Annotated in this window: 67 protein-coding genes and 1 pseudogene; 34 read left to right on the top strand and 34 right to left on the bottom strand. The window is 70.3% G+C overall.

The features are described from left to right. The 5 genes from ACZ3IJ_RS31555 to ACZ3IJ_RS31535 all read right to left on the bottom strand — a co-directional run. A partial coding sequence (locus tag ACZ3IJ_RS31555; protein WP_467473750.1) for a hypothetical protein occupies positions 1-4,766 on the bottom strand: 4,766 nt, incomplete at its 3' end. Positions 4,767-4,810: 44 nt separating this feature from the next. Then, positions 4,811-5,752 (bottom strand): hypothetical protein, encoded by a 942-nt coding sequence (locus ACZ3IJ_RS31550; protein ID WP_467473748.1) that lies wholly within the window; start codon positions 5,750-5,752, stop codon positions 4,811-4,813. Continuing rightward, positions 5,749-6,285, bottom strand: coding sequence for a hypothetical protein (locus ACZ3IJ_RS31545; RefSeq protein ID WP_467473746.1), 537 nt, complete (start codon positions 6,283-6,285; stop codon positions 5,749-5,751). Before ACZ3IJ_RS31545 ends, ACZ3IJ_RS31550 begins: the two co-directional genes overlap by 4 nt. Next, the gene (locus tag ACZ3IJ_RS31540; RefSeq protein ID WP_467473744.1) at positions 6,282-7,808 is read right to left on the bottom strand and encodes a hypothetical protein; all 1,527 of its coding nucleotides are present in this window, start codon (positions 7,806-7,808) and stop codon (positions 6,282-6,284) included. Before ACZ3IJ_RS31540 ends, ACZ3IJ_RS31545 begins: the two co-directional genes overlap by 4 nt. Positions 7,809-7,944: 136 nt before the next feature. Next, a complete protein-coding gene (locus ACZ3IJ_RS31535; RefSeq protein WP_467473742.1) occupies positions 7,945-8,649 on the bottom strand; it encodes a GntR family transcriptional regulator in 705 nt (234 codons plus the stop codon). A gap of 172 nt (positions 8,650-8,821) precedes the next feature. Between ACZ3IJ_RS31535 and ACZ3IJ_RS31530 the strand changes: the two genes are divergently transcribed. The 4 genes from ACZ3IJ_RS31530 (at position 8,822) to ACZ3IJ_RS31515 (ending at position 12,430) form a co-directional block, all read left to right on the top strand. After that, positions 8,822-10,102 carry an MFS transporter gene (locus ACZ3IJ_RS31530; protein WP_467473740.1) on the top strand — a complete coding sequence of 427 codons (1,281 nt, stop codon included), beginning with the start codon at positions 8,822-8,824 and terminating at the stop codon, positions 10,100-10,102. An 80-nt stretch (positions 10,103-10,182) separates the two neighbouring features. Beyond that, complete coding sequence (locus ACZ3IJ_RS31525) at positions 10,183-10,947, top strand: LamB/YcsF family protein (RefSeq protein ID WP_467473737.1); 765 nt, start codon at positions 10,183-10,185, stop codon at positions 10,945-10,947. Further along, a complete protein-coding gene (locus ACZ3IJ_RS31520) occupies positions 10,944-11,570 on the top strand; it encodes a 5-oxoprolinase subunit B family protein (RefSeq protein WP_467473735.1) in 627 nt (208 codons plus the stop codon). The genes ACZ3IJ_RS31525 and ACZ3IJ_RS31520 overlap by 4 nt, the downstream gene beginning before the upstream one ends. Further along, on the top strand, positions 11,567-12,430 hold the full coding sequence (locus tag ACZ3IJ_RS31515) for a 5-oxoprolinase subunit C family protein (protein ID WP_467473732.1): 864 nt from the start codon (positions 11,567-11,569) through the stop codon (positions 12,428-12,430). The genes ACZ3IJ_RS31520 and ACZ3IJ_RS31515 overlap by 4 nt, the downstream gene beginning before the upstream one ends. Before the next feature lie 68 nt (positions 12,431-12,498). On the opposite strand, the gene ACZ3IJ_RS31510 is transcribed toward ACZ3IJ_RS31515, so the two are convergent. The 5 genes from ACZ3IJ_RS31510 to ACZ3IJ_RS31490 form a co-directional block, all read right to left on the bottom strand. Beyond that, a complete protein-coding gene (locus ACZ3IJ_RS31510; protein WP_467473729.1) occupies positions 12,499-16,101 on the bottom strand; it encodes a hydantoinase B/oxoprolinase family protein in 3,603 nt (1,200 codons plus the stop codon). Further along, on the bottom strand, positions 16,098-17,000 hold the full coding sequence (locus tag ACZ3IJ_RS31505) for an SGNH/GDSL hydrolase family protein (protein WP_467473791.1): 903 nt from the start codon (positions 16,998-17,000) through the stop codon (positions 16,098-16,100). The genes ACZ3IJ_RS31510 and ACZ3IJ_RS31505 overlap by 4 nt, the downstream gene beginning before the upstream one ends. A 281-nt stretch (positions 17,001-17,281) precedes the next feature. Next, complete coding sequence (locus tag ACZ3IJ_RS31500) at positions 17,282-17,431, bottom strand: hypothetical protein (protein WP_467473727.1); 150 nt, start codon at positions 17,429-17,431, stop codon at positions 17,282-17,284. A gap of 409 nt (positions 17,432-17,840) precedes the next feature. Further along, a complete protein-coding gene (locus ACZ3IJ_RS31495; protein ID WP_467473725.1) occupies positions 17,841-19,256 on the bottom strand; it encodes a HEAT repeat domain-containing protein in 1,416 nt (471 codons plus the stop codon). Positions 19,257-19,520: 264 nt separating this feature from the next. Next, on the bottom strand, positions 19,521-19,913 hold the full coding sequence (locus ACZ3IJ_RS31490) for an ankyrin repeat domain-containing protein (protein ID WP_391799803.1): 393 nt from the start codon (positions 19,911-19,913) through the stop codon (positions 19,521-19,523). A gap of 320 nt (positions 19,914-20,233) precedes the next feature. On the opposite strand from ACZ3IJ_RS31490, the gene ACZ3IJ_RS31485 reads away from it, so the two are divergent. Both ACZ3IJ_RS31485 and ACZ3IJ_RS31480 read left to right on the top strand, forming a co-directional pair. Continuing rightward, entirely contained in the window at positions 20,234-20,428 is a 195-nt protein-coding gene (locus ACZ3IJ_RS31485; protein WP_046907412.1) for a hypothetical protein, read from the top strand. Between the two features lie 37 nt (positions 20,429-20,465). Next, a complete protein-coding gene (locus tag ACZ3IJ_RS31480; RefSeq protein ID WP_467473723.1) occupies positions 20,466-22,124 on the top strand; it encodes a hypothetical protein in 1,659 nt (552 codons plus the stop codon). A gap of 194 nt (positions 22,125-22,318) precedes the next feature. On the opposite strand, the gene ACZ3IJ_RS31475 is transcribed toward ACZ3IJ_RS31480, so the two are convergent. Beyond that, positions 22,319-23,818, bottom strand: a complete 1,500-nt coding sequence (locus ACZ3IJ_RS31475) for an SCO1417 family PLP biosynthesis transcription factor (RefSeq protein ID WP_467473721.1) — start codon at positions 23,816-23,818, stop codon at positions 22,319-22,321. 104 nt (positions 23,819-23,922) lie between these two features. Between ACZ3IJ_RS31475 and yczE the strand changes: the two genes are divergently transcribed. From yczE to ACZ3IJ_RS31455, 4 genes are all read left to right on the top strand, one after another. Then, entirely contained in the window at positions 23,923-24,603 is a 681-nt protein-coding gene (gene yczE, locus ACZ3IJ_RS31470) for a membrane protein YczE (protein ID WP_467473719.1), read from the top strand. Further along, on the top strand, positions 24,600-25,364 hold the full coding sequence (locus tag ACZ3IJ_RS31465) for a glycerophosphodiester phosphodiesterase family protein (RefSeq protein WP_467473717.1): 765 nt from the start codon (positions 24,600-24,602) through the stop codon (positions 25,362-25,364). Before yczE ends, ACZ3IJ_RS31465 begins: the two co-directional genes overlap by 4 nt. A gap of 43 nt (positions 25,365-25,407) precedes the next feature. After that, positions 25,408-26,763, top strand: coding sequence for an MFS transporter (locus tag ACZ3IJ_RS31460; protein ID WP_467473715.1), 1,356 nt, complete (start codon positions 25,408-25,410; stop codon positions 26,761-26,763). Positions 26,764-27,018: 255 nt separating this feature from the next. Further along, complete coding sequence (locus ACZ3IJ_RS31455; RefSeq protein WP_026278069.1) at positions 27,019-27,393, top strand: RNA polymerase-binding protein RbpA; 375 nt, start codon at positions 27,019-27,021, stop codon at positions 27,391-27,393. A 132-nt stretch (positions 27,394-27,525) separates the two neighbouring features. Here the strand turns inward: ACZ3IJ_RS31455 and fxsA are convergent, their stop codons facing one another. The 4 genes from fxsA to ACZ3IJ_RS31435 all read right to left on the bottom strand — a co-directional run bounded on the left by fxsA (position 27,526) and on the right by ACZ3IJ_RS31435 (position 31,491). After that, entirely contained in the window at positions 27,526-28,119 is a 594-nt protein-coding gene (fxsA, locus tag ACZ3IJ_RS31450; protein ID WP_467473713.1) for an FxsA family membrane protein, read from the bottom strand. Between the two features lie 68 nt (positions 28,120-28,187). Next, positions 28,188-28,967, bottom strand: a complete 780-nt coding sequence (locus ACZ3IJ_RS31445) for a polyprenol monophosphomannose synthase (protein ID WP_467473711.1) — start codon at positions 28,965-28,967, stop codon at positions 28,188-28,190. A gap of 450 nt (positions 28,968-29,417) precedes the next feature. Next, entirely contained in the window at positions 29,418-31,040 is a 1,623-nt protein-coding gene (locus tag ACZ3IJ_RS31440) for an amidohydrolase (protein ID WP_467473709.1), read from the bottom strand. A 10-nt stretch (positions 31,041-31,050) separates the two neighbouring features. Then, the gene (locus tag ACZ3IJ_RS31435; protein ID WP_260231077.1) at positions 31,051-31,491 is read right to left on the bottom strand and encodes an Lrp/AsnC family transcriptional regulator; all 441 of its coding nucleotides are present in this window, start codon (positions 31,489-31,491) and stop codon (positions 31,051-31,053) included. Positions 31,492-31,718: 227 nt separating this feature from the next. Between ACZ3IJ_RS31435 and ACZ3IJ_RS31430 the strand changes: the two genes are divergently transcribed. Continuing rightward, on the top strand, positions 31,719-32,087 hold the full coding sequence (locus ACZ3IJ_RS31430) for a hypothetical protein (protein WP_352186610.1): 369 nt from the start codon (positions 31,719-31,721) through the stop codon (positions 32,085-32,087). A 7-nt stretch (positions 32,088-32,094) separates the two neighbouring features. Here the strand turns inward: ACZ3IJ_RS31430 and ACZ3IJ_RS31425 are convergent, their stop codons facing one another. Together ACZ3IJ_RS31425 and ACZ3IJ_RS31420 are read right to left on the bottom strand one after the other, a co-directional pair. Further along, complete coding sequence (locus ACZ3IJ_RS31425) at positions 32,095-33,186, bottom strand: phosphotransferase family protein (protein WP_467473706.1); 1,092 nt, start codon at positions 33,184-33,186, stop codon at positions 32,095-32,097. Positions 33,187-33,366: 180 nt separating this feature from the next. Next, positions 33,367-34,488, bottom strand: a complete 1,122-nt coding sequence (locus tag ACZ3IJ_RS31420; protein WP_467473704.1) for an Rv3169 family protein — start codon at positions 34,486-34,488, stop codon at positions 33,367-33,369. Positions 34,489-34,692: 204 nt separating this feature from the next. Here ACZ3IJ_RS31420 and ACZ3IJ_RS31415 point away from each other — a divergent pair, with 204 nt between their 5' ends. Beyond that, on the top strand, positions 34,693-34,965 hold the full coding sequence (locus tag ACZ3IJ_RS31415) for a hypothetical protein (protein ID WP_391799793.1): 273 nt from the start codon (positions 34,693-34,695) through the stop codon (positions 34,963-34,965). On the opposite strand, the gene ACZ3IJ_RS31410 is transcribed toward ACZ3IJ_RS31415, so the two are convergent. The 4 genes and pseudogenes from ACZ3IJ_RS31410 to ACZ3IJ_RS31395 form a co-directional block, all read right to left on the bottom strand. After that, positions 34,928-36,100: an acyl-CoA dehydrogenase family protein gene (locus ACZ3IJ_RS31410; RefSeq protein ID WP_467473701.1), complete on the bottom strand. Its 1,173-nt coding sequence runs from the start codon at positions 36,098-36,100 to the stop codon at positions 34,928-34,930. The two genes, ACZ3IJ_RS31415 and ACZ3IJ_RS31410, sit on opposite strands and share 38 nt — an antisense overlap. Positions 36,101-36,300: 200 nt before the next feature. Further along, the gene (locus ACZ3IJ_RS31405) at positions 36,301-36,447 is read right to left on the bottom strand and encodes an SCO1431 family membrane protein (protein WP_467473699.1); all 147 of its coding nucleotides are present in this window, start codon (positions 36,445-36,447) and stop codon (positions 36,301-36,303) included. 74 nt (positions 36,448-36,521) lie between these two features. After that, a pseudogene (locus ACZ3IJ_RS31400) lies at positions 36,522-36,662 on the bottom strand (peptidase C39 family protein); the annotation flags it as partial. A 620-nt stretch (positions 36,663-37,282) separates the two neighbouring features. Next, on the bottom strand, positions 37,283-37,564 hold the full coding sequence (locus tag ACZ3IJ_RS31395; protein ID WP_467473697.1) for a hypothetical protein: 282 nt from the start codon (positions 37,562-37,564) through the stop codon (positions 37,283-37,285). A 420-nt stretch (positions 37,565-37,984) separates the two neighbouring features. On the opposite strand from ACZ3IJ_RS31395, the gene ACZ3IJ_RS31390 reads away from it, so the two are divergent. Beyond that, positions 37,985-41,185, top strand: a complete 3,201-nt coding sequence (locus tag ACZ3IJ_RS31390) for a tetratricopeptide repeat protein (protein WP_467473695.1) — start codon at positions 37,985-37,987, stop codon at positions 41,183-41,185. A 317-nt stretch (positions 41,186-41,502) separates the two neighbouring features. Next, a complete protein-coding gene (locus tag ACZ3IJ_RS31385; protein WP_467473693.1) occupies positions 41,503-41,841 on the top strand; it encodes a hypothetical protein in 339 nt (112 codons plus the stop codon). A gap of 858 nt (positions 41,842-42,699) precedes the next feature. Here ACZ3IJ_RS31385 and ACZ3IJ_RS31380 read toward each other — a convergent pair. After that, positions 42,700-43,470 carry a transposase gene (locus ACZ3IJ_RS31380; protein ID WP_467473692.1) on the bottom strand — a complete coding sequence of 257 codons (771 nt, stop codon included), beginning with the start codon at positions 43,468-43,470 and terminating at the stop codon, positions 42,700-42,702. A 100-nt stretch (positions 43,471-43,570) separates the two neighbouring features. Between ACZ3IJ_RS31380 and ACZ3IJ_RS31375 the strand changes: the two genes are divergently transcribed. After that, positions 43,571-43,984 (top strand): hypothetical protein, encoded by a 414-nt coding sequence (locus ACZ3IJ_RS31375; protein ID WP_467473689.1) that lies wholly within the window; start codon positions 43,571-43,573, stop codon positions 43,982-43,984. A 266-nt stretch (positions 43,985-44,250) separates the two neighbouring features. On the opposite strand, the gene ACZ3IJ_RS31370 is transcribed toward ACZ3IJ_RS31375, so the two are convergent. The 5 genes from ACZ3IJ_RS31370 to ACZ3IJ_RS31350 all read right to left on the bottom strand — a co-directional run bounded on the left by ACZ3IJ_RS31370 (position 44,251) and on the right by ACZ3IJ_RS31350 (position 53,086). Further along, positions 44,251-47,394, bottom strand: a complete 3,144-nt coding sequence (locus tag ACZ3IJ_RS31370) for a type I restriction endonuclease subunit R (protein WP_467473686.1) — start codon at positions 47,392-47,394, stop codon at positions 44,251-44,253. Further along, positions 47,394-48,599, bottom strand: coding sequence for a restriction endonuclease subunit S (locus ACZ3IJ_RS31365; protein ID WP_467473684.1), 1,206 nt, complete (start codon positions 48,597-48,599; stop codon positions 47,394-47,396). Before ACZ3IJ_RS31365 ends, ACZ3IJ_RS31370 begins: the two co-directional genes overlap by 1 nt. After that, positions 48,596-50,341: a type I restriction-modification system subunit M gene (locus ACZ3IJ_RS31360; protein WP_467473681.1), complete on the bottom strand. Its 1,746-nt coding sequence runs from the start codon at positions 50,339-50,341 to the stop codon at positions 48,596-48,598. The genes ACZ3IJ_RS31365 and ACZ3IJ_RS31360 overlap by 4 nt, the downstream gene beginning before the upstream one ends. A gap of 625 nt (positions 50,342-50,966) precedes the next feature. Beyond that, a complete protein-coding gene (locus ACZ3IJ_RS31355) occupies positions 50,967-52,475 on the bottom strand; it encodes an SIR2 family protein (RefSeq protein WP_467473679.1) in 1,509 nt (502 codons plus the stop codon). A gap of 455 nt (positions 52,476-52,930) precedes the next feature. Continuing rightward, a complete protein-coding gene (locus ACZ3IJ_RS31350) occupies positions 52,931-53,086 on the bottom strand; it encodes a hypothetical protein (protein ID WP_467473677.1) in 156 nt (51 codons plus the stop codon). 167 nt (positions 53,087-53,253) lie between these two features. Here ACZ3IJ_RS31350 and ACZ3IJ_RS31345 point away from each other — a divergent pair, with 167 nt between their 5' ends. Then, a complete protein-coding gene (locus ACZ3IJ_RS31345; protein ID WP_467473676.1) occupies positions 53,254-53,877 on the top strand; it encodes a nucleotidyltransferase domain-containing protein in 624 nt (207 codons plus the stop codon). A 180-nt stretch (positions 53,878-54,057) separates the two neighbouring features. Here the strand turns inward: ACZ3IJ_RS31345 and ACZ3IJ_RS31340 are convergent, their stop codons facing one another. Continuing rightward, positions 54,058-55,011, bottom strand: a complete 954-nt coding sequence (locus tag ACZ3IJ_RS31340; RefSeq protein WP_467473673.1) for an FAD-dependent oxidoreductase — start codon at positions 55,009-55,011, stop codon at positions 54,058-54,060. A 10-nt stretch (positions 55,012-55,021) separates the two neighbouring features. Next, a complete protein-coding gene (locus tag ACZ3IJ_RS31335; protein ID WP_467473670.1) occupies positions 55,022-56,467 on the bottom strand; it encodes a carph-isopro domain-containing protein in 1,446 nt (481 codons plus the stop codon). Positions 56,468-56,673: 206 nt separating this feature from the next. Between ACZ3IJ_RS31335 and ACZ3IJ_RS31330 the strand changes: the two genes are divergently transcribed. From ACZ3IJ_RS31330 to ACZ3IJ_RS31295, 8 genes are read left to right on the top strand one after another with little or no spacing between them, the layout of a single operon-like run. Continuing rightward, positions 56,674-57,201 (top strand): ATP-binding protein, encoded by a 528-nt coding sequence (locus ACZ3IJ_RS31330; RefSeq protein ID WP_467473668.1) that lies wholly within the window; start codon positions 56,674-56,676, stop codon positions 57,199-57,201. A 44-nt stretch (positions 57,202-57,245) separates the two neighbouring features. Continuing rightward, positions 57,246-58,559: a glycosyltransferase family 4 protein gene (locus tag ACZ3IJ_RS31325; RefSeq protein WP_467473666.1), complete on the top strand. Its 1,314-nt coding sequence runs from the start codon at positions 57,246-57,248 to the stop codon at positions 58,557-58,559. Continuing rightward, entirely contained in the window at positions 58,556-59,554 is a 999-nt protein-coding gene (locus ACZ3IJ_RS31320; RefSeq protein ID WP_467473663.1) for a D-2-hydroxyacid dehydrogenase, read from the top strand. The genes ACZ3IJ_RS31325 and ACZ3IJ_RS31320 overlap by 4 nt, the downstream gene beginning before the upstream one ends. Positions 59,555-59,557: 3 nt before the next feature. After that, a complete protein-coding gene (locus tag ACZ3IJ_RS31315; protein WP_467473661.1) occupies positions 59,558-60,667 on the top strand; it encodes a radical SAM protein in 1,110 nt (369 codons plus the stop codon). Beyond that, the gene (locus ACZ3IJ_RS31310; RefSeq protein WP_467473660.1) at positions 60,667-61,785 is read left to right on the top strand and encodes a hypothetical protein; all 1,119 of its coding nucleotides are present in this window, start codon (positions 60,667-60,669) and stop codon (positions 61,783-61,785) included. The genes ACZ3IJ_RS31315 and ACZ3IJ_RS31310 overlap by 1 nt, the downstream gene beginning before the upstream one ends. Before the next feature lie 16 nt (positions 61,786-61,801). After that, a complete protein-coding gene (locus tag ACZ3IJ_RS31305) occupies positions 61,802-62,713 on the top strand; it encodes a radical SAM protein (protein ID WP_467473659.1) in 912 nt (303 codons plus the stop codon). Between the two features lie 5 nt (positions 62,714-62,718). Further along, positions 62,719-63,333, top strand: a complete 615-nt coding sequence (locus tag ACZ3IJ_RS31300) for an HD domain-containing protein (protein WP_467473657.1) — start codon at positions 62,719-62,721, stop codon at positions 63,331-63,333. Beyond that, complete coding sequence (locus ACZ3IJ_RS31295) at positions 63,330-64,316, top strand: glycosyltransferase (RefSeq protein WP_467473656.1); 987 nt, start codon at positions 63,330-63,332, stop codon at positions 64,314-64,316. The genes ACZ3IJ_RS31300 and ACZ3IJ_RS31295 overlap by 4 nt, the downstream gene beginning before the upstream one ends. A gap of 7 nt (positions 64,317-64,323) precedes the next feature. Here the strand turns inward: ACZ3IJ_RS31295 and gltX are convergent, their stop codons facing one another. After that, a complete protein-coding gene (gene gltX / locus ACZ3IJ_RS31290) occupies positions 64,324-65,700 on the bottom strand; it encodes a glutamate--tRNA ligase (RefSeq protein ID WP_467473789.1) in 1,377 nt (458 codons plus the stop codon). A gap of 443 nt (positions 65,701-66,143) precedes the next feature. Here gltX and ACZ3IJ_RS31285 point away from each other — a divergent pair, with 443 nt between their 5' ends. The 5 genes from ACZ3IJ_RS31285 to ACZ3IJ_RS31265 all read left to right on the top strand — a co-directional run bounded on the left by ACZ3IJ_RS31285 (position 66,144) and on the right by ACZ3IJ_RS31265 (position 69,077). Continuing rightward, positions 66,144-66,608 carry a DUF2199 domain-containing protein gene (locus tag ACZ3IJ_RS31285; protein ID WP_467473787.1) on the top strand — a complete coding sequence of 155 codons (465 nt, stop codon included), beginning with the start codon at positions 66,144-66,146 and terminating at the stop codon, positions 66,606-66,608. Between the two features lie 33 nt (positions 66,609-66,641). After that, positions 66,642-67,112 carry a DUF6228 family protein gene (locus ACZ3IJ_RS31280; protein ID WP_467473654.1) on the top strand — a complete coding sequence of 157 codons (471 nt, stop codon included), beginning with the start codon at positions 66,642-66,644 and terminating at the stop codon, positions 67,110-67,112. 143 nt (positions 67,113-67,255) lie between these two features. After that, positions 67,256-68,029 carry a hypothetical protein gene (locus ACZ3IJ_RS31275; protein WP_467473652.1) on the top strand — a complete coding sequence of 258 codons (774 nt, stop codon included), beginning with the start codon at positions 67,256-67,258 and terminating at the stop codon, positions 68,027-68,029. Further along, a complete protein-coding gene (locus tag ACZ3IJ_RS31270) occupies positions 68,026-68,682 on the top strand; it encodes a Fic family protein (protein ID WP_467473650.1) in 657 nt (218 codons plus the stop codon). Before ACZ3IJ_RS31275 ends, ACZ3IJ_RS31270 begins: the two co-directional genes overlap by 4 nt. Continuing rightward, positions 68,679-69,077, top strand: coding sequence for a DUF5958 family protein (locus ACZ3IJ_RS31265; RefSeq protein WP_467473648.1), 399 nt, complete (start codon positions 68,679-68,681; stop codon positions 69,075-69,077). The genes ACZ3IJ_RS31270 and ACZ3IJ_RS31265 overlap by 4 nt, the downstream gene beginning before the upstream one ends. 262 nt (positions 69,078-69,339) lie before the next feature. Here the strand turns inward: ACZ3IJ_RS31265 and ACZ3IJ_RS31260 are convergent, their stop codons facing one another. From ACZ3IJ_RS31260 to ACZ3IJ_RS31250, 3 genes are all read right to left on the bottom strand, one after another. Next, positions 69,340-70,737, bottom strand: coding sequence for a phospholipase D-like domain-containing protein (locus tag ACZ3IJ_RS31260; protein ID WP_467473646.1), 1,398 nt, complete (start codon positions 70,735-70,737; stop codon positions 69,340-69,342). Continuing rightward, entirely contained in the window at positions 70,730-74,161 is a 3,432-nt protein-coding gene (locus ACZ3IJ_RS31255; protein ID WP_467473644.1) for an AAA domain-containing protein, read from the bottom strand. The genes ACZ3IJ_RS31260 and ACZ3IJ_RS31255 overlap by 8 nt, the downstream gene beginning before the upstream one ends. Before the next feature lie 366 nt (positions 74,162-74,527). Next, a complete protein-coding gene (locus ACZ3IJ_RS31250; protein WP_467473642.1) occupies positions 74,528-75,154 on the bottom strand; it encodes a DUF4240 domain-containing protein in 627 nt (208 codons plus the stop codon). A 57-nt stretch (positions 75,155-75,211) separates the two neighbouring features. Between ACZ3IJ_RS31250 and ACZ3IJ_RS31245 the strand changes: the two genes are divergently transcribed. The 3 genes from ACZ3IJ_RS31245 (at position 75,212) to ACZ3IJ_RS31235 (ending at position 77,331) form a co-directional block, all read left to right on the top strand. Then, positions 75,212-75,481, top strand: coding sequence for a hypothetical protein (locus ACZ3IJ_RS31245; RefSeq protein ID WP_467473640.1), 270 nt, complete (start codon positions 75,212-75,214; stop codon positions 75,479-75,481). A 14-nt stretch (positions 75,482-75,495) separates the two neighbouring features. Then, positions 75,496-75,846 (top strand): hypothetical protein, encoded by a 351-nt coding sequence (locus ACZ3IJ_RS31240; RefSeq protein ID WP_467473637.1) that lies wholly within the window; start codon positions 75,496-75,498, stop codon positions 75,844-75,846. 351 nt (positions 75,847-76,197) lie between these two features. Then, complete coding sequence (locus ACZ3IJ_RS31235; protein ID WP_467473636.1) at positions 76,198-77,331, top strand: tyrosine-type recombinase/integrase; 1,134 nt, start codon at positions 76,198-76,200, stop codon at positions 77,329-77,331. Here ACZ3IJ_RS31235 and ACZ3IJ_RS31230 read toward each other — a convergent pair. Continuing rightward, entirely contained in the window at positions 77,279-78,637 is a 1,359-nt protein-coding gene (locus ACZ3IJ_RS31230) for a peptidase C39 family protein (protein ID WP_467473633.1), read from the bottom strand. The genes ACZ3IJ_RS31235 and ACZ3IJ_RS31230 overlap by 53 nt on opposite strands. A gap of 211 nt (positions 78,638-78,848) precedes the next feature. On the opposite strand from ACZ3IJ_RS31230, the gene ACZ3IJ_RS31225 reads away from it, so the two are divergent. Both ACZ3IJ_RS31225 and ACZ3IJ_RS31220 read left to right on the top strand, forming a co-directional pair. Beyond that, the gene (locus tag ACZ3IJ_RS31225) at positions 78,849-79,493 is read left to right on the top strand and encodes a uridine kinase family protein (protein WP_467473631.1); all 645 of its coding nucleotides are present in this window, start codon (positions 78,849-78,851) and stop codon (positions 79,491-79,493) included. 364 nt (positions 79,494-79,857) lie between these two features. Beyond that, positions 79,858-81,795 (top strand): AAA family ATPase, encoded by a 1,938-nt coding sequence (locus ACZ3IJ_RS31220; RefSeq protein ID WP_467473629.1) that lies wholly within the window; start codon positions 79,858-79,860, stop codon positions 81,793-81,795. Positions 81,796-81,869 lie beyond the last annotated feature (74 nt).

Raw genomic sequence — 81,869 nt, 5'->3', positions numbered from 1 at the left:
GCCGGCGAACGGCGGAACATCCGGGTCGCGGTGATCTCGCCGTGGACGGCCCCGTCCTCCGCGGTGGGCTGCGGAAGGCCCGGGCGCAGATGCTCCTCCACGCTGATGTACTTCAGCCCCGCCCGCAGGTCCGCGTCGTTGCGCAACCGGATGACCAGGGGGAACTCCGCGAGCGCGGTCGTGTCGAACAGACCGGTCGTGTACAGCAGCTGGACGCCGAGGGCGTCCGAGACGGCCCGCTGCAGTTCGAGGAGGTACGTGGCGTTGGCGCGGCCGATCGGGTTGTCCAGGAACAGCGTGCCCGCGTGACGGTGCTTGTCGCGACCTCGGTCGTTCGAGCGCAGCGCGGCCATCGTGCAGTACAGCGCGATGGCGGCGGTGAGGAGCTGGCCGCCGGAGAAGACGTCGCCCATCTGCCCGACCGGAACCCGCTCGGCCCGCAGCACGGCGTCCGGCTTGAGGATCTCCACCGCGATGCCCCGTGGTTCGAGCGCCGCCTGAACGCCGCGCAGGAGCAGGGACATGCCGTCGCGGCGCAGGTCGGAGTTCTTCTTGACGGCGGCGCGGGTCGCCTCGTCGATGACCTCGCCCAGCCGCTCGGCGAGGGTGGCCTGGTCCGGCTCCTCGAAGCGGATGCGCAGGAACTCCTGGCCCGACCACTCGCCGAGCCCCTCGGGCAGCCGGGACAGCCGCTGCGCGGAGCGGAGCGTGGTCAGCGCGGACTCCACCAGACCGCGCAGCCGGTCGACGATCGAGTCGCGGTTGCGCTCCAGCTGCTCCAGTTCGTCGGTGAGGACTCGCAGCCGGGGCGCGAAGGCCTCGGCCCACTTCGCGGCGTGCTCGGGGAGCGCGGCCGCGGGCAGTTCGCGGATCTGCTGGCGGGCGGGGGTGCGGACCTGCTCGTAACGCGTCGAGTTGGCGTGCCGGACGAGGATGTCGCTCGCCTCCCGGACGGCCGCGTCGGCCGCGGAGAGCTCGGCGGAGCAGGATCGCAGCGAACGGCGGGCCTCGGCGGCGGTCTGCCGGGCCTCCTCCAGCGTGCCGGGGTACGTCTCGGGCCCGTCCTCGTCGTCCTCCGTGTGGTCACGGAGGAGGTCGCGCAGGAGTCCCGCGGTCTCGTCGAAGCCGCTCGCGGCGTCCTCGGCGGCGCGGTGGGCACGCAGGAGGCTCGCGTGCGCGGTGCGCGCCGCCTCCAGGGCGTCGCTGCGGGAGGCCAGTTCGGTGGTGGCGGTACGGAGCAGGGTCTGCGCCTGCTCGGCGTCGGCGGGGACCAGCTCGTCGGGGAGCTCGGTGTGCGCCGTGCCGTCCTCGGGGGCCAGCCGCTCGGCCTCGCCACGCAGTCGGCCGAGCTTCTCGCTCGCCTCGGAGGCGCGGGTCTCCAGCATCTGGACCAGGGCCTCGGCACGTGCGGCGGCGGCCTGGCGGGACGGGCCGTCGGCGCCGTCGGTCGATTCCAGGAGCTGCTCGGCGCGGCTGCGGACCTTGTTGGTCAGGCGGTCCAGCTCGGCGAGCGCCGCCGACTCGTCGCTCTCCGCGCGCGCCTGCTCGGCGCGGAGGTCCGCGCCGACACCCACCTTCTCGTACAGCTGGGACGCGGCGCGGTACGCCTCGCGGAGGGTGGGGAGCGCGGTGCGCGGCGCGGCCGGGTCCTCCTCGGGGAGCTGGTCGGGTGCGCCGGCGATCTCGGCGCGCTCGGCGCGCAGGGCGCGGGCGGTGCGGTGGGCGTCGTCGGCGGCACGCTGGGCGGCCCTGCGGTCCTCGTCGGCGGCGCGGGCGCGCTCCAGGCAGGTCTGGGCGCGGGCCTCGGACTCGGTGGCGTCGTCGGCCAGTTCGCGGAGCTTGGCCTGCCAGGCGGAGCGCTCGCGCAGGCGGAACGCAAGGCCCGCGAGGGCGTCGGCGGCGCGGCGGGCACGCTGGGCGGCTTCCTGGCGCTCGTCCCGTACGCGGGCGGCGTCGGCGGCGGCCTCGTCGGCCTCGGCCCGTACCGTACGGGCTTCGGCGAGGGTCTCCGCCGCGGTCTCGGCGGTCTCGCGGGCGGTGGCGGCGACGGCGGCCAGCTCGGCGAGCATGCCGGGCGGGCAGTCGGCCCGCCAGGAGCCGATCCGGGCGGCGAGGGAGCGGTCGCCGGTGAGCCGGGCGGCCAGGTGACGGATCTCCTCGTCGCGCGCGGCGGCGCGGGCGCGCAGGGTGTGCCGCTCCTCGTCTGCGGCGTGCTCGTCGTGCATGGCCGGGTTCGGCGGGACGAGGAAGACACCCTGGTCCTCGCCGGACTCCGCACTCGGTACGGGGGCGAGCAGCGCGGCGGCCGTGCCGACGGCGACGGTGGAACGCGGCAGCAGGGCGGCCGTGCTGAGCACCTCGCGGGCGCGGGTGTACGAGACGGGGTCGGTGATCACGACGCCGTCGACCAGCTCGGGGCGGGCGGCGAGGACGGCCGCGTGGTCGGCGGGGTCGACGGCCTGGGCGAGGTAGCGCCAGCCGGGGAGGGCGGGGACGCCGTGCTCACCGAGGTACTCGACGGTGGCCAGGACGTCCGGGCCGGGCGGAAGGAGTCCGCCGTCGCCGAGCGCGCCGAGGATGCGGGAGTCGTCGGCGGCCGCGGTGCGCAGGTCGAAGAGCTGGCGTTCCGCGGAGGCGATGGACTGGTCGAGGAGGCTGCGCAGTTCGTCGGCGTTCCGGTCGAACTCGGTGACGGTGAGCGGGCCGTGGTCCGCCACCGGGCCGGTCGCGTCGACGGGACCGGAGGCGGCGCCCGGGGCGGTGTCCCCGTCCGGGTCCTGTCCGGGATCGCCGCGACCGTCAGAGGCCTGCGAGCCCCCGGGGGCCGGGCCGTCGGGGGCCGAGGCCGTGCCGGTCTCCCCCGCGCGGGAGGCCGTGCCGGTCTCCCCCGCGCGCTGGCCCGGCAGCGGGGACGTCGGCCGGGGCGGCAGGCTCAGGAGCTCGGCGAGGCGGTCGTCGCTCGCGAGGGACTCGGCGGCGCGGCGCTCGGCGTCGTAGGCGTTCTCGGCGGCCTCGGCGGCGTCCGTGGCACGGGCCGCGGCAAGCTCGGCGCGGGACTCGGCGGCGGCGGCCTCGCGGGCGCGGTCGGCCGCGGCGCGGGCGGCGTCGCGGGCCGCGTCCCAGGCGGCGACCGTGGTCTTCTCGGCGTCGCTCGCGGCGAGGGCCGCGCGGGCCGGGTCCGCGTCCGGGGCGGTGTCGTCGAGCCAGCCGGCCCGTACCGCCTCGGCGGTCTCCTGCTCGACCTCGGCGAGGCGCTGGCGGAGGTGTCCGGCCTCGCTGCGGGCGCGCTGGGCCTCGGTGGCGGCGGCGGTGGCGTCGCGGTGGGCGGTCTCGCCGGTCTCCTGGAGGGTCGCCGAGCGCTCCTCCTCCTCGGCGGCGTGGCGCTCGCCGTCCTCCGCGGCGGCGTGCAGGGCTCGTACGAGATCGGCGGCGGCCTTGGCGCGGGCGGCGAGGGCGGGGGCGGCGTCGCGCTCGGCCTCGCGGATGGCGGCGGCCACGCGCGCGGAGCGGTCGCCCGCCGCCCGGTGCCGGAGCACGGCCTCGGCGGCCTGCCAGGCGGAGTGCAGCGTACGGGCGTCGGTGAGCTCGCGCCGCTGGGAGGCGGCGCCCTTCTCGGCGACGGTCAGGGCCAGGGAGGCGTGCCGGTAGGCCAGTTCTGCCGCGACGAGGGAGCTGCGGCCACGGCCCGTCTCGGCCTCGGAGACGGCATGGGCCGCCGAGGTGACCTGCTGGGCGAGTTCGGCGGAGCGGGAGCGCTCCTCGGTGGCGCGCGCGGAGAGCCGGCGGGCGAGCGTACGGGTGCGGCGCTCGGCCCCGGCATGCACGTCACGCGCGCGTGCCCGGGTCTCGGCGGCCTCCACGATGCGGCCGAGGAGGTCGACGGAACCGGCGGTGAAGTCCCGTTCCGCGGTGAGTTCGGCGCGCCGTCCGAGCTTGTTGCCGAAGCCGCTGACGAGGTCGGCCAGCCCGTCGGTGTCACGGGTGTCCGTGACGGCCCGCAGGAGCAGGTCGGTGAAGTCGGAGTCCTTCTTGACCGCGAAGAGGCCGGCGGCCTCGCCCTCGTCGGCGTTCATCTCGCGCTGGTAGCGGAAGAGTTCGGGGTCGAGGCCCAGGTCGCCGAGGTGTTCGTTCCAGCGGTCGTGGATCTCCTCCCAGTAGACCTCCAGATGCGGGTACGCCTTGCCCGCGTCCGTGAGGGCGTCCCGGAAGCCCTTCATGGTGCGGCGGCGGCCCTGGGCGCCGGAGGCGCCCTCGACCGGCGGGCGGACGGACGTGGCCTCGGCGACGGGCAGGTTGTCGAGGCTGAGGCCCGGGCCGGGGCGGAAGGAGTACCAGGCCTCGGCGAACTTCCGCGGGTCGTTGGAGACCTGGCGCCCGCGCCACTCGCTGGCCTTGCCGACGACGACCAGCTCGCCGGTGAGGGTGTGCTGCCACTCCAGGGCGACATGGCCGCAGTCGTCGGCGAGGAGGAACTTGCGCAGCACGCCGGAGCTGGCGCCGCCGAGGGTGTTGCGGTGGCCGGGGAGCATGACCGAGAAGATCAGCTTGAGGAGTACGGACTTGCCGCCGCCGTTCTCCAGGAAGAGCACGCCCGCGGGAGCGGGGCGGCGCGGCGGGCCGACCGGCTCCTCCTCGAAGAACTCCGCCTGGGTGGGGGCGGGGTGGGGCACGGGTGCGCCGACTCCGCGCAGGTCCAGGACGGTGTCGGCGTAACGCGCACCGGCGGGACCGATGGAGTAGAGGCGGACCCGGGACAACTCGTACATGGCGGCGGACTCTCGTCGACTGGTTCTGTGATTACGCGGGGCGGTTACGCATGGAACGGGAGGCCGGCGTCGGCGGCGAGCTCCAGGTCGTCGCCGTCGGGCGGCGGCAGGAGGGTCGCGGAGCCGTCGCTGACCGGGACGACGCCGAGGTCGAGCAGCTCGGCCATGGCGGCGCTGCCGGCCATGTCGCGGACCTGGAGCTGGTAGCGGGCGGTGGTGCGGTAGGCGCCGCCCGCGTCGTCGCCGGTGCGCTGCAGGAAGCCCGAGTCGGTGAGGAAGGCGACGGCCTTGCCGACGATGCCGGTGGTGGAGCCCGCGAGGCGGCGGGCGTCCTTGGTGGCGCCGGTGGAGCTGCGGCGGGCGTAGATCCGCCAGGCGGCCTCCAGGCCGGGGGCGTCGGAGGCGGGGTCGGTGTTCTCGCCCTGCTGCTCGGCGCGCTCCTCGAGGCGGCGGCAGGCCTGGCGTACGAACGCGTCGACGCCGTTCACGGTGAGGCGGCCGATGTACCCGTCGTCGGCGAGGTCCTCGGGCCGAGGGAACGCCATGGCGGCGACGGCGAGGTGGGCGAGGCCGTGCAGGAAGCGGTCGGCGGAGTCGGTGGAGGCGCGGCGGGCGTAGTCGCCCATGCGGACGGCGAAGACGGAGTCCTCACCGGCGGTGACGGCCATGCCCGCGCGCGGGGAGACCTCCAGGACGACGAGTCCGAGTCCGGTCGCGACGGCGTCGGCGAGGCGCGCGAAGGCGGGGTCCTCGCGGTAGCGCCGGAGCAGCTCGGTGTACTCGGCGTCGCGGGCGGGCAGCAGCTTGGGCTGCAGTCCGAACGACACGAGCCGCGCGGCGTCGGCCGCGTCGGCGGGCGTGACGGGCGCGGCGGCGGCGTGCGGTGCGGCTGCGTGCGGTGCGGTGGGGCTGTGCGGTGCGGCGGCGGTGTGCGGGGGCTCCGGCTCGCTCCACGCGTCGGCGTGCTCGGCGTGGTGTTCGCTCACGGCTGGGGCTCCTCGGGAGGGCTGGTGGTCGGTGGTGCGGTGGGTTCGGGGCGGGGCAGCGGGAGGCGGACCGGTGTCACGCTCACGGCGCGCCGCCGGGGCGGGGTCTGGGCGCCGGCCTCGGGCGCACGGGCCGGGGCGAGTCGGACGGCGCGCACGTACGGGGCGGGGCTCCGCCGGCCGGGCACGACTGGGCGCGCCGGTGCGGGGGCCGAGGCGGAGGCAGGGGCCTTGGCCGGTACCGGCGCAGGTGCCGCCGGTTCCGCAGCGGAGGCTGGCGCCGGAGCCGGTGCTGCGGCGGCTGCGGGGGCGGGCGCCGGTGCCGCGCCCTCGACGGACGCAGCGGTTTCGGCGGGGGGCGTGGCCGCGGGGGGCTCCGCCTCGGCCTCCGCTTCCACCGCCGCGGGGCCCTCCGCCATCGGCACGCCCTCGGGACGCGCCGGCGGGACCGGCGGCGGCTCGGGCACGCCGTCGGGCGTGGCGTCCGGCAGTGCGCCGGACACGGCGTCGGGCGTCGCCTGGTCCGTGGTCATGAGGCCTCCGTGCGGTCCGCTGCCATGCCCAGCGCGTCCAGGAGCGCTGTGCCCACTATCAGGTCGGCGCCGCCGAACTCCGGGTCGTCGAGCTGCGTGCCGTCGTCGACGGCGAAGAGCAGGCGCTCCTCACCCTGGCGGTACGCCGTTCCGACCGGCGGGCTCGCCGCGTGGACGGCGAGCAGGGCGACCAGGTAGGGGAGGTCCGGGTCGCGCAGGCGGGCCTCGGCGAGCAGCCCGGAGAGCCGGCGCGGGGCGTCGTGCTCGAGGTCGAGCAGCTCCATGGCGCTCGCCAGCTGCTCCTCGCTGAAGCGGCTGTCGTCGGGCGTGGCGATCAGGTCCGGCTCGGGCATCTCCGCGCCGAGGTGCTCACGCTCGACGGGCGGGGTGAGGAGCATCTCGACCAGGTCGCCCACGCGCACCGAGGCCGGGGTGCGCAGCCCTGTGCCGCGCGCGAAGAACGCGTCCGTCACCTTGGTCGCCTGCTCGACGGGCAGCGGCAGGATCGGCGCGACGAGCTGTCCGTACAGGTCTATGCCGGTGTACGAGGTGGGGGCGGCGAACGCCTGCCGGTCCTGCTCCGCCCGGAAGAGCGGGCCCGCCTCCAGGAGGCGGGACTGGAGCTGGGTATGGCGACGGATGCAGTCCTTGACGATGTCGACGAGCTCGGCGGCGCGGCGCTTGTGCTCCGGCTCCTCGGCCTCGTCTCGGGCCTTGCGGATGTTGGTGAGGATCGCGTTCTCGTGGCGGTAGCGGTCGGCGACGTGATCGAGCGCCTCGGCGATCATGTCCGGGACGGCCTGCAGCCAGTCCACCGCGCGGACGTTGCGGCGGGTCGCCTCCAGGGTCTTGCGGAGGGTCTCGGCGTACTGCACGGTCCGGTACCGCGCCTGCTCGGCGGCGAGCTGGGCGTCGGCGAGCCTGCCGCGGCTGATCAGGACCTCCAGCTTGACCTCGGCGGCGATCTGGGCGCTGGTGACGTCGGTGTCGAGGGCGCCGACCAGGACGTTGACCGCCTCGTCCGTCGTACGGAGGTAGACCCCGCCGCCGTAGCCGGGGACCTCTTCGATCAGCTTGAAGTCGTAGTCGCGGCGGATGTAGACGCCGTCGGCGCCGAACGTGCCGTACACCGCCCGGAAGCCGCGGTCCACGCTGCCGACGTTGATCAGGTTCTCCAGGACCCAGCGGGCAACGCGCTCGTGCTCGGCGGCGGGGCGGGTGGGGGCCTGGGCGGCGACGCGGGGCAGGAGGCGGGCGACGATCTGCTCATGGTCGGCGCCCGTGTCGAAGTCCATGTTGAGTGTGACGAGGTCGATGGCGGCGAGGGCGACCTCGGCCATCGCGTAGACCGAGTACTCGCCGGCGAGGTTCGCCTTGCGGGTGTCCAGGTCGTGCAGCGGGGCTGTGCACGCGAGCGCGCGAAGCCGCCGCGCGAGCCCTTCGTCGGCGGCCGGGCCCTGCGCGGGCCGCGGCCCCGCGCTGAGCTGGGGCGGAACGAAGTCCGTCGAGGCAGGCGAAGTCACGGTGCACAGATTAGGTCCTCGAACTGACAACGGTCGAAACGGCGCAGATGCGACCCCGCCGGGTGACGGGACATGGTAGCGCGACGGGGCCCGTCCGGGCGCCCGCCGGCCGCGCGCCGCTCAGGCCACGCGCCGCTCAGGCCCCGGGGGGCTCCGGCCGCTCGACCGCCTTCGCGTACGCGTCGACGATCCGGGTGCGGGAGTCGTCGAGGTAGCGGCCCAGCAGGCGTTCCGCCGTCGTACGGTCACCGGCGCGCAGTGCGTCCAGAATTTCCTGGTTTCGCACGAGATAAGGCTCATGGAGGCCGCGCGGGTCGTCCACGGTGTGGAAGGCGAGGCGGAGTTCGGCGAGGACGCCCCGCATCAGTTCGTCCGTGCGGGCGCTGCCGGCCAGGGCGACCAGTTCGCGGTGGAAGTGGATGTTGGCGGTGGAGACGCCCTTCCAGTCCTGCGTATTCGCCGCCTCCACGCCCTCCTCGACCGCGGCCGCGAGACCGTCCAGGGCGAACGGCGGCTCCCCGAGGCCTCGGACGACGGCGCATTCGACGAGACGGCGGGTGCGGTAGATGTCGGCGACGTCGTCGACGGCCAGGACCCGGACGAAGACGCCCCGGTTGAGCTCGTGGACGAGCAGCCGTTCATGCGTGAGCAGGCGGAACGCCTCGCGCAGCGTGTTCCGGGACACGCCGAGCGCGCCGCCGATGCTGTCCTCGGAGAGCCGGGTGCCGGGCGGGAAGAAGCCCTCGGCGATCCGGGTGCGCAGGATGTCCGCCACCCGTTCCGCCGTGCTGGTCCGTCCGAGCAGCGCCCGGTCGTCCGCGAGTTCGCCGATTCCGCCCACCGCGCCCCGATCCTTTCGCCGTCCGCGCCGAGTCAATACCAGGTCCTTCGGGGACACAAGAACGTGACGACCTACCTCTTGTCGGATCGTTGAACGATCCTCTACGTTGACGACACCGCACGGTCCTCCAGCACGTCACTCAGCACGCCTCCTCCCCCTCTGCGAGGTGCACATGAGCACGACACAGACCAAGCAGCAGACCCAGGGCGAACGGCCCGACGACACGGGCGCGTTCGCCTGGCTGCGCGCCCTCGGGCCGCGCGGCAGGCGCGCCTTCGGCGGCGCGTTCGGCGGATACGCCCTGGATTCCTACGACTTCTTCACGCTGCCGCTCTCGATGGTGGCCATCGCCGCCTACTTCAGCCTCGACAAGGGCCAGACCGGTCTGCTGACCACGGTCACCCTGGTCGTCTCGGCGATCGGCGGTGCGCTGGCCGGCATCCTGGCCGACCGCATCGGGCGCGTGAAGGCGCTGATGATCACCGTCGTGACCTACGCGCTCTTCACCGTCCTGTGCGGCTTCGCGCCCAACTACGAGACGCTGCTGCTCTTCCGCGCACTCCAGGGCCTGGGCTTCGGCGGCGAGTGGGCGGTCGGCGCGATCCTGGTCGCCGAGTACGCCTCGGCCAGGCACCGGGGCCGTACCCTCGGCGGCATCCAGAGCGCGTGGGCGGCCGGCTGGGCGCTCGCGGTGATCGTGTACACCCTCGTCTTCGCGTTCGTCGACCCCGACGTGGCCTGGCGGGTCATGTTCTGGACGGGCGCCCTGCCCGCGCTGCTCGTGGTCTACGTCCGCAGGAACGTCGAGGACGCCCCGCAGGCCGCCGAGATCCGGCGCACCGCCACCGAACGCGGTTCCTTCACCGCCATCTTCAAGCCGTCCCTGCTGCGCACGACGCTCTTCGCCGTGCTGCTCTCGACCGGCGTCCAGGGTGGCTACTACACCCTCGCCACCTGGGTCCCGACCTTCCTGAAGACCGAGCGCGGCCTGACGGTCGTCGGCACCGGCGGCTATCTGACGTTCCTGATCTCCGGGGCCTTCATCGGCTATCTGACCGGGGGCTACCTCACGGACCTGCTCGGCAGGAAGAAGAACATCGCGCTCTTCGCCGCCCTGTCGGCGCTCTCCGTCCTCGCCTACACGAACATCCCGTCCGGAGCGAACACGCTCCTCCTCGTACTCGGCTTCCCGCTCGGCTTCTGCATGTCGGCCATCTTCAGCGGGTTCGGCTCCTTCCTCGCCGAGCTGTACCCGACGGCGGTACGGGGCACGGGCCAGGGCTTCACGTACAACACCGGCCGGGCGGTGGGCGCGGTCTTCCCGACCCTGGTGGGCTTCCTCGCCGAGAGCTGGGGCGTCGGCGGCGCGCTGGTCTTCGGGGCCATCGGCTACGGCCTGGCGGTGCTCGCCCTGCTCGGGCTGCCGGAGACGCGCGGAAGGGAACTCGTATGACACCGACGGCGGCTCCCGGCCCGCGGACCACCTGAGACCAGACACAGCGCACACCGCCGTACGACCGGAAGGAAGGGACCATGACGGGGGCCTCGATCGACCTCAACGCCGACCTCGGGGAGGGCTTCGGCCGCTGGACGCTCACCGACGACGAGAAGCTGCTCTCCGTCGTCACCAGCGCCAACGTGGCCTGCGGCTTCCACGCCGGGGACGCGGTCACCATGCGCCGCGTCTGCGAGCTCGCGGCCGCGCGGGGCGTCCGGATCGGGGCCCAGGTCTCGTACCGCGATCTGGCAGGCTTCGGGCGCCGCTCGATGGACGTCCCGGCGGACGAGCTAACGGCCGAGGTCGCGTACCAGATCGGCGCGCTGGACGTCTTCGCCCGCGCCGCCGGATCGCGGGTCTCGTACGTCAAGCCCCATGGCGCGCTCTACAACCGGGTGGTGCGCGACGAGGAGCAGGCGGCGGCGGTCGTCGACGGGGTGCTGCTCGCGGGCGGCGGGCTGCCGGTCCTGGGGCTGCCCGGCTCGCGGCTCCACGAGGCCGCGGGGAAGGCGGGGCTGCCGGTGGTCGCCGAGGCCTTCGGCGACCGGGCGTACACGGCGGACGGCTCCCTGCTGCCACGGGGGCAGGAGGGGGCGGTCGTCACCGACCCGGCGGCGGTCGTCGAACGCTCGGTGTCCATGGCCCGGTCCGGGGTCGTGACCGCGCACTGCGGGACGTCGGTGGCCGTACGGGCGCGCTCGCTCTGCCTGCACGGGGACACTCCGGGCGCGGTGGATCTCGCCCGCCGGGTGCGCGCCGAGCTCGAGGCGAGCGGCATCGGGGTGGAGGCGTTCGCGTGAAGGCGCGGCGGGTGTTCCGGGTGGGTGAGCGGGCGCTGCTCGTCGAGCTGGGGAGCGGTACGGAGACGGAGGCGTTCCACGCCGAGCTGCTCCGTCGGCGCGCGGGCGGTGCGCTGCCGCCCGTACGGGAGATCGTGCCGGCGGCGCGGACGGTGCTGCTCGACGGGGTCGAAGCGCCGGACCTCCTCGCGGGCCAGTTGCGGGAGTGGACGATTCCGCCGCTCCACGCGCGCGTGGAGCGGGCCGTGGAGGTCCCGGTCCGCTACGACGGTCCCGATCTGGCCGAGGTGGCCGCGCTGTGGGGGGTGTCCGTGGAGACGGCCGTACGGATCCACTCGGCGACCGAGTTCCGGGTCGCGTTCTGTGGGTTCGCCCCCGGCTTCGGCTATCTGACCGGTCTCGGCGATCCGTACCAGGTGCCGCGCCGGGACACCCCGCGTACGAGTGTCCCGGCCGGTTCGGTGGCGCTCGCGGGGCCGTACACGGGCGTGTATCCCCGTTCCTCGCCCGGCGGCTGGCAGTTGATCGGCTCCACGGACGCGGTCCTCTGGGACGCGGGGCGTGAGCCCGCCGCGCTCCTGACGCCCGGTGCCCGGGTGCGTTTCGTGGTGGAGAGCCGGTGACCGATCGTGCTTTCGCCGTCGTACGGTCCGGAGCGCTGGCCACCGTGCAGGACCTCGGGCGGACCGGGTACGCGCATCTGGGCGTGCCCCGCTCGGGGGCGCTGGATCCGGGCGCCGCGCGGCTGGTGAACCGGCTGGTGGGCAATCCGGAGGCGGCGGCGGTCCTGGAGACCACGGTCGACGGATGCGCGGTACGGCCCCGTTGCGCGGTCACCGTCGCCGTGGGCGGCGCGCCGTGCCCGGTCACCGTCGACGGAAGGCCGGTCGCCTGGGGCACGGCGGTGCGGGTCCCGGCAGGCGCTGTGCTCGACGTCGGGCGGGCCGTCCGTGGGCTGCGCGCGTACGTCGGGTTCGGCGGCGGGATCTCCGTCGACCCCGTCCTCGGCAGCCGCTCCACCGACCTGCTGTCCGGGCTCGGCCCGGAACCGCTGGCGGACGGGACCGTGCTGCCGCTGGGGGCGGAATCGGACGTGCGGGGGTCGGTCGACGCTCCTCCGTGGCCGGGCCCGCCGGACGAACTCGTCCTGCGGGTCCGGCTCGGCCCGCGCGACGACTGGTTCACCCGTGGGGCGCTCCACACCCTGGCCACGCGCGCGCACCGGGTGTCCACCGCCTCCAACCGCATCGGCCTGCGCACCGAGGGCCCGCCCCTGGAGCGGGCGATCACCGCCGAACTCCCCAGCGAGGGCATGGTCCTGGGCGCGGTGCAGGTGCCTCCGGACGGACGTCCCGTGGTCTTCCTCGCCGACCATCCGACGACCGGCGGCTACCCGGTGATCGCGGTGGCCCGGGAGACCGACCTCGCCGCGGCGGCACAGGCTGCACCGGGGACCGTGGTCCGGTTCGTGCCGACGGGCTGATCCCCCGCGCGCCCGTTCCCACGGCGAGCCGTCAGGGTGGGGGGACGCCAGAGCGCGTCAGGGGGCCGTCAGGGTGGCGGGCCGTAGCCTCCGCCGCCGGGGGTGCGGAGGATCAGGACGTCGTCCGGGGCTACGTCGGTGGTGTCGACACCGGCGAGGTGTTCGACGGTGCCGTCGGCGCGTTCGACGAGGTTCTCGCCGCGCGTGCCCGGCTCTCCGCCGGCCATGCCGTACGGCGGGACCCGGCGGTGGCCCGTCAGCAGGGCGACCGTCATCGGTTCGAGGAAGCGGATCCGGCGTTCGGCGCCCTGCCCTCCGGGCCATCGGCCGCGTCCGCCGCTCTCCTTCCGTAGCGCGAAGGAGTCCACCCTGACCGGGTAGCGCCACTCCAGGATCTCGGGGTCGGTGAGCCGGGAGTTGGTCATGTGGGTCTGGACGGCGTCCGCGCCCTCGAAGCCGTCGCCGGCGCCCGAGCCGCTCGCCACGGTCTCGTAGTACTGCACGCGCGCGTTTCCGAAGGTGACGTTGTTCATCGTGCCCGAGCCCTCGGCCTGGACACCGAGGGCCGCGTAGAGGGCGCCGGTGACCGCCTGGGAGGTCTCCACGTTCCCGGCGACCGTCGCGGCCGGGTAGGAGGGCGCGAGCATGCAGCCGGCCGGTACACGGACTTCCAGGGGCTCCAGGCAGCCGCTGTTGAGCGGGATGTCGTCGTCGACGAGGGTGCGGAAGACGTACAGGACCGCGGCCATGACGACGGAGGTGGGCGCGTTGGCGTTGCCCTCCTGCTGTGGCGACGTGCCGGCGAAGTCGAGGACGGCGGAACGGCGTTCACGGTCGACGCGGACGGCCACCTGGATGACGGCGCCGCTGTCCGTCTCGTAGCGGTACGAGCCGTCCCGCAGCCCGGCCACGATTCGCCGTACGGACTCCTCGGCGTTGGCGCGCACGTGCCGCATGTAGGCGTGGACGACGTCCAGGCCGAACTGGTCGACCATTCTCCGCAGTTCCTCGATGCCCTTCTCGTTGGCGGCGATCTGCGCGCGGAGGTCGGCGAGGTTGGTGTCCGGGTCGCGGGAGGGGTGCGGGGCGCCGGTGAGCAGCGCCCGGGTCTCCTCCTCGCGCAGCCGCCCGTCCCGTACGAGCAGCCAGTTGTCGAAGAGGACGCCCTCCTCGTCGACGGTCCGGCTGAAGGCGGGCATGGAGCCGGGGGTGATGCCGCCGATCTCCGCGTGGTGACCGCGCGAGGCGACGAGGAAGAGCAGCCGGTCGCCGGAGTCGGCGAAGACCGGGGTCACCACGGTCACGTCCGGCAGGTGGGTGCCGCCGTGGTACGGGTCGTTGATCGCGTAGACGTCGCCTGGGCGCAGGGAGTCGCCGCCCCGCCGCAGGACCTCCTTGATGGACTCGCCCATGGAGCCCAGGTGGACGGGGATGTGGGGCGCGTTGGCGATGAGATTGCCCTCGGGGTCGAACAGGGCGCAGGAGAAGTCGAGCCGCTCCTTGATGTTGACGGAGTGGGCGGTGTTCTCCAGACGTACGCCCATCTGCTCGGCGATCGCCATGAAGAGGTTGTTGAAGACCTCCAGAAGGACGGGGTCGACGTCGGTGCCGACCGCCACGCGCGCGGGGCGGGGTGTCGCGCGGGTGAGGACGAGGTGTCCGCCGTCGCCCGCGGTGGCCTGCCAGCCCGGGTCGACGACGGTGGTGGCGTCGGCCTCGGCGAGGATCGCGGGCCCCGTGACGGTGTCGCCCGGGCGCAGGTCCTCGCGGCGGTGGAGGGGGGTGTCGGCGGCTTCACGGCCGCTGTGCATCCGTACCGTCGACCGGGGCTCGGGCTCCGCGGACCGATCCCCGGTGCGCTCCCCCGCCTCGACGGCCACGGGACCGTGCGGTCCGGCGAGCCCCACGGCCTCGACGGAGACGGCCTCGACGACCAGGGGCCGGTCCATGGTGAAGGCGTACCGGGCGCGGTGGACGGCCGTGAACGCCGCGCGCATCTCCGCCGCGGGGGCGAGGTCGACCTGCAGACTCGCGTCGGTTCCGGCGTAGCGCAGCAGCACGCGCGCGTGGGTGGTGACAGCGGAGTCGGGCAGCCCGTCGGCGCGCAGCTCCTCCGTGGTGCGCTCGGCGAGTTCGTCGCAGAGTGCCGTCACGCGCGCGTGCGTCCCCTCCGCGTCGAGTTCGGCCTCGACCGACTGCTCGCGCATGGCCGTGGCGTCGGCGAGCCCGATGCCGTACGCCGAGAGGACGCCGGCCAGCGACGGTACGAGGACGGTGTCGACGCCCAGCGCGTCGGCGACGGCGCAGGCGTGCTGGCCGCCCGCGCCTCCGAAGCTGGTGAGGGCGTAGCGCGTGACGTCGTGGCCGCGCTGGACGGAGATCTTCTTGACCGCGTTGGCCATGTTGAGGACGGCGATCTCCAGGAAGCCGGCGGCCACCTCCTCGGGGGTGCGGCCGCCTCCGATCTCCTGGGCGAGGGCGGTGAACTTCTCCCGTACGACGGTGTCGTCCAGTCGCTGGTCGCCGTCGGGTCCGAAGACGGCGGGGAAGTGGGCGGGCTGGACGCGGCCGAGCATCACGTTGGCGTCGGTGACGGTCAGGGGGCCGCCGCGGCGGTAACAGGCGGGGCCGGGGACGGCGCCCGCGGAGTCGGGACCGACCCGGTAGCGCTGTCCGTCGTAGTGCAGGACGGAGCCGCCGCCCGCGGCGACGGTGTGGATGTTCATCATCGGCGCGCGCATCCGTACACCCGCGACCTGTGTACCCAGTTCACGCTCGAACTCGCCTGCGAAATGCGACACATCGGTGGAGGTGCCGCCCATGTCGAAGCCGATGACCCGGTCGAACCCCGCCTGTCCGGCCGTGCGGGCCATGCCGACGACGCCGCCTGCGGGGCCGGACAGGACGGCGTCCTTGCCGCGGAAGTGGGCGGCCTCGCGCAGCCCTCCGTTGGACTGCATGAACATCAGCCGGATGCCGGCGAGTTCGCGGGCCACCTCGTCGACGTAGCGGCGCAGGATCGGGGAGAGGTAGGCGTCGACGACGGTGGTGTCGCCGCGCGGCACGAGCTTGATGAGCGGGCTGACCTCGTGGGAGCAGCTGACCTGGGTGAAGCCGAGCGCACGGGCGCGGTCGGCGATCCGGCGCTCGTGGTCGGGGCTGCGGTAGCCGTGCATGAGGACGACGGCGGCGGAGCGGTAGCCGTCGCGGTGGGCGGACCGCAGCTCCTCGGCGACGGCGTCCTCGTCGAGCGGCCGCACCACCCGGCCCTGGGCGTCGACCCGCTCGGGGACCTCGACGACGCGCTCGTAGACGGCTTCGGGGAGCACGATGCGGCGGTCGAAGAGCCGGGGCCGGTTCTGGTAGGCGATCCGCAGGGCATCGCGGAAGCCCTGGGTGACGAGGAGGACGGTCGGCTCGCCGCGCCGCTCCAGGAGCGCGTTGGTGGCGACGGTCGTCCCCATCTTCACGACGGCGATCCGGTCGGCCGGCACGGGCTCGTCGGGGCCGAGTCCGAGGAGGAGACGGATTCCGGCGACGGCCGCGTCGTGGGGGCGGGCGGGGTCGTGGGAGAGGATCTTGCGGGTGACCAGTCGCCCGTCGGGCCGCCGGCCCACGACGTCGGTGAACGTGCCGCCACGGTCGATCCAGAACTCCCAGCGCCCTGTCATTCCCCCATTGTGACCACCGGCGCGTCCAGGGACACGGCCGCGAGCGCGGCTGCGAGGGCGTGTTCTGCCCGCAGGTCGAGCCGGACGTCGGTGCCGCCCGCCCGGTGCCGCAGCTCGGAGCCCGCCAGGTGCAGGAGCTGTGGCAGGAGGTCGTGGCAGCGCCGCACCAACCATCCGGTGCCGGCGCTGGCGAGCCAGACCAGTGCCTCCGTACGGGTGGGTGGCGGCTGTTCGGGATCGGGCGAGGGCGCCGTGCCGTGGGCCAGGCCCCGCGCGGCGAGGAGCGCGTGGAACCGCGCGGCGATCGCCCGGTGGCCGCGCTCGCCGGGGTGGAGCCGGTCGGAGCTCCACAGGGCCCGGTCGTCGGTCCAGGCGCGGTCGGCGAGATGGAGGTGGACGGCGTCGTGGCGGGCGGAGAGGGCGTGGACGAGCGTGTTGACGGCCTTCTGGCGCCGGGCGAGCGGGCGGGCGAGCGGCGGCGGGAGGCCGAGCATCCGGCCGGGGTCGGGCAGGCAGGCGGTGAGGAGGACGGCGCCGCTCGCGCCGAGGTCCGCGCAGACCCGGTCGAGCCGGCGGGCGAGCTGTTCGATGTCGAAGGTGCGGCGCAGGGTGTCGTTGACGCCGACGACGACGGAGGCGAGGTGGGGGCGGAACGCCACGGCCTCGGGTGACTGCTGTTCGGCGACCTCTCGGCTCTGGGCGCCGCTGACCGCGAGGTTACGGAATTCCAGGTGCTGCCCGGGTCCGGCGAGCCCGGCGGCGAGCAGGGCGGCCCAGCCGCGCCAGGTGCCGTCGACGCGGTCGCCGACTCCCTCGCTTAGGGAGTCCCCGAGGACGGCGAAGCGGAGCGGTGCGGGCGGCACCGGAGGGGTCCCGGCGGCGCGACGGGGCGTGGGGATGGCGTTCACGCGGGGGTGGCCGATCCGGGGCAGGAGAGCGGTGCCCGCCTCGGATATCGGATCCGATACCGGAGCGACTGGATCCAATGTCGAGGTGATCGGATCCGACGCCGGAACGATTGGATCCGATATCCAGGCGGCGGGATCCGAGGTCCGGGCAGCGGAATCCGACGCCTCGGGGATCGGATCCGATGTCCGCGCGGCGTCCGAGGCCGGCGCGCCCGGCTCCGCCGGCCCGCCCCAGCACTCCGGACTGTCCGCCGCCGCAGGGGGTGCGGTCGTCATGTCCGCACCCCCTGCGGCGGGACGCGGATCGCGGCCGGGGCAGCGTCGTGGGCGTCGAGGAACGCGGCGATGGAGCGGTCCCAGCCGAAGAGTTCGGCACGCGCGCGTGCCGCCGCGCGGCGGGGCGGCTCCGGACGGTCGAGCACCGAGCGGACGGCCTCCGCGAAGGAGGCCGCGTCGTCCGTGGCACAGGCACCCGCGTCGCGGGCGCCTTGGTCCCCTCCTGGGACGGTGCCGTCCCGAGGCCGGTGGGGCCTGCGTATCCCGTCGGCCGGCTGCCGCCAGAGGGGCCCGCGTGCCCTGCCTGCGACCCCGCCGGGGACCGTCGTCGTCCACCCTGCACAGGGCCCCGCGAGCCGGGCCCTGGCGCCCAGGGCGCCGGGACCGCGGTCCGCCCCTGAGGCCGAGGTCCGGCGGCTCCGGGGCCCGGGGTCGTACCCGAGGCTCGGACCGGACCCGAGGCTCGGACCGGACCCGAGACCCGGCGCCGGCCCCGAAGCCCGGAGGCCCGACCCGCCCCCGTCGCCGTACGCCGGGCCCGACTCCGGACCGGGATCAGACCTGGAGGTCCGGGCCTATCCGGTTGCGGACCGCCGTCTGGACCTCGGCCTCCTCGGCCGGGTCGAAGGCGAGCCGCCGCAGTCGCTCCGCGACGCGGACGTCGCCGGTCTCGGCGTGCAGCGCCGCGACCTCGCGCGTGGTCTCCTCGCAGTCCCAGAGGCATTCGACGGCGAAGCCCGTCGGGAAGGTCGGGTCGGTGGCCGCGAGGGCGCGGGCGGTTCGGCCCCGGAGCTGGGAGGAGGCCGTCTCCCGGTAGACGTGACGCAGTACGGGCGCGGCGCAGGCGATGCCGAGGCGCCCGGCGCCGTCGACCAGCGTGTAGAGGGCGGTCGCGTCCGGACCCGCGGACCGGACGGTCTCGCGCAGGGCTCCGAGCACGAGCGTGGCGTCCTCGGCCCCGCCCCGGCAGGCGAGGACGCCCGCGGCGGCGGTGCCGAGCGCGTCGGGCCGGTGGACCCAGCCGCGGGCACGGTCGACGGCGGCCTCGCCGCACATCCGCTCGAAGGCGGCGACGGCGGCCTCGGAGACCGTACGGGAGTCGCTGCCGGCCGCGGCCTCGATCAGGTCGAGGACGGCGGGATCGCGAGACTCGGCGAGGTAGTGAAGGGCGGCGCAACGCGCCCCGTCGGGTCCGCTGCGGGCGGCCTCGACGATCAGCGGCCGGTCCTCGGGGCCCGCGACGGCGGTGAGACAGCGGGCGGCGGGCCCGTGCAGCACGGCACCGCGCTCCAGGCCTTCCTGGGCCCAGTCGAAGACCGCCTGGACGCTCCACCCCGGACGGGGCCCGCTCGGCCGCATCTGGCGCTGCCAGCGGTCGAAGGAGCCTCGTTCCTGGGCGGCCCTGACCCGGGCGCCGACGGCGTCGCGCCGGTCCTCGGCCCACAGCCGCCACGGGCGGGGCTCGAAGGCGTCCCGTACGGCGCTCGACAGATCGGCGTCGCCCTCCGGACCGGCCGGGAAGCGGGCGAGGACGGACAGGGCGAGGGAGCGAAGGCCCGCGTCGTCGTCGCGCAGGGCGAGCTCGTCGAGGGCCCACGCCCAGTTGGTACCGGTCGCGGCGTACCGCCGGAGCAGCACCAGCGCGTCCTGGCGGCCGTAGGAGGCGAGGTGCCCGAGGACGGCGAGCGCGAGCCCGGTCCGGTTCTCCTCGGTGTCGATGTGGTCCTCGGCGCCGAAGAGGTGGGCCTCGATCTCCTCGAGCCCGCCGGCGAGGTCGAGGTAGAGCCGTGCGTAGTAGAGGGACCGGTTCTCGACCTGCCAGTCGTGGCGGGGGTCGCTGAGAACACAGTGGTTGAGGGCCGCGAGGGCCTCGGCACGGGGGGCGGCGAGCGCGTGCAGGGTGCCGTCGCCGCGGCCCCTCTGCAGCAGGCCGAGCAGGGTACCGCTCGGCGCTATGACTGGATCGAACATGGAAGACGCCTCACATCAAGCTGTCGACACGACCGGAAGTACGGGGCACTGGTGATCGCCTAGGCCGCGCAGCAACATGTCGAGCCGCCCGTGTTCCTTCGCTTGGTGTTGACCATCTTCCTCTGCCTCTCGTCGGTGGCCCCTTGCGGGCCCGATGTCATGATGACCCAGCCATTTCGCCACCGCGACCACATTTACGACACCGCTCTCACCTGGGGTTCAGTGTCCGTTCACCCGGATCTCGCCCCGATCTCCACCGGGACCTCACCGGGCGCCGAACAGCTCCAGGAGTTCTGCCTTCCCAAACATCCGAGCAGTATCCACGGCAGACGGAGTCCCCGCTTCCGGATTTGCGCCGCCGGCCAGCAGCGCGCGGACCACGGCGTCCTCTCCCTTGAAGACCGCGCCCGCGAGCGGGGTCTGTCCGCGGTCGTTCGCGCGGTCGCCGTCGGCGCCCCGTGCCAGCAGGGCGGTGACCGCGTCGGCGTGCCCGTGGTAGGCGGCGAGCATGACCAGCGAGTCGCCCCGGTCGTTGGTGAGGTTCGCGGGGACACCCGCGTCGACGTAGGCGGCCAGCGCCTCGGCGTCCCCTGTGCGCGCCAGGTCGAAGACCTTGCTCGCCAGCTCGACGACCTCGGGGTCCGGAGTCTCGCTCATCGGACGATCCCGCCTCTCTCTCCACGGAACGGTGACGCCCGCACGGCATCCGCCGCCGTACGAGTGAATCGACAGGGTACTGCCCGTCCGGCGACATGACGCGGAGCGTCCACGGCAAAGATCACCGCAGCTCATCCGGGACGCGAGCGCCTCCCGCGCTAGCGCGCCGGGCGCGTTTCGCCACCCGGGCGACACCTCCGCATCCGCCAGTCAAGTGAAATCGCCCCACATTCACCCATATGCACCTTTAATCGCATAGATACTTGCTGTGAACCTGGAAGGACTCATGGTGACTGTCCCCTCAACCAGGAGAACACCTCATGATCCTGTCCATCTCAGGCGTGGTCCTGCTCGGCATCATCTGCTTCCTGTTCTTCAAGAAGGACGGGATGAAGGCGTCCCACGCCCTCGTCAGCGCGCTGTTCGGCTTCTACCTCGCGGGCACGGCCATCGCCCCGAGCATCACCGCAGGCGGCCAGAGCCTCGCCAGCCTCTTGGGCGGGATCAAGTTCTGACGCCCGACAGTCCCTTCCACAACTCCAGGAGTACGACGTGGCCCGGCGACCACTCCCCCGCATTCTGAGCAGCGGCAGCGACCGGATCGCTCGCAGTCGAGAGATCGCGCGCACGGCCGCCGACAGCGCCACCGATGTGCTCCATCCGCTGATCACGATCTCTCGTGGTCTGCGGAGGCTGGCCGCGACCGCGCGTGCCAGGTGGGCCGCGACCCCCAAGGAGCGGCGCGGTCCCACGCTGCTCCTGGTCGCGGCCTGCGTCCTCGTCGTCGCGCTCGTCCCGTACGGCCCGCTGCTCGCCCTCGTCACGGTGATGGGGGCGGCCGCGTGGACGGGCCGTGAGCGCCCGGTCGTCAAGACCGGGCCCGACGACTCGGAGATCGAACGTCTCAAGGGCCTCTACGAGGCCCTGGTGCCCTACTTCTCGGTCCCCGAGGACCCCGCTCCCCTCTTCGCCCACGGGGGCGACTGGAGCGGCGCCTTCGGGGACCACGCCTTCGACGAGAGCGGGCGCCTGACGCGACTGCGGATCAGGTACCCCGCGTACTTCACCGACGGCGAGGCCGCGTCGCGCGCCCGGATCGAGCAGCTGCTGCACGCCAAGTCGGGGCGCGGCCGCGAGTACCTCTTCGACTGGGACGAGGAGGGCAACCAGCTCGTCATGAGCGTGCTGTCCGCCCTGCCCACGACGATCGCCGCCCAGCGGTTCGTCACCGTGCCCGGCGAGACCGTCCTCGGCTTCACCGACGCCGACGCCGTGCAGCGGACCGTGCCGGTCCTCGCCGCCGACGGGGAGGAGGACGCGCCCTCCGTGATCTGGCGGACGGGTCCGCGCTCCACCGAGCCGCACCTGCTCGCCGTCGGCCAGCCCGGCAGCGGCACGACGTCCCTGCTGCGCTCCGTCGCCCTGCAGGCCCTGCCTCACGGCGACGTCCTGATCGTCGAGGGCAGCGGCACCGGCGAGTACGCCTGTCTGACCGGCCGCACCGGTGTCCTGGCCGTCGAGTGCGGTCTCGCGGGCGCGCTGGCGAGCCTGGAGTGGGCGGCGCACGAGACGGAGCGGCGGCTCATCGCGGCGAACCGGGCCCGGCAGGCGGGCCGCCCGGCCCCCGACGACACCCGGCGCCCGCTGTGGATCCTGCTCGACCGGCCGAGCATCCTCGGTCACCTGGCGGCGGCCGACGGGCGGCCCGACCCCCAGGAGCTCCTCCAGGTGCCGCTGCGGCACGGACGGGCCGCGCAGGTCACGGTGGTGGTGGCCGAGCAGTTCGACAGCGTGGACACGCTGAGCGAGACGGTACGGACGCACACCCGCGCCCGGGTCGTGCTCGGCCCCGCGTCGCCCGAGCAGATCGAGTGGGTCCTCGGCACCACCCCCCACACCACGCCGGTCCCGGTCGTCCCCCCGGGCCGCGGCTACGCCCGCCTCGGCACGGGGCCGGTCCTGCGGCTTCAGGTGCCGGCGACGCCCGACCCGTACGACGACGCGACGAGCGAGACGCACCGCCAGGCCGTCCTGGCGCTCCTGCCGGAACGCCTGGACGCGACGGCGACGGCGGTCCCGGCGGCCCCCGGCTCGGCGCCGGAACCGCAGTCGGAGCCGGCGCACGAACCGGCGTCCACGACGAAGCCGTCGACCCCGGGGCCCGCCCTCGACCTCGGCCCGGCGCCGAGCCCGGTCCCGGCCGAGGGCTGACCGCACACCGGGCCCCTGAGGGCGTCACGGTTCCGCTGGGGCGGTGGGGGTCTCCCACCGCCCCAGCGGTACGAGTGCCCCACGCGCGGGCGCCCCCAGGCGGGCAGGTCGCGCCATGCGGAGGCACACCGCCGCGCAGGTGGCCCCCCGTGCGGGCGCACCCACCCGCAGACGTCTCCCCCCGCTGCCGCCCCCTACGCCACGAACGCCCGGGGCTGTTCGTTGCCCGTGCCCGCGCCCGACTCCACCAGCCGGGCCGCGGCCGCCAGACGGGACGCCGCCTCCTCGGCGACCGGCCCGCCGACGGTGAACGGCAGCCGCACGTACCCTTCGAAGGCGCCGTCGACACCGAACCGCGGTCCCGAGGGGACTCGTACACCGACCCGCTCGCCGACCTCCGCGAGCCGCGAGCCGGAGAGTCCGCCCGTGCGGACCCAGAGCGTCAGGCCGCCGGCCGGGACGTCGAACTCCCACTCCGGCAGCTGCGCCCGCACGGCGGCGACCAGTGCGTCCCGGTTCTCGCGCGCCTGCGTACGGCGAATGGTGACCGCCTGCTCCCAGCCGCCCGTCCGCATCAGCCAGTTGACGCCGAGCTGCTCCAGGACGGGCGTCCCGAGGTCCGCGTAGGCCCGGGCCGCCACCAGGGAACGGATCACGTCGGGGGCGGCCCGGACCCAGCCGATCCGCATGCCGGCCCAGAACGCCTTGCTCGCGGAGCCGACCGTGAGCACGGTCGCGCCCGCCGGGTCGAAGGCGCAGACCGGCCGGGGCATCTCGGTGCGCTCGTCCAGGTACAGCTCGGACATCGTCTCGTCGACGACGAGCACCGTGCCCGCCGAGCGGGCCGCGTCCACGAGCTGCCGCCGCTGGTCCTCGTCGGCAAGCGCGCCGGTCGGGTTGTGGAAGTCGGCCACGACGTACGCGAGGCGGGGGGCCGCGTCCCGCAGCACCTGGCGCCAACGGTTGAGGTCCCAGCCCGCGAGCCCCTCGGCCATGGCCACCGGCACGAGCCGGGCGCCCGCCTCCCGCATGAGCTGGAGGATGTTGGCGTACGACGGCGACTCGACGGCGATCCGCTCGCCGCGCCCGGCGAACAGGTGGCAGATGGCGTCGATCGCACCCATTGCGCCGGTGGTGACCATGATCTGCTCGGGCATGGTCGGGATGCCGCGCTCGGTGTACCGGTCGGCGAGCATCTGCCGCAGCGCGGGCAGCCCCGCCGGATAGTCGCCATGGGTGTGGGCGTACGGCGCCAGTTCCTCCAGCGCGCCCTGGACGCTCCGCGTGAGCCAGGGCTCGGGCGCGGGCAGCGCCGCGCAGCCGAGGTCGATCATCGAGCCGAGCGACTCCGGCGGCAGCGGCTCGAGGCCGCGCGCGGGCAGCGGGTTCCCGGCCGGTACGGCGGTCCAGCTGCCGGCTCCGCGCCGGGACTCCAGGAACCCCTCCGCGCGCAGCGCCTCGTACGCGGCCGCCACCGTCGTACGGCTCACGGTCAGCGCGACCGCGAGTTCCCGCTCGGCGGGCAGCCGGGCCGCGACCGGCACCCGCCCCTCCAGAACGAGGAGGCGGATCCCGTCGGCCAGCGCGCGGTAGGCGGGCGGCTTGCGGGTGCCCGGCCCGGCCGGCCGGGGCTGCTGCGCCTGGAGCTGCCGAGCGAGCTGAGCCGGCCCGACGGCCGAGGTCCACTGAGCCATGGAATTCAGTCCACCTTCCTCGAATTGGCCATGGTTGGCATCCGATCTCCCGCCACAGAGTGACATGAGTCAGTCCACCACCACCACCACACAGGGGGCACCACTTGTCCATCGCCTCCGGCCTCCGCGGCCGGCTCACCGGCCGCCGAATGACCCGCCGGCTCACCCAGCTGTACATCGGACTGGCGCTGTACGGCTGCAGCGCGGCACTGCTGGTACGCGGTGGGCTCGGACTGGAGCCGTGGGGCGTACTCAGCCAGGGTCTCGCCGAGAAGACCGGGCTGACCATGGGCACGGTCTCGATCATCGTCGGGGCGCTCGTCCTGCTGCTGTGGATCCCGATCCGGCAGAGGCCGGGTCTCGGCACGGTCTCCAACGTCTTCGCCATCGGCCTGGCCATCGACGCCACCCTCGCGCTGGTCCCGGAAGCCCAGGGTCTCTCCGCGCGGATCGCCCTGCTCGTCCTCGGCATCGTCCTCAACGGGGCGGCGACCGGGCTGTACATCGCCGCCCGCTTCGGGCCGGGGCCGCGCGACGGTCTGATGACCGGACTGCACCGGCTCACCGGCCGTTCGATCCGCCTGGTGCGCACGGCGATCGAGATCGCCGTCGTCGCCACCGGCTTCCTGCTCGGCGGCTCGGTCGGCGTCGGCACGGTCCTCTACGCCCTGGCCATCGGCCCGCTCGCCCAGTTCTTCCTACGCCGCTTCGCCATCCCCGAGCAGGACACGAGCAGCACCGTGGTCGCCTCCGGGACACCGAAACAGGCCATACTGCGGCCGTGACTCGCGTACGCCACCCCTACCTGGACCATCCGTCCCCCATCCCGTTCGCCCACCGCGGCGGCACGGCGGACGGCCTCGAGAACACCGCGGCGGCGTTCCGCCGGGCCGCGGCGGCCGGATACCGCTACTTCGAGACCGATGTGCACACCACCGCGGACGGTGCGCTGGTCGCCTTCCACGACTCGACGCTCGACCGGGTGACGGACACCGCCGGGCGGATCCGCGACCTCCCGTGGGACGCCGTCCGCGAGGCGCGCGTCGCCGGGAAGGAGCCGCTGCCGCTCTTCGAGGAGCTGCTCGAGGAGTTCCCCGAGGCACGCTGGAACGTGGACCTCAAGGCCGAGTCCTCCCTGGTCCCGCTGGTCGAAGTGATCCGCAGGACCGGGGCGTGGGACCGGATCTGCGTCGGCTCCTTCACCGAGAGCAGGGTGGCCCGGGCGCAGCGCCTGGCCGGGCCCCGGCTCGCGACCTCCTACGGCGTCAAGGGCGTCGCCGCCCTGCGCCTGCGCTCCCTCGGCATCCCGGCGGCGCTGCGCGCGGGCGCGGTCGCCGCACAGGTCCCGGAGCGCCAGGGCGGCGTCACGGTGGTGGACCGCCGCTTCGTGCGCGAGGCCCACGCCAGGGGGCTCCAGGTCCATGTGTGGACGGTCAACGAAGCGGAGCGGATGAACTCTCTCCTCGACCTGGGAGTCGATGGCATCATGACCGATCATCTGGAGACGCTGCGCGCAGTGCTGACCGACCGGGGCGTGTGGGTCTGAGCGCGCGCATCCCACCACGGGGACGAACGAGGGGGCCGCGGTCTTGACTGCCGACACCACCGAGCCGGAGCGGCCCGCCGCCGATCCGGCCGAACGCAGACGCGAGCAGCGCGGCTGGTACTTCTACGACTTCGCCTGCTCGGTGTACTCGACGAGCGTGGTCACGGTCTTCCTCGGCCCCTATCTGACGGCGGTCGCCGAGTCGGCGGCCGACGGGGACGGCTTCGTCCACCCGCTGGGCATACCCGTGCGGGCGGGCTCGCTGTTCGCGTACGCCGTCTCGGCGTCGATCCTGCTCGCGGTCGTGGTGATGCCGCTGGTGGGCGCGGTGGCGGACCGTACCGGCCGCAAGAAGCCGCTGCTGGCCGCCGCCGCGTACACCGGCGCGGCCGCCACCCTGGGCATGTTCTTCCTGAGCGGCGACCGCTATCTGCTGGGCGCGTTCCTGCTCATCGTGGCGAACGCCTCGCTCGCGGTCTCGATGGTGCTCTACAACGCCTATCTGCCGCAGATCGCCGAGCCGGACGAGCGGGACGCGGTCTCCTCGCGCGGCTGGGCCTTCGGCTACACCTCGGGGGCGCTCGTCCTCGTCCTCAATCTCGTCCTCTATTCGGGCCATGAGTCCTTCGGGCTCTCCGAGGGAGCGGCGGTGCGGATCTGTCTCGCCTCGGCCGGACTCTGGTGGGGCGCCTTCACCCTCGTGCCGCTGCGGCGGCTGCGCGACCGGCACGTCCAGCCGCTGGGCGAGGGAACGGTCGGCGGGGGCTGGCGGCAGCTGGTGGCGACGCTGAAGGACATGCGCCGGTATCCCCTGACGCTGTCGTTCCTCCTGGCCTACCTCGTCTACAACGACGGGGTGCAGACCGTGATCTCCCAGGCGTCGATCTACGGCTCCAAGGAACTGGGACTCGACCAGACGACGCTGATCACCGCGGTGCTGCTGGTCCAGGTGCTCGCGGTCGCGGGCGCCCTCGGCATGGGGCGGCTGGCTCGCTCGTACGGCGCCAAGCGCACGATCCTGGGCTCCCTGGCGATCTGGACGCTGATCCTGGGCGCGGGGTACTTCCTGCCGGCAGGCGCGCCGGTGGCGTTCTTCTGTCTGGCGGCGGCGATCGGTCTGGTGCTCGGCGGGAGCCAGGCGCTGTCGCGGTCGCTGTTCTCCCATCTCGTCCCGCGCGGCAAGGAGGCGGAGTACTTCTCGGCCTACGAGATGAGCGATCGCGGCCTGAGCTGGCTGGGCCCACTGGTGTTCGGGCTCGCGTATCAGCTGACCGGGAGCTACCGAGATGCCATCATCTCTCTGGTGATCTTCTTCGCGGCCGGTTTCGTTCTGCTCGCGCGGGTACCGGTACGGCGTGCCGTGGCCGCCGCGGGCAACCCGGTTCCGGAGCGGATTTAGACGCGGCAGTGAAAGGCCGGTAGTGTACGCCTTTGGCCTGCCAGGCGGACCGTTACTGCGTGCTGCTTTGGTGAAGACGCTGGGTGACATCTGCTGTCAGATGTGACAAACCGGGCACTGGTGGGTAGAACAAGGGGCGGCACGACGGGCGACGCATGACCCGGAACGGGAATCTTTACCGCCGACCGGACGTTGACCGGATGACGACGACAGCGACACCTGTCCTGTGGGCGACAAGCCCGGGAGGCACGATTCATGAGTGAGCGAGCTCTTCGCGGCACGCGCCTCGTGGTGACCAGCTACGAGACCGACCGCGGCATCGATCTGGCCCCGCGCCAGGCCGTGGAGTACGCATGCGAGAAGGGCCATCGTTTTGAGATGCCCTTCTCGGTGGAAGCGGAAATTCCGCCGGAGTGGGAGTGCAAGGTCTGCGGCAGCCAGGCACTCCTGGTGGACGGGGACGGCCCCGAGGAGAAGAAGGGCAAGCCGGCGCGAACGCACTGGGACATGCTCATGGAGCGGCGCACCCGCGAGGAGCTGGAGGAGGTCCTGGCCGAGAGGCTGGCGGTCCTTCGTTCCGGCGCCATGAACATCGCCGTGCATCCGCGCGACAGCCGGAAGTCCGCCTGACGGACGGCACGGCCCGAGCAACGCCGCGGGGCCCGGTACACCTTGTGTGTACCGGGCCCCGCGGCGTTTCTGTCGTTTGTCCCCGCGGACCGCGGCTGGAGCCGCCCTGCGGATCGCGGGGACGTACGAGCGTCACGGTGTCAGCGGCGGACGGGGTTCCTGAGCCCGCTGGGGGCCCTGGGGGGCGTCGTCGCGGATGACCTGACCCTGCACGACCTTTCCGTCGGGCCGGTGGATCCGGGCCTGCTGGAACGCGTCCTGGAGGCTGCCCGGCGGAGCGGCGCTCATCCTGCGCTCGGCGAGCTTGTCGGCGTACCTGCCGAGGAGGGAGCGGACCGGCGGCACGAGCAGCAGCAGACCGGCCGCGTCCGAGACCAGGCCGGGGATCATCAGGAGCAGACCGCCGAGCATCAGGAAGCCGTTGCGGTCGCCGGCGCCTGCGCGCTCGGCACCGGTCGGCGGGACACCGGCCTGCGCGGCCGCCTGGGCCTGCTGGAAGGTCTCGGTGAGGTTCCTGAAGGCGCGGCGGCCGGCCCGCTTGATCACCACGGCGCCGAGAACGGCTCCGCCGACCAGCAGGCCGAAGACGGCGAGCCCGCCCACGGCGTCCGCCACCGCGATCAGCAGCCAGATCTCGAGGACCAGCCAGACGGCGAGGGCCAGGGGGAGAAACGTACGCGCGCGTGAGCGCTTGGGGGCGAGGGAAGGCGTGGCGCCGGTCGTCATGTCCCCCAGTGTGCCTGGCCGGTCGCAGGAACGTCGTAAAGGGGAGATCAGCCCCGACCCGGCGGTGCTCAGCCCGCGGACTTGCGGCCGAGCAGCTTGCCGACCTTGTTCGCACGGGCCGTCAGGCCCCAGCCGGTGACCCGCCACAGGGCCTCGACGACGATGTTGCGGCTCATCTTCGAGTCGCCGATCTCGCGCTCCACGAAGGTGATCGGGACCTCGACGACATGGAAGCCGGCGGCGACGGCCCGACGGGCCAGGTCGACCTGGAAGCAGTAGCCGGCCGAGGCCACGTCCTCCAGGCCCAGGCCCTCCAGGGTCTCCTTGCGGAAGGCCCGGTAGCCGCCGGTGACGTCGCGGATCGGGACGTCGAGCATGACGCGCGAGTAGAGGCTGCCGCCGCGGGAGATGAACTCGCGGGACTTGGGCCAGTTCACGATGCGCCCGCCGGGGACCCAGCGTGAGCCGAGCACGAGGTCGGCGCCCTTGAGGGCGGTCAGCAGCCGGGGCAGCTCCTCGGGCTGGTGCGAGCCGTCGGCGTCCATCTCGACGAGGACGCCGTAGCCGTGGTCGATGCCCCAGCGGAAGCCGGCGAGGTACGCCGCGCCGAGCCCCTCCTTGCCCTTGCGGTGCAGGACGTGGACGTGGTCGTCCTCGGCGGCGATCTCGTCGGCGAACTTGCCCGTGCCGTCGGGGCTGTTGTCGTCGGCGACGAGGATGTGCGCCTCCGGTACGGCCGCCCGTACGCGCGAGACGATCGGCTTGATGTTCTCCGCCTCGTTGTAGGTCGGAATGATCACCAAGGCTCTGCCGAGCGGGCCGTAACGCCTCTGGCCACCGTCGTTCACTGCTGCCCCTTCGGATACATACGCGAACCCCCACCATAGCGAGCCCCGCGCGCGACTCCGTCGCGGCGGGGCTGATTGTGGGCGGGACGGCGCGCGGGACGCCACGCGCGGCGTGCGGATCGGGGCCCGGCGCCCTTCGGGCCGACCTGGAACCCGCTGGCTGCGGGTCGACCGAGAGCCGTTGTCTACTGAACGTCCGGGCCCCACCCGGGTCGCACCTTCCGCCGGGAAAACCTTCCCTCGCCCCCGAGGCACGGGCGCTGAACCTGAGGTTTGGAACCGGTCGGACGTCCTGTGGTGGACGCGGGAGAACCTACCCGCCCCTGGAGGCTCGCTGTCAACACCCGCTTGACCTGCGAAGATGACCGATACTGCCAGGTCAGTGGGGAGGGTCCGCAGGTCGTCGACGAGCCGGTTGATCATCGATCGGCGGTACGGAACGTCCCTACGTCACCCGTTCAGCCGGTCGAAGACCGTTTGTCCGAACACCACCGTGCGCAGACAGAGCGGAAGGTCGCCGCCGGGGGTCAGATCGGGCAGACCGGGCGTTCCGGAACGGGGGTCGGTCGACCAGCGGGCCACCCGGTCGTCCGGGGCCTGGACGACCAGTTCCTCGGCGCGCCAGATCGCGTAGTCGGCCGGGGCGCCGGGGACGAGCGTGCCGGCGTCGTCGCGCCCGACGGCCCGCCAGCCGCCCCGCGTGTGGGCGGTGAAGGCGGCACGGACGGAGATCCGGTGCTCGGGGGTGCGGTGGAAGGCGGCGGCGCGAACGGTGCCCCAGGGGTCCAGCGGGGTGACCGGGCTGTCCGAGCCGAAGGCCAGCGGGACGCCGGCACGGAGCAGGGCGGCGTACGGGTTGAGGGTGCGGGCGCGCTCGGCGCCGAGCCGGTCGGCGTACATGCCGTCCTCACCGCCCCAGGCCGCGTCGAAGGCAGGCTGGACCGAGGCGGTCAGCCCGAGTTCGGCGAAGGCGGCGATCGTCTCGGGGGTGAGCATCTCGGCGTGCTCGACGCGATGGCGCGCGGCGCGGATCCGGGCGAGGCCGAGCTTCTCCGAGGCGGCCCGGACGCCGTCGGTCACGGCCGTGACGGCCGCGTCGCCGATGGCGTGGAAGCCGGCCTGGAGGCCCGCCTCGGTGGCGGCGACGACATGGGCGGCGACGGTGGCGGCGTCGAGGTGGGAGACGCCGTGGTGCGCGGCGTCCGCGTACGTGTCGTGGAGGCAGGCCGTGTGGGAACCGAGCGAGCCGTCGGCGAAGAGGTCGCCGGCGGCGCCGACGGCGCCGAGGGCGCGGGCCCGGTCGACGTCGAGGTCGGCCCAGTAGCCGACGACGCGGGGACCGGCCTCCTCACGGGCGAGGTCGAGCAGGCCGGTGAAGTCGTCCTCGGAGGAGATCTCCGGCCCGCCGCACTCGTGCAGGGTGCCGATACCGAGGGAGGCGGCGCGCCGGCGGGCCTCGCGCTGGGCCTCGGTGCGCTGCAGGGACGAGAGGGCCGCATAGGCGGCGGCGCGGACGGCGTGGTGGGCGTCGCCCGTCAGCGGCTCGCCGTCGCGGAAGCCGGTGAGGTCGCGGATGCCGGGGACGAGGTCGAGCAGGGCCGTGGTGACGACGGCGGAGTGGACGTCGACGCGCGTGAGGTAGAGCGGCCGGCCGCCGGTCAGTGCGTCGAGTTCGTCGCGGTGCGGGGCCCGGCGCTCGGGCCAGCGGGCGGCGTCCCAGCCGTGCCCGATGAGGATGCGGTCGTCGGGACGGGCGGCGGCGTGGCGACGAATCAGCTCCGCCGCCTCGGCGAGCGAGGCGGCGGAGGTCAGGTCGAGGCCGGTCAGAGCGAGACCGGTCGCCGTGGTGTGGACGTGGGCGTCGACGAACGCGGGGGTGACGAGCGCGCCTTCGAGGTCGACGACCTCGTCCACGCCGGAGGCGAAGGCGTCGGCCGCCCCCTCGGAGCCCACCCAGGCGACGTGTCCCCGCTCGACCACCATGGCGGTGGCGAACGGGTCGGCGGGGCTGTGGACGTCTCCACCGCGCAGCAGGACGGTGCGGTGCTCGCTGTCGATACGGGTCTCGCTCATGGTGACCAGGCTAGATGCGCGGCGGCCTGGCTTCGTACGGGGTCGACAGGACGACCGTGGTGCGGCTGGAGACGCCCGCCTGGGTACGGATGCGGGTGAGCAGGTGCTCCAGCTCCAGCGGGGTCGCGACGCGCACCTTGAGGATGTAGTTCTCGTCGCCCGCGACGCTGTGGCAGGCCTCGATCTCCGGGATGTCGGCGAGCCGGTCCGGGGTGTCGTCGGGCGCGCTCGGGTCGAAGGGTTTGACCGAGATGAAGGCGGTCAACGGCAGCCCGACGGCCTCCGGGTCGACGACGGCGGCGTAGCCGCGGATGACCCCACGCTGCTCCAGACGGCGGACGCGCTGATGTACGGCCGAGGTGGACAGGCCGGTGGCCTTGCCCAGGTCGGTGTAGCTCATGCGCCCGTCTCTGACGAGCAACTCCACGATCTGACGATCCAGCTCCTCCATGCGGTCAACCTATTGCCCCGGGAGACCATCGGCACAGCCGGGGGCCCTGTCGCTATAGACGTCTATGGGCACCCGCGAGGCACCTGCGAGGGGCATGTGACGAACGCCACAGGTTCGTGGGCAGCTCGATCGAGACCTCACGGTTATGCGGGTGGCCGTATGGGAATTGCTTGCTTTGGTCGAGGCCATACGTACTTCGGTCGACCCACCCGAGGGGGAGATTCACCATGCAGGAGCCTGTCGATTCGGTCGAGACGACCGACGAGCTCGACGCCTACGACACCTTCGAGATGTACCGGGTGATCTGCCCGGACTGCGTCCAGCCGATCGCGCTGCTCGCGGACGAGGACGTACTGCCGGAGCACGCGCTGTGCCCGACGCCGTGGAACCCGTTCGTGCTGACGGTCTGCCCCGGCACCGGCCGCGCCGCGTCCGACGCGCGCCCCGCGGACGAGACGCTGGAGGTCCAGGAGCAGGACACCGCGCTCCTGCTGACGCTGCCTCAGGGGCTCGACTGGCGGACGCAGCCCTTCTCGCACGTCGGCGGTCCGGGCTCGCGTCCGATCAAGGTGCCGCAGATGCGGCGCGCGGCGTGACGACGCCCTACCAGTAGCTTCCCCGCACCATCGCCGCGAGCGTGGCGTGGTGCAGGATCAGGCTGTCGGGATTCTCCGGCACCTGAACCTCTCCGAAGTGCGCCTGGCGGTACGCGACCCTGAGCATCACGATCGCGTGCCGCAGCGCCGCGTAGAGGGTGTGGAACTCCATGGCGCGCGGTACGTGACCGGTGAGGGCCGCGTACCGCCGTTCGACCGCGTCGCGGCGGAGGAACCCGGGCAGCCCCGGCTGGCCGAAACCGACGGTCAGGTCCTGGAAGAAGCGGTGCAGGTAGACGGTCCAGCCGAGGTCGACCTCGCGCGGGGCGTAACCGGCCATTTCCCAGTCGAGGACGGCCGCGGGCTCGAAACCGTCGTAGACGATGTTCCCGATGCGTGCGTCGCCCCAGTTCAGGACGGCGGGACCCTCGTCGGCCGGCCAGTGCGCGTCCAGCCAGTCGAAGGCCGACTCGATCAACGGGGACGGTGCAAGTCCCTTCACCACCCAGGCGTAGTAGGCGCGTTGGGCGTCGACATGGCGCCGCAGCGGGCTGCCCTCACCCTCGGGGAGCAGGAACTCGGCTTCCTTCGAGGGGAACTGGTCGTGCAGCCTGGCAAGAACGGAGACGGATTCGGCCTCCAGCCGGGCCCGTTCGGCGTCGGTGGCGGAGTGCAGCCAGTTCCCCTCGTACGTGTACGGCATGACGTCCGGCGGGACGCGTCCCTCGGCCCGGGCCATCACGAAGAAGGGCGCGCCGAGCGGAACCGGGTCGCTCTCCAGCCAGAGGACGCGCGGGACCGGGACGTCCGTGTGCTCCCCGACCAGGCGCATCACCCGGTGCTGCCGCTCCATGTCGTACACCGGGAAGATCGTGTACGCGGCGGGGTCGGCGGCCAGCCGGAGCGCGCAGCCCCGCACCGGGACTTCGGGGTGCTCGATGTCGAAGAGCAGGGTCTCGCTGGACATGCCGTTGGATCCGGGCACGGCGAGTCCCGTGACCCGGGCGCCCGGAAGGTGGCGGTCGAGCCAGCCGGTGAGCCGGCGGCCGAGCTCCTCGGGATCACGGGTGGTGGTGCGCGGGCGGGGGGCGGTCTCCATGGGCTCTCTCCTCTAGGGGGCTCGGTTCGCCTCGGCTCTATGGGCTCGGTTCGCCTCGGCCGGTCGGCCGTGGAGGTGCCTCGGCCGGTGGGCCGGGGAGGTGCCTCGGCCGGTCGGCCGGGAGGCGCCTGGGCCGGGGGGCCGGGAGGCGCCTGGCCCGTCGGCCGGGAGGTGTCTCGGTCAGTCGGCCGTGGAGGTGTGGTCGGCGAAGCCGCTGGGGTCGTGGCGGCCGAAGGAGCCGTGCTCGAAGATTCCGTAGCCGGTACGCCCTTCGAGCGTGAACCGGGCCGCGTGGTCGGTGACGCCGAACGCGGCCATGGGGTGCGCCGCCGGGTCGGAGAGGTCGTAGACCCTGCGGTCGGTCCAGTCGCGGCCCTGCCAGGTGCCGTGCTGCCAGTCGGCGGCGGGCGGGTAGCCGGCGCCGACGGCGAGCGGGGAGGAGGCCAGGATCTCCACTTCGACTTCCAGGGGCTTGCCGGCCGCATCGGTGAGATGGACGACGGCCCGCTCGGGGTGCCGGGTGCCCGTGCGGTACGTGATGTCGGTGCGGGGCCAGCCGAGTTGGACGTCCCGTCGCCCCTCCCGTACGAGCACCGCCTCGCTGAGGGTGCGGTAGCCGTCGGCGTCCTCCTGGGCGATGACCATGAGGAAGCGGTCGTCGAAGCGCATGGGTATCCAGAGCCAGTGGAAGCCCTCGGGCCGGAACTCGTCGGCGCGGCCGGCCTCCTCCCCCGGTATCGGCCGTACGCCCCAGCTGCGATCGCGGGTGCCCGTCCACTCCGCCGCCGTGACGGTGAACTCCTCGCCGCCGGCCCGGATCGTGCCCGTGCAGTGGCCGGCCTGGACGAAGCGGCGCCCTTCGAGGGTGAGCCGGTCGCCACGGCGCTGGGTGTGGTGCGGCTCCCAGACGGCCGGGAAGTCACCGGTCCAGATCAGATCGAAGGAGAGCCCTTCGGGATCGGCCGGGTCGGCGCCGCAGTGCAGGGTGAGCGTCTTCAGCGGTTCGTCGACGGTGATGCGCAGCGGGCCGACCGCCAGGTTCATCCGGTCGTCGCCGAGCGCGTCGGAGGCCCGCACGGCGTGCAGCCGGTCGCCGACGCGGAGGGTGGCGTAGGCGTCGACGACCCCGGTGTTGGGGTAGACGCCGAGCCCGGCGATGAGCAGGGCGCGCCCCGCGTGGTCGAAGACGTGGAAGATGCAGCGGTCGTAGACGTTGCGGTCGCCGCTGACGTGGTGCTTCATCGACAGCGGCGCCTGGTGCACGGGGTACTCGTCGAGCGCGACGGGCCGGTCTTCTGACACGTGTGACCTCCTGGGCGACAGCGGGATCTGACGGTATGTCAGCAGACCTGCCGGGGGCCAGAGTCGTGCGGCGACGGATCGGGCGGCGCGACCTGCCAGGGCGTCCGCCCCGACTCGCCCGGCGCAGACCCCGGGTAACCCCCGAACGCCTCCTCGAATCCCCCCGGCGGTGACCCCGCCCCGGCGGGTCGCGTTGGGACAGTCATGACATCGCTGTACACCGCCCCCATCGGCAGCGGACGACGGCGCCTCGCCGAGCCGCGCTTTGAAGAATCGGTTCCGCAACCGACGCCGCACGCCTCCGACCCGCCCATCTACAAGGCGCTGATCAGCCAGTGGGCCAGCCACGGCCGGACGCTGCCGGGCCGCACCGACCAGGAGTGGAACCGGCTGACCGCCGCCCCCGTCTGGGCGGACCGGACCGTCCGCATGAGCGGCGTCAGCGGGACTCTGGTCCGACAAGGTGGCGCGCGATGACCATCCGCTGGATCTGATTCGTGCCCTCGACGATCTGCAGCACCTTCGCCTCGCGCATGTAGCGCTCGGCGGGGAAGTCCGCCGTGTAGCCGTAGCCGCCCAGCACCTGCACCGCGTCCGTCGTGATCCGCATCGCCGCGTCCGTGCAGTAGAGCTTCGCCATGGCCGCCTGACGCCCGAAGGGCCGGCCCTCGTCACACAGGCGCGCCGCCTCCAGGTACAGCGCCCGGCCCGCCTCGACCCCGGTCGCCATGTCCGCGAGCAGGAAGCGGAGCCCCTGGAAATCCGCGACGGGCCGGCCGAACTGCCGCCGCTCCCGGGCGTACGCGACGGCGACGTCGAGCGCGGCCTGCGCCACCCCCACGGCGCAGGCGGCGATCCCGAGGCGCCCGGAGTCCAGGGCGGAGAGCGCGATCGCGAACCCCTGCCCCTCCTCGCCGATCCGGCGCGCGTCGGGAATTCGCACCCCGTCGAGGTGGAGCTGGGCGGTGGGCGAGCCCTTCATGCCCATCTTCCGCTCGGGCGCGGCCGCGCTCAGGCCCTCCGCGTCGCCGGGCACGAGGAACGCGGTGACTCCCTTCGGACCCTCGCCGCCCGTGCGGGCCATGACCGTGCAGAAGTCGGCGATCCCGCCGTGGGTGATCCACGCCTTGGTACCGGTCAGGACCCAGTGGTCACCGTCCCGGACGGCACGCGTCCGCAGCGAGGCCGCGTCCGACCCGGAGGCCGGCTCTGAGAGGCAGTACGCGCCGAGGAGACCGCCGCCCAGCATCCCCGGCAGATGGGCGGCCCGCTGCTCCTCGGTCCCGAAGTGCGCCAGGGCGTGGCAGGAGAGCGAGTGGACACTGACGCCGAGCCCGACGGTGAGGCGGGCGGCGGCCAGCTCTTCGAGGACCTGCAGGTAGACCCCGTAGGGCTGGTCACCACCGCCGTACTCGGAGTCGTACGGAAGTCCGAGCAGTCCGGAGGAGGAGAGCAGCGAGAAGAGGTCGCGGGGAAAGCGGCCCTCGGCCTCCTGCTCGGCGGCGCGGGGTGCGATCTCCCGCTCGGCGATCTCACGGACCAGGGCGAGCAGCTCCCGGGCCTCCTCGGTGGGCAGGCGGCGTTCCACGGTCTGCGGGGCGCGGTCGGGCATGGCGGCGCATCCTCCCTCTCGGGCGCTGCGGCGGTTCACGCGGGTGACGCGGCGCCGCCGTCGGTCACTGCTGCGCCGATGCTGCCCCCGACGGTTCGCGCGCGGGGGCGCCCGGCGCCCGTGGCGCAGGGAGTATGCCCGTTCGGCGGCCCGCGATCACACGAGGCGACGCCTCGGGGCCCGGCCTCGGGGGCCGGGGGTCACATCAGGCCGGTCTGGGTGACGAACATGGCGAGGACGACGACGAGGGTCCAGCCGAGGACGTGCTCGAGGATCTTCGGCCCGTCGTCCCGGGGCCCCCCGGTGCGGGCGCGGGTGCGGGCGGCGGCGTGGGTGGTGGCGGTCATGGCGCCCACAGTGCCAGCCGCCCACGGCCCCGGAGTAGGACGCGGGTCACGGTCCCGGGGCCGTACCGCACACGTCAGCGCACGCCGACCGCGGCGAGGGCCCTGCGCTGGGCGGGGGCCGGCCGGTCGGGGAAGTAGAGGTAGCAGACCCCTCCGGTACCGGAGACCACGGCGCCGCTCGCGTTGTGCCGCTTGGTACGGAGCCAGATGTTCTCCAAATGGGAGGGCGCCGCTTACCACGCGGCGCCCTCCTGCACAAATATGCAGGTCACAGGCTCGGACCGCGTGAGACAAATCGAGGGCGGACGCGCTGGTGCTGACCTGGTGCTGACTTCCGCTGACGTCCGTTCCGGCCCGTTCGGGTGCGTCGTGCTGGATCGGTACTGACTCCGCACCCCTCGGCCCCCGGCGGTTTTTCGCCCGCTTGGTGCGGCCGTCTTTCGCCCCTAACGTCCTCGCGAGCAGCCGAACAAGCGCAGAGGAAGTGCCTGCGAGTGAGCCGATTTGGGACGAAGGCCCGCAGGGCATAGAAACACGCCCTTGTTCTCGTGGAGGATGAGAACGAGGTATTCCGCAGGAACCAATGCCCGCAGGACAGGGAGACCGGGGTTCGTGGTCTCACGCTGCCAGCATGAGCCACTTCGCGCGGACCACAGCCCGCAGGGCACAGAAACGCAGGGGGAGCGGCTCCCTTACGGAAGACCTTCCCCATTCATAGGGACTAAAGGACCGCAGGGCGGACGTCCCGGGGATCGGACAGGCAGAAGACGTACGCGTACACGTTGGTCGATCACCTTCGCTGACGGGTAGGAACCTTCATGCCGAGCTCATCACTTCATGTCAGGAGTGAATAGAGCGAATTAACTGCGCTCTCAACTCCGTCCACTAGATCACCTATCGTCGGCATTACTGGCTCGCCGCTTACAACGGCATCGCCACCGAAGGCAACCTCGAAGCTGAATGAAGGCTCTCCGCCGACGCCTTGGGCGGCGCTCTCCCTCGCGGCCTTCATCACTCTGTAGATCTCAGTTCCGTCCTGAAGGGGGTACGCCCGGTCTGCTGGGAGCAGACCAAACCGGACCTCCCCCGCTCCGGGGAGGCCGACGGACACGTTCACGCTGCGATGCGCCGCTCCTACCGTGAGAAGCAGATGGTGCTTGTCTGCGATGTCAAGTCGGTGGAGCTTCCAGAAGCGGTCGTCTCCACCCAAGAACGGGCGCAGAGACTGAATGGCGGTTACAGCGGCAGGCGATGCATCTTTCAAATATTTCTTGCAAATCTCGTTGAAAGCAGTCTCCGCAGCCGGTGAACGTCTCCACTCACAACGGCTCAGCCCGGCCGATGCTGACCCGACATGGGGAACGCGTACGCTCCGTGCTGGAGAGCGAGACATCCGACCGGTTCGGAGATCGGAGTGAAACGAGTGCACTCAGCAATCCATCGGTGCGGCAGCTTCTTCCGGGTCGGGTCGCGTTCGGAAGCGGCAGAGAATAGTCGGCGGACAGCATCTCATCGGTGACGGGGCGACGGGTTTTAGATGACGAACTTCACCTATGAGGCGACAGGATCCGGGTCTGTCGCCGCCCATCGCATCGGGACGGCGATCACCGGCCCGGTCACCATCCTCACGGCCGAGTTGCTGAACTCAGCGCGCGATGTTCAGGCGCCTGCCGCGTTCGCCAACCTGCCGCCGGCCCCGCTATGTCTGGGGCGCACGGACGCGCTGGGCTGGCTCCGCGGCATGCTCAAGGCGGAGCCCGGTCAGCGGGCTGTCAGGACTGCCGTGATCCAGGGCCTCGGCGGCGTCGGCAAGAGCACCCTGGCGCTCGAGTATGCCCACATACACCGCCACGACCACACTGTGACATGGTGGATCGCCGCTGGATCTCCCGCCAGCGTCGAGCAATCGCTGGCCGACCTCGCTCTGCGGCTGATTCCCACGTGGGCCGGCACCGCATCGACCGAAGAGCGCGCCGCTTGGGCGATGATGTGGCTGCAGTGGCATCCAGGTTGGCTGCTGGTTTTCGACAATGTCGAGGATCCGGCCGATCTGCGGCCCTACATCGGCGCGCTGAACGGCTACGTCATCGCCACCAGCCGACGGTCGGCCGGCTGGCCGGCCTCCGTCGCCACGCTGGCCTTGGACGTGCTCGACCTGGCTGCGGCAAGTGAACTTCTCTGCAGGCACGCGCTCGGCGAGAACCCGCCGACCCACCGCCAGGTGCATGAAGCCCGGGCACTCTCCGCCGACCTGGGGCAGCTTCCCATCGGCCTGATGCAGGCTGGCGCCTACCTAGCGCAGAACCCGACGATCGGCATCGAGCGCTACCGCCGAAGGCTGATCAGCGCGTTGGACAAGGCTGCTGAAGGTGTCGACCCAGAGCGCACCGTCGCCCGTATCTGGCGCCAGACGATCAGCACCCTCACGGAGCGCAACCCTCTGGCAGTATCCGTCCTGTCCACGTTGGCGTGGCTGGCGCCCGATGACATCCCGGTGGAACTGCTGGCCCCCCTCGCCGACGACAGCGACGACCTCCACGAGGCCCTGGGGATCCTGGGCGTCTATTGCATGGTCTCCCTCACCCGGGACACGGTGGGCGTCCACCGACTCGTCCAGGCCACCCTCCGGAACCAGTCGCTCCTTGGCGGCACGGCGCCGGCTGGCCGGCTCGAGGCCGAACGGCTGCTGTGCGCTGCGGTCATACCGCTGGGAGAACCGCCCGACTCTGGCCGGTCCCCCGCCTGGGATCGGCTGCTCCCACACCTCGTCGCGCTCGCGGCCACCACTCCTGACGGGCACGCAGATACGTTTCCCGCCGGACGGTACGCGAGCGCTGCGAGCTATCTCCGTGACCTCGGTCATGACGCCCGCGCCGTTCCGCTGCTCACGGCGGCCCTCGCCCGCTGCGAAGCGCTCGCCGGCGCCGAGCACGAACTCACCATGAAGGTCCGCGCGAACCTGGCCAACGTCTACCACGGAGCCGGGGACTTCGGCCGGTCCATCGCGATCCTCGAACCGATGGTCACCCAATGTGCGCAGGTCTTCGGCGACTCGCACCCGGGGACTCTCACCGTTGTTTCCAACCTTGCCAATTCCTACCGTGACTCCGGCGATCTGGCCCGTGCCGTCAGTCTCCACGAGGAGACGTTGGCGCGACGTAGGCAAGCACTGGGCGACAACCACTCCGACACTCTGGTCAGCTGCGAGCAGCTGGCCCTCACCTATCACGCGTCCGGCGACCTGGATCGTGCCATCTCTCTGCATGAAGCGACCCTCACGCAGTACGAGCGATCGCTAGGACCAACCCATCCCGCCACGCTGACCAGCCGGAACGGCCTTGCGGCGGCCTACCTCGCCTCAGGCGACCTGTCCCGCGCCATTCCGATGTACACCGCTGTGCTCGCCCAATGGCAGCAGGCGCTCGGCGACAGCGATCCCGAAACCATCACCAGCCGGAACAACCTTGCCTACGCCTATGCGATCGCCGGACGCCCCGACCGGGCGGCGCAGCATCTCGAAACGGCCCTGGCCCGGTGCGAGGAGGTGTACGGCGAGGCGCACCCGGAGACCATTGCCGTCCGCGCGAACCTCGGCTGCGCCTACCGGGACGCCGGGAACCCGTCCCGTTCGCTCCCACTGCTGGAGGCCGCGGCAGCGCAGGGCGCCCACCTGCTGGGCGACGCCCACCCCCAGACACTGACCACCAGGAACGGGCTGGCGCAGGCGTACCAGACCGCTGGCGACGCCGGACGGGCGATCGCCGAGTACGGCACCGTCCTCGAGCACCGTGCCGCGCTGCTCGGCGAGACCCACCCCCACACCCTCGCCACCCGCAGCGGCCTCGCGAAGGCCCACCTTGCGGCGGGTGACCCGGTGCGCGCCGTTCCACTGTTCGAGACCGTCATCGCGCAGTGCGATCAGGTCTTCGGCGAGGCGCACCCGGACACTCTGGCCAACTACATCGGTCTGGCCGACGCACTGCGTCAGACAGACGATCCGGCGCGGTCGGTGCCTCTCGCGGAGACGACACTGGAGCGGTGCATCCGATCGCTCGGCGAGCACCATCCGCACACCGTGGTGTGTCGGAGCAACCTGGCCATTGCACACCTCACAATCGGTGACGCTCAGCGCGCCGTCCAACTTCTCGAGGCCACCGTGCGGAAGGCCGGCCTCGTCTTCGGCGACACGCACCCGCACGCTGTCACCGGCCGGATGAACCTGGCCGGCGCCCACCTCGAGTCCGGCAACGCGGCACAGGCAGTCATCGTCCTAGAGGACATCCGCGCGCAGCTGGAGGCCGAACTCGGCGCTACCGACCCGCAAACACTCCATTGCACCGCCATGCTGGCCCGCGCCCTGGGCGGGTCTGGCAGCCCCGCCCAGGCGACCGAACTACTGGAACGCAGCGTCACGCTCACCGAGAAGGAACTCGGCGCCACCCACCCGGAGACACTCGAGCAACGGCGGTGCCTGGCCGAGATCTACCGGTCAGACGGCCGACCCGATCTGGCCGTGCCACTGTACGAAGCCAACCTCTCCCATTGGCAACAGACCCTCGGCGACCACCCGAATGTCCTGATCGCCCAACTCGCCTTGGCGGACACCCACCAGGAGGCCGGCGCACACCGAAAGGCGATCGCCCTCTATCGCGCAGCCCTCGACCGGACTGAGCCCGTCCTGGGCCCAGAGAACCCGCTCGTCGCACAGATCCGCGGAAGGATCGACTCAGCCAAGTAGGCGGCTTCGGCGGCTGGCCGTTCGTGCTCCAGTGACGGTGCTCCGTTTCCCTGGTCAGCGGCCTGGTGGTCGGCGTACAGCCAGCTGCGTCAGAATCAGGAAGGTGTTCGCTTGACCCGCGTGGAGTGAGGCCAATCGACGGGCCGCGAATTGCGGATGTGGCGCGTGCGCGCTCGCTGGGCGTCCTAGTCTGATGCCCTGGCCTGAGTCAGCAACGGGAATTCAGAGGTGGGTTGTGGGAACAGAGATCGTGCAGTTCGTGGAGCAGGCAGGGCCGTATCTGAGCGCGGCCGGCCCTGGGTGCCTATGGTGCGGGGGTGCTGGCTCGGGCTGAGGACGCTGCGGTGGGAGCGACGGCGAACGCAGGGCGCAGTATTCTGCACGCGGTCTGGCGGCGCCGGAGCGCGGCCGGACGCCCGGAACTGGAGGCGGCGGTACGTGAGGCAGCCGAGGAACCGGGGGACGCCGATGCTGCTGCCGCCCTGCGCCAGCAGATCAAGCGGGCGCTACGGGAGGATCCGCAGTTGCTTGCCGAACTGGCCGCCCAGCTTCCCGCGGCCGGTTCGGTGACGATCACCGCGTCTGGTGAGCGGTCCATCGCCGCACAGACCATCGGCACGGCCGTCACCGGCGACAACACCACGATCCAGCCGTGACCCAAACCACCCCTTGCCCGCGCAAGGCGTGGTACCGCGCGATAAGACGGCCCGATCTGCCCGCATATACCCCACACGACTTGCGGCACAAGTGGGCCACCATTGCCCTGACGAATTACGTGTGCATTCACGAGGCGTCGCACTGACTCGGACATCGTTCGATCAAGGTCGCGGTGGACCGGTACGGCCGCCTCGCTCAGGACAGCCAGGGCGCTGCCGTCAGGTCGTCGAAACGGCCGTTGGCCGCACATGCTCACAGCAGACCGACCTCCTGCAGCGCGCGGTGCTGACCTGGTGCTGACTTCCGCTGGCGTCCGTTCCGGTCCGTTCGGGCGCGTCGTGCTGGATCGGTACTCACGCCGGGGGCCCTCGTCGGCCGGCAGACCTCCACGCGCTTGGTGCGGCCGCCCTTCCTCACTACCGTCCTCGCGAGCAGCTGAAGCAAGCGTAGAGGAACTGTCTGTGAGTGAGCCGATGTGGGACGTCAAGGCGCTTGCCGCCTATCTCGGGAAGCCGGCTTCTTGGGTGTACGACAACCATCTCAAAGAAGGGGTGCCGAGCTTCCGGGTAGGCCAACACCTACGGTTCTCTCCGGTGGAGGTTCGCCAATGGCTAGAAGAGCGTTGCCGAATGGTCACATGAAGGCCAAGTACAAGGAGACGGCGCGGGGCGGGCTCGCGGTGAACATCATCGAGTGCTGACGTTGTAGGCCCTGACCAGCGCGTTTGCTTCTTTCAGCGCTGTCAGGGCCTTCCCTGCTTACCCGGCGGAAAGTCCCTGGAACCTCCCTAAGGGCTGTCCCGTAAATGATCTTCTGGTCGTCTCAAGCGTGGTGGGCTGCCATGCGGCCCGCTTCCCTCATCCGGCGAGGGCGAGGTTGTGCATGCGGGCGATGCCGAGCATGGCGTGGTGGACGCCGTCGCCTTTGAGGCGGCAGTCGCGGAGGATCTTCCAGGTCTTCATGCGGGCGAAAACGTGCTCGACGCGGGCTCGGACCTGCTTGTGGGACTTGTTGTGTTCCTCTTTCCAGGCCGGAAGTTCGGCCTGACCGCGCTGCCGGCGATGGGGGATGACGAGTCCGGTGCCCGGGTAGCCGCCGTCGGCGATCGTGACGGTGTTGCCGACGGCGGCCTTGGCGCCGGATTCCTCCCACGCCTTGCAGTCGTTGCGGTTCCCGGCAAGGGGCCGGCCGACCACGACGACCAGGCGGGTGTCGGCGTCGATGACGACCTGGTGGTTGGTGGAGTACCGGTAGTTTTTGGAGCGCTCGGCGATGGTGTGGTCGCGGGTGGGGACCAGGGTGCCGTCCACGATGAGAACGGTGTCCTTGGCGAACCGTTTGCGGGATTGGAGAGCGCGCATCGGCGCGAGGTGGTTGATGATGCGGTCCGCCGCCGACTTCGAGATCCCGAACAGCGGGGCGAGCTGGCGCATGGTCAGGTTCGTTCGCCAGTACGCCGCGACCAGCAGGGCCCGGTCCTCCAGCGGAAGGCTCCACGGCCGGCCCTTGCGGACCGCATCCGCACCCCCGTGCCGCAGAACGGTCACCATTTTGCCGAACTGTCGCGGGCTCAGCCCGGTGAACGGGGCTATCCAGGACGGCTCCGACGCCGTGATCACACCAGCCACGGCGAGATCGTCTCATCTTGATCAGGCTGCGGGGCCCGCCTGCCTCTGGCTGGAGACATCTCGGTCGCCCGGGCGGATTCGGCATGAGAACCTCACACCCGTGGCTACGGAAACCGAGGTGGGAAAGCTGTTGCACCAGCGCGGCTGGCGGACGGCATTCACGGTCGCTGAAAGGGTGAACGCGTGGGCCGCCCTGGTGAGCACCATCGAGCGCGGCTACGGCGACTACATCCACGAGTACGCCAACGACCTCTACTGCCGAAACTGGCTGCACGAGGCGTGGCTCCTGCTGGACGACCACATCGTCCAGCTCTGGACCCCGCAGATCAAAGCTCTGGACGACCGGTACAAGGCCGCGACCATCGACGATGACGGCATAGCACTCGACCAGTTCCACGGGCTCCCCGGCCCCGACCTGTGGTGGTGGCGGCGACACCCCCGCATCCTCACCGGAGACCTCGGGCGTTCACTTCGCGCGGCCGGCGCCATCGGCACCGACCCGGACACAGCCTGACCCTCAGCCTCACGGCATTACGGGACAACTCTTAGCCGAGCTCGCCCGGCAAAAGCATGCAGCATTTTGACCAGCGCCATACTAGGAGCCTTATCGAAGCAGACAATGCCGAAATCTGAAACACGCAGTGAACCTGTTTCACCCTCCAGCACAGAATGAAACAGGTTCAGCTCTTTCAGCTTGCTTTCATGGAGGGTGGTTCCACGCCGCTGACCTGCAAAGCTTCATCACCCTGCAACCCGATCGGTGGCCCCCCTGAAAGAGCTCTAAGAACTTTCCCGCTGATCAACCGCTGCTTCATAGAAGGCATCTGCGAGGGCGACGATGATCGAGTTGATGGCCGGCCCGTCGGTAAAGAAGTAGTCGGCCATCGTGTTGTGGGCATCCTGGTTGTCTGCGACCGCCTCCGTAACGGCTGCCTGGAAGTCCTGCGACTCCACGAACTGCTTCTTGGTGTTCACCTTGGTCTGCTTGACCAGGTTCGGGTCGGCGAGCAGCCGCTGGACGAGGCTCTGCACGAACTCCCTGATCTGATACTCGGCGAACGACTCGGCACCGAAGAGATCGTTCATCTTGTCTATGACGACCTGAAGCGCAACGTACTTCGGGTCCTTCTTCGTCCCCGTGCCAGCGGCACTAATGCCCTTCAGCTGCCCGTCGCCCACGAGCGAGATATCGGCGGGGGCCGCCTTGCTATGCTTGACCCCGACCAACACCACGTCGGAGAGATCCACGTCAGCCGTCCAAGCGGACTCTGCGATGACCTTCTCCAGCAAACGCAGGAAGATCGAGAGCATCTCCATGTAGGGGTCGCCGTAGTCGACGATCTGGGACATGAAGTCATAGAGGCGTACGTAGGTGGAGACGTCCTTGCGGAACAGGTCGAGCGCCTGGAGCGCGACCTTGTCTTCCTCCTCGATCGCTCGTGCGTAGCGGCGCCGGAAGTCGTGCTGCGCCGGGCTGATCGCTGCTGAGAGCGCGTTGTTGCCCTTCCGGGCCATCCACAGCGTGGCGACCTTGCGGACATCGTCATCGGTGTAGATCCCGGCCTGGGCGAGTTTGTTGGCCAGGTGGACGACGACGTACGGATCGGTCTCGGTCTCCAGGGCCGCGTTCTTGAAGTACGGCTCGAAGGCCGCCCTGATGTCATCGGGCTTGTTGGCGAAGTCGATGACGAACGTCTTGCGCTTCTGCTCTCCGCCAGCGGTGCGGTGGGTGCGGTTGAGCCGTGAGAGCGTCTGCACCGCGGCGATCCCCGACAGCTTCTTGTCGACGTACATCGCCGAGAGCAGGGGCTGGTCGAAGCCGGTCTGGAACTTGTTGGCGACCAGCATGATCTTGTACGTATCGCCCTTGAAAGCGGCCGCCAGGTCAGCCCCGGCGCCGGGGTTCATGTTGCTCTCGGTGAACTCGTCGTCCTTCGACGGCTGCGGGCCCCAGTCGCTGTGCCAGGTCTCGCCCTCGGCCATCGTCACCCCAGCGGAGAAGGCGACCAGGGTGCGGTAGTTGTACGAGGCGTCCTCGGCGCTGCGTCTGGCGATGTAGGCGTCGATGGCCCGCTTGTACTTCACTGCGGACTTACGCGAGTCGGTCACCACCATCGCCTTCGCCTTGCCTTCGAGGAGGTCGGCGACGTTGGCGTGGAAGTGCTCGACGATGATCCGTACCTTCTGGCTGATGTTCGTCGGGTGGAGCTGCACCCATCGCATCAGGCCCTTGCGGGCGGTGGCCTCCTCGACCTCCCCTCCGTCACCGCTCTCGGCCTTGCCGGCGATCTTCAGCGCGGTGTCATAGGACTGATAGCCCTTGAGCACGTCGAGGATGTAGCCCTCCTCGATCGCCTGCTTCATCGAGTACAGGTGGAATGCGTACGGTTTCCCGTCGGTGCTTTTACGGCCGAACAGTTCGAGGGTCTTGTTCTTCGGCGTCGCGGTGAAGGCGAAGTAGGAGATGTTCTCCGACTCGGCCCGCTCGGTCATCTCCGAGGCCAGGATCGACTCCACATCGACCTCGCCCCCCTCCTCGATCTCCTTGACCTCCTCGGCCGTCAGCACCTGCTTCAGCTTCGAGGAGATCTGACCCGACTGGGAGGAGTGCGCCTCATCGGCAATGACGGCGAACCGCTTGCCCCTCAGGCCGGCGTCGGCCCGTATCTCGTCCAGCGCGTGCGGGAAGGTCTGCACTGTCACGGCGATGATCAGCTCGCCGTTCTTCAGCGCCCGCGCCAGCAGGCCCGACTTCGACTTCGCGCCGGCCTTGCGGACATCCTCGGGGCTGATGGTAGCGACGATCTTGCTGGTGCCGTCAATCTGCCGGATCGCATCCTGCAACTGGGAGTCAAGCACGGTGCGGTCCACGACCACGATGACCGAGTCGAAGACCTTCTTGTCATCGACATGCAGCCGCGCCAGCCGGTGGGCTGTCCAGGCGATGGTGTTCGTCTTCCCCGACCCGGCCGAGTGCTGGATCAGATACCTCTGCCCGACACCCTCCTTCTTCACCTCCTCGACGATGCTCGTGACGGCCTCCCACTGGTGGAACCGCGGGAAGAGCATGCTCGTACGCCGCACCGAAGTGCCGGTGGTGACGTCCCACTCCTCCTTGGTCTGCACGATCATCAGCCGCCCGATGATGTCCAACCAGGCGTGCTTCTCCCACACCCGCTCCCACAGGTAGGCCGTCGCCGACCGGCCGTCCTCGCCGGGCGGGTTGCCGGCACCGCTGTCGAAGCCGATGTTGAACGGCAAGAAGTGGGTCTTCTCCCCTTCCAACTTCGTGGTCATCGCCGCCAGGTCGTTCGAGACCGCGAAGTGCACCAGCGCCCGGTGACCGAACGACAACAGCGGCTCCCGCCGCCCGTTCGTCAACGGATTGCGATCCCGCTTGTACTGGTTGATCGCCTCGTCCAGCGACTGGGTGAATTCGGTCTTCAGTTCCACCGTGGCCACCGGGAGCCCGTTGATGAAGAACACCAGGTCGATACTGCGCTGGTCGGCGGTCGAGAAGTGCACCTGCCGCACCATCCGCACCCGCATCATCCCGTAGTGCGCTGCCGTGGTCTCGTTGAGCGACGTCTCCGGACGGAACTGCGCCATTTTCAACCGGCCACCGCCGATGTACTGCACCCCGTTGCGCAGGATGCTCAGCGTCCCACCGCCGTGCTCCAGCGGCCGGTCGAGCGCCGCGGTCAGCACGTCGAGGAACTTCTCCTCCGAGCCTGCCGCTTTCAACGCCTTCTCGTACGCCGGCCTCTGCGTATCCTTCAGCCAATCGAACAGATCGTCCGGGAACAGTGCCCTCTCCCGGTCGTACCCCCTGCCGTCGCGGTCGTTCTTCGAGTACAACCATTTGTTAGCCTTGAGGTACTCACAGATCTCCGTCTCGAAGACCGCCTCGTTGTGATCGGCCATCACATTCCCTCGCGTACGTCGAGCTGCCCCGTAACCGTCGCCGTGATGAGCGCTGTACGTCGCTCCCTGGAGAACTCGATGAACCGCTCGGTCTCGGCAATGAGTGTGTCGACCTTCGCGGTCTTTTCCTCGAGATACTCGACAATCTGGGTCTGCTCATCTCCAGGCGGAACAGCCACTGGAAAGCCAGCGAGGAGCGGCCGCCGCAGCGACTCCATAGTCACGGTGTTACTGCCAGCAAGCGCGATCGACCGCAGGAATGTCGAGAGATAGTAATAGAAGTATCGACCGCTAATCCCGCGGAAGTCGGTAAATACGTAGACCCGCTGGTGGGCCTGGAATTTGCCGTCAAAGTAGTGAAATACCTTTCCGGTTCCCCCTTGCCCATCACCCGGGGTCATCACAGCCTCGCCGTCGAACGCATAGTCATCCGATCGCAGAATCTCGCGCCCGCGAACATAGAACGGGTAAGCGCCATCGTCGGAAGCGTTCCCCGAGTCTTCATCACCTGTCGTGATGGTGCAGAGATGGCGTGTCGGAACCACGGTCCACGCTGACGGAATCAAACCGAGAAAATCGCTGCCCGAAGCACGTAGGGGTGCATCGCCGTCCAAGCCGCGCAGCAGGACCGCCCGGATCGCCGATTCCCGGCGCTCGCGGAGCATCTCGATCAGCCGCTGCTGCTCCTCAATGAGCGTATCGATACGGGCTGTCTCCCGGTCGAGGTATTCGGCAATGGCTCGCTGCTCGCCCGCCGAGGGCAGGGATACCTCGATCGTCTTCATCTCGTCCCAGTACAGGCGCCACTGGGAGGGACGGATACCCGTGGATCTGAGGGCATACTGGTCGACCAGGCCACGCGAGCGAAGCAGGCTGTGGACGAAGCGCGAGTCATTCCCAGGAGCAATCGGCCGAAGCACCTCGTAGTCGGGGCTCACGATGCCTTCGTACTCGGAGATCCCGAGTGATCCTTGCCAAGCCTTCATTCGATTCACGACCAGGTCACCGGGCCGCACGAGTTGGTAGTTGCTCAGATTCTCGGGTGTGCGGTTGAAGTTGTCGGTGCGACTGTCCTTCGGGATCACACCGTGATCACGGTAGACGCTGAGGACCATCGCGTCCCTGTGACCACGATCGGAAATCGGCTGAAAAAGCCATCCCAGACGTGTCGTCGTCCACCTATCGGATGCAATCGTCGCACTCACTTCTCGACCTCCCGCAGCAGTTCGAGGATCTTCGCGACCTGCTTCTCCAGGTCGGCGTCGATCTCAGCAAGCGGACGAGGGAGAACGTACTTGTAGAAGTGGCGAGTGAAAGGAATCTCGTAGCCGGTCTTGGTCTTAGCCCAGTCGATCCAGGCGTCAGGAACGTGCGGCTTCACCTCCGCGTCGAAGTACATTTGGATGACTTCATGCTTCCCTGCCACGCCAACGCTTGAGCCACCGTAGGTAAAGGGCACATTTTCCGTGTCGCGCTTTTTCGAGTCGGGTTTCGGGTTGCCCTTGCGGTCGACGACAGGGTTCCCGTCCGCATTGAGCAGGGGGCGCTCAACGGTGATGGTCCAGTAGCCGAACTCGTCGTTACGCAAAATCTTGGAGAAGTCAGGGTCGGCGTCCTTGAAGTCGGCGTACAGACGCACGATCTCAGCGCGGTCGTGGTCGCTGATCTCACGCCCCTTGGAACCGAGGTTCTTGCGCATCTTGGTCCAGAACGACGTGCCGTCGATGAGCTGGACCTTGCCCTGGCGATCGGGGTGCTTGGTGTTGTCGAGGATCCAGATGTAGGTGGCGATGCCGGTGTTGAAGAACATGTTGGTCGGCAGGGCGACGATCGCCTCAACAAGGTCGTTCTCCAACAGCCACTTGCGGATGTTGGAGGGGCCAGATTCAGCGGCTCCGCTAAAGAGCGGCGAGCCGTTCATGACGATGCCGACGCGACCGCCGCCGTCCTCGGGCGCGCGCATCTTGTGGGCCAGGTGGAGCAGGAAGAGCATCTGCCCGTCCGAGGTTGCGGGGAGTCCCGGCGCGAAGCGGCCGTAAGGGCCGGCGGAGTCGCGCTCTTCCTTGATCGCCTTGGCGTACTGCTTCCAGTCCACTCCGTAGGGAGGGTTGGACATGCAGTAGTCGAACTGGCGGCCCTTGAAGGCGTCCTCGGTGAGCGTGTTTCCGAAGGCGATGTTGTTCGCGTCGTGGCCCTTGGCGAGCAGGTCGGACTTGCAGATGGCGTACGACTGCGGGTTGTACTCCTGGCCGTACAGGCTGAGCTTCGCCTCGGGGTTCTCGGCGAGCAGATGCTCCTCGGCCAGGGAGAGCATGCCGCCGGTGCCAGCGGTGGGGTCGTACAGCGACCGGATGATGCCGTCCTCGGTGAGGTCGACGTCCTTCTCCGCGAAGAGAAGGTCGACCAGCAGTCGGATCGCGTCACGCGGCGTGTAGTGGTCTCCGGAAGTTTCGTTCGCGGCTTCGTTGAACTTGCGGATGATGTACTCGAACGCATCCCCCATGTCCGCGTTGGACACCACGTCGGGGTGCAGGTCGACGTCGCCGAAGGACTTGACGATCTCGCGCAGGAGCCCGGCCTTCTCCAGGGCCTGGATCTCCTTCTTGAAGTCAAAGTACTCGAACACGTCCACATCGGAGGAGAACCGGTCGATGTAGTCAGTGAGGTTGTCCGCCAGCCCGTCCGCGTCGGTCAGCAGGTTCGCAAACTCGTAGTTGGAGGTGTTGTAGAAGCTCCGCCCCGTGACCTTCTTGACCTCGATCTTGAGCCGGTTCGGGTTCTCGTACCTCGCAGCCAGCTCCCGTACGGCCGCGCGGTCCGGCTCAAGCAGGCAGTCGAGTCGTCTCAAGATCGTGAACGGGAGGATCACCGTTCCGTACTGGTTGGGGCGGTAGGGGCCCCGAAGCTGGTCAGCGATTGACCAGATGAAGCTACCGAGCGTGCTCACAAGGTTCCTCACGAGGATCGTTTAGCGGTGCCGACCACTCTGCCAGAGGTAGCAGCCAACGTCCCACGGTCTGGCCACTGGCGCCCTTCGGCCTCGTACGTGGTGCGCGAGATGAAGCGCGAGTGTCAGGTTTTCAGCCATCTGGGAGCCCTCTCCGTCGACCGAGCACGCTGCCTAGCGCCGCTGCGTGGGCACAGCCGCTTCGTCTGCTGTACTCGGCCTACACCAGCCGGTGCCGCGACGGCTTTATGCGGAATACCCAGAGTCCCCCGTTGATTTTTCTCTGCAGGGATCACGGAGGGGGTGCTGGTGGCTGAGCTGATGTTGTTCCGGCAGGACGCGGACGGGCGGGATGTGGAGTTGCCCGGGTCGACGGTAGCGCTGGAGGTTGAGCTGCAGCGACGGGTCGAGGCCGGGCTTGAGCAGATGCCCGGTATCCGGTTCCTGGCGTCGGAGTACGCGACCGGTCCGTGGCATCGGGGGCGTATTGACACGCTCGGGCTGGATGAGAACGGCAGTCCGGTGGTGATCGAGTTCAAGAAGGGGTCCGACAGCGGGGTGCTGTCGCAGGCCGTCTCTTACATGGCGTGGCTGGAGTCAGCACAGCTCGAGTTCGAGGCACTCGTCAGGAAGGTGCTCGGCGCGGAGGCGGCCGAGTCCGTCGACTGGCGGCGTCCGCGGATGGTCTGCATCGCTCGGTCTCAAGAACGACGATCGGGTTCAGATACCAGGCCGGTCCGACTCGGGGCTGCGACCCGGTATGAGCAGTCCACTCGGGGCGGTACAGCGTGGAAGCCAGCAGCTCTTCACGGCGGCCGAGGACGGCGGCGACGCCGATCGTCCATGTGGCCAGCATCGCGGGGACGTGGCGCAGCTGCTCAAGGTAGTCGTTGTACCTGCCCGGCTTGGTGTCGCGCAGGCGGACGAGGCGCTCGACGGCACGCTGCCACACATGGTTGTGGGTACCGTCGTCGTGGAAGACCCCGTTGGCCAGCAGGTGCAGCAGGGTGTCGCTGTCCGCCCGGTACCCGCGGACGTTGGAGCCGAAGACGTCGGCCCATTCGGCGCCGGTAATATTCACCGGCCGCTCCTCGGGCGTGCTGTGGTCGACGATCTGGGTGACGGCCTGGTCGACGAGGTCGAACAGCTCGATGCGGCGGAGGGGGTCGGGCAGGGCTCGCTTGAGCTGGGCCACGGCCGCGTCCCGGGTGATGGGCGCGGTGGTCATGTGGTCGAGGGCTTCGATGCGGCGTACCAGGTCGGTGAACAGCTCGTCCGCGCTCTTGCCGTCGATCACCACCGCATCATGCTGTGCGGTGAGGTTCTGGGCGGCGTCGCTGAACCGGCCGTACTGCGACCAGAACAAGGGATACCGGCGCGACCGGGTTCCCCCGACGGCCCGGACGAGCGCCTTGTCCCAGTCCGCGGACCAGCCGCATACGATCAGCCCGTACTCGTCCAGGACCCGCTCCAGGAGCTGCTGGAGCTCGTCCGGGTAGGTCTCCAGTTCGTCGACGGTGTTGCGCTGCTCCAGGTCGGCGTAGTCGCCGTGCAGCTTGATCACGGTGACCTGGCTGTGCACGAGCGGCTTGATGCCCTTGATCTGATCCGGGCGGCTCACCACCTGGGGAGAGATCCCGACCTCCTGCAGCGCCCGCTCGGTGAGCCGGTCGAAGTTCGTGGTGAGGATGACGCGAATGCTGCCGCGCTTGACCAACTGGGCGATGGCCCGGTGCGCCGCGGTCGGGCCCTTGCTGTCGTCCTGACCTTCCTCGGGTTCGAAGTACTCCGCGAGCATGGCCTGCCGGGAAGCGGGCTTCGGTGCTGCGGCGGCGAGCAGGGCGGAGTAGCCCAGGGTCTCGTTGGTGTTGACCTCCCACCACTTCTCGGGGTCGGCAATGGCCTCGGCCCGGGCATCGGGGTTGTCGGGGTCGCGGACGGCAGCGACCTTCCCGACGATGTCCTGCACGACCCCCCAGCCGGTCTTCACTCCCGAGGCGATCGAGATGCCGGCCCCCAGCAGCAGCGCGTACACGCCCGGGCTCGAGTGCACATTGAGCGCCATGGCCATCGGAGGCTCGATTAGACCCCCGGCCGGGATGGCGACCGGGCCGGTCGCGTCGTCGCTAGCCACGTATGCCTCCTTCTGCCGATGACTCGCCCGGCGGGCGCAAGCTCATCAGCTCCGACAGCAGGATACCGGATTAATCGTCACTGTGACGAGAAACGGGGACCAGCCTTCGGCGACATGGTGAGCCCGCGTTCCGTCGACGTGCTGGAACGGGATGCCGGAGTGCCGTCAGCGTCACTCCCGTCGGACGGGTCCGGCAACGCCGGGGCCAGTACGATCCAGGCGGCCTTGGCGCCACGTTCCGTGACGTGGAACCCCCACTGCCCCTGGGCCAGCTCGTTCACGATGCGCAGACCCCGTCCACGCTCGACGAGCAACCCGCTCGCCTCCTTGGCCGGTTCGGCGTCCGACGGCGATGTGGCACCGCGGTAGAGGCCCGTGGGGAGCAGAGGGTCCCCGTCATGGACCTCGCAGATGTACCTCCTGGCGGCCGAGCGGACGTGCACCTCGTACGGGCCTCACGCGTGCTCGTGCGCGATCGCCACAAGCTCCGAGACGGCCAGGACGCCGTCACTGACGACGTCCCCGGACAGCCCCAGGTCCGTGAGGACACGTCGCAGGACCGCGCGGGCTTCGCCCGTCGGGTTGGGAGTGTGGTCGGTCCAGCGGTACACGAAGCCGGTTGCGAGTCACGCGCCGAACAATGGATGCCGGTGTCCCTGATGCTCATGGGCGTTTATGAGCGCAGGGGCTGCGAGCGGGCGACAGGGCCCTCCAGTGAGACCGCCGACCCGCCGCCGGCCTTCGCCTCCACCCGCCTGATCACTGGGAGTATGGGCGGGTGAGTGCTGACGCGTTGGGACACTGGGTGCCGGATCGTCCCGAGGATGTGGCCGCCGTCTTCGCCACGGCAGACTTTCCGTGGTGGATCGCCGGTGGCTACGCAATCGAACTCGCGGTCGGCCGCGAGCTGCGCGCACACGGCGATCTCGACGTCCTCGTCCTCCGGCGCGACCAAGCCCTCGTGCGGGACCTGCTGGCCGACTGGGACCTGTACGTGGCGGACCCGCCCGGCCAGGGAGAGCTGCGACTGTGGCGTCCTGGAGAGGTCCTGCAGCCACCGCTCCACGACATCTGGTGCCGCCGCACGCCGAAGGCGCCCTGGTCCGTGCAGCTCATGCTGGACGAGGCGGAGGGCACCCAATGGGTCTCGCGGCGTGACCCGGCAATTCGGCTCCCGATCGACCAGCTCGGGCGCACGAGCAAGACGGGCATCCCGTACCTCGCGCCCGAGGTCCAACTCTTCTACAAGGCCAAGGCGACCCGGAACAAGGACGAGGCCGACTTCGAAGCTGCACTGCCGCTGCTCGACGCTCCGGCGCGCGCCTGGTTGGCGGACGCGATCAACGTGATCGTGCCCGACCATCCCTGGCTTCGGCGGCTTCTACCTGTCAGCCGAACTTGAGCGGAGGAACGCAGCAGAGGTCAGGTTGCGGTACCGAGTCACCGCGGGCGACACGCCCTCCGCAACTGGACTTGGCGCTGAGGAGGTGGCAAGTCCTGGTCACACACGTCGTGCTGGCGAAGATGAGGCACAGTCGCCCGCATCGCACGTGTACTGGGTCGTAGCCCTTCGGACACTCCGTCAGGAGGCGTTCAGCAACCCACCAGTCTCCTCAGCACATCCCCACGACAGCGTGACGCCAGCGCCTCCGTGCCCGTAGTTATGTACGACCAGCCTGCCGTCCTCCTGTCGATCGGCCTCCACGCGGACCGTGGCCCGCGTTGGCCGAGCGCCGATCCGGTGCTCCAGAACACGTGCCTCGGCAAGGAGAGGCTCGACCTTGGCGCAGCGGGCCAGGATGTCGGCCGCCGCACTGTCGTCGGAGGCGAGGTCGCCCTCACCGTCGACGGCGGTGCCTCCCAGGACGACGGTGTCACCGTGCGGATAGAAGCACAGCAGGTCCGGCGAGAGACCTGTGTCCTCGGAGAAGAACTCGGTCAGACCCGGGTTGGTGACGACGACGTGCTGACCGCGGATGGGCCGAAGGTCCGGGTCCGGAGCCAGGTCCTTGGCACCCAGTCCGGCGCAGTTGACGATCACGGGGGCCATATCGGCGTCCGTGAGCGAGGTCAGGTGTCGCCGCTCAACCGTTCCTCCAACGGCATCAAGCCGACGCAGGAGGTAGTCGAGGTAGGTGGGCATGTCGATCAGCGGCACGGTGAACCGGTACCCGGCGGTGAACCCGGCCGGAAGCTCGGTCTGCTTGCACGGCCGGAAGCCTGGCAGAGTGATAGCCCAGTCCGGTGGTGCCTCGGCCGTGCGGGACGCCTCAATGCCGCTGGTCAGCCTGACGCCCGTCGACGGGTCCTCCGCCAGCTCGCGGAAGATCTCCAGGGACCGCTGCCCCCACTGGTCGACCTTGTCCTTCGGTTCGACCAGGTACGGCCCCCACATCGCCCCCGCCGCCAGCGACGTGACGCCGGGCATCTGCTCGGCGATCACGTGCACCGAAGCACCGGCCTCGGCGAGAACGACGGCGGTGGTGAGCCCTGCCACCCCAGCCCCGACAACGACAACGCGCTCCCCTGCGGTCATGATCCCGACCCTAACGGCCAGGTGGCGTCGACGGGGCGTGTTCGGCGAGGGCGTGTTCCAGGACCGGCAGGAAGCTGCGCACGTGGGAGTTGCGCTGTCGGCGCCGCAGGTCTGCGGCGAGCTGGTGGAGCAGGGCCGCACTGCGAGGCGAGCGCACGGCATCGAGGCGGTCGGCAGCGATCTGGCCGATCTCGCACGCGGCCTCCAGGTCACCATGGGCGCTGTGCCCCAGGGCCAGCCAGGCCCCTTCGAACATGGCCCTACGCTGACTGGGGTCGCCTCGCGGGACGTCGTACGCTCCAGAGCGGAGCATCTCCGCCCCTTGGGCGAGGAACCTCCGTCCTCTCGTTCCGCCGTCGGCCTTCAGTTGCGCGCGGCCCATCTGAATGAGGCCGTACCCCGCCTGGCAGTCCAGGTGGTTGTCGGTGAGGAAGTACATCCAGCGAGGCTCCTCCTGGCTACCGTCCCGGCCGGCGATCAGCTCGCGGGCGGCCCCGCGGGTGTGGGCGAAGTCGTTGTCCCGGCCGGCAGCGGCGTACGCGTAGGCGAGCCGCGACAGGACGGATGCCCGGACGACTGGCGGGGCGGCGTCGCTGGCTCGGCGGGCGGCCTCGCCGAGGGCGATGGCATCCGCGGGGTGGCCGCGGCTGGCCGCCTGGAAGGAGAGGTCGCCGAGGATGTGGGCGCACAGGGGCAGGTCGTTCACCTGGTGCGCTGCCCGCAGCGCGGTGGCGAAGTAGCGCTGTGCCAGGCCGTGGTCGGCGGCCTCGAAGGCCATCCAGCCAGCCAGCTGGCCGATCTCGGCGAGCGCACGGATGAGGCGGCTCGCGACGGCGGGAGCATGACCGCCTTCGCGGATCAGCAGCCCGACCGCACGGAACTGGGCACCCACGTAAGAGAGGTGACGTGCCCCACCGTGTTCGTCGTCGAGCGCGGAAAGCATGGGCAGGTGCTGTTCGACCTGGTCCACGAGCGGATCGGCACCCACGGACGGCGTGATCCGAGGTGCATATTGGCCGCGCCCCGCGGTGCCGTCGAGGTACTGGGCGACGATCGCCAGGAGTCCCGCGCCCGAGATCGCGAGGAACCGGCGTCGGTCTACGAGCCCTCCCATCACCCAGTCCTCCACGATCGCCTCCATACCCTGCACGGTCCAGGGCCGTGCGAGATCCGTGTCCGCAGGGACGAGCGCCGAGGAATCGCCCACGCGGCCCTGCCAGAGTTCGGCCACCGAGACAGGTCTACCCAGTTCCTGGGAGAGCACGTAGGCGGCCATCATCGGTAACGGCGAGCGCGGCAGTGAGCCAGCGTCCCGCCAGTGGTACGGCGCCGACTCGGCCACCGTCCCCGCTCCGAACACCCTGTTCAGCTTGCGAGCAAGCGCCTTGGGGCTCCATCCGAGTTCATCCAGGCACCCCGCCAGTACGTCGTTGGGTTGCCCTGCCTGCGGTGCCACGTGCGACCACCTCTTGCCCCAGTGGTTCATCCATCACTTCTCGCGCTCCCTCATGGTGACGCCCTCGGACGGCTGATTCACCTCCTTCTAAAGGAAGTTGACCGAGTTGACCCGTTGATCGGGTCCTGCGCCACCCCGCTCCTCCGGTGTTCTTGGATCCCGGCGGAAGGCGCCGCCCCCGGTGCCGACGGAGAACGAGGTGGGCCTTGAGACACCGCACGAGCACCTCCCGAAGCCTTCTCGGCAGTGTGCTGGACCACGACACCGAGCGTCCGGCCCGCGTCTCGGCGTCCGGGCACGCCGACGGCGCCGACGCGACCACGCTGATCACGGATCTGCCGTACGGGCCGAAGGCGGCCGAAGTCGCGCGGGAGGCTGTGGCGGTCGCCCTCCACGACGCCGAGGCGGACCTGCTTGATGACGCCCGCCTGATCACGTCGGAGCTCGCGACGAACGCGTTCGCCTCGGGCAGGCCGCCTCTGGTCCTGTGCGTCGACCGCAGAAGTCAGACCGCCGGTGGCCTGGAGGTCGAGATCACGGTCACCGACGGCGGCTGTTCTGACCCCGCACCCTCGTCCACTCCAGCTCCTGAGGAGCAGGCCGAATCGGGACGAGGGCTGGTCATCGTCGAGGCATTGGCCGATGCCTGGTCGCTGACGACCGGTACCCACGGCACCCGTGCCTGGTGCCGGCTCAGGCGCGGCTCCCACCACTCGCCCGACGGCACCCATTGATGTCCACGCTCACGACCCCCCTTCCTCGAAGGAGGCACCACACGGTGCGCATCGACCATGCCACTCCACCTCCCCCGCCGACGGCCGCCGTACCGGAGGCGGTGCGCCAGCCCCGTGTCGTCGTCGCCCTCCACGAGGGCTTCTATGGCGCGGCGTCGGGCACCGGCTTCAGCAACCGCGCCTTCCTCACGGCCCTCACCCGCCTGCTGCCGCCGGGCCACCTTTCCGTCATCACCCCGCATATGTCGGAGACAGCGGGTGCGCACGACCGGCGGTGGGCCGGCGAAGTCCAGCAGATGCTGCGGCAGGCCAGGGCCGACGTCATCACGATCCCGGAGGTCCAGGCGGCGCCGGACTCGATCCACGGCTCCATGCAGCTGTGCGACCTGGCAGGCGAGGCGGCCGTACGCATCGCCGACCGCGCGAGCCGGTGCCTTCTCATCGGCCTCGACATCCCCTTCCTCGGGCTGGCCCCCTACACGTCGCCGACCACGGACCTGCTGCTCGTTCCCCGCTCCACGACGGCGCTGACGAGGCCCAAGGACATGTCCCGAGTCCGCTGGGAGCGGGACGCCCTGCGGGCGGCGACCGTCCGAGGCGGGCGGATCGGCGCCATCTCCTCCCACATGCGGGGCCACCTCGTCGTCAGTTACGCCGTCCCTCGGGGAAGCATCGTGAGCGTCCCGAACGGGCTGATCCGGGAGGAGATGGCCCGGCCGACGAGCACGCCGCCCCTGCCTTTCAAGGCACGCGCCGGATTCCTGCTCGCCATGGGCCGTGCCGTGCCGACGAAGGGCTTCGACGACCTCCTGGAGGCGTTGCACCTCCTCAAGGAGCGCGGGGTCCGAGCTCCGCACCTGGTCCTGGCGGCCGTGACCTCGGAGGAGCACGAGCGCCCCACCTCGTATCAGGAGGACCTGGCAGCGCGCATCCGTGCCTACGGCCTGGACGCGACTCTGATCACGCGCTTCACCCCCGCGATCCGCGCCTGGCTGCACAACCCGGCCCTGCGCGCCGTCGTCGTTCCTTCCCGAGAGGAACCCTTCGGTCGCATCCCCCTGGAGGCGTTCGCGGCGGGTGCTGGCCCGGTGGTGGCTACCACGGCCGGCGGGCTGGCCCAGACCGTCGTCGAGGGTGAGACCGGCTTCACCGCCGCACCGCGGGACGCCAGGTCTCTGGCCTCCGCACTGCACCGCGCCCTGACCGTCCTGCCCCGAGAGCGCGACCGGCTCCGGAGCACCGGGGCGGCCCTGGTGCGCTCGCGTCACGACTACGAGGCGAGCATCGGTTCCGTCGTCGAACGCATCGCTCCTTGGGCTCTCGCGCCGGCGTCCAGCGCGGAGGGCCGAGCGCGATGAACCGGCCGGTGGTGGTGATCAGTCTGGAGTCCCCGCACTCCTTCTGGCGGCTGTCCGCCGAGCACGAGCGGGCGCTGTCCGCCGCCTTCCCCGGTGTCGAGTTCCGTACGGCGACCGAGGAGGCCGTGCCGCACCGGCTCGCCGAGGCACACGTCTACTTCGGCTGGACGTTCAAACCGTCGTGGCTGTTCGGCGCGCCTCATCTGAGGTGGATCGCGTCCCCGGCCGCCGGCACCGACCATCTGCCCGTCGCCGAGGCCCACTCCGTCGGGGTGGCTCTGACCCGCTCGTACGGGTTCCACGGCAGGCCCATGGCCGAGCACGCCATGGGCCTGGTTCTGGGTTTCTCACGCGGGTTGTTCATGAGCCAGTTCGCCCAGCGGAACCGGACCTGGTGGAAGAACGACCTGGCCGAGGAGTTCTTCGACCTGGCGGGGGCGACGATGACCATCGTCGGCTGCGGCAGCATCGGCGGACACCTCGCTCGTGCGGCCCGCTCCTTCGGCATGGACGTCATCGGCGTACGGCGGACGCCGCCGGTGACCGCCGAGGGTGGGATCACGTGGATGCACACGTCGGCGGTGCACCAGGCGGTCGCCGTCGCCGACGTGGTGGTCGATCTGCTGCCCGCCACCCGGGCCACCGACCGCTTCTTCGAACACGACCTCTTCACGGCCTTCAAGCCGAAGTCCGTCTTCCTCAACCTCGGCCGCGCGGCGACCGTCGACCAGGCGGCCCTCCTGGCCGCCCTCAACGCCGGCCGCCTTCGCGGCGCCGCCCTGGATGTCTTCGACCCGAAACCGCTGCCCGCCCGCCATCCGCTGCGGCTCCACCCCCGGGTCGTTCTTACGCCGAAGAGCTCCACGCTCAGCCGCACGTACATGGACGAGGCGGTCACGTTCTTCGCCGACAACCTGCGCCGCTACCTCACCGACCAGCCGCTCAACGGCCTGGCCGAGGTACCCGTTGCCCGCTCTCCCCTCATAGGAGGCTGACCAATGCCCACCACGCGCCATCACGACCTCGCCGCCGCCTTCGCCGCGACCGGCCGCAACCACCCCTACCTGGCCTTCACCCTGAACTCGCTCTGCAACCTGGACTGCGTGTTCTGCAAGCCCCGCTGCATGCCGGACTACGGGCACAAGGACCGCCCCCTGACCGCCTCCGACTACGCGGCCATCGCCGCCGAGGCCGGGGCCTGGAAGATCAAGAAGGCGCACTGCTCCGGCGGTGAGCCGACCCTCCGGGCGGACATCCTCGACGTGATCTCGGGCCTCGCCGACGGTCTCGGGGCCGACGCAGCGATCGGCATGACCAGCCACGGCAACCTGCGCCGCGGCCTGAGCGTCGAGAAGCTTCACGGTGCCGGCCTGACGTACCTCAACCTCAGCCTCCACAGCCTCGACCCCACCCGGTCCGCCGAGATCATGGGCGGCGGCGACCCGCGCATCACCCAGCGCACCCTCGACACCGCCCTCTCCCTCGGCCTGAGCGTGAAGATCAACTGCGTCCTCCAGCACACCTACCTGGACGACGCCTTCGCCGTCGCCGAACTCGCCCGCGACCTGCCCATCGCCGTCCGGCTGATCGAACTCCAGAACATCGGCCCCGCCCAGGCACTCTTCGACACCGAGTTCATCAACGAGGCCGAGGTCCGAGACCGTCTCCACGAGTGGTTCGCGAACGCAGGAGAGGTCCGCAGGGACGAGCTCGGGGTCCGCAGCCCCGGGCAGTACCTCCGCCCGGACGGCTGGGCGGGCTCCATCGGCTTCATCTCCAACTCCAGCTGCGCCACGTGCTCCGACGCCAACCGCATCAAGATCACACCCACCGGTGTGGCCCGCCCCTGCATCCTCCACAACCGCGACATCCCGCTGAAGCCCCATCTCACCGAGGGCACCCTCGGCGCCGCCTTCGCCCACCTCTTCCAGGCCATGCTCGACCGCAACACCAACGACGCCTGGCAGGGCTTCCACTACGTCGACTACGACCTGCGCTGGGACCGGATGGAGCGCCCCGAAGGCACCCCGGTCCTGCCCCTGCTCCCGCTCCTCACCACGGACGCGACCCAGCCCACCTGCGCCCGCGCCTCCACGAGGGAACGCTGATGGCGGTGGTGGAAGCTCCGCCCCTCTACTCGGGACTCGGAGCGCTGTACGAACGCGAGCTGGACGCCCACGGCGTCGGGGCGGTGATGCTCGCCCACAAGTGGCAGCCGACCGACCTGCTGGCTCCCCACTCCGACATCGACGTACGGGTCCTCCTCCCCCGGCCCCCGGCGGACTGGGAGGAGTGGAACCACCGGCTGGCCGCCGCGCACGCCGCCGCGGTCAGCCGGAAGGTCTCACATCGGCGACTCCTGGAGCATCCGCCCGGCTTCGCGTTCACCGGGGCCGAGGCGGACGGGCGGCTCGTCTCCGCACCCGAGCTGGCGACCTGGTCGCTGATCAGCGGGAGCGCCCGGGACTTCCAGCGCTGGAAGTCCCGGGCCCAGATGGCGTCTTGGTGCGACGTCGACGCGCGGTTCTACCGGGGCATCCTCCACGGGCGGCTGGGCGGCCGGTACCAGCTGGCGGCGGACAGCACCGACAACGTGGTGGAGAACATCGCCGCGTACCGGCGCCACTGTGTGGCCTGGCACTACCTGGCCCCGTGCTGGTTCGCCGCCTCCGCGCTCGCGACACGGACCCGCTGCCCCGGTAAGACGGCCGCCCTCACGCAGTGGAGGCCGGACGGGCTCGACGGGTACGCCGAGCTGTTCCTCGGGCACGCCGAAGACCGACCCGATGCCCGTCCGCGGAGTCCGCGGCACCTGCTCCGCGCGGCCCATGTCGCTCTAGAGGCTGCGATGCGCCGCGTCCCCGACACCAACATCCCCGTCGGCCAAGGCGAGGAACAGGCCCGTACCGACTGGGTGATGACAGCCGGGATGCTCCGTGTCCGCGTCGCCCGCTGGCTGTACTACCTCGACCCGCCGCCCGGCGTGGCGACCGACTACCTGATCCGGCGCGAGGCGAAGGAACTCCAGTCCGCCGCATGGACCCTGAACGCGCTCGCGGCGGACCAGAGCACCTCTGTCCAGCGGCTGGCCGCCCGGATGGCGACGCTGATCCCCACCGGACCGACCACCGCCGGCACCCTGCGCGCGACCCTCTCGCTCTGGCACCGGCAGAAGTCCACCGTGCAGGACTTCCTCAGCCTCACGCCCGCTGACGTCCACCCCTGACCCAAGGAGTTCCGACATGCCCGCGCGTGCGCCCCTGCCCCGCGCCCTGAAGACGGCGAAGATCAAGATCACGACGAAGTGCAACCGGTCCTGCGACTTCTGCATCTTCGCCGACGGCGCCCAGGGCGAGAACATGTCCCAGGAGCTGTTCTCCACCATCCTGACCCGGCTGGAGACCATCCCCTTCCAGCAGCTGCACATCAACGGCGGCGAGCCCACCGTGCACCGGGACTTCCCCGCCCTCAGCGACGCGGCCCGCACCCGCCTGCCGGACAAGGTCATGGTCCTGGGCACGGACGCCATCACCCTGGCCCGCAACAAGCGGATCATGGAGGCCACCCTCCGGTCGTACGACCAGGTCCTCATCGGCTGCGACGACGAGCACGAGAACTACGACGAGGTCCACGCCGTCGTGCCCCGCCTCCGCGCGGCAGGCAAGACCGTGGTCATCAACAGCGTCCTGGAAGGCATCAGTTCCACCCGCCTCACGCAGCTCGCGAGGCTGTGCGACAGGCACGGCGCCATCCACGTCACCAACCACGTGCACCACGTCGACGTCGGCCAGCCAGCCAACGAGCTGCGCGGCATCTGCGACCGCTACCTCGACCAGCACCTGATGATCGAGATGGACGGTTCCTGCTACCGCTGCTTCAACGCCATGGCGAAGGACGACAGCGAATTCAGCATCTGGGACGAGGACTTCGCGGCCAAGGTGTTCGCGCCCCGCGGCCACCACTTCCGGTTCTGCCTGCGCTGCCACGAGTACACCGACTCCGGCGCCGCCGTCCTCCCCACCCCGGCCAGGACCGCCGAGCAGGCCGTGTCGGCGACGGCGGACCTGGGCCTCGACGCCCTGGCGGTCGGGGACACCTTGCTGCTCGCCGACCACGTTCCCGACCCCCGTGCCACGGCCCTCCGTAGGAGGTGAGGCGGATGAACCCCACCGATCTGGACCACGTCCTGACCGTGCTCGGCGCCGCCGCGTGGGGCAGGGACGAGCAGTCCCGCGCGCGCGTCGTCGGCGCCCTCGCGCTCACGGTGTACGACGGCCACACCCGCGACCAGGGCACGCCGTACCTGGAACACCCGCTGGCCGTCGTCACGCTCTTGCGCACCGAGATCAGGGTCAGCCACCCCGAGACCCTGCTCCTCGCCCTCCTTCACGACGCCCTGGAGGTGGCCCCCGAATCGGAGGCGCTGCTCGTCCAACACCTCGGCCCCCCTTTCACCTGCCGCCTGCGGGCGATGACAGCCGACCACCGCCTCGAACAGCGCCCCAAGGCCGCCGGCGACGAGTCCAGCTGGCGCTTCAAGCAGGCCGCGCTCCCGTCCGAGGACCTCCTCGTCCGGCTCGCCGACCGCCTCCACAACCTGCGCGATGTCGCCGCCTCACCAAACATCGACCGGCGTCGGCGGTTCCTCCAGAGCCTGAAGGACTTCTACCTCCCGCTCGCCGACGCCGCCTGCGGCCTCAGTCCCCACCTGGCGGCCATGCGCGCACTGCTCCACACCGAGTACGTCCGACACCAACAGGAGGTACGTCCGTGAAGCAGGTCGTCTACTCGATGGAGCCGGTCGGTCGGACCGGTGGCCGGGTCTACCTGCGGATGCTCCATGAGGCGACGGCCGACGACGTGGAATGGCGCACGATCCCGGACCACAAGCGCACCTACCGCGTCCGCCGCTGGCGCAAGCTCCGCCACCTCGCCCGCCTGGCCCCGACCATCCGGGCGCTCGACAGCACCACCGGCACCTTCATGTGGGACGACCTGAGCCTGTTGCTCTTCACGCCGGAGATGCGGGCCCGCACGGTGTTCCTCCTGCACCACTACGAGCCGCTGCAGCACGACTCCGCCCCGGTCGAGGCCATGCTCTGGGAGCGCCTGTTCCGCGTGTTGCCCCAGTGCGCCGCCGTGGTCTGCGTCGCCCCGTACTGGGCCGACTTCCTCCAGGCCCGAGGCGTCCGCAACGTCCGGGTGATCTACAACGCCTTCGACATGACGGAGGTCGAGCGGGCCCGCGGCTTCGACCGAACCGAGTGCCGCGCAGAGTTCGGTCTGTCGCCGGACGTGATCGGCGTGTATGCGGGCAAGGCCGTGCACTGGAAGGGCACCGAGAAGGTCTCGGCGGCCCTGGCCGACACGCCCGGGCTGCGGGTGATCACCAGCGGCAGCAACACCATCGGCTTCGACGGCGCCCACTACGACGTGGAGCGCGAGCGGTACTTGCGGCTGCTGTGCGCGTGCGACGTCGGCGTCTTCCTCCCCCAGATGCGGGAGGGCTGGAGCCGCTGCGTGGCCGAGGCGCTGCTGCTCGGCCTGCCCTGTCTGATCCGCCCGGTGGCCGGCCTGGGCGACCTCGCCGCGCTGACCGGCCAGCCAGCCCCGGACCTCGGCCGACTGCCTGCGCAGGTCCGGGAACGCGCAACAGCACGCCAGGCCGAGGCCAAGGCCCCGTACGAGGCCCTGGCCCGCTTCGATCTGAACTACTTCGGCAACGCCTGGGGCGACCTTCTCACGAAGATCGCCTGACCGGCGGCTACGCCTGCGCGGCGGCCAGCTTCTTCGCCGCCGCGTCCAGACGGGCCGGCACGCGGTCCCGGCCAAGCAGCTCCATGGACTCGAACAGCGGGAGTCCGATCGTGCGGCCGGTGACCGCGACCCGGATAGGCGCCTGGGCCTTGCCCAGCTTGAGGCCGTGCTTCTCGCCGACGGCGAGGAGGACGGCCTTCAGGTCGTCCGCCTTCCAGTTCGCGACGGTGGCGAACTCTGCGCGGGTATCGGACAGGATGTCTCCGGCGCCGGCCTTCATCGCCTTGTTCCACGACGCCTCGTCCTCGACCGGCTCGTCGAGGAACAGGAAGTCCACGTAGCCGGTGATCTCCGACAGCAGCGCGATCCGGGTCTGAGCCAGCGCCGCCGCCACCTCGAACACGTCCTTGTCGAACGCCTCCAAAGCCCACGGCGCGTGCGGAGCGACGAGCCACGGCGCGCAGGCGTTGACGAACTGTTCCGGCGAGAGCGCGCGGATGTAGTCGCCGTTGAACGCCGTCAGCTTCTTCACGTCGAAGAAGGCCGGCGCCGTGTTGACGTCCTCGATCCGGAAGAGCTGCTCCAGCTCCTCGTACGGCATGATCTCCCGGTCGTCGCCGGGACCCCAGCCCAGGAGCATGAGGTAGTTCACCATCGCCTCGGGCAGGAAGCCCTCGGCGAGGTAGTCCTCCAGCGCGACCTTGTCACGGCGCTTGGACAGCTTCTGCCGCTTCTCGTTCACGATCACCGGCAGGTGCGCCCACACCGGCGGCTTGGCGCCGAGCGCCTCCCACAGCAGCTGCTGCTTCGGCGTGTTCGAAAGGTGCTCCTCGCCGCGGATGACCTGCGTGATGCCCTCGTCCAGGTCGTCGACGACGTTGGCGATCAGGAAGACCGGGGACCCGTCACCGCGGGCGATCACGAAGTCCTCGATTGCGCTGTTCGGGAACGCCGGCTCCCCGCGGATCAGGTCGACCACGACGGTCTCGCCCTCGTCCGGCGTCCGGAACCGCAGCGCCCGGCCCTCCTCGAAGGCCAGCCCTCGCTCCCGGCAGAACCCGTCGTACCCGAGGTGGTCCGACCCGGTGCGCTCCTTCAGCTGCTCCCGGGTGCAGTCGCAGTAGTACGCCCGGCCGGCCGCGAAGAGCTGCTGGGCCGCTTCCCGGTGCCGGTCGGCGTTGTGCGACTGGAAGTACGGGCCCTCGAAGGCCGCGTCCTCGCCGTGGATGCCGATCGCCGCGAGCGCGTTGATGATCCCGTCGATCCACTCCGGCTTGTTCCGGGCCGCGTCGGTGTCCTCGATCCGCAGGACGAACGTGCCGCCGGACTGTCGCGCCACCGCCCAGTTGTAGAGAGCGGACCGTGCACCACCGACATGGAACATGCCGGTCGGGGACGGGGCGAAACGAACGCGAACCGGAGCAGTAGACATGCGCTCCAGGGTACCGACGGCGGACACCCCCTCTGGACCACCCCGCCTGCCCTCGCGCCGTCGTTTTCCAGCCTTCTCGCCTCCTATTCGTGCGCTTCCTTCCACCTCCCAGATCAGTCATCGATTCCTCACCCCAGGGTCGTTCACCGCACCAAGTGACAGCAGCGAGGCACGTGATTCCAGAGGACGAGGTGATCAAGAGATCATCGCGCTGTGATGAACGCCTCCACCTCGCGCCCCTGTGGCTTCCCACCGCAGTCGGCTGGCCAGCGCCGCCCCGACGTGCGTCTTAGCTGCAGAGTGTGACTGTTCGAGTACATCGCTAGGCTCCCGCCATGACCAGCGATCTCGGATTCACCTGCACGTGCTGCGGCAGCCATCACGGCGAGCTGCCGATGAACTATTCCGCCGCCGCCCCCTACGTCTGGGACCCGAGTTTCGCCGACGCCCCCGACTGCCTGCTCACCTCGGACCAGTGCGTCATCAAGGCGCAGCACTACTTCGTCAAGGGTCTGATCGAGATACCGGTCATCGGCAGCGACGAAGTCTTCTCCTGGGGTGTCTGGGTCTCCCTCAGCCGAGAGAACTTCTCCCGGGCGGCCGACCGGTGGGACACGCCCGGGCGCGAGTCGGAGAAGCCGTACTTCGGCTGGCTCACCACCGAGCTGCCGATCTACGCCCCCAGCACCATCAACCTGAAGACCAACGTCCACACCCGCCCGATCGGCGAGCGGCCCCTGGTCGAGCTCGAACCCACCGACCACCCGCTCGCTGTCGAACAGCGCACCGGAATCACCCTCGACCGCGTCCGCGAAATCGCCGAAGCCCTGTTGCACGGCACCGGTCACGAATCCGGATGACGGCCGAGGCAGCGCTGACCTAGCGTTCCGTGCATGACATCCCCCGACGGCGACATCGACGGCAAGCCCTGCGTGACCATCCGCTGCCAGGACAACTCGTCCGTGGGCGTGACGTTCTGCGACCGGTTCAGCTTCGACCAGGACTCCGTTCACTTCGCCATCGAAGCCTGGGCGCCCGGTCTGACCGCCCGTGTCAACGAGGTGGTCGCCTGGACCTGGGACAACGACCTCACCACGTTCCTGGAGGAGCTGGCAGCGGGCTACCGGGGCTGGGATGGCGAACGGAACTGGCACACCATGGACCGCGACCTCGCTGTCTCGGCCGTCTTCCGCTCCGGCGGATACATCGGCCTGACCTGGACCATTCGCCCCTGGCGGAGCGCGGCGGGCGACTGGAGCACTTCGGTCACCACATGGCTGGAGGCCGGCGAGCAGATGTCATCCCTCGCATCCGATGTCCGGCACTTCCTCGAGGGGGAGCGCACCGTCCTACCGCCAGGCTAATGACGTCTGGATCCGCCTCCTGAAACGCAACACGGCATCGATTACGACGACGAGGAAGGCGAGTTCAGCGACATGATCGGCTCTTGGGACGTAGCTCAGGCTGGGGCGTTCACGAGTACCGCTGACCAGGCGCGAAGAAGCGGTTGAAGATCGCTTCCCAGTTGACCGAAGATAGTTTCCCGCTGATGGGACGGCCGCGCGATATGGAGTGGATCCAGGGCGGCTACGCAAGGCAGAGTGGCATGGTGACTGAGCTGTGGGCGCACGCGCTGACCTGGGCGGAAGTGGACCCGTCGCGGCATCCGTTCGAGCTAAACGAGGATGCGGCCAAGACACTAACCGGGCTTGTCGTTCCTCTGCTGCCCAGCTCCGAGGCCGCCGAAGAGCACCGCTGGCGCTCGCTGCTCCCCGTCACCGAGTTCCTGGTGGACCAGTACGGCCGATGGGCCTGCGGGTGGAACTGGTCGGTAGGCGAGGGCGACACCGACGGCGGGATCGTCGGCGCGTGGTGCTGCACCGCCCATTCCGTGACGAAGGCGGACGAGACCGCTCCTCTGGTTGTCGCCGGCCTGCTTGAGTGGCGTGACTGGTTGGAGGATCTGACGGAGCACTTTGCCGCGCTGGCGCCGCCGCCGCACTCGACGGGGGCCACCGTCGATCCCTGGCATTGGGAGCGGGCATGCACGCGGTTGGTCACCCTGGTAGCCGACCGGACGCAGGCCGAGAGCGGCTGGTACGGACACTGTGAGCAGGTGCTCGGCTGGTTCCTCTCCTACAACGACGTCGAAGAGGAGCGAGCCGGCGAGATTGCGGAGGGCGCGATCGGCGGCCGATTCGGCAGTTGGATCGCGCCGGACGCCACGGTGGTCGACGCGGTGAGTTCGCAGTTCGCCCGGGCCATGGGCGAGACCGGATGACGTTCGCCCCCGACCATCCGAAAGACGCCCTCGCTGACTGGCTGCGCATCCGTCCACAGATCTCATGGCCGTGTTGGAGCAGTGCCCACCGCAGCCATGGCGCACCGCATCGAGACACCTTCCGGGACTTCTTCAACGCGACCCGTGGCAGCCGCGACACTGAGGGAACCACGAGGGTCCTGGCAGCCCTCGATCTGGCCCTGGCAGACGCGAAGAGGGCCGATCGGTTGACGTTCGCTCTCTTGGCCGACTGGCAGCAGACCGTGTTGGGCGAGGGCGTGGCCGCCTTCCGTACGGTGCCGGCTTTCTCCAAGAGAGGGCGAGAACGCTACGGCATCGCACCGGGCACGCGGGCGTGGTTCGAGCAGTGCCTGTCCGAGAGCACTCAACCGGACCTGCCGCTCCCTTCACGCGCCGCACGAACCTACCTCGACATCCTCTTCTTCCATCCGTTCGAGGACGGCAACGCCCGCGCGGCGATGCTGGCGCTGGCCTTCGTCCTGGCCCGCGAAGGAGCGGCGATCGACCAAGTGCACCCGCTCCAGACCACTCGCTGGGCCGACGACCCGGAGGGAGCGGCCGATCTGGCAGTGCTGCTCGGCATCCTGATCAACGCGGCACAGCGCCGCCCGTCCCACGGGAGGCAGTCATGACCGAACGCGACGTCCTGCTCAACGAGCTCGCACAGGGGCTGCGCCCGATATCAGAGGGCATCGAATGGTTCGACGTCCTCGGCCAGGAAGAGCAGTCCGAGGTGCTGCTGTTCCTGCGCCATCACTGCGTCCAGGCGCGCGCCGTCACTGAGGACGCACCGGAGAGTATCCGCCGTGCCGGGCTGCGCCCGACGCATACACCTGCAGTGCTGATCTCACGAGGCCGGATCGACGAGCAACTGGGAAAGATCGCCGGTCTCGCACCTCTCGACGAACGCCGCAAAGCCTTCCGGCTCCTGATCTCAGTACTCGCGATCGCCGATGCACGGCGCCGCGAACGCGACTGTTCAGGCGGCTGTAGTCATTGGTGGCACAAGCTGTCTGACGCAGGCTGATCGCTGACAACAAGGCTCCCAGAGCAGTCATTGAGCGACCCTGAAACGGCGAAGATCCCGCCCCGATGTTGCGACCGGGACGGGATCGGGTCACTGCTCTTGAGCTCACTCGAGAATAGGGGTCTGCGCGGTGTTCACCAGTGCTCCTGTCCTGCCGGAATGAGCGACCTCAGCGTCGTTCCCTGCCTTCGGCTGCCTGGGCTGCTCGTCGCCGCACTGACAACTACCGGTTGCGGCCTACATCACCGAGCACTCCGGCCACCTATTGGCGTTGCTGTCCGATCAGGTCGAGATAACGCTGGTATTTGGCGTCCGCGTGTTTCTTGTCATGAATGAGGCTCCCCTCCTCCATGCGGTAGCTGCGGTTGCGGTCGCCCTTGAAGGAAAGCCAGTTGAAGCTTGTGGTCACCCAGACGTCGTCGAAGACCAGGACCTTGGCGTGTGTGCTCCGGAGGCGTGAGAACGCGAACTTATCGGGGTAGCGCGCGGCGAGGTTCTCGAGCCGCCGGATGGCAATGGGATCCGACTTGGTGTCGTTCTCCTCATAGCCGTAGGCAATGTCCACCCGGACCCCGCTGCGGAGACGGTTCTCGAGCTTGCTCAGGAACTCGGTGGTGATGATCGCCTGCTTGATCCACGGCGAGATGACCAGGATCCGGTTCTGGGCATGGGTGAGTGCCTCGTCGAGGACGTCGGGGTGCTCGAACACGCCGATCGCCCGGATCTCCGGCTCCGCTGGCGCGGACTCGGAGACAGCGGCGGACAGCGGGCTCGACGAACTGAGCTGCGCTGCGGCTCGCTCGGCGCGTCGCTGGGTGACCTCACTGAGCGGGACACGGACCTGCTCGAGATCGGGCTCGAGGATCGGCCGCTCGGGCGCAGGCTCCACGGTGATGCCGAGCGCCTTCGCTCCGCCAGCCGTGATCAGTGCGAGCTCGTGCGCGTGACTGAGCTCGCCATCGACGACGACGCCCAGTTCGATGTCGGTGCGATCGGGGTTCGAGTAGACGAGGATCTTAGCCGGGATCACCCGACGGGCCCTGGTCTGCGTGATGCCTCTGACCTGGAGCACTTCACGGTCGTTGTTGCCGCGTTCCCGGAGTAGAGCGTTGATGTCTGCGGCCGAGATGTCACCCGACTCGACCGGTCCGCTCTTGGCGGCGGGCAGGAGGATCATGTCCTGCTCCTCGGCCTGACCGCGGGGTATGACGGTGTGTCGGTCGTAGGGCCTGGCCTTCCACAGCAGCTGGTCGTAGACGAGCGGTTGCTCGACGCGTACAGGAGTGATCGCGGCCAGTTCTCGGGCGGTCTGCTCTCCCCGTCCGGTCAGGCGCAGGTTCCGGTCGGCCGGGTCTGCCCCTGCGAAGGGCCGGGCGTACGTGAGGTAGTCGTCCGAGAAGTGCTGAGCCACGGTCTGGGTGACCATGCGCTCGGGCACGCCCAGGAGGCCGGAGATGGCCTGCTCGGTGGTGACCTTGTTGTTGACCAGGCGCAGGACGAACTCGTCGAGCAATGGCAGCCGCTTCCGGTCCTGCGCGAGGACATCGGCGGTAACAAGAGCCACAGGCAGAGCGGCGTCGACAACGGCGACGAGCTCCAGGCCGGAGCGGGCGTCGTCGAAACGGACTGCGAGGAGGCTGTCGGGGCTGAAGTCAGGCATCGCGGATCTCGCACTCCTCGGGGTGGTGACGCATGTAGTCAAGTACGTCGCGCAGGGCACCGGGCGTGCTGCGACAGAAGGCGGCGTCGCCGACGACGGTGAGGCCGAAGCGGGCACGGGAGAGAGCCACGTTGATGCGCCTCCAGTACGGCTGGCCGAGGAAGCCGAACTCTGAACGGGTGTTACTCCGGGTGACTGAGAAGACCGCGAGGTCGCATTCGCGACCCTGAACGGCGTCGACAGAGAGCACTTCGACGGTGAGGTGCTTGAGCCTGGCGTAGGTCAGCTGACGGTCCAGCTCTTCGACCTGACGGCCGTACGGGGCGATGAGCAGAACGTCGAGCTTCCGGTCGTCCGGAACCTTGATGACGTTCTTGCCGATGGCCTGATCGATGACCTCCAGACGGCGCACGGCCAGTTGGGCTTCGACGCGGTTGGAGATACTGGTCTGTGTCGCGCTGCGCTCAGACTCACGACGGCCGGGAAGTTTCGACGTGTCGAGCCAGGTGACGGGCTTGCCGACGATCTCGTAACCGGGCAACGCGTGGTCGTTCAGGGAGAGGAGCTCGTCGCGGTAGAAACAGTTGGAGATCAGCTTCCCGATGGCCGGGGTCATGCGGTACTGCTCGCGCAGCATGTGTCGGACCGGGAACTCGGTGTTGCGGACGAGATACTCAAAGAGCGTGGTGGTGACCAGCTCGGGTACGAGCTGGTGGTCGGCCATGATCTTGGGGTCGCGCAGCAGGTCCTCGTCGACCGGGGGCAGCTGTGCGGTGTCTCCCACCAATACCCAGCGCTTGGCCCTGGCGAGAGGGACGAGCGCTTCGGTGGCGGTGGCCTTGGACGCCTCGTCGAAGATGCACAGGTCGAATTCCAGGTCACGGGCAGCGGGGTGACCGAGGAAGCCCAGCGCGGTGCCGGCGACGACCGGACAGGTGCGCAGGAACGCGGTGATCAGGTTCTGGTCGGTTCCGATGCGCTGCAACCACTCGCCCTGGAGGCGGAGCAGCCGCATGAGTTCCTGGCCGGCGGAGCCCGGAGCATCCATGAGCAGCAGCTCGACCGCGTCGCGGGCCTCGGCGGCGCTCAGTTCCTCGCGGAGGGTGATCTCGCCGGCGAGCAAGGGCTGGACGGCGGTGAAGAGCTCACGGCGCTGCTCGACGAGCTGGTCACGACGGTCCCGGGCCGAGACCAGCTCCTCACCGAGCTCGCGGGCGGACGTGGTGCGGTCCGGTGCCGGCCGGTCCGTGAGCTCGTCCAGCGTCCGGGTGACGTGGGCGAGGTCGGCCGCGACGGAGGCCAGCTCCTCCAGCATGAGTGCGGCCTTGAGGCGCCGGCCATTCAGGTTCTTATGGGCGGCGATCTCGTCGAGGTAGCGCTCGGCCCGGGTACGGACCTGCTGGGTCCACCGCTTCACCTGCTTGTCGAGGAGAAGCGGCTGCACATTGGCGGCGACGCGCGGGTCATCGGGGCGGCCGAGGCGCACCAGCCCGCCGATGCCGGCGTCCTCGATGCGCTTCAACGCGTTGTCGATGGCGATGTGGGTCTGGCTGACGATCAGGATGCGGGCATGCGGGTCGCGCTTGAGAGCCTGCTCGACGATCTCCGCGATGACGGTCGTCTTGCCCGTTCCTGGAGGGCCTTCGACCAGCAGCATGTCCTGGCTTCCAAGCGCGTGGGCGACGACCTCGCGCTTGCTCTTGTCGAGGTCGATGCGGGACCAGTGGGTGATCTCCGCCGGCGGCCGGACCGTGATGACCGCAGGTTTCTCGATGATCTCGCGCAGGGCCGGGTTCGTCGTCTGACCCGCCGCGACGTTGGTCAGGGCGTCGCGCTGCCGGTTCAGGGCGTTCTGGCTGGGGCCGAGGTACGGCAGGAGGACACCCCTGCCGGGAAGGACGGTGTCAGGGCGCCGGAAGCGGACGGTGAGGGTGTCATCGGTCTGAGCGGTGACCTCGCCACGGTCGAGAGGCCGGGTGTAGGAATTGGTGGCCACGGACCATTCCTCACCGACCAGGGTGGCGGTGGTGGGCATGGCCAGGCGGAAGACCCGGTTGCGCCCGCTCCCCGTGACGCGCTCGTACTCGAGGTTCTGCCGGCCGCCGGCCGCGACCTCCTCACGAGCCTCGAGCAGCCGGCGCCAGCCTCCGAAGAGATCGCCCAGGTGCTGATCCTTGTCGGCCCGGGCTGCTTCCTCACGTCGGACCAGGTGCTCGTCCAGTCGCTCGAGAAGGAAGGTTAGGCCGTCGTAGGCGGGGTCCTCACCGGGGTCGTCGAAGGTCCAGGTGAGGACCGGGCCGATCGGCGCCGACCGCTCACGCCGCTTGGCCATCCACTCTTCGCCCCTAGCGTCGGCCGCGAGGATCACACACCGATCGCTCTGGTTCTCGTCCTCGACGAGCCGGAGGAACCAGGAGCGCCCGAAGACCCGCAGGGTGCCCTGGTCGATCTCGTCCGTCTTCGGATTGTGTCCGTAGTCAGCGTGGACGGTACCTGCCAGGTCTGCGAGGACCTCGGACTTCGCCACGTCCCAGTCCGGCTCCGTACCAGCGGGAACGTTACTCAGGGTTTCGGCCGCACGGCGGGTCAGTTTGAGCCATACGAAGTTGCTGCGGCGGGCCTGCTGGTCGTGGGACACTCGCTCGGCCTCGAGCAGGCGCTGTTCGAGCACGGTCGCGTTCGCGGGACGCTTCCTGGGGTCGAAGTCGATACAGGACCGCAGGATTGAGCGGACCTCCGTGTCGAGATCAAGCTCTGCGAGAACCTCCGCGAGATCGGGATAGTCCCGCGCCTTGCCGCCGGAGAGGACCTGGATGGCGAGGACACCGTATCCGTAGACGTCCCGGACGTAGGGGATTGTGTCTTCCTGCTCGGGCGGGGCGTAGAGGTTGGAGCGGAACTCCGCCACCGTTGCATCGGTGAGGACGGAAGCCTTGGACCAAATCTTGGCGATGCCGAAGTCGGCCAGCTTGGGCGTGCCATCCTCGGTGAGCAGGACGTTTCCGGGCTTGATGTCCCGGTGCTCGATCCGCAGCGCGTGCGCGTGGGCCAGAGCGGCCGCGAGCGGCTTGCCAGTACGGGTGAAGAACGACGTCCAACCGACTGGCCTGTCGTCGGTCATGTCGTCCTTGAGGCTGCGGTCGACCCATTCCAGCGCAATGAAGTACCGGCCGAGGTCGGGGTCCCAGCCGGAGTCAAGCATTCGCACGATGTTCGGGTGGTGCAGAGCCTTGAGCGAGTCGGTCTCGCGCGACAGGAACGTCTTGATGGCTTGGTCGTCGCGCTGCTTGAGCAGCTTCACGGCCGCGTAGTCCCCAGCCGCACCACTGGTGTCCACCGCCTTGCGGACCTCAGACAGCCCCCCGGCCCGCGGATCCTGGGGCAGCAACAGGAAACGATGGTTGATCAACTGCTGTGCCCCCACGCACCACTCCTCGCTCAGCACCGCAAACGGTGCGTCCCGCCCCAGACGAACCATCCTGCCAGTTCTTTCCGTCTCCAGGCATGGAGTTGAGCGGAGAGGTGATGGTCTCTCTGAGGACTCGCTACGGCACGGCCGCAGACACAGAAGCCACGAGCTGAGCGACTGTGCCGCTGCAGGAGGGGAGCCGAGGTTTCTGTCGGTGGTGTCGTGGATGATCGGGCAAGCACCCGTGCGCTGGTTCTCTGCGCCAGGAAGGCTCCTGCGGTTGGACGGGCAGGGTGACTCCAGCTGGCTGCACGTTCGGGGAAGGACAGCCGCCGACCTGGAGTCGATCTACGCGTCCGTCCCCGGGCAATGGGCATGCGGTTACTCCCAGCTCCCCGAAGCCGACGAGCTGCCCATCTGAGTGAGTGATCGCAAGGGAAACATCGTGCTCAGTCTCGGCAGCCTGCGCGCTGCCTCGTCCTCGCAGCGCACGTCCCACCGCTCACCAAGCGGCCCGGAGCTTCCCTCTTCGTCGCTCTGCTCGGCGTCGACGGCCTCGTAGAACGCTTCGCCGCACTCGTCGTCGACGCCGGTCAGGATCCCGTACGCCTCCATGGCGACATAGTCGAGCGGCTCCCAATCCGGCCAGTCGTCGTCCCACATCTCCCGCGGACGGCCCACCAGGCGCTGGACCTCCGGAGTGTCGGCCAGGGCATCGGGGTTTACCACCGCTTGGGAGAACGATTCCCGGCCGAGACTCACCATCCACAGGCCGAAATAGCAGAACCCGTCGTCCGAACACCAGCCGCCGAAGATCCGGTCCGCGGCTGCCCACAGGTCCCACGTGAACGCTTCGTGCGTCACCTCGTCCAAGCGCACCTGGAACTGCACGACCTCTGCCTGCGACCTTCGCGACAGCTCGCCACGCAGCCACGCAAGCCGTTCGCCCTGTCCCCGAGCCTGCCGCCGGCACTCTTCGATGAGCGCCCAGAATGAATCGATGTCCACGGCGGCACTGTGCCAGGCGCCTCTGACAACACCCGGTCCACGGACTATGTTCGAGCGGTGGAGAATCCGGAGATCATCATCAAGCTCACCCCGGATGAGGCGCTGGTCCTGTCGGACTGGCTGGAGCAGGTGCAGATGACGGACCTCAGCCGTCTCGTCGACGATGCTGCGGTCTGGGCGCCCCTTCATCGCATCGCCGGAACACTCGACAAGTCGCTGCCCGGGATCTTCGCGACGGACTACACCGAACGTCTGGACGCGGCCCGCCGCAGGCTTCGTCCAGCTCCGGACGACGACACCGATGATCACGAGGGGTCAGACTCATGAGACCCCTCGCGGAGATGACCGAGCGCGAGTACTTCGCCAGCGTCGGCCAACGTCCCGGCATGTTCGTCGGCAAGCCCTCCTTCCACATGCTGACCGCGTTCCTTACCGGCTACGACCAGCACGCGATGCGGCACGGTGGTAACGGCCTCACCGGCTGGCACGACTGGCTCGTCGCCCGTCGGGGACGTGACTGCAGCCACGCCTGGCCTGGCCAAGTCCTCCACATCACCTTCCCGGACGGCTGGGACGACGTCTGGAACCTCCTGCCTGAGGACGAGCAGCGTGCGATCAGAGTCCTGTTCGAGCTCCTCGACGAGTTCGCAGCCGAGCGCGAAGCGGCGCAGGGTCCACAATCCTCGAATTGACTGAGGTACCTGGGGCCGGACCGCATCACGTCTCACTCAAGGTGGCCTATCGCCGGTTACGGCCTCGGCGTGGTTCACCTTCAATGAGACGGGACAAATATTGCCCGTCCAGCTCGGTGAGAACGCATGTAGGAACCTCGCCTCGATCTCGGCGGGCCATGCCCGGACGACTTCCGAGCGGTTGAAGGGCACCGGTGCGTGGGCAGCATCGCGCTCCTACGGACCGCGGAGACACGGGTCGTCAAATCTTCAGGTGCCCAGGCATTTGGCGCGGCCGGAAAAATCGACTACAACACCACCCACACCGAAAGACACGGCCATCAGCCGTGTGAGTAGAGATGGGTGAACAGGTTGGCTCAAATCATCGACAACGGTTCTGCCGTTTCCGGCAAGCGGTGGACCGTCCGCTACAGGGAGCCGGGCGGACGCACCGGGCGTCAGCGGGAGAAGTCGTTCGCCCGGAAGAAGGACGCGGTCGACTTCGCCACCAAGATGGAAGGCGACAAGCGCGAGAACATCTACGTCGACCCCGACGCCGGCAAGGTGTCGCTCCGCCGGTACGCGGACGACTGGCTCGCTAAGAAGACCGCTTCCGCCGGCACCCTCGAGTCGTACGAGCGCATCGTCCGCCTCCACGTGGTCCCCCACCTGGGGAGCAAGATGATCTCGCAGGTCACCGCGGCGGACATCGAGGGCCTGTACGCACGCTGGCGCCGGGACGGGGCGGCCCTCAACACCATCGAGTCCCGACACATAGCCCTCTCGGCGCTGTTCTCCCACGCTGTTCGCCACAGGCGGATTCCCGTGAATCCCATGACGCAGGCCGAGAAGCTGGAGAACCCTGTAATTCCTGTCGACGACAGGAAGCTTCCCAGCTTCGACGAGATAACCGCCATCGCTAAGGAGATCGGACCTCGTCTGTCTCCGGCGGTATGGCTCATGACGTGTTGCGGACTTCGTATAGGGGAATCTCTGGGAGTCTTCCCGGAGGACATGCGCGACGGCACCCTGCGAATCCGACGGCAGGTGATTCGCTACAAGGACACCTCCGGAAAGTACACGCCGAAATACGCCCCGTTGAAGCATCGGAAAGAGGGCGAATGGCGCGACATACCCGTGCCTGCTTCCCTTGAGCCGTTCATCGACCGGCTTCCGATCCGCAATGCAAGCGGCGGGATGCCGTATCCCGATCTTCTACGCAAGTCGTGGGACCGCGCCATCAGGCGGCTCGAGCTTCCCGCATACAACCCGCACGACTTGCGGCACAAATGGACCACCGTGGCCCTGACCAACGGAGTGTCCATTCACGAGGTGTCTCGCTGGCTCGGACATCGTTCGATCAAGGTCACGGTGGACAGGTACGGCCACCTCACTCAGGACGGCCAGGAGCGCTGCCGTCAGGTCGTCGAGACGGCCGTCGGGCCGCACATGCTCACACCAGGCCGAGTGCCTGCAGCGCGCGGTGCTGACTTGGTGCTGACCTGACCGGCCAGAAGAGGTAGCAGACACCCCCCGTACCGCCTCTGACCTTGCCGTTTGCGTCGTACCTCTTCGTACGCAGCCAGATGCTCTCCCACTCGCGCCGCCGGTAGATCCGGCGTACGGCCTCGTTGCTGGGTGAGGCGGGGTCGTTCGCGATCACGTCGCCGTCCGCCGTGAAGCCGATCACGGTCATCAGGTGGCCGGAGGTGCCGTAGCCGGCGCCGGTCAGTTCCTCCTTGCGGAACGACTGTGACGTTATGACCGGGATGCCCACGCGGATCAGGGACTCCAGCTCCGTCAGCGAGCGCAGGCGGGTCACGACCGCGTTCATGGCGGGGTAGGTGGCGGCGTAGGCGGCGTTGAAGGGCCAGTTCCCGCAGCCGTCGTACTGGTGGTCGAAGGTGAAGCGGGCCGCGTGGCAGACCTGGGGGTCCTCGAAGGCCGGGTCGACCCAGGCGAGGTCCTCGGCGCTCGGCCGGCGGCCCCAGTACTCGACGATCATCTGCGAGGACGTCGGGCTGCACCAGGCCTCGCCCCCGTTGTCGTACTCCGGGTACTGGCCGACGTGGGTGTTCTGCGAGTAGCGCGGAACGGCCAGTTCGCGGGCGACTCGGGGCGTCGTGGCGGGCACGGTGAAGCGGTCGGGGACGTCGGACGCCATCGCGCCGAGCCGCCACACGAGCGGGGTGACGTCGCTGCCGGGAGCGCGGTACAGGGTCAGCCTCAGCTGGTACGCGTCCAGGCGGAGGCCGCTCGCGGGGTCGTCGACGGCGAGGGTGTCCGTCCAGACCGAGCTCCTGCCGTCGCTCTGGCCGTCGACAGAGGTACGCCGGATGTCGCCGTCGCCCGCCGCCCAGCGGCCCATCACGTACCAGGGTGTGGTGCCGCCGTCGTCGAAGGTGCCGCGCAGCTCGATCCCGATCCAGGTGCCGGGCGGGGTGGCGGCGTTCCAGGAGGCGATGACCTCGGTGGCCGGGACGGTGGAGCGGTGGACGGGGGACGTCCAGCTCGCGTACTCCCAGGAGGAGGTCGTGCCGGTGTGCGGATCGGTGTAGTCCGTGACCCCTGCGGGCGTACCGATCACGAGGCCCGGACGGTGTCCGGCGACGGCGTGCGTTCCGGAGCGGTCCCCGCCGCGCCAGTCGGCGTAGGAGACCCAGAAGCGGTTGTCGACGAGCGCGGGTTCCGGCGCGTGGCCGCGGGCGCCGGCGGAGGCGGCCACGGCCGGAGCGGTGGAGGCCACGGAGGTGCCGGCGACGGCGGCGAGAGCCGCGGCGAGGACGGTTCTGCGCGGAGTGGAGTTGGCCATGAGCGATGACCCCCGGTCGAGAGCGGCGAACGACGGCGAGGAGCGGACGAATGGCGGAGCGTGGATGCGGAGCGTGGACCACTATCGCGGCTCGCGGAGCCGTTCTGCCAGCGATTCGGCACGCGTCGCCGCACCAATATTGGTCTGCGCCATTGGCGCCGCCGGGCCCCTGACCTGCGGTGCCTCCCACCGGGATCGTTACGCTTGCTCCATGACCGAACGGACCGACCGGGCCGGCCTCGACCGCGCCGCCGACGCGCTGCGCGGCCTCGCGCCGTCCTGCGGGCCGGTCCGGCTGATCGCCGTCGACGGGCACGCGGGCTCGGGCAAGTCGACCCTCGCCGCGCACCTCGCGGCCCGGCTGGGCGCGCCCGTCCTCCACCTCGACGACCTCGCCAGCCACGAGGAGCTGTTCGCGTGGACGGGTCGGATGCGGGACCAGGTGATCGCGCCCCTCTCCCGGGGCGAGGTCGCGCGCTATCACCCGTACGACTGGAATCTGCGGACCTTCGGTGCCCCCCGCGCGCTGCCCGCCGCCCCGGTCGTCCTGGTCGAGGGCGTCGGCGCGGGGCGGCGGGCGCTGCGCCCGCATCTCGCCGCCCTCCTGTGGATGGAACGGGGGCCCGAGGAGTCGTGGGCACGCGGCCGCCACCGGGACGGACCTGCGCAGTCGGAGTTCTGGGACGGCTGGACGGTGGCGGAGACTCGCCATTTCTCCGCGGACCCTTCGCGCCCCTTCGCCGACACCCTGGTACGGGAGTGTCCCGGGGGTTACGAATGGCTTCCTGGGCCGGCTGCGACAGCGGGCCCGAACCAGATCATCACGGAGAGTAAAAGCGCATCACCGCGTAAATGAGTAGGCGGAACCCCACTTCCGCAAGTGCCTCAACTCCGCTTGACCCAAGGGGCGTACAGGTCTTACGTTCTCAATGTGCGGCTTTCCGAAGCCGTCGCGGACGCGAAGCCCCCGGTTGTTCCCCCGTGATCGGGGGCTTCGTTCTGCCCTGATCATCCCTTTCTCCGGTCTGTCGCCAGCCCCGATGCTCACCCAGGGTCACGACCACCGGATCATGCGCTTCTCCTTCGTCGCGCCCCCTCTGCGCAGGTACGATGCCCTTCGGTGGGGTCAATTCCCGTCCACGAGAAGGCGGTTCTGTACGGCTTCCGGCGGGCACCCGCCCGCCGGGACAGCAACGGGGGCACGTTTTGTGGGGGACCCGATGGACATCGGCACGCAGGGCGGAACGGCCCCGGCCGAGCTGGCCTGGCTGCGCGGAGTCGACGCCTACACGATGGGCGCCTACCCGCAGGCCGAGGAAGAGTTCCGGACGGCGGTCCGGATCGATCCCGGCATGGCGGACGCCTGGCTCGGGCTGCACGCGCTCCGGGTGGACACCACCACCGCGCTGCTGAGGATGTACCGCAACCGCGACCGGTTCGGGGAACAGCGCGCACGCCACCGTCGGACCCTGAACTCCTGGTACTGGCTGGGCTGGTGGGTCCAGCCCGTGCTGGAGAGCCCGCGCGATCTCCTGCTCGCGCACGCCTCCCACTGGCTCGACGGCCGCCATGTGCCCGAGCTGGACCGGGCGTTGGCCGGGCTGCCGCCGGTCGACACCGATCCCCAGGTCCGGTTCCTGCACGCCTGCCGGTCGTATCTGGTCAAGGACTGGGACCAGTTGGTCCGTCACACCGAGCCGCTGGTGGACGATCCGCTGCTCGGGATCGAGGCGGGACTCTTCGGCGGAATGGCCCGGGTCCGTCTGGAGATGTACGGGCAGGCGGAGCCGCTGCTCTCGGCGGCACTCATGCGCTGCCGCAGCGAACAGCCGCAGCGCAAGGAGCTGCGCTACTGGCTGGCCCGGGCCCACGAGGGCACCGGCCGGAGCGCGGCCGCCTTACCGCTCTACCGGGCGGTGCACCGGATCGACCCGGCGTTCATGGACACGGCGGCCCGGCTGGCGGCGATCACCGAGTACGACGGGTTCGAGGGGCCGGACGACACGGCGGGGCTCGCCACGGTCACCCTGGGCGGGATCGGGCAGGACGCCGCCGCCGACGCGACCCAGACCGACCTCGACGGCCCGGGCTCCGACGGTCTGCGCCTCGGGAGCGAGTCGGGACTCGGAGGCGAGCCGGGGAACGGCACCGAGCCGGGGACCACGACGCCGCCCGCGGGGCCGCCCGAGCCGCCGGACGTACGCCAGAAGACGTCCGTCCCCGCGCAGCCCGCGCCGCCCCGCTTCCCCGCCAGCCCCACGGACCCGGCCCTGCTGGCCGAGGCGCTCGCCGAGTTGGAGCGCATGGTCGGGATGGAGCCGGTGAAGCGGCAGGTCAAGGCGTTGTCGGCGCAGCTGGAGATGGCGCGGCTGCGAGCCGGGCAGGGCCTGCCCGTCCAACCGCCGAAACGTCACTTTGTCTTCTCCGGCCCCTCGGGTACCGGGAAGACCACCGTGGCCCGGATCCTCGGCCGGGTCTTCTACGCACTCGGGCTGCTCGGCGGCGACCATCTGGTGGAGGCCCAACGGGCCGATCTCGTGGGCGAGTTCCTGGGGCAGACCGCCGTCAAGGCGAACGAGCTGATCGATTCGGCGATCGGCGGGGTCCTCTTCGTGGACGAGGCGTACTCGCTCTCCAACACCGGCTACAGCAAGGGCGACGCCTACGGCGACGAGGCGCTCCAGGTGCTCCTCAAGCGGGCGGAGGACAACCGGGACCATCTGGTGGTGATCCTGGCCGGCTACCCGGAGGGCATGGACCGGCTTCTCGCCACCAACCCGGGGCTCTCCTCCCGCTTCACGACCCGGGTCGACTTCCCCTCGTACCGCCCGCTCGAACTCACCGCCATCGGCGAGGTGCTCGCGGCCGCGAACGGGGACTGCTGGGACGAGGAGGCGCTGGACGAGCTGCGCTCCATCAGCGGCCATGTCGTGGACCAGGGGTGGATCGACGAGCTGGGCAACGGCCGCTTCCTGCGCACGCTGTACGAGAAGTCCTGCGCGTACCGCGACCTCCGCCTGGCGGGATACCCCGGCACCCCGACGCGCGACGACCTGGCCACGCTGCGCCTGGCCGACCTGATGCAGGCGTACGGCGAGGTCCTCTCCGGCCGCGGCCCGTCCCCCCGGGGCCCGCGCCAGGACCCCGGGGGCATGTGACGGGCACCGGAGTGCCGGCCGGGCGCGGGAGTGCCGGCCGGGCGCGGGAGTGCCAGCCGGGCACGGGAGTGCCG

The sequence above is a fragment of the Streptomyces sp. NPDC013317 genome (assembly GCF_055563155.1).
This window is presented reverse-complemented; position numbering and strand designations above follow the sequence as displayed.

Coding starts and splice junctions, on each gene's coding strand:
- ACZ3IJ_RS31390 (WP_467473695.1), top strand. CDS start 37,985: ATGACGAACTTCACCTATGAGGCGACAGGATCCGGGTCTGTCGCCGCC.
- ACZ3IJ_RS31510 (WP_467473729.1), bottom strand. CDS start 16,101: ATGACAGGGCGCTGGGAGTTCTGGATCGACCGTGGCGGCACGTTCACC.
- gltX (WP_467473789.1), bottom strand. CDS start 65,700: ATGTTCCATGTCGGTGGTGCACGGTCCGCTCTCTACAACTGGGCGGTG.
- ACZ3IJ_RS31430 (WP_352186610.1), top strand. CDS start 31,719: ATGCAGGAGCCTGTCGATTCGGTCGAGACGACCGACGAGCTCGACGCC.
- ACZ3IJ_RS31440 (WP_467473709.1), bottom strand. CDS start 31,040: ATGAGCGAGACCCGTATCGACAGCGAGCACCGCACCGTCCTGCTGCGC.
- ACZ3IJ_RS31320 (WP_467473663.1), top strand. CDS start 58,556: ATGAACCGGCCGGTGGTGGTGATCAGTCTGGAGTCCCCGCACTCCTTC.
- ACZ3IJ_RS31525 (WP_467473737.1), top strand. CDS start 10,183: ATGACGGGGGCCTCGATCGACCTCAACGCCGACCTCGGGGAGGGCTTC.
- ACZ3IJ_RS31490 (WP_391799803.1), bottom strand. CDS start 19,913: ATGAGCGAGACTCCGGACCCCGAGGTCGTCGAGCTGGCGAGCAAGGTC.
- ACZ3IJ_RS31300 (WP_467473657.1), top strand. CDS start 62,719: ATGAACCCCACCGATCTGGACCACGTCCTGACCGTGCTCGGCGCCGCC.
- ACZ3IJ_RS31410 (WP_467473701.1), bottom strand. CDS start 36,100: ATGCCCGACCGCGCCCCGCAGACCGTGGAACGCCGCCTGCCCACCGAG.
- ACZ3IJ_RS31315 (WP_467473661.1), top strand. CDS start 59,558: ATGCCCACCACGCGCCATCACGACCTCGCCGCCGCCTTCGCCGCGACC.
- ACZ3IJ_RS31285 (WP_467473787.1), top strand. CDS start 66,144: ATGAACTATTCCGCCGCCGCCCCCTACGTCTGGGACCCGAGTTTCGCC.
- ACZ3IJ_RS31260 (WP_467473646.1), bottom strand. CDS start 70,737: ATGCCTGACTTCAGCCCCGACAGCCTCCTCGCAGTCCGTTTCGACGAC.
- ACZ3IJ_RS31240 (WP_467473637.1), top strand. CDS start 75,496: ATGACCGAGCGCGAGTACTTCGCCAGCGTCGGCCAACGTCCCGGCATG.
- ACZ3IJ_RS31485 (WP_046907412.1), top strand. CDS start 20,234: ATGATCCTGTCCATCTCAGGCGTGGTCCTGCTCGGCATCATCTGCTTC.
- ACZ3IJ_RS31530 (WP_467473740.1), top strand. CDS start 8,822: ATGAGCACGACACAGACCAAGCAGCAGACCCAGGGCGAACGGCCCGAC.
- ACZ3IJ_RS31265 (WP_467473648.1), top strand. CDS start 68,679: ATGACCGAACGCGACGTCCTGCTCAACGAGCTCGCACAGGGGCTGCGC.
- ACZ3IJ_RS31305 (WP_467473659.1), top strand. CDS start 61,802: ATGCCCGCGCGTGCGCCCCTGCCCCGCGCCCTGAAGACGGCGAAGATC.
- ACZ3IJ_RS31220 (WP_467473629.1), top strand. CDS start 79,858: ATGGACATCGGCACGCAGGGCGGAACGGCCCCGGCCGAGCTGGCCTGG.
- ACZ3IJ_RS31415 (WP_391799793.1), top strand. CDS start 34,693: ATGACATCGCTGTACACCGCCCCCATCGGCAGCGGACGACGGCGCCTC.
- ACZ3IJ_RS31230 (WP_467473633.1), bottom strand. CDS start 78,637: ATGGCCAACTCCACTCCGCGCAGAACCGTCCTCGCCGCGGCTCTCGCC.
- ACZ3IJ_RS31340 (WP_467473673.1), bottom strand. CDS start 55,011: ATGACCGCAGGGGAGCGCGTTGTCGTTGTCGGGGCTGGGGTGGCAGGG.
- ACZ3IJ_RS31475 (WP_467473721.1), bottom strand. CDS start 23,818: ATGGCTCAGTGGACCTCGGCCGTCGGGCCGGCTCAGCTCGCTCGGCAG.
- ACZ3IJ_RS31425 (WP_467473706.1), bottom strand. CDS start 33,186: ATGGAGACCGCCCCCCGCCCGCGCACCACCACCCGTGATCCCGAGGAG.
- ACZ3IJ_RS31545 (WP_467473746.1), bottom strand. CDS start 6,285: ATGACCACGGACCAGGCGACGCCCGACGCCGTGTCCGGCGCACTGCCG.
- ACZ3IJ_RS31280 (WP_467473654.1), top strand. CDS start 66,642: ATGACATCCCCCGACGGCGACATCGACGGCAAGCCCTGCGTGACCATC.
- ACZ3IJ_RS31310 (WP_467473660.1), top strand. CDS start 60,667: ATGGCGGTGGTGGAAGCTCCGCCCCTCTACTCGGGACTCGGAGCGCTG.
- ACZ3IJ_RS31455 (WP_026278069.1), top strand. CDS start 27,019: ATGAGTGAGCGAGCTCTTCGCGGCACGCGCCTCGTGGTGACCAGCTAC.
- fxsA (WP_467473713.1), bottom strand. CDS start 28,119: ATGACGACCGGCGCCACGCCTTCCCTCGCCCCCAAGCGCTCACGCGCG.
- ACZ3IJ_RS31435 (WP_260231077.1), bottom strand. CDS start 31,491: ATGGAGGAGCTGGATCGTCAGATCGTGGAGTTGCTCGTCAGAGACGGG.
- ACZ3IJ_RS31225 (WP_467473631.1), top strand. CDS start 78,849: ATGACCGAACGGACCGACCGGGCCGGCCTCGACCGCGCCGCCGACGCG.
- ACZ3IJ_RS31270 (WP_467473650.1), top strand. CDS start 68,026: ATGACGTTCGCCCCCGACCATCCGAAAGACGCCCTCGCTGACTGGCTG.
- ACZ3IJ_RS31405 (WP_467473699.1), bottom strand. CDS start 36,447: ATGACCGCCACCACCCACGCCGCCGCCCGCACCCGCGCCCGCACCGGG.
- ACZ3IJ_RS31370 (WP_467473686.1), bottom strand. CDS start 47,394: ATGGCCGATCACAACGAGGCGGTCTTCGAGACGGAGATCTGTGAGTAC.
- ACZ3IJ_RS31495 (WP_467473725.1), bottom strand. CDS start 19,256: ATGTTCGATCCAGTCATAGCGCCGAGCGGTACCCTGCTCGGCCTGCTG.